This window comes from Rhodococcus baikonurensis (genome assembly GCF_040489275.1).
GTDB classification, from domain to species: Bacteria; Actinomycetota; Actinomycetes; order Mycobacteriales; family Mycobacteriaceae; genus Rhodococcus_F; species Rhodococcus_F baikonurensis.
This window is the reverse complement of sequence record NZ_JBEUOQ010000003.1, coordinates 1-113012: the sequence shown is the minus strand read 5'-3', so window position 1 is coordinate 113012 and position 113012 is coordinate 1. Positions and strand designations below refer to the sequence as shown.

General features: G+C 60.6%; 119 protein-coding genes, 1 tRNA gene and 2 pseudogenes. 64 read left to right on the top strand and 58 right to left on the bottom strand.

Going from position 1 to position 113012, the window contains the following annotated elements:
- Positions 1-212 precede the first annotated feature (212 nt).
- The 11 genes from ABWI03_RS08170 to ABWI03_RS08120 form a co-directional block, all read right to left on the bottom strand.
- Positions 213-1538 carry a UDP-glucose dehydrogenase family protein gene (locus ABWI03_RS08170; protein WP_166812203.1) on the bottom strand — a complete coding sequence of 442 codons (1326 nt, stop codon included), beginning with the start codon at positions 1536-1538 and terminating at the stop codon, positions 213-215.
- Between the two features lie 52 nt (positions 1539-1590).
- The gene (locus ABWI03_RS08165; protein ID WP_298776006.1) at positions 1591-2559 is read right to left on the bottom strand and encodes a GDP-L-fucose synthase family protein; all 969 of its coding nucleotides are present in this window, start codon (positions 2557-2559) and stop codon (positions 1591-1593) included.
- The gene (gene gmd, locus ABWI03_RS08160; RefSeq protein WP_019747432.1) at positions 2556-3587 is read right to left on the bottom strand and encodes a GDP-mannose 4,6-dehydratase; all 1032 of its coding nucleotides are present in this window, start codon (positions 3585-3587) and stop codon (positions 2556-2558) included. Before gmd ends, ABWI03_RS08165 begins: the two co-directional genes overlap by 4 nt.
- A gap of 64 nt (positions 3588-3651) precedes the next feature.
- Complete coding sequence (locus ABWI03_RS08155) at positions 3652-4986, bottom strand: lipopolysaccharide biosynthesis protein (protein WP_260395490.1); 1335 nt, start codon at positions 4984-4986, stop codon at positions 3652-3654.
- A gap of 5 nt (positions 4987-4991) precedes the next feature.
- Complete coding sequence (locus tag ABWI03_RS08150; protein ID WP_095971929.1) at positions 4992-5918, bottom strand: glycosyltransferase family 2 protein; 927 nt, start codon at positions 5916-5918, stop codon at positions 4992-4994.
- Positions 5908-6699: a glycosyltransferase gene (locus ABWI03_RS08145; protein WP_095971928.1), complete on the bottom strand. Its 792-nt coding sequence runs from the start codon at positions 6697-6699 to the stop codon at positions 5908-5910. Before ABWI03_RS08145 ends, ABWI03_RS08150 begins: the two co-directional genes overlap by 11 nt.
- Positions 6696-7745: a glycosyltransferase gene (locus ABWI03_RS08140; RefSeq protein ID WP_095971927.1), complete on the bottom strand. Its 1050-nt coding sequence runs from the start codon at positions 7743-7745 to the stop codon at positions 6696-6698. The genes ABWI03_RS08145 and ABWI03_RS08140 overlap by 4 nt, the downstream gene beginning before the upstream one ends.
- Entirely contained in the window at positions 7742-9064 is a 1323-nt protein-coding gene (locus ABWI03_RS08135) for an O-antigen ligase family protein (RefSeq protein ID WP_298776020.1), read from the bottom strand. Before ABWI03_RS08135 ends, ABWI03_RS08140 begins: the two co-directional genes overlap by 4 nt.
- A gap of 1 nt (position 9065) precedes the next feature.
- Entirely contained in the window at positions 9066-10217 is a 1152-nt protein-coding gene (locus ABWI03_RS08130) for a polysaccharide pyruvyl transferase family protein (protein ID WP_253252966.1), read from the bottom strand.
- Positions 10189-10983: a glycosyltransferase gene (locus ABWI03_RS08125; protein ID WP_260395515.1), complete on the bottom strand. Its 795-nt coding sequence runs from the start codon at positions 10981-10983 to the stop codon at positions 10189-10191. The genes ABWI03_RS08130 and ABWI03_RS08125 overlap by 29 nt, the downstream gene beginning before the upstream one ends.
- A gap of 448 nt (positions 10984-11431) precedes the next feature.
- The gene (locus ABWI03_RS08120; protein ID WP_124567370.1) at positions 11432-12952 is read right to left on the bottom strand and encodes a sugar transferase; all 1521 of its coding nucleotides are present in this window, start codon (positions 12950-12952) and stop codon (positions 11432-11434) included.
- Between the two features lie 874 nt (positions 12953-13826).
- Here ABWI03_RS08120 and ABWI03_RS08115 point away from each other — a divergent pair.
- The 3 genes from ABWI03_RS08115 (at position 13827) to ABWI03_RS08105 (ending at position 17350) form a co-directional block, all read left to right on the top strand.
- Complete coding sequence (locus ABWI03_RS08115; RefSeq protein WP_283376863.1) at positions 13827-15296, top strand: hypothetical protein; 1470 nt, start codon at positions 13827-13829, stop codon at positions 15294-15296.
- A complete protein-coding gene (locus tag ABWI03_RS08110) occupies positions 15293-16762 on the top strand; it encodes a glycosyltransferase (RefSeq protein ID WP_397487149.1) in 1470 nt (489 codons plus the stop codon). The genes ABWI03_RS08115 and ABWI03_RS08110 overlap by 4 nt, the downstream gene beginning before the upstream one ends.
- A gap of 261 nt (positions 16763-17023) precedes the next feature.
- The gene (locus tag ABWI03_RS08105; protein ID WP_235171503.1) at positions 17024-17350 is read left to right on the top strand and encodes a helix-turn-helix domain-containing protein; all 327 of its coding nucleotides are present in this window, start codon (positions 17024-17026) and stop codon (positions 17348-17350) included.
- On the opposite strand, the gene ABWI03_RS08100 is transcribed toward ABWI03_RS08105, so the two are convergent.
- From ABWI03_RS08100 to ABWI03_RS08085, 4 genes are all read right to left on the bottom strand, one after another.
- Positions 17344-18267, bottom strand: a complete 924-nt coding sequence (locus tag ABWI03_RS08100) for a UTP--glucose-1-phosphate uridylyltransferase (protein ID WP_298776027.1) — start codon at positions 18265-18267, stop codon at positions 17344-17346. The two genes, ABWI03_RS08105 and ABWI03_RS08100, sit on opposite strands and share 7 nt — an antisense overlap.
- 571 nt (positions 18268-18838) lie before the next feature.
- A complete protein-coding gene (locus tag ABWI03_RS08095; RefSeq protein WP_296554910.1) occupies positions 18839-19987 on the bottom strand; it encodes a cellulase family glycosylhydrolase in 1149 nt (382 codons plus the stop codon).
- 46 nt (positions 19988-20033) lie between these two features.
- Positions 20034-21767: an ArnT family glycosyltransferase gene (locus ABWI03_RS08090; protein WP_095971919.1), complete on the bottom strand. Its 1734-nt coding sequence runs from the start codon at positions 21765-21767 to the stop codon at positions 20034-20036.
- Entirely contained in the window at positions 21764-23725 is a 1962-nt protein-coding gene (locus tag ABWI03_RS08085) for a hypothetical protein (RefSeq protein ID WP_298776032.1), read from the bottom strand. Before ABWI03_RS08085 ends, ABWI03_RS08090 begins: the two co-directional genes overlap by 4 nt.
- Before the next feature lie 636 nt (positions 23726-24361).
- Here ABWI03_RS08085 and ABWI03_RS08080 point away from each other — a divergent pair.
- Positions 24362-24754, top strand: a complete 393-nt coding sequence (locus ABWI03_RS08080) for a hypothetical protein (protein WP_298776036.1) — start codon at positions 24362-24364, stop codon at positions 24752-24754.
- 33 nt (positions 24755-24787) lie between these two features.
- Here ABWI03_RS08080 and ABWI03_RS08075 read toward each other — a convergent pair whose 3' ends face one another.
- The 10 genes from ABWI03_RS08075 to ABWI03_RS08030 all read right to left on the bottom strand — a co-directional run bounded on the left by ABWI03_RS08075 (position 24788) and on the right by ABWI03_RS08030 (position 28504).
- Positions 24788-24985, bottom strand: coding sequence for a CsbD family protein (locus ABWI03_RS08075; RefSeq protein ID WP_007726588.1), 198 nt, complete (start codon positions 24983-24985; stop codon positions 24788-24790).
- Between the two features lie 89 nt (positions 24986-25074).
- A complete protein-coding gene (locus ABWI03_RS08070) occupies positions 25075-25338 on the bottom strand; it encodes a GlsB/YeaQ/YmgE family stress response membrane protein (protein ID WP_003943661.1) in 264 nt (87 codons plus the stop codon).
- A gap of 221 nt (positions 25339-25559) precedes the next feature.
- Positions 25560-25682: a hypothetical protein gene (locus tag ABWI03_RS08065; protein ID WP_260395499.1), complete on the bottom strand. Its 123-nt coding sequence runs from the start codon at positions 25680-25682 to the stop codon at positions 25560-25562.
- 64 nt (positions 25683-25746) lie between these two features.
- On the bottom strand, positions 25747-26331 hold the full coding sequence (locus tag ABWI03_RS08060) for a hypothetical protein (RefSeq protein ID WP_235171497.1): 585 nt from the start codon (positions 26329-26331) through the stop codon (positions 25747-25749).
- Positions 26328-26900, bottom strand: coding sequence for an Asp23/Gls24 family envelope stress response protein (locus tag ABWI03_RS08055; protein ID WP_235171496.1), 573 nt, complete (start codon positions 26898-26900; stop codon positions 26328-26330). Before ABWI03_RS08055 ends, ABWI03_RS08060 begins: the two co-directional genes overlap by 4 nt.
- A complete protein-coding gene (locus ABWI03_RS08050) occupies positions 26897-27289 on the bottom strand; it encodes an Asp23/Gls24 family envelope stress response protein (RefSeq protein ID WP_095971914.1) in 393 nt (130 codons plus the stop codon). The genes ABWI03_RS08055 and ABWI03_RS08050 overlap by 4 nt, the downstream gene beginning before the upstream one ends.
- Complete coding sequence (locus tag ABWI03_RS08045) at positions 27282-27461, bottom strand: hypothetical protein (RefSeq protein ID WP_003943629.1); 180 nt, start codon at positions 27459-27461, stop codon at positions 27282-27284. The genes ABWI03_RS08050 and ABWI03_RS08045 overlap by 8 nt, the downstream gene beginning before the upstream one ends.
- Before the next feature lie 38 nt (positions 27462-27499).
- A complete protein-coding gene (locus tag ABWI03_RS08040; protein WP_235171495.1) occupies positions 27500-27688 on the bottom strand; it encodes a hypothetical protein in 189 nt (62 codons plus the stop codon).
- Between the two features lie 70 nt (positions 27689-27758).
- Entirely contained in the window at positions 27759-28043 is a 285-nt protein-coding gene (locus ABWI03_RS08035; RefSeq protein ID WP_235171494.1) for an Asp23/Gls24 family envelope stress response protein, read from the bottom strand.
- Positions 28040-28504 carry an Asp23/Gls24 family envelope stress response protein gene (locus ABWI03_RS08030; protein ID WP_003943699.1) on the bottom strand — a complete coding sequence of 155 codons (465 nt, stop codon included), beginning with the start codon at positions 28502-28504 and terminating at the stop codon, positions 28040-28042. The genes ABWI03_RS08035 and ABWI03_RS08030 overlap by 4 nt, the downstream gene beginning before the upstream one ends.
- A gap of 185 nt (positions 28505-28689) precedes the next feature.
- Between ABWI03_RS08030 and ABWI03_RS08025 the strand changes: the two genes are divergently transcribed.
- Together ABWI03_RS08025 and ABWI03_RS08020 are read left to right on the top strand one after the other, a co-directional pair.
- A complete protein-coding gene (locus ABWI03_RS08025; RefSeq protein WP_029537811.1) occupies positions 28690-29268 on the top strand; it encodes an RNA polymerase sigma factor in 579 nt (192 codons plus the stop codon).
- Positions 29265-29756 (top strand): hypothetical protein, encoded by a 492-nt coding sequence (locus ABWI03_RS08020; RefSeq protein WP_234036715.1) that lies wholly within the window; start codon positions 29265-29267, stop codon positions 29754-29756. The genes ABWI03_RS08025 and ABWI03_RS08020 overlap by 4 nt, the downstream gene beginning before the upstream one ends.
- A 280-nt stretch (positions 29757-30036) precedes the next feature.
- Here ABWI03_RS08020 and ABWI03_RS08015 read toward each other — a convergent pair whose 3' ends face one another.
- A complete protein-coding gene (locus ABWI03_RS08015) occupies positions 30037-30285 on the bottom strand; it encodes a hypothetical protein (RefSeq protein ID WP_095971909.1) in 249 nt (82 codons plus the stop codon).
- Between the two features lie 169 nt (positions 30286-30454).
- Between ABWI03_RS08015 and ABWI03_RS08010 the strand changes: the two genes are divergently transcribed.
- The 4 genes from ABWI03_RS08010 to ABWI03_RS07995 all read left to right on the top strand — a co-directional run bounded on the left by ABWI03_RS08010 (position 30455) and on the right by ABWI03_RS07995 (position 33321).
- A complete protein-coding gene (locus ABWI03_RS08010) occupies positions 30455-30643 on the top strand; it encodes a PI-type proteinase (protein WP_124567378.1) in 189 nt (62 codons plus the stop codon).
- Positions 30644-30902: 259 nt separating this feature from the next.
- A complete protein-coding gene (locus tag ABWI03_RS08005) occupies positions 30903-31322 on the top strand; it encodes an STAS domain-containing protein (protein ID WP_095971908.1) in 420 nt (139 codons plus the stop codon).
- Entirely contained in the window at positions 31319-32806 is a 1488-nt protein-coding gene (locus tag ABWI03_RS08000) for an alpha,alpha-trehalose-phosphate synthase (UDP-forming) (protein WP_095971907.1), read from the top strand. Before ABWI03_RS08005 ends, ABWI03_RS08000 begins: the two co-directional genes overlap by 4 nt.
- Positions 32807-32943: 137 nt before the next feature.
- A complete protein-coding gene (locus ABWI03_RS07995; RefSeq protein ID WP_095971906.1) occupies positions 32944-33321 on the top strand; it encodes a hypothetical protein in 378 nt (125 codons plus the stop codon).
- A 25-nt stretch (positions 33322-33346) separates the two neighbouring features.
- Here the strand turns inward: ABWI03_RS07995 and ABWI03_RS07990 are convergent, their stop codons facing one another.
- The gene (locus ABWI03_RS07990) at positions 33347-33649 is read right to left on the bottom strand and encodes a MerR family transcriptional regulator (protein ID WP_124567380.1); all 303 of its coding nucleotides are present in this window, start codon (positions 33647-33649) and stop codon (positions 33347-33349) included.
- Between the two features lie 358 nt (positions 33650-34007).
- On the opposite strand from ABWI03_RS07990, the gene ABWI03_RS07985 reads away from it, so the two are divergent.
- The 5 genes from ABWI03_RS07985 (at position 34008) to ABWI03_RS07965 (ending at position 36226) form a co-directional block, all read left to right on the top strand.
- Positions 34008-34166 carry a hypothetical protein gene (locus ABWI03_RS07985; protein WP_166812223.1) on the top strand — a complete coding sequence of 53 codons (159 nt, stop codon included), beginning with the start codon at positions 34008-34010 and terminating at the stop codon, positions 34164-34166.
- Positions 34167-34250: 84 nt separating this feature from the next.
- On the top strand, positions 34251-34796 hold the full coding sequence (locus ABWI03_RS07980; RefSeq protein WP_095971904.1) for a Dps family protein: 546 nt from the start codon (positions 34251-34253) through the stop codon (positions 34794-34796).
- 73 nt (positions 34797-34869) lie between these two features.
- The gene (locus ABWI03_RS07975) at positions 34870-35004 is read left to right on the top strand and encodes a hypothetical protein (protein WP_020968725.1); all 135 of its coding nucleotides are present in this window, start codon (positions 34870-34872) and stop codon (positions 35002-35004) included.
- A 48-nt stretch (positions 35005-35052) separates the two neighbouring features.
- A complete protein-coding gene (locus ABWI03_RS07970) occupies positions 35053-35724 on the top strand; it encodes an ANTAR domain-containing protein (protein WP_095971902.1) in 672 nt (223 codons plus the stop codon).
- Positions 35725-35908: 184 nt separating this feature from the next.
- On the top strand, positions 35909-36226 hold the full coding sequence (locus ABWI03_RS07965; protein WP_095971959.1) for a WhiB family transcriptional regulator: 318 nt from the start codon (positions 35909-35911) through the stop codon (positions 36224-36226).
- A 9-nt stretch (positions 36227-36235) separates the two neighbouring features.
- On the opposite strand, the gene ABWI03_RS07960 is transcribed toward ABWI03_RS07965, so the two are convergent.
- Positions 36236-36673: a hypothetical protein gene (locus ABWI03_RS07960; protein ID WP_200314347.1), complete on the bottom strand. Its 438-nt coding sequence runs from the start codon at positions 36671-36673 to the stop codon at positions 36236-36238.
- Positions 36674-36909: 236 nt separating this feature from the next.
- On the opposite strand from ABWI03_RS07960, the gene ABWI03_RS07955 reads away from it, so the two are divergent.
- Complete coding sequence (locus tag ABWI03_RS07955; RefSeq protein WP_019747468.1) at positions 36910-37344, top strand: ATP-binding protein; 435 nt, start codon at positions 36910-36912, stop codon at positions 37342-37344.
- Positions 37341-38123 carry a SigB/SigF/SigG family RNA polymerase sigma factor gene (locus tag ABWI03_RS07950; RefSeq protein WP_095971901.1) on the top strand — a complete coding sequence of 261 codons (783 nt, stop codon included), beginning with the start codon at positions 37341-37343 and terminating at the stop codon, positions 38121-38123. The genes ABWI03_RS07955 and ABWI03_RS07950 overlap by 4 nt, the downstream gene beginning before the upstream one ends.
- A gap of 16 nt (positions 38124-38139) precedes the next feature.
- Here ABWI03_RS07950 and ABWI03_RS07945 read toward each other — a convergent pair whose 3' ends face one another.
- Complete coding sequence (locus ABWI03_RS07945; RefSeq protein ID WP_095971900.1) at positions 38140-38388, bottom strand: modification methylase HgiDII; 249 nt, start codon at positions 38386-38388, stop codon at positions 38140-38142.
- A 315-nt stretch (positions 38389-38703) separates the two neighbouring features.
- Between ABWI03_RS07945 and ABWI03_RS07940 the strand changes: the two genes are divergently transcribed.
- The 3 genes from ABWI03_RS07940 to ABWI03_RS07930 all read left to right on the top strand — a co-directional run bounded on the left by ABWI03_RS07940 (position 38704) and on the right by ABWI03_RS07930 (position 40725).
- Positions 38704-39141 (top strand): STAS domain-containing protein, encoded by a 438-nt coding sequence (locus ABWI03_RS07940; RefSeq protein WP_124567382.1) that lies wholly within the window; start codon positions 38704-38706, stop codon positions 39139-39141.
- An 86-nt stretch (positions 39142-39227) separates the two neighbouring features.
- On the top strand, positions 39228-40205 hold the full coding sequence (locus tag ABWI03_RS07935; protein WP_095971898.1) for a YihY/virulence factor BrkB family protein: 978 nt from the start codon (positions 39228-39230) through the stop codon (positions 40203-40205).
- Positions 40206-40521: 316 nt separating this feature from the next.
- Positions 40522-40725: a cold-shock protein gene (locus ABWI03_RS07930; protein WP_003943666.1), complete on the top strand. Its 204-nt coding sequence runs from the start codon at positions 40522-40524 to the stop codon at positions 40723-40725.
- 122 nt (positions 40726-40847) lie between these two features.
- Here ABWI03_RS07930 and ABWI03_RS07925 read toward each other — a convergent pair whose 3' ends face one another.
- A complete protein-coding gene (locus ABWI03_RS07925; protein WP_166812229.1) occupies positions 40848-41087 on the bottom strand; it encodes a CDGSH iron-sulfur domain-containing protein in 240 nt (79 codons plus the stop codon).
- Between ABWI03_RS07925 and ABWI03_RS07920 the strand changes: the two genes are divergently transcribed.
- Entirely contained in the window at positions 41088-42137 is a 1050-nt protein-coding gene (locus ABWI03_RS07920) for an iron-containing redox enzyme family protein (protein ID WP_298776065.1), read from the top strand. It begins immediately after the preceding gene.
- Here the strand turns inward: ABWI03_RS07920 and ABWI03_RS07915 are convergent.
- Positions 42094-42792 carry a HemK2/MTQ2 family protein methyltransferase gene (locus tag ABWI03_RS07915; protein ID WP_298776066.1) on the bottom strand — a complete coding sequence of 233 codons (699 nt, stop codon included), beginning with the start codon at positions 42790-42792 and terminating at the stop codon, positions 42094-42096. The two genes, ABWI03_RS07920 and ABWI03_RS07915, sit on opposite strands and share 44 nt — an antisense overlap.
- A 109-nt stretch (positions 42793-42901) precedes the next feature.
- Here ABWI03_RS07915 and ABWI03_RS07910 point away from each other — a divergent pair, with 109 nt between their 5' ends.
- The 5 genes from ABWI03_RS07910 (at position 42902) to ABWI03_RS07890 (ending at position 46873) form a co-directional block, all read left to right on the top strand.
- A complete protein-coding gene (locus ABWI03_RS07910) occupies positions 42902-43669 on the top strand; it encodes a GAF and ANTAR domain-containing protein (protein WP_095971895.1) in 768 nt (255 codons plus the stop codon).
- A 201-nt stretch (positions 43670-43870) separates the two neighbouring features.
- Positions 43871-44575, top strand: coding sequence for a glycosyltransferase family 2 protein (locus ABWI03_RS07905; protein ID WP_283376871.1), 705 nt, complete (start codon positions 43871-43873; stop codon positions 44573-44575).
- Positions 44572-45510 carry an acyl-CoA dehydrogenase family protein gene (locus ABWI03_RS07900; protein WP_200314354.1) on the top strand — a complete coding sequence of 313 codons (939 nt, stop codon included), beginning with the start codon at positions 44572-44574 and terminating at the stop codon, positions 45508-45510. The genes ABWI03_RS07905 and ABWI03_RS07900 overlap by 4 nt, the downstream gene beginning before the upstream one ends.
- Positions 45504-46262 (top strand): PIG-L deacetylase family protein, encoded by a 759-nt coding sequence (locus ABWI03_RS07895; RefSeq protein WP_124567388.1) that lies wholly within the window; start codon positions 45504-45506, stop codon positions 46260-46262. Before ABWI03_RS07900 ends, ABWI03_RS07895 begins: the two co-directional genes overlap by 7 nt.
- Positions 46259-46873 carry a class I SAM-dependent DNA methyltransferase gene (locus ABWI03_RS07890; protein WP_298776074.1) on the top strand — a complete coding sequence of 205 codons (615 nt, stop codon included), beginning with the start codon at positions 46259-46261 and terminating at the stop codon, positions 46871-46873. Before ABWI03_RS07895 ends, ABWI03_RS07890 begins: the two co-directional genes overlap by 4 nt.
- 51 nt (positions 46874-46924) lie before the next feature.
- Here the strand turns inward: ABWI03_RS07890 and tatA are convergent, their stop codons facing one another.
- The 3 genes from tatA to ABWI03_RS07875 are packed head-to-tail and all read right to left on the bottom strand — an operon-like array spanning position 46925 to position 49392.
- Positions 46925-47101 carry a Sec-independent protein translocase subunit TatA gene (gene tatA / locus ABWI03_RS07885; RefSeq protein ID WP_353798853.1) on the bottom strand — a complete coding sequence of 59 codons (177 nt, stop codon included), beginning with the start codon at positions 47099-47101 and terminating at the stop codon, positions 46925-46927.
- The gene (locus ABWI03_RS07880) at positions 47101-47772 is read right to left on the bottom strand and encodes a Rid family hydrolase (RefSeq protein ID WP_298776077.1); all 672 of its coding nucleotides are present in this window, start codon (positions 47770-47772) and stop codon (positions 47101-47103) included. Before ABWI03_RS07880 ends, tatA begins: the two co-directional genes overlap by 1 nt.
- 39 nt (positions 47773-47811) lie before the next feature.
- Positions 47812-49392, bottom strand: a complete 1581-nt coding sequence (locus tag ABWI03_RS07875; protein ID WP_166812321.1) for a flavin monoamine oxidase family protein — start codon at positions 49390-49392, stop codon at positions 47812-47814.
- Positions 49393-49630: 238 nt separating this feature from the next.
- Between ABWI03_RS07875 and ABWI03_RS07870 the strand changes: the two genes are divergently transcribed.
- Both ABWI03_RS07870 and ABWI03_RS07865 read left to right on the top strand, forming a co-directional pair.
- Positions 49631-51142: an APC family permease gene (locus ABWI03_RS07870; RefSeq protein WP_298776080.1), complete on the top strand. Its 1512-nt coding sequence runs from the start codon at positions 49631-49633 to the stop codon at positions 51140-51142.
- The gene (locus ABWI03_RS07865) at positions 51142-51894 is read left to right on the top strand and encodes an IclR family transcriptional regulator (RefSeq protein WP_296554949.1); all 753 of its coding nucleotides are present in this window, start codon (positions 51142-51144) and stop codon (positions 51892-51894) included. The genes ABWI03_RS07870 and ABWI03_RS07865 overlap by 1 nt, the downstream gene beginning before the upstream one ends.
- Positions 51895-51896: 2 nt before the next feature.
- Here ABWI03_RS07865 and ABWI03_RS07860 read toward each other — a convergent pair whose 3' ends face one another.
- The 4 genes from ABWI03_RS07860 to dcd form a co-directional block, all read right to left on the bottom strand.
- Positions 51897-53420, bottom strand: coding sequence for a hypothetical protein (locus tag ABWI03_RS07860; protein ID WP_298776084.1), 1524 nt, complete (start codon positions 53418-53420; stop codon positions 51897-51899).
- 30 nt (positions 53421-53450) lie between these two features.
- Positions 53451-53657, bottom strand: coding sequence for a hypothetical protein (locus tag ABWI03_RS07855; RefSeq protein WP_019747486.1), 207 nt, complete (start codon positions 53655-53657; stop codon positions 53451-53453).
- 91 nt (positions 53658-53748) lie between these two features.
- Positions 53749-54033, bottom strand: a complete 285-nt coding sequence (locus ABWI03_RS07850; protein ID WP_019747487.1) for a hypothetical protein — start codon at positions 54031-54033, stop codon at positions 53749-53751.
- A 26-nt stretch (positions 54034-54059) separates the two neighbouring features.
- Positions 54060-54629, bottom strand: a complete 570-nt coding sequence (gene dcd, locus ABWI03_RS07845) for a dCTP deaminase (protein WP_019747488.1) — start codon at positions 54627-54629, stop codon at positions 54060-54062.
- Between the two features lie 306 nt (positions 54630-54935).
- On the opposite strand from dcd, the gene ABWI03_RS07840 reads away from it, so the two are divergent.
- The 4 genes from ABWI03_RS07840 (at position 54936) to ABWI03_RS07825 (ending at position 59338) form a co-directional block, all read left to right on the top strand.
- Positions 54936-55009: transfer RNA gene (locus ABWI03_RS07840), tRNA-Gly, on the top strand.
- Between the two features lie 2297 nt (positions 55010-57306).
- On the top strand, positions 57307-57669 hold the full coding sequence (locus ABWI03_RS07835; RefSeq protein ID WP_019747490.1) for a GntR family transcriptional regulator: 363 nt from the start codon (positions 57307-57309) through the stop codon (positions 57667-57669).
- Positions 57666-58601, top strand: coding sequence for an ABC transporter ATP-binding protein (locus ABWI03_RS07830; protein WP_298776088.1), 936 nt, complete (start codon positions 57666-57668; stop codon positions 58599-58601). The genes ABWI03_RS07835 and ABWI03_RS07830 overlap by 4 nt, the downstream gene beginning before the upstream one ends.
- A complete protein-coding gene (locus ABWI03_RS07825; RefSeq protein ID WP_298776090.1) occupies positions 58598-59338 on the top strand; it encodes an ABC transporter permease in 741 nt (246 codons plus the stop codon). The genes ABWI03_RS07830 and ABWI03_RS07825 overlap by 4 nt, the downstream gene beginning before the upstream one ends.
- A 150-nt stretch (positions 59339-59488) precedes the next feature.
- Here ABWI03_RS07825 and ABWI03_RS07820 read toward each other — a convergent pair whose 3' ends face one another.
- Positions 59489-59980: an FBP domain-containing protein gene (locus tag ABWI03_RS07820; RefSeq protein ID WP_298776092.1), complete on the bottom strand. Its 492-nt coding sequence runs from the start codon at positions 59978-59980 to the stop codon at positions 59489-59491.
- 475 nt (positions 59981-60455) lie between these two features.
- Between ABWI03_RS07820 and ABWI03_RS07815 the strand changes: the two genes are divergently transcribed.
- The 6 genes and pseudogenes from ABWI03_RS07815 (at position 60456) to ABWI03_RS07790 (ending at position 65591) form a co-directional block, all read left to right on the top strand.
- Positions 60456-62120: a hypothetical protein gene (locus ABWI03_RS07815; RefSeq protein ID WP_298776094.1), complete on the top strand. Its 1665-nt coding sequence runs from the start codon at positions 60456-60458 to the stop codon at positions 62118-62120.
- Between the two features lie 46 nt (positions 62121-62166).
- Positions 62167-62436 carry a WS/DGAT domain-containing protein gene (locus tag ABWI03_RS07810; protein WP_298776096.1) on the top strand — a complete coding sequence of 90 codons (270 nt, stop codon included), beginning with the start codon at positions 62167-62169 and terminating at the stop codon, positions 62434-62436.
- A gap of 279 nt (positions 62437-62715) precedes the next feature.
- Positions 62716-64188: an MFS transporter gene (locus tag ABWI03_RS07805; RefSeq protein WP_296555292.1), complete on the top strand. Its 1473-nt coding sequence runs from the start codon at positions 62716-62718 to the stop codon at positions 64186-64188.
- Positions 64189-64326: 138 nt separating this feature from the next.
- Positions 64327-64512 (top strand): annotated as a pseudogene (locus tag ABWI03_RS07800) (helix-turn-helix domain-containing protein); the annotation flags it as partial.
- A 9-nt stretch (positions 64513-64521) separates the two neighbouring features.
- On the top strand, positions 64522-64959 hold the full coding sequence (locus tag ABWI03_RS07795) for a TetR-like C-terminal domain-containing protein (protein ID WP_253252960.1): 438 nt from the start codon (positions 64522-64524) through the stop codon (positions 64957-64959).
- 173 nt (positions 64960-65132) lie between these two features.
- Positions 65133-65591, top strand: a complete 459-nt coding sequence (locus tag ABWI03_RS07790) for an HtaA domain-containing protein (RefSeq protein WP_298776102.1) — start codon at positions 65133-65135, stop codon at positions 65589-65591.
- An 18-nt stretch (positions 65592-65609) separates the two neighbouring features.
- Here ABWI03_RS07790 and ABWI03_RS07785 read toward each other — a convergent pair whose 3' ends face one another.
- Positions 65610-66359, bottom strand: coding sequence for a pentapeptide repeat-containing protein (locus ABWI03_RS07785; RefSeq protein ID WP_298776104.1), 750 nt, complete (start codon positions 66357-66359; stop codon positions 65610-65612).
- Positions 66360-66541: 182 nt separating this feature from the next.
- On the opposite strand from ABWI03_RS07785, the gene ABWI03_RS07780 reads away from it, so the two are divergent.
- The 5 genes from ABWI03_RS07780 to ABWI03_RS07760 all read left to right on the top strand — a co-directional run bounded on the left by ABWI03_RS07780 (position 66542) and on the right by ABWI03_RS07760 (position 70591).
- Positions 66542-67426: an MBL fold metallo-hydrolase gene (locus ABWI03_RS07780; RefSeq protein ID WP_298776106.1), complete on the top strand. Its 885-nt coding sequence runs from the start codon at positions 66542-66544 to the stop codon at positions 67424-67426.
- Positions 67427-67479: 53 nt separating this feature from the next.
- Positions 67480-68028 (top strand): hypothetical protein, encoded by a 549-nt coding sequence (locus ABWI03_RS07775; RefSeq protein ID WP_298776107.1) that lies wholly within the window; start codon positions 67480-67482, stop codon positions 68026-68028.
- 279 nt (positions 68029-68307) lie between these two features.
- Positions 68308-69678 carry an FAD-binding oxidoreductase gene (locus ABWI03_RS07770; protein ID WP_298776109.1) on the top strand — a complete coding sequence of 457 codons (1371 nt, stop codon included), beginning with the start codon at positions 68308-68310 and terminating at the stop codon, positions 69676-69678.
- 199 nt (positions 69679-69877) lie between these two features.
- The gene (locus tag ABWI03_RS07765) at positions 69878-70339 is read left to right on the top strand and encodes an Hsp20/alpha crystallin family protein (RefSeq protein ID WP_235171472.1); all 462 of its coding nucleotides are present in this window, start codon (positions 69878-69880) and stop codon (positions 70337-70339) included.
- Between the two features lie 108 nt (positions 70340-70447).
- Entirely contained in the window at positions 70448-70591 is a 144-nt protein-coding gene (locus ABWI03_RS07760) for a hypothetical protein (RefSeq protein ID WP_235171471.1), read from the top strand.
- Positions 70592-70697: 106 nt separating this feature from the next.
- Here ABWI03_RS07760 and ABWI03_RS07755 read toward each other — a convergent pair whose 3' ends face one another.
- Both ABWI03_RS07755 and ABWI03_RS07750 read right to left on the bottom strand, forming a co-directional pair.
- Positions 70698-71528, bottom strand: coding sequence for a M23 family metallopeptidase (locus ABWI03_RS07755; protein ID WP_298776114.1), 831 nt, complete (start codon positions 71526-71528; stop codon positions 70698-70700).
- A 589-nt stretch (positions 71529-72117) separates the two neighbouring features.
- The gene (locus ABWI03_RS07750; protein ID WP_298776117.1) at positions 72118-73815 is read right to left on the bottom strand and encodes a 3-ketosteroid-delta-1-dehydrogenase; all 1698 of its coding nucleotides are present in this window, start codon (positions 73813-73815) and stop codon (positions 72118-72120) included.
- Positions 73816-74212: 397 nt separating this feature from the next.
- Between ABWI03_RS07750 and ABWI03_RS07745 the strand changes: the two genes are divergently transcribed.
- Together ABWI03_RS07745 and ABWI03_RS07740 are read left to right on the top strand one after the other, a co-directional pair.
- Complete coding sequence (locus ABWI03_RS07745) at positions 74213-74635, top strand: hypothetical protein (RefSeq protein ID WP_298776119.1); 423 nt, start codon at positions 74213-74215, stop codon at positions 74633-74635.
- A gap of 97 nt (positions 74636-74732) precedes the next feature.
- Positions 74733-75983: an amidohydrolase gene (locus ABWI03_RS07740; protein ID WP_298776122.1), complete on the top strand. Its 1251-nt coding sequence runs from the start codon at positions 74733-74735 to the stop codon at positions 75981-75983.
- Here the strand turns inward: ABWI03_RS07740 and ABWI03_RS07735 are convergent.
- A pseudogene (locus tag ABWI03_RS07735) lies at positions 75954-77147 on the bottom strand (MFS transporter); the annotation flags it as partial. The gene ABWI03_RS07740 and the pseudogene ABWI03_RS07735 sit on opposite strands and share 30 nt — an antisense overlap.
- A gap of 127 nt (positions 77148-77274) precedes the next feature.
- Between ABWI03_RS07735 and ABWI03_RS07730 the strand changes: the two are divergent.
- The 9 genes from ABWI03_RS07730 (at position 77275) to ABWI03_RS07690 (ending at position 85716) form a co-directional block, all read left to right on the top strand.
- Positions 77275-77760 (top strand): winged helix-turn-helix transcriptional regulator, encoded by a 486-nt coding sequence (locus tag ABWI03_RS07730; protein ID WP_298776125.1) that lies wholly within the window; start codon positions 77275-77277, stop codon positions 77758-77760.
- Between the two features lie 121 nt (positions 77761-77881).
- Entirely contained in the window at positions 77882-78646 is a 765-nt protein-coding gene (locus ABWI03_RS07725) for a cupin domain-containing protein (RefSeq protein ID WP_298776127.1), read from the top strand.
- 433 nt (positions 78647-79079) lie between these two features.
- Positions 79080-79955 (top strand): NAD(P)-dependent oxidoreductase, encoded by an 876-nt coding sequence (locus tag ABWI03_RS07720; RefSeq protein WP_298776129.1) that lies wholly within the window; start codon positions 79080-79082, stop codon positions 79953-79955.
- Positions 79952-80362, top strand: a complete 411-nt coding sequence (locus tag ABWI03_RS07715; protein WP_298776130.1) for a nuclear transport factor 2 family protein — start codon at positions 79952-79954, stop codon at positions 80360-80362. The genes ABWI03_RS07720 and ABWI03_RS07715 overlap by 4 nt, the downstream gene beginning before the upstream one ends.
- On the top strand, positions 80359-81429 hold the full coding sequence (locus tag ABWI03_RS07710) for a maleylacetate reductase (protein WP_298776134.1): 1071 nt from the start codon (positions 80359-80361) through the stop codon (positions 81427-81429). The genes ABWI03_RS07715 and ABWI03_RS07710 overlap by 4 nt, the downstream gene beginning before the upstream one ends.
- On the top strand, positions 81426-82310 hold the full coding sequence (locus ABWI03_RS07705; RefSeq protein ID WP_298776136.1) for an intradiol ring-cleavage dioxygenase: 885 nt from the start codon (positions 81426-81428) through the stop codon (positions 82308-82310). Before ABWI03_RS07710 ends, ABWI03_RS07705 begins: the two co-directional genes overlap by 4 nt.
- Before the next feature lie 109 nt (positions 82311-82419).
- A complete protein-coding gene (locus ABWI03_RS07700; protein ID WP_353802416.1) occupies positions 82420-83676 on the top strand; it encodes an MFS transporter in 1257 nt (418 codons plus the stop codon).
- A gap of 125 nt (positions 83677-83801) precedes the next feature.
- Positions 83802-84536, top strand: a complete 735-nt coding sequence (locus ABWI03_RS07695) for a hypothetical protein (protein WP_298776141.1) — start codon at positions 83802-83804, stop codon at positions 84534-84536.
- A gap of 118 nt (positions 84537-84654) precedes the next feature.
- The gene (locus tag ABWI03_RS07690) at positions 84655-85716 is read left to right on the top strand and encodes a zinc-dependent alcohol dehydrogenase (protein ID WP_298776144.1); all 1062 of its coding nucleotides are present in this window, start codon (positions 84655-84657) and stop codon (positions 85714-85716) included.
- 173 nt (positions 85717-85889) lie between these two features.
- Here the strand turns inward: ABWI03_RS07690 and ABWI03_RS07685 are convergent, their stop codons facing one another.
- The gene (locus tag ABWI03_RS07685; protein WP_095971810.1) at positions 85890-86111 is read right to left on the bottom strand and encodes an RGCVC family protein; all 222 of its coding nucleotides are present in this window, start codon (positions 86109-86111) and stop codon (positions 85890-85892) included.
- A 239-nt stretch (positions 86112-86350) separates the two neighbouring features.
- Between ABWI03_RS07685 and ABWI03_RS07680 the strand changes: the two genes are divergently transcribed.
- The 3 genes from ABWI03_RS07680 (at position 86351) to ABWI03_RS07670 (ending at position 89351) form a co-directional block, all read left to right on the top strand.
- Entirely contained in the window at positions 86351-86695 is a 345-nt protein-coding gene (locus tag ABWI03_RS07680; RefSeq protein ID WP_298776147.1) for a PNPOx family protein, read from the top strand.
- A 234-nt stretch (positions 86696-86929) separates the two neighbouring features.
- Entirely contained in the window at positions 86930-87661 is a 732-nt protein-coding gene (locus tag ABWI03_RS07675) for a response regulator transcription factor (RefSeq protein ID WP_095971949.1), read from the top strand.
- A complete protein-coding gene (locus ABWI03_RS07670) occupies positions 87651-89351 on the top strand; it encodes a GAF domain-containing sensor histidine kinase (protein ID WP_298776150.1) in 1701 nt (566 codons plus the stop codon). Before ABWI03_RS07675 ends, ABWI03_RS07670 begins: the two co-directional genes overlap by 11 nt.
- 3 nt (positions 89352-89354) lie before the next feature.
- Here the strand turns inward: ABWI03_RS07670 and ABWI03_RS07665 are convergent, their stop codons facing one another.
- Positions 89355-89735, bottom strand: a complete 381-nt coding sequence (locus tag ABWI03_RS07665) for a VOC family protein (protein WP_095971948.1) — start codon at positions 89733-89735, stop codon at positions 89355-89357.
- 201 nt (positions 89736-89936) lie between these two features.
- Between ABWI03_RS07665 and ctaD the strand changes: the two genes are divergently transcribed.
- Genes ctaD through ABWI03_RS07650 form a run of 3 tightly spaced genes read left to right on the top strand, consistent with a single transcriptional unit; the run spans position 89937 to position 92722 of the window.
- Positions 89937-91679, top strand: coding sequence for an aa3-type cytochrome oxidase subunit I (ctaD, locus tag ABWI03_RS07660; protein WP_298776153.1), 1743 nt, complete (start codon positions 89937-89939; stop codon positions 91677-91679).
- Positions 91672-91923, top strand: coding sequence for a hypothetical protein (locus tag ABWI03_RS07655; RefSeq protein WP_283377474.1), 252 nt, complete (start codon positions 91672-91674; stop codon positions 91921-91923). The genes ctaD and ABWI03_RS07655 overlap by 8 nt, the downstream gene beginning before the upstream one ends.
- Positions 91901-92722: a universal stress protein gene (locus ABWI03_RS07650; RefSeq protein ID WP_298776158.1), complete on the top strand. Its 822-nt coding sequence runs from the start codon at positions 91901-91903 to the stop codon at positions 92720-92722. The genes ABWI03_RS07655 and ABWI03_RS07650 overlap by 23 nt, the downstream gene beginning before the upstream one ends.
- A 169-nt stretch (positions 92723-92891) precedes the next feature.
- Here the strand turns inward: ABWI03_RS07650 and katG are convergent, their stop codons facing one another.
- Positions 92892-95114 carry a catalase/peroxidase HPI gene (gene katG, locus ABWI03_RS07645; RefSeq protein ID WP_124567413.1) on the bottom strand — a complete coding sequence of 741 codons (2223 nt, stop codon included), beginning with the start codon at positions 95112-95114 and terminating at the stop codon, positions 92892-92894.
- Between the two features lie 36 nt (positions 95115-95150).
- A complete protein-coding gene (locus ABWI03_RS07640; protein ID WP_095971947.1) occupies positions 95151-95594 on the bottom strand; it encodes a Fur family transcriptional regulator in 444 nt (147 codons plus the stop codon).
- 248 nt (positions 95595-95842) lie between these two features.
- Here ABWI03_RS07640 and ABWI03_RS07635 point away from each other — a divergent pair, with 248 nt between their 5' ends.
- Positions 95843-96151 carry an amphi-Trp domain-containing protein gene (locus tag ABWI03_RS07635; protein ID WP_095971946.1) on the top strand — a complete coding sequence of 103 codons (309 nt, stop codon included), beginning with the start codon at positions 95843-95845 and terminating at the stop codon, positions 96149-96151.
- A 27-nt stretch (positions 96152-96178) separates the two neighbouring features.
- On the opposite strand, the gene ABWI03_RS07630 is transcribed toward ABWI03_RS07635, so the two are convergent.
- The 10 genes from ABWI03_RS07630 to ABWI03_RS07585 all read right to left on the bottom strand — a co-directional run bounded on the left by ABWI03_RS07630 (position 96179) and on the right by ABWI03_RS07585 (position 109820).
- Entirely contained in the window at positions 96179-98476 is a 2298-nt protein-coding gene (locus ABWI03_RS07630; protein WP_298776167.1) for a serine/threonine-protein kinase, read from the bottom strand.
- Between the two features lie 86 nt (positions 98477-98562).
- Positions 98563-99975, bottom strand: coding sequence for an FAD-dependent oxidoreductase (locus ABWI03_RS07625; protein ID WP_298776169.1), 1413 nt, complete (start codon positions 99973-99975; stop codon positions 98563-98565).
- Between the two features lie 81 nt (positions 99976-100056).
- The gene (gene nagB, locus ABWI03_RS07620; protein WP_166812303.1) at positions 100057-100836 is read right to left on the bottom strand and encodes a glucosamine-6-phosphate deaminase; all 780 of its coding nucleotides are present in this window, start codon (positions 100834-100836) and stop codon (positions 100057-100059) included.
- Positions 100837-101754 carry an N-acetylmuramic acid 6-phosphate etherase gene (murQ, locus tag ABWI03_RS07615; RefSeq protein ID WP_166812327.1) on the bottom strand — a complete coding sequence of 306 codons (918 nt, stop codon included), beginning with the start codon at positions 101752-101754 and terminating at the stop codon, positions 100837-100839. It lies immediately after the preceding gene.
- 94 nt (positions 101755-101848) lie between these two features.
- The gene (locus ABWI03_RS07610) at positions 101849-102724 is read right to left on the bottom strand and encodes a MurR/RpiR family transcriptional regulator (protein ID WP_095971799.1); all 876 of its coding nucleotides are present in this window, start codon (positions 102722-102724) and stop codon (positions 101849-101851) included.
- Positions 102721-103917, bottom strand: a complete 1197-nt coding sequence (locus ABWI03_RS07605) for an anhydro-N-acetylmuramic acid kinase (RefSeq protein ID WP_298776172.1) — start codon at positions 103915-103917, stop codon at positions 102721-102723. The genes ABWI03_RS07610 and ABWI03_RS07605 overlap by 4 nt, the downstream gene beginning before the upstream one ends.
- Positions 103918-103963: 46 nt before the next feature.
- Positions 103964-105295 (bottom strand): MFS transporter, encoded by a 1332-nt coding sequence (locus ABWI03_RS07600; RefSeq protein ID WP_095971797.1) that lies wholly within the window; start codon positions 105293-105295, stop codon positions 103964-103966.
- A gap of 103 nt (positions 105296-105398) precedes the next feature.
- Positions 105399-106379: a linear amide C-N hydrolase gene (locus ABWI03_RS07595; RefSeq protein ID WP_095971796.1), complete on the bottom strand. Its 981-nt coding sequence runs from the start codon at positions 106377-106379 to the stop codon at positions 105399-105401.
- A gap of 17 nt (positions 106380-106396) precedes the next feature.
- Positions 106397-108304, bottom strand: a complete 1908-nt coding sequence (locus ABWI03_RS07590) for an alkyl/aryl-sulfatase (protein WP_298776174.1) — start codon at positions 108302-108304, stop codon at positions 106397-106399.
- A gap of 109 nt (positions 108305-108413) precedes the next feature.
- Entirely contained in the window at positions 108414-109820 is a 1407-nt protein-coding gene (locus ABWI03_RS07585) for an MFS transporter (RefSeq protein ID WP_298776175.1), read from the bottom strand.
- Between the two features lie 112 nt (positions 109821-109932).
- Here ABWI03_RS07585 and ABWI03_RS07580 point away from each other — a divergent pair, with 112 nt between their 5' ends.
- Complete coding sequence (locus tag ABWI03_RS07580) at positions 109933-110535, top strand: helix-turn-helix domain-containing protein (RefSeq protein WP_298776180.1); 603 nt, start codon at positions 109933-109935, stop codon at positions 110533-110535.
- Here ABWI03_RS07580 and ABWI03_RS07575 read toward each other — a convergent pair.
- A complete protein-coding gene (locus tag ABWI03_RS07575; protein ID WP_235171456.1) occupies positions 110532-111311 on the bottom strand; it encodes an IclR family transcriptional regulator in 780 nt (259 codons plus the stop codon). The two genes, ABWI03_RS07580 and ABWI03_RS07575, sit on opposite strands and share 4 nt — an antisense overlap.
- 167 nt (positions 111312-111478) lie before the next feature.
- Between ABWI03_RS07575 and ABWI03_RS07570 the strand changes: the two genes are divergently transcribed.
- The gene (locus ABWI03_RS07570; protein WP_172436629.1) at positions 111479-112246 is read left to right on the top strand and encodes a CoA transferase subunit A; all 768 of its coding nucleotides are present in this window, start codon (positions 111479-111481) and stop codon (positions 112244-112246) included.
- On the top strand, positions 112243-112905 hold the full coding sequence (locus tag ABWI03_RS07565) for a 3-oxoacid CoA-transferase subunit B (protein WP_003941451.1): 663 nt from the start codon (positions 112243-112245) through the stop codon (positions 112903-112905). Before ABWI03_RS07570 ends, ABWI03_RS07565 begins: the two co-directional genes overlap by 4 nt.
- The last annotated feature ends 107 nt before the right edge of the window (positions 112906-113012 follow it).

Sequence of the window (113012 nt, the reverse complement as noted above, 5' to 3'; positions counted from 1 at the left end):
CGTCCGTCGTCGACCAACTACGTAACTTGCCGCCGGAAGTTGATGCACACCAACCGAACAAGGCAACATGCCCCTCACCATGCGACGCACGAGCTGCGATCCCAGCATCTCCCCCGGTTACAGCTCGCTCGCTGACGGACTTTGGTCCCGGGCGCACGGCCACTTCCCCTCGATGCCTACAACAACCCAGCCTCCGTGAAGGTTTCACCGGTTTACGGCCTCCCGAGACCTCGGTAGGTCCACCCTGCGTCGCGCCAGGTGGTCGGTTCCAGGCAGTTACGTCCGTCGATGATGACCTTCTTGCGGACGACAGCTTCGAGGTCCGACGGCAACAGCTTTCGAAACTCGGTCCACTCGGTCAGAACCAAGACGACGTCAGCGCCTGCGCACGCGTCAAGTGCGCTCGAAGTGTAAGTGAGGGTAGGGAACAACGCCTTCGAGTTTCCCATTGCTTTCGGGTCATAGACATTGACGGCAGCGCCTTGCAGCTGAATCTGGCCGGCAACGTTCAGCGCAGGTGAGTCACGCACGTCGTCGGAGTCAGGCTTGAAGGCGGCACCGAGAACCGCAACGTTGGCTCCTAGCAGCGAACCACACGCTTCTCGAGCCAGTTCGACCATCCGAGTACGGCGACGCATGTTGATATTGTCGACTTCGCGTAGGAAAGTGAGTGCTTGATCTGCTCCCAGCTCACCCGCACGTGCCATGAAAGCACGGATGTCCTTCGGTAGGCAGCCACCACCGAAACCGATTCCGGCGTTGAGGAATCGCCTACCGATTCTCTCGTCGTGGCCGATGGCATCGGCAAGAACGGTCACATCTGCACCCGACGCCTCACAGACCTCCGAGATCGCATTGATGAACGAGATCTTCGTCGCCAGAAATGCATTGGCTGATGCCTTGACCAACTCCGAAGTCGCAAGGTCGGTCACGACAAAGGGAATACCTTCGTTCAAGAGCTGCTCGTACACTTCACGCGCAACCGATTCCGCACGTCCGGGTCGATGGCGGTCGACCCCGAGCACAAGCCGGTCCGGGTGAAGCGTGTCTTTCACCGCGTAGCCTTCCCGGAGAAATTCCGGATTCCACGCCACCTCGACGTCTTGTCCGGCAGGCGCCAGTTCGCGTGCCCGCGCACCCAGTCGCTCTGCTGTGCCCACTGGCACAGTTGATTTCCCGAAAATAACGGTCGGCCTGGTCAAGAGGGGCGCGAGCGTCTCGATCACCGAATCGACAAAACGCATGTCGGCCGCGAACTCCCCCTTCTTCTGCGGCGTGCCGACGCCGAGGAAATGGATGTCGGCGAACTCTGCGGCTTCCTCGTAGGAGGCGGTGAATCGAAGACGTCCCGCGGCTATGTTGCGGCGCAGCACTTCCTCGAGTCCTGGTTCGTAGAAAGGAACCTCCCCAGCTTCGAGCATGGCGAGCTTGTTCGGATCAACATCCACCCCGAGAACCTCGTGGCCCAACTCGGCCATGCACGCAGCATGTGTCGCCCCGAGGTAGCCGGTGCCGAATACCGCAATACGAGAAGTCATAACGATGTCTGCCTGTCGAAGTCGGGTTTACGTCGAATAATGCTGTAGTACTTCATGTCCTGATCGAATCGACATTCTGTCGATACCACTCCACGGTCGATGCGATCCCCGCACGAAGGTCAATCCTGGGCTGCCACCCCAAATCTCGAAGCTTCCCGATGTCGAGCAACTTCCGCGGCGTCCCGTCAGGTTTCGAATGATCCCATTCGATCTCGCCGTCGAACCCGATCTCGTCCGCCACGATCGCGGAGATCTCCGCGATACTCTGGTCCTCGCCCGTACCGACATTGACGTGTTCTGCTCCGTCAAAGTGGTCGAGCAAGTGAAGGCAGGCATCCGCCATGTCGTCGACGTGGAGAAACTCGCGTCTCGGCGTCCCGCTGCCCCAGTTCACGACTGACGCAACTCCATCACGGCGCGCGTCGTCGAAGCGCCTGATGAGGGCCGGCAGCACATGAGAGCCCTTGGCGGAGAAGTTGTCACCCGGGCCGTAGAGATTGGTCGGCATCGCGGAGATCCACGGACGCCCGAACTGCTTTCGAACGGCCTGTACCTGCAGGATTCCCGCGATCTTTGCGATGGCATATGCATCGTTCGTCGGTTCCAAATGACCGGTCAGAAGATATTCTTCGCGAATCGGTTGAGGAGCGAATTTCGGGTAGATGCACGATGATCCGAGGAACAGCAGGCGATCTACGTCGAATTCGGCCGCCGCGTCCATCACGTTCACCTGGATGCGAAGGTTGTCGGAGATGAAGTCCACCGGCAGTGTGCTGTTCGCCAGGATCCCGCCGACTCTGGCTGCCGCGAGAACCACGTTCTTCGGCCTCTCAGCAGCGAAGAATTCGAACACTGCACCGCGGTCGCGAAGATCTAGTTCGGCAGACGTGCGACCGACAAGGCGACTAAAACCGTCGGCTTCCAACCGACGCCAAATCGCTGAACCCACGAGGCCACGATGACCCGCGACGTACACCGCGTCGCTCCGATCGAGGGGCTTCTGCGCGTACTCCCCCGTCATCGAGCGTGCTCCCAATCCACCAGGTTCGGACGGTCGATCCAGGGCTTGCCCTCACACGTCAGAGCCTCGATGTCCGCATCGACCATGATTCGAGCCAGCTCAGGGGTATGCACAGTCGCCTTCCAGCCGAGCTTCTGCTCCGCCTTACCGGCATCTCCGATCAACGCATCTACTTCCGTCGGCCGCAGATAGCGCTCGTCGAAGCGCACGTGATCTTCCCAGTTCAGGCCGGCGTGCTCGAAGGCCACCGTCAGGAAATCCTTGACCGAGTAGTTGCCGCCTGTCGCGAGCACGTAATCGTCCGGTTCGTCGGCCTGCAGCATTCTCCACATTCCCTCCACGTACTCCGGCGCATAGCCCCAGTCGCGGATTGCATCGAGATTGCCCATGTACAAATGGCTTTCCAGACCGGCCTTGATCCGTGCCACCGCTCGCGTGATCTTACGAGTGACGAATGTTTCGCCTCGCCGGGGAGATTCGTGGTTGAACAGAATTCCGTTCACGGCAAAGATCCCGTACGCCTCGCGGTAGTTCTTGGTGATCCAGTACGAGTACACCTTCGCAGCACCGTACGGCGATCGCGGGTAGAAGGGAGTCTGCTCGTCCTGCGGAGGCGGTGTCGCACCGAACATCTCGGAACTGGACGCCTGGTAGAACCTGCATTCGAGACCAGCCATCCGGACTGCTTCGAGCAACCTGATCGACCCGATTCCCGTCGTGTCACCGGTGTGTTCCGGCTCGTCGAAACTCACCCGCACATGGGACTGCGCTGCGAGGTTGTAGACCTCGTCCGGGCGTATCTGTGCGAGAAGAGTGACCAAACGCGCCCCGTCGCTGAGATCGCCGTAATGAAGGAACAGTTTTGCGTCCGGCGTGTGGGGATCCACATACATGTGATCGATTCGAGCTGTATTGAACGTGGACGATCTACGAATAAGTCCGTGGACCTCGTACCCCTTGCTCAACAACAGCTCGGCCAGGTATGAACCGTCTTGGCCTGTAATTCCGGTGATCAGTGCCTTCTTCATTTCTCTCCTTCATGTGTATGTACGACCATCTGTATGTACGATTTCAAGATTTTCGGGCATCTATTCACACGGTCACGCCCGTCTTCTCCATGCTCGAAATTCGCCGCACCGAAATACAGATGCACGGAATGACTTGGAGTACAACCATTCCTGCGGATAACCCCAGGTACAGCGCGGCGGGTCCGAGATCAGGAATCAAAGATATTGCCAATGCCATCCCGGCGAGGCCGCTCAGCCAGACGCACAGGACTTGCAACCACAGCCCTCGCGGGTCCATGAGGAACATTGCCGCCGGTTGATGCACCGAAACAACAAGGATGTAAACACTTCCGGCCAAAACGGTTGCCAGTGGCACGGCAAGGCTTCCACCCGAGACAAACCGTATTCCCGGATAGCTGATGACGATCAGGGCGAGCGCAAATACGGCGCCTACAGTGCCGAGAAGCACTATATGCTGGGAAAATTCGCGTACCCGAAGTGTCCCGAGTCGGTAGCGTTGGCGATATCTCGACCACAAGTTCTGACCCATCACTCCCAAGATCGCCAGTAGCGGTCCAGCGAATTGCGCCACTACCGAATATTGTGCGACGTCTTCCACCGTCCCGAAAGTGGAGATCAGCAACCTATGGCTCTGAAAGCCGACGACCATGCCGATCGATATGAGAAAAAACGGAACCGCAGTTTCAGCCATGCGAACTCGCACCGGGCTTGTAAGACTCCAGCCGACCAACGAACCCACGTCGCCGGAAATCGACCGAAGCGCGAGAGCAAGGGTCAGAAATCCGACGGCGAGGTAGCCTGCGCACGGTGCCAGAACAAACAGGTAGGCCGGCGCGTGAGTAGTCCAACAGACCACTATCACGATCAGTTGAATGATCGGACCGATCAACGCTGCGGTAACGACAACGCGCATCTTTCCGCAACCCTGCAGGATGCGGGATCCCAAACCCAACGGAATACCAACTGCCGCAGATATAATCACCACTGTGGCCAGCGCTGACGCATGACTCATCTCACCGACTGCGCCTAGCATCGGCACCCACAGCCCCAACTGGTAGAACAGGAAAGCGAGGCTTGCGACAGCGAGGGACACCAGAACGGTAACCAGACTCGCCCGCCGAAAATGGGATTGGAACGACATCCGATCGAGTGCACCACTTCGGTAATCTGCTGTTGCATTAACCATGGTCGCGCCGATACCGAAGTCCGCGAAGGGAAGTAGGTTCAACATGGACGCCATCAGCGCATAGAAGGCGTAGTACTCAACGCCGTAGTCGCGAGACAGAATTGCTATTACGGCGAAGTTCGCACAAGCTCCGGCCAGCAGACCTACCAGTCGAAAGAACCCGGTCCCACCCAGGTCGATCGACTTCGCCGACCTCAGGTAAGAGCTGACCACTGTGTTCACCCTCGCGCCTCCGAGGTTCCCGCACCAGACACGATTGTGGACTGCTTCAGACCGCTGTTATCGAGCCGAGAAAGTACCTTGTAGCACGCGGCAACTGCTACCTTCGTGCAGCCCCGCAGGTAAAACCCACGCGCGAACGACGCTCGTCCCATACGTGCGTTCGCAGCTGCGGCAACCGCCGATGCGCTCATCAGCCGAACGGTGATCCCCAGATGTCGCGCGTAGTGCCCCCTGATCGACTCCTTGCACAATAGCGATTTCTCGGGAGAACCAATGGATTTCCCTGCGTACATCGAATACACGAGGGACACAGTGTTGTGTTGAACGATTCGGCCGACGACGGATAGCCGAATGAACAATTCGTAGTCGTCGGCATAACGCTCGACGATCTCAGGTACGTCGAGAGCGATCGCCGCTTCGTAATCGGCACGCCGAACCAGCGCCGCTCCCGGTGGAAACGGACCATAACCTTGCGTCAACAGGGTTCGAGTATTGATCTCGGAGTACGACTGTTTGTTCAACCGACTACGCCCACGCGGGAGGCTCGCCATCACACGTCCAGCGACGACTGCGCAGTCCGCCTGCGCGGAGAGAATACGCAAGGACTCGTGAACGCCGGATGTGACCAGAAGATCATCCGCGTCCAGGAACACGATGTACGGTGCCGTGACAAGCGCGGCCCCCCGTCGTCTCGCAAGGTATGCACCCGCATTGGGCTGCGTCAGGACACGGATGTCGTGGGCGCGACATAGCGCGGCGGTACCGTCTGTGGATCCGTCGTCCACCACGATGACTTCCGAAGCGCCCGCATTGTGCGCGCTCTCGATTGACGCCATAAGTGTGGCTTCCGCGTTGAAAGCTGGTATGACAACTGCGAAGTTCGACTTCAATTCCGTTGTGGGTTCTGAAGATTCACCGGACACGAGGAGTCACCCCCGCTAGTACTCGTCTTTGGACACGATCAGTTTTTGCAAGAAGCGCAACTCCCAAGGACACTGCATAATCGAGCCGGTGCGACCTGAAGACTGTGACACCGGTCAGGGCGCGCGATCGCCGCATGTCCCGATAGTGATCCATCATGCCCCGCACCGAACCAGCACCGGCCGAATCGAAATCACAGAAGAACTCGGTCCACACCCGCGGTTCTGATCGGACTGCCATCTTCAACAGATACAGCTGATCGGCACTGAGCCCGAATTCGGTATCGTAACCGCCGATCTCAACATGCAGAGACTTCTCGATCACACATGCTTGATGGGGAATGATGTTTCCACCCAGGGAGAATCGGGACAGACTGAACGGGATCCGGCCACCGATTCCGATGGAACTTCCGGAGTCATGAATGTTGCTCAGCCCGTAACCCCACCGCCAAGAGACGTCCCCTCTTTGATACTCCCGAGAAACTCGTTCCAGAACGTCACCTGAATGGAATACGTCCGACGAGTGCATGAACCACAGCAATTCGCCACTCGCCAACTCTGCACCGATGTTCATTGCGTCATAACGACCGCTGTCGAGACCTGTGTTCCACACCAACGAATCACCCAGTGAATCAAGGTATTCCACAGTCCCATCGGTCGAGCCACCGTCGATCACGATGTGTTCGACTCCTCGTGCACTCTGAGTCCGGACACTCTCGATCGTGCGGACCAGCCCAGATAGATCGTTCCTGGTGATGGTAATGACGGTGACCGATGAGTTCATCGAGAAACCCCTCTCGCGAGTGCATAGGCGTCATTGAGTGCTGTCCGCGCACTCACGACGTCGACAGTTCGGTTGAAACTTTGTGTCTTGGCCTGAACTGCGGTCCGGTAGTCCAGGCAGTCGAAATAGTGTGTGACGGCCGTCGAAAGCGACTCGGCGGTATTGCCGGCGACTGGATAACCAAGCGAGACCATACTTTTGATATCTCGACTGATTACGGAGACACCTACAGCGGCAGCCTCCGCCGCGGATATCGGAGCGCCCTCCCAGGCTGCAGTATGGAGATACAGCGAACTGGCGCGCACTTCATCCAGCACCTGTTCAGCTGGAATCCAGCCCGTCACCCGAACCCCTGATTCCACGAGACTTTCTTTCAAGACGGCTTCACCATCTCCTACCCACACGAACTCGAACCTGCTCGACAGCCTTGATGCAATATCGGCGAACAATTGGGGATCTTTTTGGGGAAATATTCTTCCCACCATCACTACTCGGCTTCTTTCAGCCGATGTTTCCGTTGCCCCATGGCTGCTTGCGCGCAAATACCCGCCGTGATCGGTCGGTGATACGTTGCCGACCACGATCGAGGTGGAGGAGTTCGACAACTCCGTAGTCAACTCGGCTTCTCGTCCACTCACCGCGACAACGCACTGGCGCCGAATCGAAAGTAGCCCACGCTCAACAGACTTGTAGAGTACCCGCGCGAGAGGGCTGACGTCGGTGCGCTCGAACGCATAGCAGTGTGGGGTGTATACGATCCCAGCCCGGTGTCCTGGGATGATCCGGGCGAGACCGGCAAGACTGGAATGCAGGTGCAGAATATCGAAATCTCCTCGGCGCACCATACGAATCGCGGACAGTAACAGTGCGGCCAAACTTCCAGGTACCAATGTCACGCTGAGTTCGGAGGGAAAATTGTACGTGCTCTGCCCGACCCGTTCGCGAGCGATCACGCAGTGATGCATTTCCGGGGTCAACGCCTGATAATTCAAGATCGCGGTGCTTACACCCCCTCCGAGTGCTTCCGTGACATGCAGAACTTTCATCGCGCACCATCTCTCGTCGGACCGGCACCAACCGGTGCATCTCGAATCGTTTTCATCTCAACGTCTTCCGTCTCCGAAGTATCAAATGATCGTTTCCGCATGCCTGAGGAGCACAAGAGAAGGAGGAGAGGGCACAAGAACGGAAGCAGACCGGTTCGATAGGGTTGGATCGGCGCCTCCAGGAAACCCACAGCAACCGTGGTCACGATAAGCGCCGATGCCAAGTATCGATTTTCGACATCCGTGGTCAGCAGCGCCCAGACCGCAGCGACGACAAGCATGGCAATTCCGAGAAACCCGACGGCGACGCCGAGTTCCAGCCAAATGTTGTGCGCGGCATAGTTGGAGGAGAAGCGATACGCGTTATGCTCCGTCCAATAGTTCGGGCCGTGACCAACACTCGGGCTCTCCGAAATCAGCTCCTTTGCTCTCATCCACAAAGCACCGCGATAGGTGTAGTCACGAAGTCCGTACACTCGGAACACCGGGACAAAAGAAATCGCCAACGCAATCATCGCAGCTGCCAGAGCCACAACCCGCGTCGTGCGGTTCCCGATACCCAGGACTACGAGGTATCCGAGAATCAAACCGATCATTGCTGTTCGACTACCTGAAATTTCGATCACGATGAGGCTTGCCAGTCCAACCGCCGCGACTGTGATCCAGTGTTGCCGATAGACGGCAATGACGCTCAGCAATGCGACACAAAGCCCGAGAAAGTTGCCGTTGCCGGTAATGGACGACGTGAGAACTTGGCCAGCCACAGTGCACTTGTCCACTCGACAGGTCTCGGCCACAGCCTCAGGCCAAACGACGAAAACCACAGCGACAGTCAGACAAAGTACCAGCAGACCTTGGTAAGACAGACGGGTCCAATTCAGTACATCAACAGAGAGGGCACGGCACCACAGGAGCGTAGGCACAATCATGAATATCGCTCCGACGATGCCGATGTCCACGACCCCGAAGATGAGGGCCGGCATGATCACTACCGCCATTACCAGCAACGCGGGAATGTAGGGGAACGATTCGCGGGACCCCAGCGCCACAATGAATATCGCGATTCCTATGACAATCGAGGGTAGGTAGGCGATCACGAAGACCGCGGATCCGGAAACCGGAATGTATAGGGCAAGGACGCTACCCAACACGGCCTTGAAAAGGACCGGCCAAACGACCGATACCCAAAACCAGATCCCGATCAAGCCGCTTCCGGTACTTGTCGAGTTTTGAGGTCGGGTTTGCAACACCGTAACCACACTTGCACGTGCGATCAGCAAGAGAAAAACACTGGCAAACAACAGGATCGAGAGATTCATGTCATTGGCCGACCGTCGGCGACTGGCATGGCACAGCCAGGGAGTCGAGCAGGCGTTCCCTCTGGGACGCGACGGCCTCGATGCGTGAATCGATCAGACTCCAGTAAGTGGCTGGATCGTCTCGAATCGATTCCACCGCGTCGAGAACGCGCGTTGCCGAAGTCCGTCGGGCATCGAGAACGTATTGTTCCAGCCCCAGATCATGAAAAGCTCCCCATGATTTTCGTTCGTAGCCTAGGTGCACACTCGGCTTTCCAGCGAGCAATGCAGACAACGATCCGTGGAGGCGTGTACTGACAACAACGCGATTCTCCGCGCTTTCCAGATAGTGCTGCAATGGCTTTGGGGTTTCCGGAGAGTATTTGGCGGTGAGGGGCGTGTCATTGTTTCCGCCACCCGTGGACTGAATCGCCCATACGACATGATCTGACCGAGCCAAGTCGGACAAAGTGTTCTCGTAGGATCCAGGGCGGGAGAGCTCACGGGCCACGACTACCGGGCCATGCGTGATCTCGATATTGCGAGGTGCACGGACCTCCGCCATCTTGAGAACCGCCAGATCCGAGATCCGTTCGACATTGCCGAGGTCGGCGAACAATTCGTGTGATCGATCGTCTCGAACGAGCACCTGGTCCATCGCCTTCAGCGAACCTGCGATGCGGCGACGGAGAAGGCTCGGGAACGGGCCGATACTCTGCGGGAGATAGATCTTGCGCGCACGACTTCGTGCGGCAAGATCGAGTTGACCGAAATGCGCCCCTGCAGTTTTCAGGGCTTCAGAAACAGACGAACCTCGTAGGTATCCGCCCCCGACGGCGACAACCAAATCTGCTTGCTCGAACAGCATCTTGACAGATGCCGGCCCGCCGGTGAGTGAACTGGCCAGCATGGAAACGCGTACGGACGCCTTCTTTTTCGGGTTCGGAATCCATGCCGATGTCCACTGATGGAACTTGACATGGTTCGCCATCGGATGGTGGCGGAATGATTCTGCATCAGTGGCAATCACGTCGACGACAGAGTCCGGCCACACCGATCTCAGCAATTCGAGTGTTTCCTCCACCAGCAACCGGTCGCCAGAGTTTTGAGCACTGTATGCATGAATGACCAGGATGCGCGGGCGGTCACGATTGTATTCGGGCAACGATCTCACTCCTGGTCGTCATGGTGCGGGACGCCTGCAAACCCATTGAATAGGCAGAATCTCGGTACCCGTCACTCGATACGATGCCGAGGGCGGACCGCAGGCTGGCCGCGCCGGTAAATGTGAGCACTGGCCCGGAGGTACGCAGATCCTCGAATGCAGGTAGATCGGTGGCAACAACCGGCCGGCCGCGTGCCCACGCCTCCCATACGAACACAGGATTGAGTTCGTTTCGACTGGGCATGAATGCCGCATCTGACCAATCCAGGTAGGGCACAACATCATCGACGCGTCCGACTAGTTCCACCGTATGCGCAGAAGGCTTCGCATCGTCGAACCGCCGTTTCAGATCTTCCTCTTCCGGCCCTGATCCCAAGATTTTGACTTCACAAGGAATCTCGATATCTGACAGAAGTTCGGGAATTCGATCGAAACCCTTCTGCTTGGATAGACGACCACAAGCCAAGAGCCGTAGGGGTGCCCCCGCACGTTCACGACGAGTGGTTTCTCTCGAGTCAACTCGGATCAAGTTCGGCTCGTATACAAGGCGAGCATGCGGTCCGTAACGTCGTTGGCGAATCTGACTCACGGCTAATTCCGAAGGTGCAGTGATCAGCTTTGCGTTCCGAAGTGCATTACGAACGAGCACGTTCTCGATCAGGGAGACAACGCCAGTTTCATCCGCACTCGGCAACTGATGGAAGGTCGCAATCAGCTCACTCGGAAGGCGTTTGAAGACACTCGCGACGCCGAGTGCGACATGGCTGCCCCTCATCAGTGAATAGACCACATCCGAACGCTGAAGATGTGTTGTTATTGCACGACTGGCTCCGACCAGTCCGCGAGGACTCCTTGGATAGTCGAGCATGACGAACTCGTCGGCAAGGTCGGAAACCTCGTTGAAGTCTCGGCAGCCTGCAAACAAAGTGACGACGGTCGTATGTGTGTCGGCAAGGCCGCGTAGTAATCCGCACAGTGACTTTTGTGCACCCCCACCTTCCAACCAGGGTGCCACGACGAGCAAAGACTTCAACTTTGGCGGTTCCGACACAAACTTCTCCTGGTCAATTTGCTCTATCACTTCCCAACACCGCCTCGAGCGTCTTCGCGACGATCATGATGTCGCTCGTCATCAACCAGTCGTCGACATACGAAAGACCAAGGCGAGCTGCGTCTTTCCACTAGATTCGATCGACTGCTCACCTGCTGCGGGCATTCACATCTCAATATGCGCCGTCACTGGCCAATACCGCTTTCAGTGTTTTGCCGACGATCAAGACATCCCCCATGAGCGACCAGTTGTCGACGTACGAAAGATCAAGTCGTACAGTCTCTTCCCAGGAAAGATCCGATCGTCCGCTGACCTGCCACAACCCTGTGATGCCTGGCTTGACGAGAAGTCTGCGACTGACTGTTCCGTCGTATGCCTCGACCTCGCGACGCAGCGGCGGCCTGGGGCCTACAACGCTCATCTCGCGACGAAGAACGTTCACGAACTGAGGCAGTTCATCGATCGAGTATCTGCGCAGGAAGCGCCCGACCGGTGTAACGCGCGGGTCGTCGCGCATCTTGAAGAGCACACCGGCGCCGTCGTTCTGGGCCATCAACGACGACACCTGCGAGTCCGCATTCTGGACCATCGAACGGAACTTGAGCATCGGGAACGGTTTGCCGTCCAGTCCCATTCGCTCTGCTCGGTACAACACCGGTCCCGGACTCGAGATCTTGACCGCCATCGCCGCCACCAGAAGAACAGGTGCGATCGCGACCAAGATCAGCGACGCAAAGATCACATCGAACGATGATTTCGCAAAGCGTTGCGCACCATGATATTTCGGTCGCTCGACGCGAATCAGAGGCTGACCTGCTACCGGGCGCATCGACAATCGTGGGCCCGACACATCGACGATGCTGGGCGCAACGACCAGGTCCACGTCCCGCGATTCCAGATCCCAGGCAAGCGCGCGGATACCGTCCGAGCCGAGATGCTCGGTTGCCGTCACGGCAACGGTGTCTGCGCCGACCAGTTCCAATGCTTCGACAACCGACGTCTCACCGCCGAGAAGCGGTATGTCACGTCCGTCGACCGCAATGGATTCGTCTGCGCGCCGAAGGAAACCTGGCACACACACTCCGACCACGCGGAAACCGTCAGCACTACCTCGCTCGAAGTTTCGTGCCAGTTCAGCGCCGGCGTCCTTGCTGCCCACCACCAGTACAGATGTGAGGCACTCTCCGCGCGTACGACGTCGTACGATCACCCCACGCCACAGCCAGCGGCTGACAAGTAGTGCGAGAAGCCCGACGGGAAATGCGAAAGCGAGGTACAGCCGGGCGATGTCGAGTCGAAGCAGAAGGCTCACGATCGCGATGACCCCGAACAATCTCATCGCGGACACGAGGATTCGCCGATACTCTTCCGGACCGCTCCCGATCACACTCGCGGATCTCGTCCGGAATATCTGCAACGTCGCCAGCCATGCGACCACGACACCGACGGACAATCCGGTGTAGCTGAACTGCCCGAGCTCACGGGCGTCGACGGCAGTCGGCGCGGCGCCGAATCGAAGCCACTGAGCAGCCGACACCGCCCCGATGACAATCAGCGAATCCGTCACTGTCAGAGCGCGTATGTAACGCTGCTGCCACGCAGCACGCGAGGAAAACTCCGCACGGGAGTCCGGCACGATGCGCGGACGCTGATACCCGAGCGACGGCGCCATGGGCATGTCCAATGCCGACATCTGACCAACCTTCCCGTTTGCGAGCCGCCAGGCCCCGACCGTTCTTCGGAATTTCCGGTTTGCATCCAAAAGCCGCAGACACACCAAAAATATGGAGTAGAGCAAATGTTCCGCTTAGGTGTCGGCAACATTGCAACTTGATAATCCGGGGGCGTTGCACGTGCCGTGTGGATACTATGAGAACATCTCGAAGGCCCGAGTTCAATTCGAATAATGTTGCAGGTCAAGACTCTAAGCAGCAATCTCGTCTCGACTCAGACACCCGAAGGCTCCTGGACGATTGTTCATATTCGGTGGCCGCGATGTCAGTCCATCATTCTCGCCCCAGTTACCAACTGGTAGCTATAACTCAGCTATCCGTCCGATTCCAGAAATCACTCAGGCCTTAGGTCCCAACGATCGCAATAGCTCACAAAGCGGACATTCCTAGTCAGTGCAGACCACAGTTCTTTCGCTTGGGTAACTGGACCCGAAACAACACAATCGAGAACCGTCCCTGCATTCCGGGGACCTATGTCCCCGAAGGTCGAATCGGCTCGACCTGATTGAACTTTCTGCAATCCGAAGGTGAATTAGCCTTCGACGTCCAGTAATTCGGCAGATCGAAAATCTCGCATTGCCACACGGATGACCAAGCCCTTCGCGAAGCGTCGAAAAAAAGATTTCATGCTTCCCACTATGTGAGATGTAAAACATGAAAGCGCGAGGGCCGAACCGCTCGGGGGCGGGTCCTCGACGCGTCGTGGGCGTTATGCCTTGATCAAGTAATGTCAGCACGTGGCGCCGAACCGAGGGCGGTGATCGGCGGTCTCCAGCGAGTGCGCAGCCTCGAATCGCACGTAGACATATCGGGTACAAGCGAATGGAACTGAAAATGTTGAAGATTCGTGAGATCCGCTCCGAGTCCGGGATCGTTCCTCGACTCGCCGTGCGATGGTTGATGATAGTGCTCGCCACGATCTTTGCCTTCTGGCCTACCTGGACCAAGCTATGGCAGAGCACGGCCAGCGGCACAGCCATCGGCTATGTCTTCGCCCTACCGCTGTTGTGCCTTGTTGCGGCCGTCGGAACAGACTTGAGGCGCGGTCCGGAACTTCCTATTCACGATCGCGAGACGGACAAGATAGTCGGTTGCATCGGTCTCTTCGTCGCGTTGGGACTCCAGGCACTCCTGCTACCGCGCTTTGCCGAGACGTACGAATTGATGCATATCGACGTGATCGCAGCCTGGATATTCGTTTGGAGCGCAGCGGTTCTGATGTTCGGGCTCCGTCCGGTCAATCGGTACTGGGCGATCTGGGTGGTCCCGATCATCCTGGCGCCCCTGCATTACCGAGCCATCGCGACCGAAATGGGCGGGACCCGTTTCGACTACAGCGTCCTCATGGTGCTGGTCGCGTCTGCCGCGACCACGATCGCCGTCAGTAGAACGTGGAGGCGAGGGGCGATCGCGTTCGTCGCCGCAACGGTACTCGGCGTGGTGGTCCTCTACGTCACGATTCAGAAGTACCCCACTGCTCCGCTTTTCGTCGTGCAGTTGTTTCCGGCGCTCGGGACCGCAATTGTCGTCGGTGCCGCCTTCTATCTGTACGAACGCCGGGGAAAGTCGCTCAAGCCGTTCGACCGACCACTCCGAAAGCCCTCGACAGCCACGAGCAACTGGACCATCCTCGCGGTATTTGCCGCCGCCGTGCTGATGTTCTTCACACCGCTGCCACCGACAAGCCTGACCGTTAACGTCGGTCCGCCCCCGGCTACTGCCGATCCTCGACTTGTCGTTCCACTGGGCTGGCATCAGATTGCAGCATCCGAATACGACTGGCCCCGTCGCTACTTCGGCAGCACCTCCGAACTGAGCCGTCAGACCATTCGGGCCGACACCCCGAATCCTGCCTGGGACTCACAGATGCGGCCTCGCACGGTACAGATTGACGTCGTCCAGGTCCGTCGGCCATCCACGCTCGCCGTGTATCCCAGCAAGACCACATACGACCTGGAGAATGCGAGAGTCAGCCCGACGGTCACGGTGGAGTTACCACGCGGGATCGTCGCCGAGATGTACACGATCGTCGACGACGCTCTCCTTCTCACATGGAGCAATCTCAATTTCGTCTGGACGCGGGGCGACGGAGCCGCGCAGCGAGTCAGCCTGATCAGCGTCGACAATCACGAACCCGATGCCTACTTCCCCGAACCGAAGCCGTCGATGGCGTCCAACGGTAGCAATACGCTCGCCGTCCTGCTTCGTGGTGAAACCTCGACCGAAGACACCGAATCCGAGTACAAGGATCTGGACATGCTCGAAGCGCTCGCTCGACTACTCGTGGAGGCTCAGACGTGGTGAACGAAAACCGAAGCCGGCAGAACAGTGTCGTGGTCAACGGCGACCCGGATACACCGGAGTACCGCGAGGCTGCCCTGCACGATGCAGTGAACGGACTACGCGAGCGCCATCCGATCTCATCCGCTTCGGTTGCCTTCTACCCGTGGCAACGAAACGTGTTATTGGTGGGCTTCGCGTTGGTTGCCGTCAGCCTCGTCTTCTTCCTCGCGCCAACTCTCATCGCTCTGACATTGATCTGCACCATCGGATATATCTGGGCGATGGTCGACCGCTTGATCTTGTTCACGAGGGGTCTTGATGCGTCCTCGATCATGACGATCAGTGACGAAGAGGCACTTGCTCTTTCATACGACGACCTTCCCACCTACACCATTCTGGTCCCCGCATACAACGAGCCGGAGGTCGTCGGCGACCTCATCGCAGCCATGCGAGCGATCGATTATCCGGCAGACAAGATGCAAGTCCTGCTCCTACTCGAGGAGGATGATGCCATCACGATCGAAGCGGCGCTTGCCGCCGGTGTGGACGAGGTCGTCAGCATTCTGAAGGTGCCCGCGGCCGATCCACGAACCAAACCGAAAGCATGCAACTACGGGCTGCATTTCTCGACGGGCGAGATCGTCACGATCTACGACGCCGAAGATTCCCCCGACCCACTCCAATTACGTCGAGTAGTCGCAACTTTCGCGAAGCTTCCCGAGAACACTGCTTGCGTTCAGGCCAAACTTGCATTCCACAACGGAACTCAGAACCTGTTGACCGCATGGTTCACCGCCGATTACGCGCTGTGGTTCAGCTTCATCCTTCCTGGATTGATGCGGAGCAATTCACCGATCCCTCTCGGCGGAACCTCTAATCATCTACGACGCAGCGTTCTCGACGAGATCGGTGCATGGGATCCTTTCAACGTCACCGAGGACGCAGACCTCGGGGTGCGGATAGCCGAGAGCGGATATCGCACCGCGGTCTTGAATTCCACCACACTCGAAGAAGCCAACAGCGACACGATCAACTGGATAAGGCAGCGATCGCGTTGGTACAAGGGATATTTGCAGACGTGGCTCGTTCACATGCGTCAGCCGGTGAAATTGTGGCGTGGTTTGGGCCCGATCGGCTTTCTCAGATTCACAATTCTCATGGCCGGCACACCCGTGGTCGCCACTTTGAACATGGTGTTCTGGCTCATCAGCCTGGACTGGATTCTCGGACAACCTGAAGTCATCCACCAGATCTTCCCCAACTACGTCTATTTCCCCGCGCTGATCTCTCTGGCATTCGGAAATGCCGCCGTTCTCTACATGAACCTCGTGGCGTGCCGCGAAACGCGAAACGCGATGCTCCTCGTTGCCTGTCTGACTGCTCCGTTGTACTGGGTACTCATGAGCATCGCGGCAATCAAGGGAACCTATCAATTGATTCGAAACCCGTCGTACTGGGAGAAAACTTTTCACGGTCTGAACACCTGAGAGCGTGAGCCTCGCGTTTTACACAGGTGTGAGTTATGTCTACTGATCAATCTCACCCGCAATTTCACCCGAATCCGGATTTCCACGGAAAACACACAGCTAGACGGTTGCGGTAAACACTCATTTCAGTCACAGAACTTAACTACCGATACGCGAGAATCGCAGTGAAAGGTTGCCGAACGATCACAGAATCGACGTTCAGTGGCTTATACGCCGGGGCGGCGCTGGCTTACCGCGCAGCACTCAGGCACTATGACCGGTATGAGCGGTTTTTCGGAATGGGTGAAGCATCAACTGGAACTTCGCCAAGAAACAGACGTGGCCGATGCTGCGCGTGCGCTGGGAATACGACCATCGGAGCTCGGTCGGTGGCTGTCCGCGAAACGCCCTCCCACGCAGGACACGATCAGAACCGCGTGCCGCGTCTTCGACGTCCACGTACAGGAAATTCTCGTCGCCGCGGGATACATGACACCCGACGAATCAGGGCTGGACGACAAACCGATTTCGCTGTCCGCCCTCAGCACCCGAGAACTCGTCGACGAACTGGCGAGACGCTCCGCGTCACACAGCCCCGAAGATCAGTAAGTCAACTGCGGATCCGGTTGATCCAACCTTTCCTTGAGCCAGACTCGTAATTCCGGTCCGTACTCGGTGCGGCTGAGCGCATGGTCGAGAGAAGCCCGCAGAAAGCCACCCGGGTTACCCAGATCATGGCGGGTTCCGTGATGCACGACGACGTGAACCGGATGTCCCTCCGCTATCAACAGCGCAATCGCATCCGTCAGTTGCAGCTCGCCACCTTGTCCGGGTGAAATTCTTCTGAGCGCGTCGAAAACCGCGCGATCGAGGAGATAGCGTCCGGCCGCTGCGAGTGTCGACGGGGCATCCGCAGGGTCCGGCTTCTCGACCATGCCGACGACTGCGAGCACGTCGGGGTCATCGCCTTCTTCGGGCGCTCGGACGTCGAACACTCCGTATGCGCCAACAAGATCCGGTGCGACGTCGAACGCGCACAGCACTGAGCCACCGCGCTCGGCACGCACCTTCGCCATCGTGTCGAGAACACCGCAGGGGTGTACCAGGTCGTCGGGCAGCAGCACCGCGAACGAGTCCTCGTCTGCGTCCAGCACCGATTCGACCAGTCCAACAGCGTGTCCCAAGCCCAACGGGGATTCCTGTACGACCGGTTCAACGGATATGAGGCCTGGAGCACGCCGCACGCGCTCGAGCAGATGATGCTTTCCGCTGGCGGCGAGCTTGCCCTCGAGCACCAGGTCCTCGACGAAATGCCCGACGACCGATGCCTTGCCCGGCGCAGTCACGATCACCAGACGTTCCGCGCCTGCCTGGGCCGCTTCACTTGCGACCAGCTCGATCCCGGGTGTATCGACCACGGGGAGCAACTCTTTCGGAACCGTCTTGGTGGCCGGGAGGAAGCGAGTCCCCATCCCGGCGGCCGGCACCACAGCAGTCTTGAAAGACCGTTCAGCGCACCCTGTCATCGTTCACCTCTCCGCTCACGCGATGTTTCACACACTTACCGTTACGCGCATGCAGCGGTCGTCCCCTCATTTCGACGACCGAAGCTCACACCGCATGTACAGCCTGCGCACAAGGTCTACCGGGCGACCGATGCCGTCGCAAGTTGACCCGAACTCGGAATTCGTTGCGCACGAGAGCTACACACCACCCCTCGTTGTCACTTCTACGAGGTGCACACCGCGCTCCGCTCACTACCCGTTACCGCGGCGAACGGTTGTGGCCCTTTTTCGACGTTGACCACGGCGGGACGTAACTACTGGCCAAAGAGACAGGTACGACACAACTTACGAGCTCAGCACCCCGACCGGACCGTCCCCAGTCGACCCGGACGTAGGTCCTGGAGGCGCCGCGTAAATGGTCCCGTGCGACTCCACCGGCCTTCAAGTTCGGTTATCCGCAGGTGAATGCCTCTGAATACCATTGAATACGAACGAAATACGGGTATCGAGTAACGATGCCAGGTTCAGGTTGTTATCAAATCGTGACCATACTCCCACTGGGCGGAACTCCCAGTGGACTACTAGCAATGTCCTAACTTGCCAGTGAAGCGATCACGTCGAAGAGTGGATCGTCAGGCCCGATGTCCATCGTGCATTCGTTCGGCCGTGGATCCGGTACGAATGCCCACAGGAGAGCGCCGGCCGTGCCGGCCGCCTTCTGCCCCGTCAGCTTCGTCTCGATATTCGTGGCTCTGGTCGCCAGTGATTCACAACTACCCGCCAATTCGCCTGTCTCGGCGACCAACAACGGCTTCCCGACGTTCGTCGCCTGCTCGATACGTCGTGCCAGTCCGTTCCACTGGTCGCCCGGAAGCGGCACCCCGTCGGCTCCGTAGTCGTGATACTGCAGAACGTCGACGAAGTCGGACTCGCTCACGTATTGGTAGTCGTCACCCGCAGTGCCGCACTGACCGCCCCCGACGTATCCGGCCGTGATCAGAGTGTTCGGATCGATCGCTCGAAGTTCGGCGCCTGCCGTGTCGAAGAAGTCCCGCAACACCTGCGCGGAATCAGACGGGCACGTTCTTGTCCACCAGTTGCAGGCGGCATCGGTGCACAGGCTCGGTTCCGGCTCCCCCACCAATTCCCACGCCGCGACGGAAGGCTCGTTCTTCCAGCGGTCGACGGCGGTGTGCATCCAGTCCTGGAAGCTCATGGTGGCTCGACCTGGGATCAGGTTCGCGACCTTCCAGTCGTCGGTGTACCAGTCCCTGGATTTGAACAGCCCGTCATCACACCCGCTGTCCTGGGGTGAGAGCACCGGAATCGTGAACTGGTTGTGTCGCGCGGCAGCGTCGAACACCGCATCCATCGGTCCGAAATCCATCTCTCCGGACACCTTGTTCACCGCGAGCGCCTGGAAGGCGTTGAAACGCGTGACGGAGTTCGGCGGCAGCGAACCGAAGTACGCGTCGAGGTCGACCATCGCGCCACAGCCGAAGTTCACCGACCAATCGGTGGCCAGTTGATAGGCATTCAGCCCGGTAGGCCACCACGGCTGTCCGTCGAGCGTCAGTCCGCTCGACGACGCTCCGACCCGGACCGTCTTAGGCGAATCGGCAACCACCGGCGTCGTGAACATTCCTGTCACCACCGCGACGGTTGCGAAGCCGACTACAGCGGCAGCGATACGGCGACGCACTGTGCGTCGCACACGCGGACGCGCTTCTTCAGAAGACATCTACAACCATCCACGTCATACGGACAATCCTCCCACACGAATTGCCTCATCGACCCGTTTGACGTTCACCGGTGACGCGATACAAACGCCAGGCCGAAGGGTCCATCCCGCCGTCGTTGGGCACCTCGAGCACGAGCGCTCCCACACCGCCGGCACCGGTGTCGTACATCGTCGGATAGCGCCGATTGACCGCGTCCGACACACCGCGACCGGTATTCGGAACCGACAGGATGTATTCGACGTGATGTTCGGCCGGGTTGTTCAGTACGCGCACGAAGTCCGCATCGGAGGGCACGACGAATTGCCGAGGGTTGTTCGACGACGCCACGACGGCATAGCTCTGCACGGTGTCGAGCAGAACCGATCCCTCCGGCAGAGCCAAGTCGTCCAAGTACCTCGCAATGCGACGCTCGGCCGCAAACGTGCGCAGATTTGTCTGCTCCTCGAGGTTCTGCCGGCCCGGAATGATCGCGCTGGCAATGGAATGCTCGAGCACTGCGATCCGCGCATTACCCATCGCGACAAACGTGACCAGCGTCGAGCCGACCAGCAAGCACAGGGAGATCACAAGAGGTAGAGACGGTCCCGCCTGCTCGGGGTACGTCGACACCGAGCGCGACGCAGCAGCCCCCGGTCGACGCGTGACGACCGGCGCTCCGCGAGGAGCGATCAAGACCACCAACACGAAACACAGCGGAATGATCGAAATGTAGAAGCGCAGAAGGGGAAACGTCGATCCCATCACGTACAGCAAGGTTTGGGCGCCGAGGATGGCGCCGAACAACACAAGAGGCACGATCACTTCGGTGTCCCGCCGCCGAAGTGCGTAGATGACGGCCAGGACCGCGAACACCGGGAGCGCCGGCCCGAGGACGGCCATTTCGGTAATCGAGAACCCGAGGCGGGCAATCGGTGAGTCGGTTCCGGCACCAGCCTGCTCCAGGATGGAACTGTTCCCGTACACCGACGAGAACTGTTGGAACGCTTGACCGGTGATGAGCCAACTGGCAAACGACCACAAGGCGAAGGCAAGGAATCCCGGCATCATCACGACGGCACCGTCGAGCGCTGCTGCCCAGAGCCGCAAGCCAGGTCCCGCGCCCTCGCCCCGCTCCTCCGCGGTCGGGCGGAAACGAAGCCAACTCACCACGGTCACCAGCACCACTGCGACAAACAGCGGTGCCAATGCGTCGTAGCGGGTCAGGTACGCCAGAGCGAACGCGAGGCCGGCACCGATGAGGTCGTGGACGTCGTCGCTTCGCATCCACCGAATCAGTCGACGTGTCGCCCACAGAACGAAGAAGAGGAACGGAGCTTCGCTCATTCCGCTCGCCGCGTACATGACGATCATCGGATTGGCAGCGAACAGCACGGTCAAGATGACGGTGACCCATCGCGTACACCCACGGTCACGACTGATCCCGCGGATCTGAATCACAGCACCAGCCATGAAGGCCGCGGACATCACGACCGCAGTGATGTTCCACCGCAGCAGATCCGGCCACCAATGACCCATCAGGCCCATCGGAATCTGGACTGCCGCCGTCAACGGGGTGAACACGAATCCGATCGCCGCGAAGTGCGGATCACGGCTGAGCAACATCGCCGATACCGCGGCGACGCGACTGAGCGAATCGGTGAAGATGAACCCGATACCCGCGTTCATCCACACGCCCAACGCGGTGTAGATCGCGAAGAGGACGAGGAACATCCGCCAGGGCTTCCGGCCCGGTAGATCGTGGACCGCGACGGACAGGGCCGGGCGATCGATGACGGTCACTGTCCGCGACGCCGAGCCACGAGCACACCACCGACGGCGACAGCGATCAGAACCACGGTCCCGAATCCGATCCAGCCGATCGTGACCGCGCTCAGTCCGGTGTCCTCTTCGGCCGAGGTCGCAGTGCCCAACGGGGCGACGTTGACTCCGACGTCGAACGGCTCTCCTCCGCGCGGTGCGACCAGGAGATCACCGGTCAGTTCTGCGAACCGGTCCTTCCCACCTTCCAACCAGTTGAGCAGGCCGTCGGCATCGGCCGCATCACTCGCAGATGTCAGCGCCACCACTTCGTTGTGCGAACCCGAAACCACCTGCAAGGCACCGTACTGTCCACCGAATTCCAGACCCTGCAAGCGCAGGAGCCCTTGATCTGCGGTGTCCATGGGTAGAGCCACCGGAGTGGGCAGCGTCCCGTCCGCCGCGATCAACAACGCCGGCAGAGAGCTGGTCGCCGCGTCGCCGAACGGGAGCACACGCGGTTGCAACGGAAGATAGCTCAACCGCTGCATCGTGACGACGAGGCGCTGCGCTCGAATGAGATCTGCGAAATCACCGTGACTCAAACCGACATCGAGTGTGGGCAGCATCGACTGCGGTAATGCCTCGAATCCTCCAGGTATCGGCGGGAATCCGGTAGTGGACGTGATGGTGCTGGCCGGATCGACAGTGAGCGAAGACGGGCTACTGGTGCCGCACTGGAAGTCGCCGGTGACATCCATCGACACCTCGAACGTCAAGTCGCGACGCAGGAGTTCGTTCGGAACATCGACGCCGATGTCGAAGCGCCCAGTCTCGTTCACCGTCTGCGAAGCGAGGCGTGTATCCCCCAGCGAGATCGACAGTTCTCCGTTGCGCGAATTCGGCAGCGGCACATAGGAACCGATCATCCGGATCGACACGTCCTTCATCGGACGGCCAAGTTGCGACTGACTGAACGGGACGTCGACCTCGATGTGATTGAGACCGGAGGCCGTCAACGTTCCGAGCTTCAGCTCACCGACGGTGATGGCGTCCTGGGAAATCTGGGCAACTGTGTTGTCCGGAGACGCCAGCGCTCTGCTCGCCGCCCAGTAGCCGTCGAAGTTCGCCGCCAAGAGACTGACTTGAGGAACGAGTGTCTTGTCGTCCCCCGAAATCCGCAGCACGGGTGAACCATTCGGAGTCGCCGCGAGATCGATGCCGGCGTCCCCACTGTTGCCGATCACTACAGCCCGCTCGAACAGTCCCGGCTCGGCGGACGGTAAGCTCTGGCCGTTCGGCAGCTGCTCCACCACCACGGCGTCAGGCTGACTTCCGTACTTGTTGACAATCGCCGCACTCAGTTGCAAAGCCGCACTCTGCTGCGACCTTGCTGAACCATCCGTGACGTAGATGGTCGCCTTCCTCAAAATCGGCGGGAAGAAGGTTGCAACAGTCATAGGCTGCTGCTCGGCACCGTCGTAGGTGACAAAGGCGTCCCGGAGTGCAAGGGGCTGGTATCTCGTTCGGTCGTAACAGCGGTCGTCGACGGGAACGAGATGAGCGATCATCGACACGGTCACGCTGCGGTCGACCACTTCGAGACCTTGCAGGGGAACCGAAATCGGCAGTCCGGTTCCGGCTTGCCCGGCGTCGAAGTCGACACGGCTCACCAATCTGCCGTCGGCAGTCACTTCGAGCCAACCTCTACTGAAGTCGGTCGGGGCAGTCAGGATTCCGGTCACGGCTGTTGCGGTGAGTCCGTCCGGCACCGGCACGGTCACCAACACGGGTGCGTCATCGGAGGAGAACACGATGTCCGTCCCTCGGCCGAGTTCGGTGAAGGAGATCGGAGTTGTGGCTGCGGCGGCCACCGACGTATCCGTGTCGTCCTCGAAATCCTGGGCCGAGGCAACACTGCCGAGCGGAAGTAACAAAGTCACCGCGACAGCCACCGGCATTGCCAGCGCGCGCGTCAGCCAGGTTCGAGAGTGGCCCATCAGCGTGTCTCCTCGACATTTCTTGTTTCCGCGCAATCACCAAACACAAATCACGAGTAGCAATCTCGCCAGTTCGTGACGGTCGCAGGTCCGATCGCACCATTACGGACAAACGAACCATAACGACCGATTTGTGCGTTTGGCTAATTATCCCGACCGGCGAGACTTTTGTTACGGCGCGTCACATGATTAGCAATCGCTGCCGCTGGGAAGCCGAAAGAAACCGTCCGAAACCCCGTCAATACGCCTGAACGTCCGTCCAGTCCGAACACTTCACGGGCGGATAATTCTCAGATAAGGATGCTGTGACGATCAATTCGATCATCCCCACCGGCAAGAGCGCGGTCGGAAAGCTGGTCGGCGCGCCTTTCCACTTCGCATCATCGCTACGTATGGCCAGGGTTTTTCACCCTCACGGGATCGAACTGAAGGGAATGTTGAAGCCGGCCACCCCCTTGGTGGCCGGTATCGGAGTCCTCGACGATTTCCGTCACCGCTCGAATGTCGAAAGCCCTCGGAACACCGGGAGACCTACCCGACATACTCGGCCTGGCGCTTCGGTTGCACGAGGTCGGCGCCGATGAAAATCCGTGGGACATTCTTCTCGCAACATCAGGACTTTCTACCTTCTCGAAAATGTTTCCAGCTCCGGCTTTCTCGTGGAACGGCGCGCGATACAGCACACTGGTTCCTTACTCACGCGCAGGCGGTGCGGCGGCGTGGCTGATCGTGACACCGCGCGGCGTCCACCCGACCGGCACTTCTTTGTCGGCATTGAAAACGGCGGTCGATCATTCCCCTCTGCACTTCTCCGTGTACCTCGCGAGAATTCAACTTCAGTTGATACCGATCGGGCATCTGTGTCTCGACGAGGTCGAGGACCACCCGGATTGCCTCCAGCCGTCCTTCGATCCGGTTCTGAACAGGCCGGCCCACATGCGCATGCTTCCGGAGTGGCTCGCAGAAACGCGCAAGTTCGCGTATCGCGGTAGCCGCAACGGCCGAGGAGACACACAAAAGCGCGGTTGACCGGACTTGCCGATCAACCGCGCCGAAGCTCACTCAGCTTGTGAACTTGTCCTTGATATCCGAGACCTTGTCACTGACGGTGTCTCCGGCCTTCTTGACCTTTGCCTCGCCCTGATCGGCAACACCTTCGGCAGCCAGATCATCGTTGCCCGTGGCATTTCCGAACTTTTCCTTTGCCTCGCCGATGAGATCCTCAGCGCGGTGCTTTGCCTTGTCGATGAAGTCAGACATGTATTTCTCCTTCTTTGATTCGGTCGTGCATACGGCCGTGGGATTCGGTCGTGGATTCAGTCGAACTCGAACAGCGTGGAAAAAATGTGTCAGCGTTTTCCGGTGACTGCCTTGACCAGGAACAGCAAGATGACAGCGCCGAGGAGGCAAGTGAGGAAGCTGAAGATCCAGCCGGCGCCCTCGACATCTACGCCGAAGACTCGAAGCAGGAAACCACCGATCAGGCCGCCGATGACACCGACAACGATGTTGAGGAAGATCCCCTGCTGCGCATCGGTTTTCATGATCTTACTGCCGATCCAACCCGCCAGTCCACCGATGATGATCCAGGCGATGATACCGAGAGGAAGCATTTGAACTCCTTAGAGTAAAGAGGGACGGCGCAATGAGAGACTGCCGGTGAAGGGAGAGTTCCGAGCGATCGGCCCGCGCAACTAGACCGTGATCGCGGGTTGTGTTTGCACACAACCGGAGTCTCCGCCGCACGCGCGGGGGATCGTGCACTCAGTAGCAGCCACATTGTCTGCTTACATTTCTATCAGGTGTTCACGACAGAACCAAAATGACTGGCGATTCACCACATACGAGAAACGACACTCACCGACGCACACATGATCAGCGTCACGAAGATCGCGATCGTCACCGAGGTAACGGTCGAGAGGAGCACCGTGACACACAGTGCCACAGCAACATCCATGACTCTGTGGACGATCGGGAGGTCTACCAATACCCGGTCGTCCGGAGGCTCAAACCTCGATCTATCAGAGAGTTCTCGGCTCATCGCGTTTCGCACTTTCCACGGCGATGTGGGTTCTGGTCGCGACGGAGGGATCACCGACCACCACAGCGACTTGATCCCCCGTACCGGTGACACGAGAAATCAACTCGGACAGTGTTTCCGATCCGGATACGACGCTACGTCTCAGTATCACCCGTAGCTCGACAATGCGAACTCCGCGATCGACCAACGCTTTTCCTCGGACACGCGATACTTCGTCGAAGTCCTCCAGTGATGCGCTCGCTCCTTCCGCCACTGCACCCAGATCCGCGGTGATGGAACTGTGCGAGTTCGACCCTGGGACCGTGATCTCCTTCACCCGCCGCAGCGGCACATGCGAGATCAACCACCGCAATGCGAGGAGGACGAGTAGTACTCCCACGCCTCCGACAGCCCACGGCCACCACGAGTAATCGACAAGATCTTCAGCCCACGGGATCTCGATACGCGCAGGGAGATTTTTGATCACGTCGAGATTCCACAGGATCGCTGCAACTCCCAGCACTACCGCGAGCATCCCCACTACGCATGTCGCCACGCGATCCATCGCCGTCGCCGTCCGAGTCATGACATCGATCCCGTCTGAATACGAACCTTGATTCGCGGCGATGGTGACAGTGACCCGGTCAAGTCCCCCAGCACCGCACGGATTTCCGATTCAGCGGTCACGGCTCCATCGGGTGTGACCGAGGCCTTCACTTCGAGCTTGCGCCGAGTCGCGTGCGACGAAGCAGATCGAACCTGCGCCAGTGACTCGACGCGAACCGATGCTATCGCCGCTACATCGGCGGGATCGATCCATGTATTCGTGACTCCGACCAAGGCATTGGCAGTCTTTCGTCGCGGTTTGAGTCCGACGATCACGAACCACAGTCCGAGAACGACGGCTGCGATCCCGGCCGGCAACATCCAACCCTGGTACGTGAGCCCGTCCACATATGTGGCAGCCCTTGGTATCCACTGCGAGCCGGTGATCACGCCGGTGTCCACCAGTGCGTCGCGGACGCCGACCACGCCGAGTGCAAGTAGCGCCGCCGCGATGAGAAATCCAGTAACGGCCGATCCGGGCGTCGCAAGGGGAACAGGAGCAGCAGCCCTCGAGGCCGTGGATGGTGGTGCGACCTTTTCCGCAGTCATCGCACTTTCCTTCCCTCGTCACTCTTGGTAGATGCGGGGAGAACGCTCACGATCGCGACGTCCACGCCGTCCACGTCCAGGCCCGATACGGACTGCAACTGCGTTGTCACGTTCTCTCGCACCGCGGTACCGATCACCGACAAGGATCCGGGCCACTCGATCGCGATGTCGACCTTGGCCCGTACCCGCTTGCCGGATACCAGCACTCGCGCCCTCGGCAATTCGCGCCCGGTCAGTTTGTCCATGCCGCCGGCGTGATGACGCACCCCCGGGGTTCCGCGCGTCGCCTCGAGAACCAACTTCTGCGCGACTCTGTCTCGAATCGTCAGCGTTCCGCGATCGCCCGGCTCACCTAGCGCAGACAACTCCGGTCCAACTGTCTCAGCCACGCCCGCGGCCCTTCAACATCACACCGAGATCGAACTCGCCGTCACGCTGACCACCGACGAGGTATCCGATCACGCCGAGAACCAACGCGATGAGGAATCCGGTGAAACCGCCTGCAGCAGCAGCGACTCCGAGGAGTAGTCCTGCCAGTAGGCCGACAGTCGAGGTGGTCATGTGAATCCTCCGTTGTGGATGTTGTTCGATGGTGCGGGTCAGATTTCGGTATAGGTCTTGGCACCCGGAAACCGAGCGCGCACCCGCGTGTACTGGGCCCGAACGGGTTTGGATATCTGTCGCATCGTGCCGCGCAGCGTCGTGCGCACAACCACACCGATCGGGGATGCGAAGTCCCGGTCGACTCGTGCGAGCGCTCGATTGAGCGCGTCCGCAGATCCGCCCACGTCGGGGTGGTAGTTCCTGATCGCCTCTCGGCGTGCGGATCGGCGATCAGGAACTGAACCTCGAGAGTGCTCAGGCATCGTGCGCACGACCGACTACGTCTTCCACGGTCACATTCACTGGGCCTGCAACGAGTCCCGAAACGGCTTCGCGGATACGTAAAGCCGTATCGCGAACGGCGGCGTCGACGAAGATGCACACATGGATGTCCGTCGACGACTCCGTCACCCGCACGCCGACGACGCGACGACCGGGGAGGTACGTGCCAACCTCGCCGAACATTCCGGCATGAAGCGAGGCGACCCCAGGCACCCGCGTCACAGCCTCCGCGATGGTGTCAGCGATTTCGGAACTCACTGCACCCGTGCAGTCTTGGGCTCGCCGGTTTCGTCGTCACTGCCCTCGTCAAGGTGGACGTCGTGAACCGTGATGTTCACCTCGGTCACCTCGAGACCGGTCATCCGTTCGAGCGCCGCGATGACGTTGCGACGAATGCCGGTGGCCAGATCGGCGAGCGATACGCCGTACTCGGCCACGATGTCGATGTCGACCGCTGCCTGCTTTTCGCCGACCTCGACCGATACTCCCTGGGAGTGGTTGACACTCGCGCCGGGGATCCGCTCACGCAGTGCCCCGACGACTCGGGACGCTCCGCCGCCGACGTCGTACACGCCGCTCACCTCTCGCGTAGCGATGCCGGCAATCTTCGAGACAACGGTGTCGGCGATCGACGTCTTTCCTTGCGAGCTCACGAGAGCCGAGTCGTTCGATGATGCAACATCCTTCGTAGATGCTGTCGCAACCTGCGTGCTGACCATTGTCATCTCCTCCTGTTGATCGATCTACCTGTGTAGTCGCGACTCGAACGCAAAACCGAATGCCTCAGCCGGGTGACGTGCATCACTGACACTTGTTAGTTACTGTCCGTAACATTCAACGCCCCGGCCGCGCGAACAATCTTCGAACGCAGCCGAGTATCCGCATTTCTGCGAGAGGAGCGACTGTGGCGTTACCGCACACACAGGGGCTCGCCGAAGCACCTGACGGCTTGGACCCTGCAACGGTGGACGCCGCGATACTCGGCGACCGAGAAGCATTCGAGTCACTCGTGCACTACTACGGCCCCGCGCTCCACCGATATGCGCGTCGAATGCTCGCGGACGAAGGCGACATTCTCGAGGTAGTCCAGGACACCTTCGTTGCCGCGTGGCGCCGCCTCGATTCATTTCGTGGCGAATCGTCGATGCGAACATGGCTTTTCGCTATCTGTTCCCGAAAGATCGTGGACAGCTATCGAATCAAGCGGGCTCAACCGATCGACGACAAGCTGCTCGATCCTCTCGTGCCGTCTCCCGAGGCCGGTCCGTTCGACGCGACCTCGAACTCCGCGTTCCTGGAAGCTCTGGAAGAGGCCTTGGGTGAATTGCCTTATCGCCAGCGTGCAGCCTGGACACTACGAGAGGTGGAGATGCTCACGTTCGTTCAAATCGGCAAGATTCTGAGACTCACTCCGGATTCGGTGCGTGGGCATCACCATCGCGCACGGGCTAACCTGAGTGAACGAATGACGAGGTGGCGATGACTGAATCACGAACCGACGCATTGATGGCGCACGCATCCGACGTCCTGCGGAACGCTCCCGAGCCAGGATGGGATCGAATCAGCGACAAGGTGATCCGGGCACTGCGGTCGACCTCGGCGTCCAGTTGGCCGCTCGATGCACATGCGTCCGAGGGTCCACGTCTCGGCACGGTGTCGGTGAGCGATCACGTACTCCGCACCCATTTGGCCGCCGAGATCCGTTCTCGACACCACTGCTCGCCGAGCAGTATCGAGTTCTTCGTCGACGGCCACGAAATACGTTCACTACGTATCGAACTGACAGCGCCGTACGGAGTGGATCTAGCCGAACTGTCGGACCGGGTACGGTTCACCGTCGTCGACGTCGTTCACTTGATCCTCGGCGACATGGACCCACCGGTCTCTGCAGAGAGCGTCCACATCGCCGTAGTCGACATCGTGGATGATCTACCTGCCGAGGAGAACACCAAAAGCCACTCCGAACACTAGGTGTTTGTTCGGCAAGTGTTTGGGAACCCGGCACTCATGACCACTCCCCCACCACCGGATCCGGGCCCGGTCCCCGATCCGGGGCCGCCGACACCACCCGCCCCGACACCACCCGATCCGCTGAATCCACCACCTGTGCCGCCGACTCCGACACCACCGAATCCGTATCCCCCGGATCCCATCCCCCAGATCTGAAGTCAGCGAGAATCTGAAGCCAGGGGGCCTCAGTAGTCAGGTGGCCCCAGTAGTCAGTGACCTCAGTAGTCAGTGACCTCAGTAGTCAGCCACCGAGTTCGGCGATCATCTCGCTCAACGATTCCGCGGCGATACGCAGTTCACCTTCGTCGGGGTTGTCGTGCGAGGACGGTAGGCGTTCGGCCAACTGCTCACGAGTGACAAGCGAGATACCCTCGAGGCCGAACCCTTCTTCGTCGGGGACGTAGATCTCGATCTCGCCACCAACCGCTACCAATTCCGAATGGGGGCCGCTGCCGAGCAGTGCACGCAGGTGTTCGGTCGTCACGGTCATATGGTTCACGTGAAATCTCCTGCTTCGGTGACAGCTGACTTTGCTGGTACGGGCTCGACGTGGCGTACTGACTCGACGTGACGCACTACCACCTACTGAGTACCCCTCGCGGGTGAGCAGGAAACGACAAGTACATGAACAACGACTTCCCGAAGGAAACGCACACACCATGACTGAACAGAATTCCACCGACCACGCGGATCAGACGGACGAGCCGCAGACCACCGACACCGATCATGGTCCCGGAACCGGCTCCGATGCAGCGCACAAAGACGTTCAGACCGATCCGTCGGGCGAGCGAACCTGGGCCGACGAGGGTGGAGCTACGACCACCGGCCCGGCGACCGACACCGACTGATCCCGCAGGGACTTAGTCATCGGGACCAAGGTCCCGTGGGTCGACGCTCACGGGTCCTTGAAATCCGTACGGATCTAACGCTTTTCACCTGGGTTTTCGCGATGCGGTAAGGTAGGCACTCAGCACGGTTGAGTACCCAGCCGTTGAAGACGAGCACGGTTCGTGCGTTGCTTCCCGTGCCGTTTCCCGGTTTCGAACGAAACCGTTTCGAACCAGACCGTTCGAACGAACCGTTTCGAGCAATCCGTCAGGAGTTTCGATGAACGAGTTTTCGAGAACTACAGATGAGCGTACGGACAGTCCCCCCACATTCACCACGACGTGTGCGGAAAACATTCAGTCGCTCGTGGTCAGCGGTGAGATCGACGTCCGGTCCCGAGCTGATTTCGCTGCTTGCGTCGACGACCTGATCGGTGAGCGTCACCCGTTCGTACTCGACTGCTCGGACGTCCAGTTCATCTCCGTCGGAGGTCTTTCCATCATCGAGACTCTGTCGGCCAAGGCACGAAGGCTCGGCGTACCTTGGACGCTCGTCGCAGCGCACCCCGTCAGGCGCCCGCTCTCTCTTCTGAAAATGGACGCCGACATCGTGTTCACCGATTCGACAGCCGAGGCGGTCACGTACCTGTCCTCGACGCCCGTCCTGGACGAGACCCTGGCGGAGCCGATGTCGGCGTGAGTACCGATCTCGAAAAGCTCTCCGAATTCGTCGTCGTCGCAAACCGACTGCCCGTCGATCTCGAAACCGACGAAGACGGAGGCAAGAACTGGAAGCGAAGTCCGGGTGGACTCGTCACTGCGCTCGAACCCATCCTGCGACAGCGAGATGGCGCTTGGGTCGGCTGGCCGGGGGTCGCGGACGAGAAGGTAGATCCGATAGTGGTTGACGGCCTTCGCCTGTTTCCCGTCGAGCTCACCTCTCAGGACCTCGCCGAGTACTACGAGGGATTCTCCAACGACACGTTGTGGCCGCTCTACCACGACGTTCTGGTGGCTCCGACGTTCGAACGGTCGTGGTGGCACACGTACGTCGCGGTCAACCAGCGGTTCGCCGAGGAAACCGCCCGTTGCGCCGCGGACGGAGCCACCGTCTGGGTGCAGGACTATCAATTGCAACTCGTGCCGGCAATGTTGCGCGAGCTGCGCCCGGACCTGACGATCGGGTTCTTTCTTCACATTCCGTTTCCTCCTGTCGAGCTCTTCATGCAGCTTCCGTGGCGCAAGGAGATCGTCAAGGGCATGCTGGGCGCCGATCTGATCGGCTTCCACTTACCTGGTGGCGCAAACAATTTCCTGTTCTTGGCCCGCAAACTACTCGGCCTCAAGACAACGACCGCAGGCGTCGGTGTTCGAAGTGCGCTCGGGCATGTGGATTTCGATTCTCGCGTCGTCAAGGTGGGAGCCTTTCCGATCTCCGTCGATTCGGCCGAGCTCGAGCGGCAGTCGAAGAGCGAATCGGTCCTGCGCCGCGCACGCGAATTGAAGGAAGAGCTCGGAAATCCCGAGAAAATCCTGCTGGGAGTCGACCGCCTGGACTACACCAAGGGCATCGATCTACGGTTGCAAGCCCTCAAGGAACTCCTCGACGAGGGCCGTTTGGATCCGGAGAAGTACACGATGGTGCAGCTCGCGACGCCCAGTCGTGAACGCGTGCAACACTATATCGACCTTCGCAGTGTCATCGAGGAACAGGTGGGCCGCATCAACGGCGACCACAGTCAGATCGGCCGCCCCGTAGTTCACTACCTGTATCAACCGGTCGACCGTGAAGAACTGATCGCGTTGTTCGTCGCTGCCGACGTCATGCTCGTGACGCCGATGCGCGACGGGATGAATCTGGTGGCCAAGGAGTACGTAGCCTGCCGAAGCGACCTGGGAGGCGCTCTCGTTCTCAGCGAGTTCACCGGCGCTGCAATGGAATTACGACAGTCGTATCTGGTCAACCCGCACGATTTGGACGGCGTGAAGAATACGATTCTGACCGCGGTTCATCAGGATCCGAAAGAGGGCCGTCGCCGGATGGCTGCGCTACATCGGCAGGTCATGACGCACGATGTGCATCAGTGGGCCGAGTCGTTCCTGACCGCGCTTGCCCCACCCGGACCGCTTCCGGACGATCAGTTCGTCACGGAGCGTGAGTCGGACTTTGCGCGCAACAACTGACCCTCGCGGGCTTGCGTCAAGGGCGCTCGGAGACTCGAGCTAGGATTGGTTTCAGTTCATCGTCAAGCAGCGGCTGCGAACTGATCTCCTCGACATAGCCGTGCAATGCTGCATCGGCCCAGAAAGACAGGCCGACCATGCCCCTCACGATGAAGTACTCCGAGACCTACAACGACGCACTCATCGCGCTCGCTGCCGCTACTCATCGGCCGGCCAACGTGGTGAATCTGTTCGGCGAGTACGCCATTCGTGTCGATCTCGAGTACAACCGTTACCTGCTGGCGACAAACACCGCGGCCGGACTCTCCGATCGACCCGACAACGGGGAATCGTGGCTGGTGCGGTTCTTCCAATCCGAGAACACCGACACTGCGGATCGCCTTCTCGCGGAGGCGTCGCACCAATGGTTGGTCGATGCTCTGGACGCCGCGTTCGAACAGATCGAAGCGGCGGGCAACAAGATCTCCGCCGACGCGGACTTCGGCGACCCTACCCGCACCGAAACTCCATCCTGAACAGCATCGTCTCCCGCGGGCGTCACTAGTCGTTCTCGGCGGTCAACTGGCTGATTCGAGCCGCTAAGACTGCATTCTCTGCCTCCAGGGACAGAATCAGACGAATTCCGACAAGATTGACCCCATCGTCGATCAGCGCGGTGATGCGTCCGAGCGTATCCAGGTCGGCCTCGCTGTACCGACGCGTACCACCGTCCGTGCGGGTAGGGGTGAGTAGACCCCTTCGCTCGTAAAGGCGCAGCGTCTGAGGTCCTACCCCGGACAGCTCTGACATCACTGAGATCCCGTATACGCCGCGCAGCGCCCGGGTCTGGGATTCCGACGTCACTGGAACCTCCTAGTTCGGTGTCGGCTGTCTCAATCGGCGTTATCCGACCTTAGCATCATCACGCAGTGAATCTGACGCGGGGAACATAGATTCAAGCGTGTCCAGGGCCACTGACGGCAAAAATTGGAGTGCCAGAAATGCATGTAAATGCAGCTCAAGTCCCATTTCAACGAGATCGCAGAGCTAGCTCCCCTTCGCCACCGAGCCGAAGCAGCCTTGCCAATTATCTACATCGGCTGATATAGATTTTGTAGCACCTGAAAGCGCCATAACCGGAGCTCGATGGTGCAGAACACCCAGACGTCGGAGTCGGTGGTTCAGCCGACTCCCTCACGGCACACTCTTCACCGGGAGCAAGATGACGACGATCGACATCCCGCCCACACAGGGCGAGAGCAACACCGGCATCGGATTCACTGTCGCAAGCGCGACTTTGACAACCGAAGAGGTCAAGCGCCGAATCGCGATGATGTACGGCGACCCGGTGACAGAGGAGCCGGTAGCACTCGCGCACTGAACCTGTCCGACACGCGATCCGATTGACGATGGCGCGAGATCGCCCCGTTTGCGGGCGATCCCCATCACGACGAGAGGAAAACATATGTCCGAGTTCACCGTACCGGGACTGAGCAGCGCAGACGGTTCGTCCGTCGCCGATATTCTGCAGGAACGCCTCAGCGCCTACAACGATCTTCACCTCACGCTCAAGCACGTTCACTGGAACGTCGTGGGCCCCAACTTCATCGGCGTCCACGAGATGATCGACCCCCAGGTGGAGTTGGTCCGCGGCTACGCCGACGATGTGGCCGAACGTATCGCGGCACTGGGTAACTCGCCCAAGGGCACCGCGGGAGCGATCGAGCGGGACCGCACGTGGGACGACTACTCCGTCGGCCGAGACGACGCTCGCGCGCACCTCGCTGCGCTCGACCTCGTCTACACCGGGGTCATCACCGACAGTCGCACAGCAATTGACAGCGTCGGCAAGATCGATCCGATCACCGAAGACATGTTGATCGGCCAGACGGCACAGTTGGAAAAATTCCAGTGGTTCGTTCGTGCTCACCTCGAGAACTCGGGTGGCAGCCTCGTACACGAAGGCGCGTCCACCGAGCAGGATGCCGCAAATGAGGCACGCCAGAGCTGATGCACCGTCCGCGATTTCGGCCGATCGGGGGTCGGCCGAAATCGCACCCCCCACAACAGGAAAGGGCAAGAGCATGTCTGCGGACTCGCGCGGCACGTCGGCACAGACACGTCGCGAGTATCAGATGTTCGTGTTGCAGCAGCGTTTGTTGTTCGGATCGATCGTGGCAGGCACCGCTCTTGGAGTTCTCGCGATCAACTACTTCTGAAATATCAGGGGCCGCAGCCGTCGAAGACAGGACAGAAACGACACAATCATGAGTTCGAGCACTCTCCGCTCGATCGTTCGTAGCGATCGCTTTGCGGCAAGCACTTCTTCTCTTCTGCTCGTGGACAGCGATTTTCGCATCCAGGGCGCAAACGACGAGTACCTTGCCGTATCCGGCCGCAGCCTCGATCAGTTACACGGAGTGGAAGTGTTCGAAGCCTTCCCCGACAATCCCGACGACTCGTTTGCCGACGGAATCTTTTCGTTGACAGCGTCATTCGAGCGCACGATGCACTCCAGAACTCGGGACGCACTGCCGACTCAGCGTTACGATGTGCGCGACGAGCGAGGCAGCGGGCTGTTTGTCACGCGCTATTGGAATACGGTCAATTCCTCTGTCACCGATGATGACGGCAGGGTTATCGGAGTGCTTCATCGTGTGTACGAGGTTCTACGACCGCGGGCTCAGCAGTCCAGTTCGGCGTCAGACGTACTTGCCCGCCTTCGCGCGGAGAACGACGAACTGAGAAGAGCTTTGGACTCTCGGCCAGTGATCGAGCAGGCCAAGGGATTACTGATGGCAGAGCGCGAGTGCTCTGCCGACCACGCCTTCGACTTTCTGGTTCAGATGTCGCAGGAATGGAACGTCAAGGTGCGCGACATCGCCGGTGGTCTTGTCGCCGCAGCAGAAAGACGTGCCGTGGATCAAAAGAATTCCTGACGACCGGGATTCAAAAGTTGTACGGCTGGGTAATGACCGACCAGAGGTACCCCCGAAATCTTCCCCGCGAGGGAGGAGCCTCGAAGGTCCCGCCGGTTCAGGCCGGCGGGACCGAGCTTTGCCTCAACACCCGACCTGGATCCTCGATCCGAGTCGAGTTCGTCACGCAGCGAAGGGAACGTCCATGTTCATGCGCTCCTACACATCTCCCAGGCCCCTTGCCGACGAGTGGGATTGGCAGCTGTCCGGCACCTGCCGCGACACCGATCCCGCCCTGTTCTACGACGACACGAACGAGCGCGGCTCCAGGCGAGCGAAGCGCGAGAGTTCGGCGAAGCTGGTGTGCGCCAGATGTCCTGTCGTGCAGAGATGCCTCGTGCACGCCATCCAGACCGGGGAACCCCACGGCATTTGGGGCGGCATGACGGCGACCGAACGAGAATCGTTGCGTAAAAGTCGAACTGAACCACTGATCAGTGCCGCGGCGAGCTCACCGGAATAGGTAGCAACCTCAAGGTCTGGCCTCGTGGTGTCGCAAACCGTGCGTGCGGCGTCGCTCCTTCATCTCGGCTTCGAAGAGGTGCGATACTCCACCGGCCAGCTTGTCACGCACCACCTGCTCGCATTCGCGAAAGAAGGACCAGTAGTTCTCGTCGAACTCTTCGACGAGCTGGAAGGTCCAGCGCCCTTCGACCACGTTCCGGCCCATCAACTCGCCCTCGATCTGATCGGCCAGCTCGTCGTTACCGCTGGATCGCAGTAACTCGACGACCTCGTCGAGCATGAGATCCGCATGTCCGATCAGCTGATGGAAGTCGTACAGAGCGCCGCGCGCCCGCTCCACCGTTTCGAGGGCGTTCGACAACACCCCCGCTGCCTTCACCTCGTCGTCCGTGACGCCTTCCGGTCGTGTGTGTACGGGGATCTGCCTGTCCGCCTGAGTGCCCATGAAACGGACGTACCCGAACGGGTCACAAATGAAAGATGGGAATCGGTACGAGCGCACCACAGGTGATGTGTCTCACAATTCATCCTCTAGTTCGAGTAAAGAGGATTACTTCGCCGCGCGAAGGGTAATCGAAGGCCATGAATACTTCCGGGGTAGAGATGGCTGGCACGCATGGCCGGTACCGTTCCTTGCCTCGGTCCGCCGGAATTACGCCACATCTACCTACAGGAAGCCCCTTGATCCCTCTGTCGAGTCCGACCGAAGCCGAACTTACTCACGACTCCATCGCCTCGCTCCGCGTCCGAGCGTCCTACTCCCAACTGCCGACTCTGCGCGGGATCACTCGCACTGTTGCCAACAACACCGGGTTGGATGTCGACGGAACAGCCGATCTTGCTCTGGCGATGGACGAAGTCGCGAGCATCCTCATCGGCCATGCGATACCGTCCAGCGACTTGACCTGCCGATTCGAGACCTACGGTCGCACTCTTCGGATCGTCGTATCGGTGATTGCGCACTCCGAAATACCCGACAAGTCCCACAGCTTCGGATGGTTCGTTCTCGAAGCACTGGTCGACTCGGTCCGTTTGGAACAATCGGAAATCGACGCGGACGGTCACATCACCCTGACGATGACGCTTGAAAAGGGCTTGCTCCAGGAGCGTGCGTGACCGCTGTCCCACCGGACAAGAAGGACCAGTACGAACTAGCTGTCGAACTGTTCGTCTCGATGGCTTCGCTTCCGCCTGACGATCCGACCCGAGAAAAGATCACCAACTCGATCATCGAACTGTGCCTACCACTGGCCACCCACGTCGCTCGCCGCTACCAGGGGCGCGGCCAGCCTTTCGAGGACTTGGAACAAGTTGCGCGCGTGGGTTTGGTACAGGCTGTGCAGCGATTCGACGTAGACAAAGGGTCAGATTTCCTGTCGTTCGCAGTCCCCACCGTAATGGGTGAGGTACGCAAGCACTTTCGCGATCACGGCTGGTCCGTGCGCGTGCCTCGCAGCCTTCAGGAACGACACCTTGCCCTCAACCGGGCGCTCACGTCGTTGTCGCAGACGCTCGGCCGTGCACCGACAGTCGCGGAACTCGCCAAGGAGCTCGACATAGAGCCGGACGAGGTCGAACAGGGGTTGACCGCCGGAAATTCGTATCGAACGACCCCGCTCGACACGGCGTCCGCCGGCGACGGGAGCGGACTGACCCTGATCGATACTTTGGGACAGTACGACGAAGCGATCAGTCGGATCGACAATCACGAAACCCTGCGGCCCGCGCTCCTGGCACTACCGGAGCGCGAGCGCACGATCGTCGTTCTCAGATTCTTCGGTCATCTCACCCAATCCCAGATCGCCGACAAGGTCGGCATCTCTCAGATGCATGTATCGAGAATCCTCACTCAGACTCTGAAGCAGCTACGGACCGAGATGGGTGAAATCTTCTGAAGGTACGTCTCGCGGATCAAATGTATTCCTGTGCAAGACGTTCCATCTCATCTCGATCGATGAGGCCGGGCTGGCCGATGTCGAGAGCCTCGAGATACTTGTTGGCGAGGCGATAATCGTGCCCCCAACGACCGTGCTCGCCGTCCTGCTCGGCGCGCTGAACACTGGAACCGGGCGGAACCTCGTCCCTCAGTCCGTTGGTCTGCGCGCCGATCAATGTGTCCAGCTTGGTCGAGATGGCCGTGAGTGCATCGCGGTCGTTCATCTGAATCCCTTCGTCAGGTGACGCTGATCCCCCACCATACCGAAGTGTCTGTCCAAAAACATTGCACCGCTTAATGTTCGACTACAAGCCTGGACCGATCCAAGCCCTCGAGCTACACTGAACGGTACCGAGGTTGAGAATACAGCCGGGGCTGAAGCCGCTGGCGCTCGGTTCGCATCAAGGCTCTGGATCAGGTCACATTTTCCTGCGTACATCCATTGGGCTCGATGCTTTCCACACCTGGACTCTTTCACTTTCCGTGCCGCCAGGTCGGTCGTCAGCCTTTCGATGAAAAGCACACAGACCGGATCTGCCATGAATCTGAATGATCTCGACCATGCACCGATCGATTTCGTCGATCCCTCAACACAATTGGGGCCGATCGTGGACACACAAGGCTTCGCGGCCTGGCGGATAACACCCTCGACAGTCCTGATCCAGGTCGACGTCGACCTCGACAAACTGTCCGCGCCAGAACTACGAGAACTTCTCGACTCGTACGCAGCGGAGTGGTCTCGCGTCATTCTCGACCTGTCCAATTCACTGTTCGTCGGTGCGGTCTGCCTCGAACTGTTCGCCGAACTGAACTCCCGTTCGCGAGCCCACGATTTCCAGTGGTCCGTCATCGGGTCACACCCGCTTCGACGCTTGCTTCGGGCTGCGCGGGCGGACGAGGAATTCCCGGTCACCAACTCTGTCGAGGGAGCCATGCGCGCACTCGACGAAGCCGAGCAGTCGCTCGAAGCCTCCTGACGCCACGCCTGCACCGGCGTCGAGCGCCGCACGCTCGCAGCGACTAAGGTTCGTCGGGCTGTCCGACGAGCTGAGAGAGACCGAGAATGACAATCGCCAAGCGCCTCGATGCCTTGCAACAGAAGCATCCGGCACTGGGGTTCCCGATAGCGGTCCTCTACAAGTTCCTCGACGATCAAGGTGTTTATCTCGCCGCGCTGATCGCTTACTACGGTTTCGTCTCGCTCTTTCCTCTTCTTCTGTTGCTCTCGACCATTCTCGGCTTCGTGCTCTCGGGCAACCCCGAGCTTCAGCAACAGATCTTGGACTCCGCGCTGCATCAGTTTCCGGTAATCGGTGACGACCTGGGCAATGCGCAACAGATCGGCGGCGGTGTCACAGGGCTGGTGATCGGAATCGTCGGTGGTCTCTACGGTGGCCTCGGCGTCGCTCTGGCTTGCCAGAATGCAATGAACACGGTGTGGTCGGTGCCCCGAAACATGCGACCGGATCCCATCCGCGGTCGTCTTCAAGGGTTACTGCTTCTCGGCACGATCGGTCTCGCGATCGTGGGGACCACCGCTGTCTCCAACATCGGCGGTGCGCTTCATCTGGGCGGTTCGTTCAGCTTCCTGCTGACCCTTGCGGTAGTCGTATTGAACGCGGGCATCTTCATCGTCGCTTTCCGGCTCACCTGCGCCCGCCCGCTCTCGGTGGCCGATGTGGCACCCGGAGCGATCGCCGCTGCTGTTCTCTGGCAAGCACTTCAGTCCTTCGGTGCCCTTTACGTGACATCCGTGGTGCGAGGCGCCTCCACCACCAATGGCGTCTTCGCCATCGTTCTGGGTTTGTTGGCCTTCTTGTTCCTCGCTGCCGCCTCGATCGTCATGTGCGCGGAAATCAACGTCGTGCGAGTCGACAAACTCCATCCGCGGGCGTTGTTGGCTCCGTTCACCGACAACACCGAGCTCATCGAAGGCGATCGGCGCACCTTCGCCGATCAAGCAAAGGCGCAACGCGCGGTTCCTCACGAGAACATCCATGTGACGTTCGACGGGCGCACCAAACCCGACGATTCGGACTGATCTCGACCCCGATCGAGTTGGGTATTTGGTCCCCTCCTGGGTATCGGGGTGGCATTCTGCGCCGCGAATCCAGATTTAACACAAGTGTTGTCATTTCGCGCTGCATCGAAGCGACGAATACATCACAGCAGGTAAACGCGCATAGTTGAACAATCACCTGCTTCCGACGCGGTCCCGGAACGGGACAAAGCCGTCAAATACTGCAACTCGCCATGCATGTAATTGGAGACAGAAAAAGAAGAGCATGGCAGGATCAGGTGTGAGACCGGACTCTCGATGGGAGGGCTCGGCTCGATGGATCCAGGAGAATTTGGTTATGGCTCAGGGCAGTGTCAAGTGGTTCAACGGTGAAAAGGGCTTCGGATTCATCGAGCAGGAAGGTGGCGGACCGGATGTGTTCGTTCACTACTCGGAGATCCAGGGCAGCGGCTACAAGTCCCTCGACGAGGGCCAGAAGGTCGAGTTCGAGATCGGACAGGGCCAGAAGGGCCCCCAGGCTCAGAACGTTCGCGCCATCTGAGTTCGATCCCAGTCTGACTTCAGACTGAAAAGGCTGGACGCTGCACCGCATGGTGCCGGCATCCAGCCTTTTCTTGGTTTCCAAGTCTTCCTGGCCTTGCTGGACTCCGGGTCCGGTACCGGCTAGGTCGCTCGCGCTCGCTTCTTCTTGTGTGAGCTGTCGCAGAACGGCGCGATACCGGTTCGTCCGCATCGACACAAAGCAACCGTGGAGCGCTTGTTCTCGATCGGAGTGCCGTCGTCACGGAGCAACTCGAAGTCACCACGCACCAGCAGCGGGCCGTCCGAGCAGGCGGTTATGGTGGTCTTGTTACCAGGAACACTCGGTGTTTCGGCAGATGACGATTCGGGAAACGCGGTCATATGTCCTCTTCACTTCTCGATTCGGCCACTGGCGTGCCCACTTCCATGCCTGTTCCACAGGCGCGCGGCCCACTGAGCGCCACTCTTGTTTCCATTCTGCGCTCCTCGGCCGATCCGAGGGAGCTTACGGCTGCCACCGACGCCTACGAGGATGCACGGTCCATCGACCCCACCTACGACATTCTTCGAGACGACGACGCTCAGTTGACCCTGACGCTCCTCTACGAGCTTCATTTGCAGGGAATCGAGAACGTCTCGGACGAGTGGGAGTGGAATCCGGATCTGCTCGCCGTGCGCTCTCGGCTCGAAGCGCGCTTCGAGCCCGGCATCGCGGAACTTGTGGGAGAGGTTCCGTCGTCCGGCGACGTGGTGGCCGACCTGTGGGCGACGACCGCTCCCAGCGCCGGCCCCGGTCTGGCGTCCTTCATGGCGAAGGACGCCACGGTCGATCAGTTCGCGGAGGTGCTGATTCACCGTTCGCTCAATCAGCTCCGTGAAGCGGATGTGCACACCCTCGGAATTTCGCGGCTCTCCGGTGCCGTCAAGGCGGCACTCGTCGAAGTGCAGAGCGACGAGTACGGAGGCGGCCGCGCCGAGCGTATGCATTCGCGTCTTTTTGCCGACACCATGCGGGCTGTCGGTCTTTCGGACCGCTACGGCCATTACATCGATGCTGTTCCCGCGGTCACCTTGGCGTCGTTGAATGCTCTCTCGCTCTTCGGTTTTCATCGTCGACATCTCGGAACGCTGGTCGGGCACCTGTGCGCCGTCGAGACCACGTCGGCGCTGCCGAGCAAGCGCTACAGTGCCGGACTGCGCCGACTCGGATTCGGTTCGGACGCGACACTGTTCTACGACGAGCACGTGGAAGCAGATTCGGTTCACGAACAGATCGCCGTTCGCGAACTTGCCGGCGGTCTTGCTTCTTCGCAGCCGCACCGCACTGATGACATCTTGTTCGGCGCCGCAGCGTGCCTCGCGTTCGACGACCTTCTCGGCGATCACCTCACATCGAGCTGGGAGAAGGGCGAGACTTCGTTGCGCGAATGATCACGAGTTGTTCGATTTCCTGACCTGTGGTGATCAGCCCTCGCGCCTCCAGCATGGTGCGCCGCTCGCGCATCACGGGCCCGAAGGGAATGTACTTCCGGGCCGAAATCTCCACGGCCATACCGTGTTCCTCGAGTATGGCCTCGGTCTTGTCGACCCCACACAGTACCGACTGCAGGAGAAGAAGTGTGCCGCCGGGGACGAGCACTTCGTGAACCGTGGCCGCGATCCTGTCGATCAGGGCACGACCGTCCTTGCCTGCGTCCCAAGCCCGTTCGATTCCAGCGGTAGGGAGATTATCTGCAAGCGCAGGGACGTACGGCGGGTTGGAGATCACCAGATCGAAGAGTTCCCCGTGCACCGCGCCGGTGAGGTCCCCACGACGGGAGTCGATCGAGGTTCCGTTGAGGATCCCGTTGAGACGAGCGTTGGCACACGCTCGGCGAGATATGTCGACCGCGACGACGTGACCTGCGCCGGCCGCGGATGCCGCGACGGCAAGGGCGCCGGTCCCCGTGCACAGATCCAGCACCCGACTGCGAGCGGTGAGGTGCTCGAACAGCAGCGCATCCGCCAGTAACGACGTGTCGTGTTGCGGTGGATACACACCAGGTAGACGCAGGATCATCATCGGCTCCTCTTTTTCAGGCGACATCGCACATCGCTGCGTGCGGCTACCCAGGAACCTCGGATTTCATGCAACATCGAAGCATCAACCGCCTGGAACGGTTACATCGTCGCAGTTTGCGGAGTAGACCTGAGTCATGACAGGCAATGCGGACACTCCACAGGGAGCCGCGGCGTTTGCTTCCGCAGCAGATTCGCTCGACACTCTCGCCGAAGCGATCGCCGGACTCCGGTCCACTCTGAACACGGACGAGCATCTCGACTCCATGCTCCAACGTCTGGCCGAGACTGCTGTCAAAGCCCTGCCGGATGCCGATGCTGTCAGCGTGACGGTGCTGTCCGCCGATGGCCCACGAACTGCCGCATCCACCGCGGACTACCTTTCCGAGATAGACGACGCCCAGCACTCTGCCGATCGTGGTCCGTGCGTTGACGCCGCGCGCACTGTGTCGTCGGTACGGGCAAAGGTGGGTGATCACGAGGAAACATGGCCGGAATTCACCGCCGAGGCCCGCAAACAAGGCGTCCGGTCCTACTTGTCCGTGCCGATCACCATGGGAGAAGGCAGCACCGAACTACTCGGTGCTTTCAACGTCTACGGATTCGCGTCGACAGAGTTCAAGCCCTTCGACGAGGAGTTGATGAAATTGTTCACCGCCGGTGCGGGCGCAGCGATCGCAGATTCACGACGCTGGCGTCAGGCGCACGAACACATCGAACAACTGCACTGCGCCATGGAATCTCGGGCCGAGATCGAACAGGCCAAGGGCGTCCTGATCGCCGTCCACGGTATCGACGCCGACGAAGCATTCAGCCGTCTCGTGCAGCAATCGCAGCACACCAACGTGAAACTGCACGAGGTTGCCCGGATGCTCGTCGATTCGGTGCGCCACCGCCGGTTCTGAAAGAACGCCGGTGGCAAAACCCCGTTTTGTACCCCGAAGGTGCAGTTCCCAAACGCATCCAGAGATGTTTCACCGAAACAGTTTTCGACCTGCGTAACTGCTGGCGGTCGCGCGGCGGCACTCGTCCGAAATGTGGTTATCTGTTGAGAACCGGGACGAAAGAAGACCCGACCGTACCAGGGTGAGGAAAGGATCGTCACTGTGCCAATCGACCAGGTTCTTGTCGTAGTTCCCGCCCACAACGAAGCCGAAGACCTTCCCAACTGCCTTCGCGCACTCGCAACAGCGGCATCGGCTTGCATTGTCCCCGTCCGACTTGTTGCCGTCCTCGACAACTGTTCGGACGGAACCGCGGGGGTCGTCCCCGACGGAGTGGAAGTACTGCGTGTCGAGCATCAGAACGTCGGACGTTCGCGAGCGACGGGCTTCTCCGCGTTCGGCTCAGATTTGGGCGCCTCAGCGTGGTTCACCACCACCGATGCCGATTCGGTGGTCGGCCCCACGTGGATTGCGCGCCAATTGGAATATGCGCGTACTGCGGATGTCGTCGCGGGAACCGTGCGCATCGCCGACTGGGAAGGTCATCCACACTCAGTCCGCGAACGATACGAACGTATGTATCACGAGCATCCGTACGGTCGACACGGTCACGTCCACGGTGCCAACCTCGGTGTCCGCGCCGACATGTACTGGAGCGTCGGAGGATTCTCCGATCTCGAAGAAGACGAGGACGTCGATCTCGTCCGGCGGTTGAGCGAAGCTGGTGCCTGTATCGCATGGGCCGAAGACATTGCGGTCACCACGTCTGCACGTCTCGACGGCCGAACTCCGGGCGGTTTTGCCGGACATATCCGTAACCTGGGTGGTACGACCGCCGATAACGAAGAAGCGGAGCTGGCACGATGAAACGACTACACACACTCCTGGACGCAGGTGGACTGTACTTGCCGTTGCCCGGCGGCGGCGCGACGGCAGCACGATGGACCTCCCTGGCAGAACTCACTCGAGAGAACGTGGTCCTCGGCCGAATGGCTGAGGCCCACACCGATGCAGTCGCGATACTCACCGAACTCGACGGGCCCGATCCCGAACCGGGTCAGCTGTGGGGAGTGTGGGCAGCCGAGCCACCCGAACCAGTGGTGAATGCATCTGAGCACGTGGGGATCTGGACACTCACCGGTCGCAAGTTGTGGTGTTCGGGCGCCAACACCTGCACGCATGCACTGATCACCGCGTTGGTCGACGGTGTCCCCTCACTCTTCGCGGTCGAGCTCGGACTACCTGGGGTACATCCAGTTCCCGATTCGTGGAAGGCCGTTGGCATGGCCGAAAGCGACTCCAGCGCGGTCGATTTCGACATGGTTCCGGCAATACCGGTCGGGACGGCAGGCGACTACCTGAGCCGGCCGGGGTTCTGGCACGGCGCGATAGGAGTGGCCGCATGCTGGTACGGCGGTGCCTGCGGCGTCGCAGATCCGTTGTACGACAAGGCCGCAAGCAGCGAAGATCCCTATGTACTCGCGCACCTCGGTGCGGTCGACGCGGCGCTGGCCGCGGCCCGCAACGCGCTCGCAGTCGCGGCGGCGGAGATCGACGCCGACCCTTTCGACGAAAATGCCGAGGCCATGCAACGGGCACTGCGTGTGCGGGCAATCGTCGAGCGCGCCGCCACCGAGACCCTGGATCGGGTGGGACGCGCTCTCGGGGCTGCACCGCTCTGCATGGACGCCGAGCATGCCGCCCGCGTCGCCGACCTCACCGTCTACTTGCGGCAGAGCCACGCCGAGAAGGATCTGGCAGAACTGGGCCGGATTGCGGCCAAGGGGAAACGGCCGTGGTGAACTCGAAACTGTTCGCGCAGAAGCCCGTCGACGACGGTGGCACCCCCGAATCGACGTGGCGGGAGTGGGGACGCAGGTTTCCGGAACTGGACCTGAGCGGGTGCTCGCGATTGATCGTCGTCGCACCTCATCCCGACGACGAAATCCTCGGCCTGGGTGGAACCGCACTCCTGGCAACACTTTCCGGAATCAATGTCCACGTGGTGTCCGTTACCGACGGCGGCGCTTCACATCCCGACTCACCGACGGTGACTCAGCCCGAGATGGAACAACTTCGACGGTCCGAGTCGGATCGAGCGGCGCGTGTGCTCGGGATTCCCGCGCCGGTTCGATTGAGCATCCCGGACGGGAAGATCGGCGAGAACCGGCGAGAGTTGACCGACCGCCTCAGCTCGATTCTCGGTGATTCCTCGGCCGATACCTGGTGCGCCTCGACGTGGCGAGGGGACGGCCACCCGGATCATGAAGCCACCGGTGACGCTGCGGCAAGGGCGTGCGCGGATACTGGAGCACGATTGATCGAGTACCCCATCTGGGCGTGGCATTGGGCCGCGCCGGATCATGCGGCAGTCCCGTGGGACAGAGCAAGAAGAGTGACCTTGCCTTCCGACGTGCAGGCTGCAAAATCTGCTGCCACCAATGAGTTCACTTCACAGATCGCCCCGCTTTCCGATCACCCCGCGGATGCGCCCATCCTCCCCCGACACGCGATGGAACGACTACTGCGACCGTACGAGACGGTGTTCGTATGAGCGATCGTGAACTGCCCGCGGATTACTTCGCCAAGATGTATGCCGCACAGTCCGACCCATGGGATTTCGAATCCCGCTGGTACGAGCAGCGAAAGTACTCGCTCAGTGTCGCCATGCTCCCGAAACCTCGATACCGCCGCGCGTTCGAACCTGGGTGCTCGATCGGGGTTCTCACCGAGAAGTTGGCCGAGCGCTGCGACAGCGTTCTCGCCACCGACATCGTCCCCGTCGCACTGGAGAATGCTCGCGCGCGGCTTTCCGGTCGTGACGCCGAATTCCGTCTCTGGGCTTTGGGTGACGACTGGCCCGACGAGACCTTCGACCTCGTCGTCGTCAGCGAGGTCGGCTATTACCTGACCTTCGAAAAGCTGATCGAGGCAATGCTGCACGTCGTCGAGCATCTCGAGCCTGGTGGAACGCTGCTGTGCGCCCATTGGCGTCACGTCGTACCGGAGTATCCGCAAAACGGTGACGCCGTTCATTCGGCTGTGCGCCAGACACCGGGGTTGGCGCAATTCGCGTCGTACCAGGACGAGGACGTGCTGATCGATGTCTTCGTGAAGGGTCCGCCGTCACCACCATCGGTAGCGCGTTCCGAAGGTCTGATCTAGAACTCCTGTGCGTGGTTGAGGAGTGTGGGGACTCCTCAACCGCGCACGGGGTCAGTCTCGCTTCTCCAACGCGAGGTCCGTATCCGAGTGCAGTTCACCGACTTCGGACTTCAGGATCCGCATCGACCAGCCGAGGCCGCGGGCCGCGTCGGGCAACTTCTTCGAACCGAACAGCACCACGAGCACTACTGCGACGATCGCCCAGTGGGTCGGGCTCAGCGCGCCCATCAGGCGGGTTCCTTGCCCTCGGGGTACACCGCATCGACCTCTACCTCGACGAGCCAACCGGCAACCGGCAGTCCGGCAACCTCGAGCGCGAAGCGGGTGGGCCGGGCGCTGTTGCGCTCGATCGGAGCGATCGGCTCGGCAGTGCCCATCGGAACCAGCTCCGTATCACCGGTGTCGAGATTGGTGTTGGCGAAGAACTGGCGGTACGCACGATTCCATCCGGCGTAGTCGGCCTTGTCCGACCCCGGCGCATTGTCGAGGAAAACGCGCATCGTCACGACGTCTTCGAGACTCAATCCCTGTGCTTCGAGGTTGTCGCGGATCTTCTTGAGTACGTTGATGCCCTGTGCCTCGGTGACGGTGACCCCGGCCGGCAGAGCACCGCCGGAGAACTGACCGTCGATGTACGACTCCGGCGATCCTTCCGGCGCCGCCTTGTTTCCTGCCGACGGGCCGATGCCGCTGGTCTTGTAGATCGCGGTGTCGCCGCCGATCGCGACACCCTGAGCGATCATCGGGTTGGCCTGCCCCGCTTCGAGAATCGATGTGGAGACGAACGAACTCGATGTGGTCTCGGCGTCCGCCTCGTCAGACGAGCAGGCAGTGGCGAACCCCAGTAGCGCGGTGGCGGCAAATGCGGCTGCAAGGATCTTGGTGCTGCGAGATTTCATGATCTGACCTCCAGAAAAAGTGATGGAAAATGAAGCACGTCAGGCGGTTTGCGCAACACGCTGATGAAGATGAGTGACGACGTCCTGTGCGGACGTGAAGGCCCCGTGCTGCCAAGCGATAGCATTGGAGAGGTGATCGCCGGCGAAGTAGATCCGGTCGACGGGTTCGAGCAGCTTGGTGTACTCGGGAGTTGCCATGCCGCCGTGGGAATCTCCCGCGCCGGCCCATGATGCCCAGGCGGATTCCGAATACTTGGTACGACGCCAGCTTCCGGAGAAGGACGACGAGATGTCGCGAGTGTATTTGTCGCCGTGGATCTCTGCGCCTTCGGCGATGGCCTTGGCGAGGCGCTGACGGTGCGTGAGCGATTCGAAAGCCTGTTGACGCTTACCCGAGCTGTAATACGCGACGACGACGCCACGGTCGGAGTTGTAGTGGTCGTAGGGGAACATGATCTGGGAGATGTCGCGGTCGGTGTTGGACGCGCCGCCGTAGATGCGGTCCTCGGTCTCCCACCACCGACGCGAGTATTCGATACCGAGCTTGCCCGACGACGACGGCTTGGCTGCGTCCAACGCGAGCAAGATGTCGGAGGGCAGGTTGTTGTTCAGCCGCTTGATCAGGTGCGGTGGGATCGTGCAGATCGCGTAGTCGGCGGTGATCGACTTGGTCTTGCCGTCGACGACGTAGTCGACGGTGACGCCTTCCGGCACGTTCTTCATGCCGCTGACCTCGGCGCCGAACTCGATGTTGTCCATCCCGATCGCGTCCTGGAACTTGTAGTAGATCCGGTCCATGCCGCCGACGGGGGTCATCATCGTCATGGCCTGGTCGTAACCGAACTCGAAGGAGAACGCACGCCCGATGCCGCCCTGGATGACATCGCTCATCCCGAAGGGTTCGATCTCGGTTCCGAAGTTGAGGCCGGCGCCCGGCTCCGCGGAGTGCCCTCGACGCGAGGATCCGACGTAGCGCCCGTCGCTGGAGAGATCACCGAAGTCGGTGAGGAAAGACGAGAGTGCTTCCTTGTCTTCCTTGCTCAAGACCTGGTCGAGAGCGCCCTGATTGGTAGCCTTCTGCAGCAGCTCGGACATGTATCCGTAGGTGTCGGCCTTGGCTGCTCGGTAGGTGATCGACTGATTCGCGAGCGGCTTGTTGCCGGTGTAGTTGACGAAGGTGTTCGCATTCTGGTTCCCGAACATCTGCAGTTCGACGCCCAGCTCGCGGCAGTAGTCGATGGTGTTGTGATTTTGCGGAATACGCGTCGCACCGAGGTTGTAGAAGTGCCCCTCGGAGAACGTACAGGTCTGTGTCTCACCGTTCAGATCGGTTTCTTCGGTGCCATTGCGGATCGACCACACCCGACCACCAGGCCGGTTGCGCGCTTCCAGGACAGTGACCTTGTATCCGGCCTTCTGCAGTTCGTAGGCGGAGCACAGACCGGACGGTCCGCCGCCGAGGATCACGACGGAGTGATTTCCCTTGACCTTCCCGATCAGGTCACCGGCAGCTGGCGCCTGGAATCGCCTCGGCGTCGCCGCCACCGCCGGCGCCAGGCCGATGGACGACATAGCACCGAGTGCCAGGCCGGCACCGCCGGTGATTCCCAGACTGCGCATGAAAGATCTACGTGTGTATGGCATTCGAGCTCCCCAGTGTGCTCCCGGTGATCCGGGTGGTTGGTGTTGAACACAGACTTCAGGAGCGTTGGGTCCGGAACTTGACGCACAGGAAACAGTCAGTGGGGACCGAGTGAGAAACCTGCGAGCATCCGCATCGGGCTCTCTCACCCGAGTGCGATCAGCGGAAGCATGTCCGCAATATCCGCGTTACAGAACCGGACTAGCGTGACGCGACATGTCCGCTCTCACCGAAGCCATCGCGCGGTCCTTCACCACGCGCGAGAAGCAGCCCCCGGCGCGATCGCCGCTGCGCGCGTTGGGCCGTCGGCAACTCTCCGGCGCGGAGGTGCTGGCCCAGTCGGTGGCAACCACTGCTCCCGCGGTGTCGATGGTCGTTCTGCCCGTCACCATGCTGACACACGGCCGATTGTTAAGCGGGATGATCACCATCATCGCGGCCACCGTGCTGGTGACGCTCATAGCGTTCTGCGTTTCACAGTTCACGCGCCGAATGGCAGCATCAGGTGGGCTGCACAGCTTCGTCTTTCGTGGACTGGGCACCCGGGCAGCATTGACCACCGGCATCGCCATGTTGGTCAAATACGTGGGAAGCGCGGTGATGACGCTCTACCACGGAGGACAGGCCGCAATCGCATTGCTCGGCTTCGCGGGTGTGCACGTGGACAAGACTTTTCACGTCATCGCGCTCTATCTGGGGATAGCCCTGCTGATTCTCGGTGCCCTCGTTCGGGGTGTCAGATTTGCCGCTCTCGCGATCCTCGTCGTCGAAAGCTGTTCACTGCTGTTCATAGTCGGGCTCATGGTCCTGGGCGGTTCCGGAAGCCAACAGGCACAGATCGTTCCGCCCAGCTCCGGCCACGGATTACTGCTCACCGCCCTGGCTGCCGTGTTCGCTCTCGCCGGATTCGAGAGCGCGGCCTTCTTCGGCCCCGAAGCTCGTCGTCCGCTGGTAACCGTCACCCGCACAGTTCTTCTCACCCCGATCATCTGTGGATCGCTCTTCATCTTCGCGGGCTGGGCCGCTTGGTCCGGACGCAGTGACACTCTGGTCAACGCCTATCTTCACGGAACGGCGACAGGTGTGAGCCCCGCCGTCGTGATCGCGCTCAACGTCGGTCTGGGGTGCTCGTGGCTGGCGTCGTCGATGGCGTCGTCCAATGCTGCGTCACGCCTGGTCTATTCGTTCGGCGTAGAGCGCCTACTCCCCCGCCGGTTCGCCTCGGTTCACAGCGCATTTCGCACGCCCTACTTCGCGCTCACCGTCGTCGTCTGCACAGTTCTGGTGGGCGGCGGAGCCTTTGCCATCCTTGGACGCGGAGAGATTTTCGACGACGTTCGACTGACGGTTCGCGGTGCCGTCATCGTTGCCTATGCACTGGTGGCGATCGCATCGGTTGTCTTCCTGACGCGTATCGGAGAGCACACTCCCGGCGTTCTCGCAGCCGCGTCATGTGGAAGTGGTGCCGGTGCGATAGTTCTCGGTTACCTCGTTTACGCCAACACGATCGACCATGCGTACGTTGCACCGATCGCTGTGCTCGTGATCCTGACCTCGGGCACACTCTGGCAGTTCTACCTGCGACGCCGAAGCCCCAAAAGTCTGCTGCACGTCGGAGCCTTCGACAGCCCCGAAACCGAGGACGTTCTACCCGGAGCTGGGGTGTTCGCCACCGACGCAGCCGGAAACATCGTGCTGGTGGGCGAGCCGACTGCCGGCGCCCGCTGATGGTGGGCCGACCACGCGACCTCGGTGGGCACGAACCCCGAGCCGTTCAGCGCGCCCTTGCCCTGCTCGAGTCGGCAGCCAGGCTCGGATCGGGAGCCACCGCCAAAGACATTGCCGCCCTGGCCGACATCCCCCCAGCCACCGCGTATCGGTTGCTCAACATCCTTGTCGCCGACGGCTACCTGGTTCGGATCGCCGACCTATCCGGCTTCGCGCTGGGCCGACGCACCCGCGAATTGGCCGGGGCTGCCGCCGAACCCACACCCGTCGACAACTCGGTGCTCCTCGAAGAACTCCGCGAACAGCTGAGGTTCGGGGTCTACCTCGCGTCGTTTGCAGAGAACAGAATTCGACTTGTGGATCGCGATCCCGACCACGAGCTCAGCGGCGAACGAACGCTGGTCACAGCCGTTCACGCATCAGCTATCGGGAAGCTGCTCCTCGCCGGCCGACCCGAATTGGCCGAGACCCCATTGCGAAAGGTCACCGCACACACCATCACCGACGGCGACGCGTTGGAACTCGAACTCTCGCGGATCCGGCGCGGTGAGCCCGCCCGTGAGGTCGACGAGATTCGTGTCGGACGCTCTGCCGTCGCCGTCCCGATCCACAACGTCGAAAGGTGTGTCGTCGGTGCCTTGGCTGCGATAGGTCCGACCGGCAGACTTTCCGTGAACGACGCAGACCTGGTGGCGCTCTTGCGGGAGTACGCGGAACGCATCGTTGCTCCGACGATGTCGAAAGCAAGCTGAAATCACAGACCGAAAACGCGTTTGGCAAAGCCGAGATGCTCGTCGGCCCAGCCGATGACGCCCAGAGTGGAGTCGAGATTCTGCGGCGGCGTGCGTACCAAGGTGTCGCGTCGGACGAGTCGGTCGAAATCGACCTGCGCTCGGTCGAACTGGGCCCCGGCTGTGACCATGATGTTCGCCAGCTCGTGCGCCATCACCCCGTACGCGACTGTCGTGGGATGAACGCCGTCGAGCGAGAAGAGGCCGCCCGATGCGCGGCCACCGCGACCGTCTGCGGAGAGGAACAGTGAGTCCGGCACGGGTTGCAGATCGGTCAGTGCCTTGGGGAGGGGGTACGGCGTCCACCATGACGGCCGCGCATTGACATCGGTGACGTAGCGCCGTGAAGCCACGCGCTCGAGCAACCCGGCAATATCGCAGAGGTACCAGTCCTTCCCCACCCGACGGGCATTCGCCACGGCTTGCTCGATTCCGTCGTTGTACATGTCGATTGCGGTATCGACGGCCCACGCCTGCGCGCCGGTGATGTGTTGATCGCGCTGAGGGTCGAAGTCGGTGTCGCGCACCCATGGTCGCGCGTAATACGGGAAATATCGTGATCCGATTTCGATCTTGCCGCCGAGCCCGTGGGCGATCGGCGCGATGGTCACATGCGGGACCGTGCAAAGAATGACGTGCTGGGCCTTGATCTTGCGGATCGCAGCCAGCACCTCGGCGTACTCCGACGCGAAGTGCACTGGCTGCCACACCGTGTAGTCGCGCTTTCCGTCCGGGTCGCGGAAGTTGTTGCCACTCCACTCGACCCGGAGTTCGGTGACGGTGCGGAGCGCATTGTTGGCACCGAGGAAGACGATCAGAGTTTCGATGCCTTCCTTGCCCAGCTCCGCTGCTGCGTCGAACGCCGTCATGCGCTTCTCTGCCTCAGAGCCTCGCGGCAGAACTCTCAGTGCGGCACGCTCGCCGTTGTTCTCGACGATCTGGCTGATCAGGTCGTCGTGTGGTTCGTGCAGGGCTGCCTCACACCCCTGCGCAGTCTTGGTCAGAGCATCACGAAGGTCCCACCCGTACACCGAAAGGTTGTGATTGATGGCAGAGAAAGTCGGCGCCTCGCTGCCCGGTCCGCGTTCCCAGTAGTCCTCCACCTCGTCCATGAAGGCACGTGCAGCAAAGAGCGCGAGCGGAACCTCCCAGAGGTCGAGCCGCGGTCCGAAGCGCTCTTCGAGGGTGCGGAGCAGCAGTTCGATGTTGAGTGGAAGCCCGCCCGGGCCGCCGTACCGGGGAAAGCGGAACTGGTCGAGCCAGCCCAACTGGTGAGCAATGATCGCCGGAAACGACAGATCGGTATTGAAGATCGCCCCGCTCTGAAATCCCTGCGACAGCGAATCGCCGATGACCACCAACCTGTGGGGAGCATCGCCCCCAGGCGGAATAACCGGAATACCCACGGTGGGATCGAACTGCGGAACCCTGGGCCCTCCGGCTGCCGCAGCCACGACGTCGTCGGGAGTATCGGATGGAAGTTCCACGCCCACTCACCTCCGAAAAAATCCAGCTGGTCAGCTGATCAGTGGTGGCTTACGCCGATCGGCATTGTCCTGATCCGATTGCTTCTCGATCGACCTGACAACCTCGTCGGCCCACTGTTGATTTCGGCCGTCGAATTCTGCGCGGTCCCGGCGCGCGATACCGCGTCCGACCAGGATGGCAATCGGAATGGAACACACGACCCATACGAGTAGTACGCCTCCGACAATCCACCACATACTCAGTAATTGTGCCCGATTCGCCGACCGTTGTGCTCCAGGTCGAAACTTCTGTCCGAATCGTGGCGTTCAATTGAGGTGAGCTCGCAGGTCAGTAGCGATCGGCGTCGACAGTTTCGCGGACCTTACGGACCTGATTCCAACCACGAGCGGCGATGCCGAAGGCAACAAGCGACATCAGATCCGAGACCGTCAGACCGTGTTCTCGATTCAACGACCACAAGACCTGACCTTCCAACGGGCCGTTGAAGAAGAGCCACGCCACTCCTGCGCAGACGGTCGCAACAACACTGGCCTTCGACGGCTTCATCAAGCACACGGTGCTGGTCACGAACAACAAGTTCATGAAAACCAGACCGTAGAAAATTCCGATCATGCGACTCCCCCCCGAAGTTGGTTCGTTCAGCTGCGGTTGAAGTTCAGGTACGCCTTCGACGGAGTCGGGCCGCGCTGACCCTGGTACTTGGATCCTGCCTCGGAGCTTCCGTAGGGGAACTCTGCAGCGCTCGAGAGCTTGAGCAGGCAGAGCTGCCCGATCTTCATTCCCGGCCACAGCGTGATCGGCAGGTTTGCGACGTTGGACAGCTCCAGTGTGATGTGGCCGCTGAAACCCGGGTCGATGAAGCCGGCGGTGGAGTGCGTCAAAAGGCCCAGGCGCCCGAGGCTCGACTTACCTTCGAGGCGCCCGGCCAGGTCGTTCGGCAGTGAGCACACTTCGAGAGTCGAACCGAGAACGAACTCGCCGGGATGCAGTACAAACGGCTCGCCCTCTGCCGGTTCGACCAGGCTGGTCAGCTCGTCCTGGCGCAGTGCCGGGTCGATGTGCGTGTACCGCGTGTTGTTGAAAACCCGAAAAAGACCGTCGAGGCGCACGTCGACGCTCGACGGTTGCACCATGGAATCGTCGAAAGGGTCGATACCCAGACGTCCAACGGAGATTTCGGCACGGATGTCACGATCGGAGAGCAGCACAGGTAGAGGTTACCGGTTCTGCGAGCAGTGCCGACCCATCGCCGGGGGCGATCACATTGCGGTGACGAAGCGCGATGGGTGAGTTCGGGACTCCCACGGCAGAGCCCAGCCCCACCTGTCTCGAGTTCTCCACCCCGAAAGGCGTTCCCGCGCAAAACTTTTAGACGAAACATCCACCAATTTTGCCGACTTCGACACGCGCCTTCTCTTCAACGACGGCCAGTGATATGTCTGCTCGAATGCTCGTCTGATAATGTTCGGAAAGCACGTTGATCGGCGGTGAAAACACGTCCGGTCGGCTGCGACGCCGATGTAGTTCAATGGTAGAACATCAGCTTCCCAAGCTGAATACGCGGGTTCGATTCCCGTCATCGGCTCCACAGATTCAACGCAGGTGGAGGGCGTTTCCGTTCACGGAAACGCCTTCTTGCTTTCACGCTGACGCCGCGAATACGCCGCGCGGCGGGCTTCAGACGCAAGCGTTGATTGCAATCACTGTGCGTTCCACAGTCGCGAGCGCGTCCACAGCGTCGTCCCTACTCAACGGGTACGAGCCACCAAGTGCTAGAGGACCGGATCTCGGAATTCTGCAGTTCATCGATGCCGTCCGACTGGTCGTGCCCCGGCCTCAATCGGTGTCCATTGCGCGCACTGTCAGGAGAGTGCTGTCGACCTCGAAGCCGATGGTCGCCGGTACCTCGGTTCGTTTGCCGTCCATCAGTGATTCGAGCGCGACTACCAACCGATGGGGTTGGAAACTGTTTCTGCTCGGGCACCGCGCGCTTATCAGTTTTTAACACCGATCTGCCGTAGCGCACCCGGACACCGGGGACCACAACTCACGCAAGAATGCAGGTCTTCTCACAATCACAACTGTGAAAATACCCAAGTCCGTCAAAAATCACCTTCGAAAAGCATCAAGTACGTATTCTTCCTCAGTACCGGACAGCCCTAACCGTAAGTCCCAATGCACGACCATCGGTCTGCACATTAAAAACCCTCACCAACCTACATCTTGTGCCTGCTCGGATCATCCGTGGATCGACTCATACACTCCGGATCCGGAAGAGCCGGATAAATCTCGAAGAAATACCCCAGTTTGGAGGACTGTCACATTAGCGTCGCGCTACCTTCCCGAAGATCTTAAAAAACCGGCAGGTTGGCCCCAATTCGATAGAAGGCCGTAGGTGTCCAGAGTCGAAACCTTATTACTCGCAAGCATTGCAGCGTCTTCCCTGGTTATGACGTTCGGAGCTACGGCTTCTCACGCAACTCCCAAACCGGGCAACTTAGGCGGAGGCAATTTTGGTGGACCTTGGTTGGTGGACTAAAACTCCTCGAATGGCCTCGGATATCAGGACGTCACCTCATTCGGTCCAGGCTCGCCCGCTTACATTGCAGGTCCCAATTTCGATAGCAGGGCCTCTGCCCTGTATGCAGTAGCGAATGCTGCCGGGCTCTAGACGGAGAGAGGAGGTGAATTTGAAATGAATAGCGTTCTCTTTGCTATCGTCAACGTGATCGTGGCGATGGCGAACGGTTCCACGATCCCCTTCTCATTAGAAGGCGCAGGGCCACTAACCGCCCCCGACTTGTAGGAAGATCGGCCGACCGCATGTGAATGACAGTTTCAGCTCTGCCTGAAACCTGCATATCAGCAGATGCGTGGATCGTGCGGTGGTCACAAACACAATCTCCCCTACCTGTCCAGGAAGGGGAGATTGTGTTTGACAGGTCCCATGCCACGGTGAGGCAGCTACCGATCTCGGACGCAGCCGTCTCCGATGTTGACCACGATGGACCTGTACCTAGTTGGCACAGAACCTAGTTGGCACAGACCACTTCAAGTCGTCGAACAGGTAGCCAGTGGAAGCGCTTCGGTCTTCGGCCTGATCACGGGCGGCCGCACTATTTGGTGAGAATCGGTCGGTCGCCTCTTGAAATGTAATTGGCGAATCGCTCAATTCCTGCTTGTGAGAAGCTCCCTCGGCCTGCGCGTTTCAGTGCGGCTTCGACGAATGGGAGCGGTTTCCTGCGGTATGTGCGGTAGATGCTGTCGAGTACTGGTTGCAGTGCCCGGCGTGCGAGGTCTGCTGTTTCGGGGTCTGAACCCCCGAACTTCACTGTCACATTCGGCATTGATACCCCTGTTGGTCGAGTGTCCGATTCCCTGGCCGGAAGCGTACGTATCGGGATCGCGAATCAGTACAGAAACACCAAAACGAGGCGCTAAGTCCCTACTTGCGGTGGATGCGATTCCGTCTTTGGGTTGACGAAAAACAGCCCGACCGCGGCGTGCGGTCCGGCTTCTGTTCTACGACTCCGGTTACGCCCCGAAGCCGAGGCCGCGGGTTTCGTCTGTTCACGTTGGGTGGCGAATTGCCGATGCTGACGGGTGTTTCGGTCAACCCTGTCCCGTGGTCGACCACCTAGATCGGCGGTTCCACGGTTCCGCAGAAGCTCAATGCCTGTGCGCAGCGCCCCGGGGATCTGGGAGTCGTAGCTGGTCTGCATCCAAGCTGTTCCATCAGCCTCTGCGATGAATGTCCCGATAGGTAGCGCTCGGAGACCCAAGTCATCGGTGCCAGATTCCGCGATCTCATTGCCAACATGCCCCACGACGTTCTATGGTTCATTACATGAGTAATGAACCAGTGAACACCGGGCATCGATCATCGTGATCGACGACGGACGACCACTGTTCCAGCAGATCGCCGAGCAGATCGAAGGCTCGATCATCGACGGCTCACTGCCGGAAGACGGACAGGTGCCCTCAACCAACGAACTGGCGGCGTTCCACCGAATCAATCCGGCGACGGCAGCCAAGGGCCTCAATCAACTCGTAGGCGAGGGGCTCCTCTACAAGAAACGGGGAATCGGAATGTTCGTCACCGTCGGCGCCCGCGATGCACTCAGGTTCAGACGACGAGAAGCGTTCGCGCGCCAATACATCGAGCCGCTGGTCATGGAGGCCGACCGCCTTCAGATTTCCCTCGACGAACTCAAATCCATGCTGGACGACAGGAAGGCGGACCGATGAACTCGAGCACGACAACGACCAAGTCGCACGTCAGGCGTTTCGACGAAACTGAACTCGTCGCCTCGATGCGAGCAGTGAACAGAAGCTACGGGGACGTCGATGCGCTCTCGGACGTCTCGTTCGAGATCAGCCAGAACAAGATCTACGGCCTGCTCGGCCGTAACGGCGCAGGCAAGACCACGATCATGCAGATACTGACCGGACAGGACCTGCACACCAGCGGCGACGTCGAGGTATTCGGCGCTGCCCCTTTCGAAAATGCCGACGTCCTGGCGAACGTGTGCTTCGTCAAGGAAAGCCAGACGTACCCCGAAGACCTCAAGGTCAAGCATGTACTCGTCGCCGCCGGCCATCTGCTCCCGAATTGGGACCACGCGTTCGCCGAGACACTGCTCGACGATTTCCAACTTCCACTGTGCCGCAAGGTGAAGAAGCTCTCGCGCGGCATGCGGTCAGCGTTGGGAGTGATCATCGGACTTGCCTCCCGTGCACCGCTCACGCTCTTCGACGAGCCGTATCTCGGCCTCGATGCCGTTGCACGCCAACTGTTCTACGATCGACTGCTTGCCGACTACGCCGAACATCCTCGCACTGTAGTGCTTTCGACTCACCTTATCGACGAGGTAGCCAATCTGCTCGAGCACGTGATCGTCGTAGACAGCGGCCGGATTGTCGTCGACGAGGACGCGGACGCACTGCGAGGTCGCGCCGTAGTGGTATCCGGCCCCATTGATGCGGTGGATGCCGTTGCCGCGTCCGGCAGGGTCCTGCGCCGGGAGACACTAGGCGCCCACAGCCGAATCATGTTGCAGGCCGATGTGACCGAGACCGAGCGAATCCGACTGCGGGAGGCCGGAGTCCAAGTAGAACCGGCATCTTTGCAGGAACTTGTCATCGCGACTTCGACGCAGCGCAAGGAGATCACCGCATGAGCATCGCAACCACAGCGCTACGGACGGTCCCGAAGGCGCCCACCCGGTCCAGGATCGGTTCCGTCCTCCAACTGCACACGGTCGCGTGGCCGTTGCTGATCGCCTGGCCGGTGGGCATCCTTTTGATCTCTTTCCTCATCAGCTTCACCATCTACGCGATCGTCCGGAACGATGAGGGTGAGGGATTCACCGGCAGTGTGTTCTCCGTTTACGGTTTCGTGCTGGCGTTCTACCTCCAGTCGATGACCCAGACGTTCCCGTTCGCGCTCGGGCTGAGCGTGACTCGCCGCGAGTTCTTCACTGCCACCACGATAATGGCGTTGGCACAGTCCGCAATCTTCGCAATCGCGCTACAACTGCTGTCAGTGGTGGAGTCCGCCACCAACGGCTGGGGTGTGCACATGCGCATGTTCGGCATCGCACGCTATTTCACCGACAGCGCAGCCGTTCAGTTGCTCGCGCTGTTCGCGACGCTGCTCCTGACCAGTTCGATCGCAATGCTGACAGGTGCGATCTACCAGCGATGGAGGACCACCGGTCTGCTCGCCTCTCTCACCGGTCTCTTCGGTGTGCTCGGCCTGTCAGCGATCGTAATCACCTGGGTCAGCTGGTGGCCGGCGATCGGTTCGTGGTTTGCCGATACTTCCCGAGTGGTGCCGATGGCACTACTTCCATTGGCCCTGGCCATCGCCTGCATAGCCGGAGCCTGGGTCACTTTACGTCGAGCAACGCCCTGACCGAGTAATCATGTGCGACGCCAGATGTCGCACCGTCTCCGAGTGCCCCTCGGATCGACACCGTCCAGGCAGTTCGACCCCCTCCCTATGGCAGGAAGGGGGTCGAACTTCGCAACAGTACGCGACTCGCTCCCGATTGGATGGCCCTCGCTACTGCCGAGCCACTCGCTCGACAAAACTCGAAGCACGCAGCACCAGTTCATCTTTCCGGTCCTGGCGCGCAGCGGCGGCATCGTATCCGGCATACGGGAGCGGGGGGTCGTTACGAACATTGGCTGAGCATTGGAAGTCTCGGCAGATCAGTGTTCCGACTGTGCTGCCACGTCGACCAGCGGGCCCGGCCAACTTGGCGCCGTAGAAGACGACCTCGTTGGGAAGTCGCGTGTCACGGCACCAGGAGCACTGGGCGCGCGACCGCGGAGTGGCCTCCGCTTGAACGAGCAAAACTCCGATGGTCTCCCCGTCGAGTCTCGGGACAATCGCGTAGGCGCGTCGGCCCATTTTGGGATCTCGCCAGCCCAGATAGTCGAGAACGTCGAAGTCGATGGCGTCGAAGCCGTCCGGCAGGGTGAGATCGGACTTCTCCTTGCGACTCGCGTTGACGAGGCTGGAACGGATAGATGTATCGGTCAAAATGATCATGGGTGTTTACCAATCGTGGCTCGGTGAAGGTGGGTACAGCTCATGGCCCGATCAGCACCAAGTGCTGTCGGGTCCGAATGCGCTATCTGCTGTCGGCGTAAGCGACGCCGACAACCCCCTCACACCCATAGGGCTTCACCGTGTCCACACCGCGATGGTAGCCACAAGCCTGCGTCACGGGCCACTCTATTTAGCGTCACACCTGCAAGGGCGGGGTGCTGGAAGAGACGAATAGCGCACTGGACAGGAGGAATTCGTGAGACTTCGGATAAGACACGTGGTTCGCCTGCTATCGGTATTCCTGCCTGGTCGCAGAGCGGTCTACCGACTACTGCGAAAGCACTTGCAGGACAATCTCTCCAATAGTCACCAAAATCCCGCAACACAGCAGTCGGGACTCTGCGCTGCAACCGACACAGATGGACAATCCTCACATTCTGCCGATTCAACGTGCCGATCATGCGACAATCGGACCGTGAACGACACCGACAGTGGAGTTTCGCATCCGCACCGATCGCGACTGGTGAGCGTCGGTATCCTCCTCTCTGCCGGTTTACTGTGGTCCACTCCCCTGGCCGCGGCAGCACCCGCCGAATCCGGGCCGGCAAGTTGCGTACCGTTCGGAACCGCCCAACTGCCGCCAGGTGTGCCCTCCGGCGGTGGCCGAGTCGGGCTGGCGCACCTACCGACGTTCACCGGTTCGACGGCCCCTACCTCCGTCGAGATTCGCACGCCGATAACTCAATTCAATCGCTTCTGGGACTTCGCGCTCGTCGACCACGACCTGCTCGCCCGTCCGCGGGAGCCTGGCGTACCGACCACGGCAGCCTGGCATTTCGTGCCGATGCCCGAGTGCCTGCGTGGACGACTGGTCGGGATATCGCTGGACGACGACGAACTGGTCGCAGTCGACGACAACGGCTGGATCTACACGATGGACAACGCGTCGCAGGATCCGCTGGTGTGGAACTGGACCTCAGCGTGGGGTGCGCCTCTGTGGAGTGGCCCAGGCAGACAACTCCCAGGCGACCGGCCGAACGGGTGGGCGCTGAGCGTCTCGTCGCCGTGGGACAACCGAACCTTCACCGACGTCGCGGGACGAATCCACTACGTCGGACTGGCCAAGATGACGATGATCCCCACATTGACCGGGGACGGTAGCCGGATCACCTATGCGGACCCGTGGCTGCCCAACGACGACAGCTACGAGATCGGCGGCCCGCTTGGTGGTCGGTTCCGGGCCGACTCGCTGTCGGCGGCTGGATCGACCACCTTCGTGATGAACAAGTACGGCGACATGTACACCCGCACATTTGATTTCGACTCTTCGGGCTCCGACTCGATCTTCTTCCGATACAGCTGGGAAGACCAGTCGGGCAAGCCCACCGCACCCAACCTCGTTGCAGAAACGCTCGACCGCAACACCGCCGCGATCCAACTTCCGGCGCCGGACTGGGTGCACCAGCCCAAGATTCCGGGTGAAGTCACATCCGCGATCAGTGTGCACTCACTCGGTCCCGGCCCGAACCGGCGGGAATTGCGCGTCGAGGGCCGCCGCGACGCTGAATCCGGCTTCTGGCACAAGGATCTCGTCGGTGGCGTCTGGGAGTTCACACCGACAAGCGCTCCCATCCTCGGCACAGCGATCGAGAACACGCCGACAGACCGCTCGGCAGACACTCTCGCCCCCGCCGCCCCCTGGCACTTGTCCGCATCCCTGCCCGCTCGCAATGGCGCCATCGACGGCCAAACATTGATCGACATCGGGTTTCCGTACTCTGTCGTGGATCCGCGCCTGCTCGACGCCATCGGCCAGCACGCCCAGCCGTCCGGATACCAGCTGAAGGTGGACCACTTCGACCCGGCCGCCACTACCCGGACCGCGACCGTGACTGCACCTGATGGCACGGCGCTACCAGTCGTCCTGCACACCGCCGACGGGTTGAGGATGTCTCCCCGAGAGTCCGGCCTCGACAGCAATCCGCGCCACCTCGTCGGGGCAATCGAGATCCCGGCGACCGCGTACGCAGATCGGGCATCCAATCCGGCCTTGGATACGTTCGTGCGGGGCTGGATGCACGGCAACCACATTGCGGCAATCACCCTCAGCGCCACCGACCACGACTTGGTGATCCGCTAGCTGAAACCAGCGTCGCCCAGGCCCGTTCGTCCATTACGCTCTGTAGATGGCGGAAACCACACGCGACGTGCCGATATCGCCCGTCGACGCGGTTCACGGCCCGCACGGCCCGCTCGCGCTCGCCGGGGCAGCGCTCGTCGAACTCTGGCCGCTTGGCCCGTTGGCCGGCAATGTTCGAGTCGGTTTCACAGCGGCGTCCTACAACGAATACTTCTGGATCGGAATCCAGGCGGATGCAGAGCATCTGCCTCCAGCTTCCAAGATCGCGCACGCCGTCGAGCGAGCTCTCGACGAAATAGCAAGCACTGCAATCTGACTGTGCCCCGCAGGTGATGTCTTGATGTCGGACCACACGCCGCTCATCGCGGGTTCGCACACTCGACCACACCCGCCGAGTGCAGGAGTTCAAGCACCCGATTTAGCTACCACCCAGTAGTAATTTTGTGAGCCTTGACACATCAGTAAGGCACTCAATACTGTTCAGCGGACGATAGTCGTCTCTAATTCGGTCGACTCCGAATCTCCCGAAGACAAGGAACCGAGAACTGATGCGCAACAACCGAACCCACAGTGAATACTCCGCCGAGGGGATCCAGTGACCGAACCGAACGTCCAGTCGAGTTCTGTGATTTCTCCGCGCCAGGCCGGAGGGCTCGCCGCCGTTGGCTTCCTCGCATTTTCCGAAGTCACCAGCGGAATGTTGCAGTCGTGGTACATACCACTCATACCGAAAATCGGACAGAGGCTCGACGTCAACCCCGCACAACTCAACTGGGTCTTGGCGGCATACCTACTTTCGACCGTCATCTGCGTCCCATTACTGGCCAAACTGGGTGACAAATACGGTCATCGTCGCATGGTAATGGTTGTGCTCGGCTCCGTAGCCCTCGGAACGATCCTGACAGCAACTGCCCCATCCTTCGGAATCTTCTTGTTGGGCAGGGCCATCCAAGGAACGCTGGGCGCACTACTTCCTCTCGAGCTTGCAATTCTCCGAGAACGCGCGGGTGCCAGTTCAGGACGCGCAATCGGAATTCTCGTGGGGTGTCTTGGCGCCGGAGGAGCCGCAGGAACCCTTTTGGTCGGACTACTCGGAACCAACGCGAGCCTGACTCTGGTCCTCTTCGTGCCCGCGGCACTCGTGCTGGCAAGCCTTGCCACTATTGCACTGTTCGTTCCCGAAACCTCTACCCGTGCAACTGGGTCCATCGACTGGACAGGGGCAGCACTGCTTGGCATCGGCCTCGCGATCTTCCTTGTCGGAATCAGCAACGGAAGCAAACTGGGGTGGACTTCTGCAACAACGCTCATGGCAGTTGGTGGCGGCTTGGCGTTACTTGCCGCTTTCGTCGCGCTCGAAAAGAAGATCAGTACCCCGCTGGTCGATTTGAACTTGTTGACCAAGGGTGGGGTGGGTTTCCTGTTGGGATTGACCGGATTGTTCGGCTTGCAATTCTACGGAGCTGCCACTGTCTCAGCACTGTATTTCGCATCCAAACCCGAAGTCGTCGGGTACGGATTCGGTCTCGATTCGATGGGCATTGCCCTCGCGATCACTCCAGTACCCATCGGCATCATGATTGCGTCGTCACTCGCCGACAGCTTTGCGCGGAGATTCGGCACTCGGACGGCATTGCAGATGTCGGCGATTCTGATTTCCACGTGGTTTGCTGGATTAATCGTATTTCGAGACTCGCAGACCGCGTTCATTTCAATGGGATTTGTCGGCGGCGCCGGAATCGGTTTGTTCGTCGCGATCCTTCCCGCTCTGGTAATTTCGCGCGCACGCCCGGAGGATTCCGCGATAGCGGGTGCTCTGTACAACACATCGCGAACGGTTGCGGGTGCAGTCGCTGGAGCCGTTTTTACCGCAATCATGTCCGGCATGTTGATCAGTGGCTCGAAACTGCCAACTGAGAGTGCATTCGTCGCAATCTGGGCCGTGTGCATCGGAGTCGGTGTTCTGATTTTCGTCTTGGCCCCCTTCCTCAACAAGCTAGGCGGAAAGGCATACCAACCCGAGACGATTGAGCAATTGGTCCATCTTCCGGTCCGAGAATCATCCTGACGCTGCGCGGGAGAAGGCTTTGCCTCGATTCCTCTCACTTCGAGCAAGAAAGTGACTTCACTTTCGCTGCACCGTCGAGATTGACCCGAACCAACGACTCGACACAGACCCGACGATGGCGCGTGGCATGATGGGTCCATGTCGCGTGCCATGCCACAACCATCTGGTCGTGGGCGACCCAGCGACCCGGACATAGAGACACGCATTCTTTCCTCTGCGTTGGATTTGTACGGAGAACTTGGTTGGGCGAGATTGAACCTCGATATCATCGCCCGACACGCCAAAGTTGGAAAAGCAGCACTCTACCGGCGATGGACGACCAAAGAGCAGATAATGTCGGATGCATTGCGATCGAGCAAGAGAACCGTCCTCGACTTCGATACCGGAACGCTTCGAGGAGACTTGATTGCGATCGGTCACGTCACGGTAGAACAGTTGCTCGGTAAGCACGGCTCAGTACGAATACGAGCCATGATCGATGCAAAGATTTATCCCGAACTATTCGAGGGAGAAATTGCCGACTTTCGCAGTGAGAGCATTGCCGGCGGTCGCGAAATTATCTTTCGGGCAATCGAACGCGGAGAGATCAGCAAAGGAACGTCACCGGCCCTGATTCTCGACGCCGTGGCAGGAACAATTGAGCACCACTATTTGATGACCCCGATGTCCAAAATCAAAGAGTTCGAAGCTGGATCCGACACGTACGTCGAGTTGGTCGTCGACCTCGTTCTCGCGGGCCTCAAATCCCATCCCGGATCCAACGACGAATAACCAACACTGTTGCCGGTAGTTCGACCCCGACGGATAGCCGGGCGAACCATGGAACGATATTGCGCGTGGCCGTTGGAACGGGACTCGAGGTCGTCGACGCTGGGCTCGGTCGGTCAGCATCCGAGCGGATCACGTCCCGTTCACATTTCGGCGCACGAGAAGGAGGCTTGGGAATGACAGAGAACAGTAGTCCCACAATCTTGAGTTGGTCTGTGAAAGAGTCTCTGCTGCAGTATGTTCGCGCGCTGGGTGAGATTTCGTATGTGTCTGGCCTCGTTGAGCTGGGTGACGAATTGGTCTGGCCACTGGCGTCCGATCATCATGACGCAGACGGGGTTCGGATTGCCGAGTTCAGTGGCGCGATCCATCTTCGTGCTCACGACGGGCTTCTCGATATCGTCATTGCCGATCCGGAAGTTCGTGTGAACGAGACGCAGGGGCAACTGAGCGTGAGGACCGCTCTGGACGCGCCGGAACGCGTCGTGATTGCGACCCTCGATGGTATCGAGAGCTCAGCGTCTGTCCTGCGAGCCGAAGTACAGGTGACCGCCGCCGGCTCAGCTGTGTTCGGCGCCAATTACCCTTCGGGTACGAGACTCTCGCCATTGACAATCGGCAGTGACCGCAACTGACAGACATCTTGCGGTCTTTCAGAATGGATCGAGGGACACGTTGTCCTCCTCCCCCATCTCGACTGCGGACGCGTAACGCACTGCGTGGCGCTCCAACGCCACGGCTGCTTGGGCCTTCCCTTCCCACTGGTCCCGCAGAGTAGATCCGTTACTCGTCGATCGCGAAACCCTCGCCGTCGAGAACTCGATGTCAGTGCGAGTGAAGGTGCACCGCTCGAAGTTGGTGGACGCGGAGAATCGCGCGCTTTGGAAGGTGCAATCGACAAAGGCGGTATCGGCGAACTCCGCGCCTGCCAGGTCCGAGTCGTCGAATGCGCACCGCTCGAACAAGGTATTGGGCACAGAGCGGAGCCTGTGTGCTTTCATCCCGGTGAAATCGCAATCGACGACCTTCGGTCCGATCGTCAGACGCGAAGCAGTGACTCCCCGGAAACTGCATCGCTCGAATCGGCGATTGAGTCGTTGCTGACTCGTCAGCGCAGCGAAATCGAAACGGCAGTTGAACATCTCAGCCTCGAAGGCGGTGAGCGCGCCCCGTACGTAGCTCAGATCAACACGTTCGAGTGCGAGGAATCTGATGTCGAGACCATCGCTACCGACGACTAGACCGCGCAGATCCACGAAACCGTCATCGGTCTCTGCCCAACGAGAAGTGAGAGTGTGAGGGGGCCTGACAATCCGCGACTGGACGACCAATTGCGCGCGCAGATTCTCGACATCCTCATCCGCCCAGCGGCGGCGCAGTGCGGTGATCTCGGCCTTCTTCACAGATCGATCGTATCGAGCACCGAAAACCGGTGTGTGCCTGCCAAGAGACGGGCCACCCGTAGCCGGATCACTATCCGATTCATCCCGTCGTCGGGGCAACGCATATTGTCGAGAGGTCCTGACTGATTCGAGCCTGCAAGCCGGTGTCATCTCGACACTGTCGTCGCACTGGGAGGCGAAAGATGTTCACACCCGTGGAATTCGGCAAGGTCTCGGTGTTGATTCCGGAGAACGGTGGAGCCGTCCCCTACGGAAACACCGTGGTGGTGCGCGGATCCGAAGGCACCCTCGTCATGGACCCTTCCCTTTCTCTCGACCGCGACCCCGTCGGCGCGGATCTCGTATTCGTCAGCCACGGCCACGAAGACCACATCGCCGGACTACGTCACTTCGACACACCGGTTTACGCGCACCACCTCGACGCACCCGCGGTTGCATCCCTCGACACGCTGCTCACCAACTACGGCCTTCCCCCAGGCCAACGAGCCGAGGTCCAGCAATCGATAGCAACTCAGTACGGCATCCCCTCGACGCACGAGAATGTGGCGGGGATCGATGACGGTCACGTCTTCGACCTCGGCGACCGCACCGCGACAGTCATTCATTTGCCTGGTCATACTCGCGGACACTGCGGCGTCCTTGTCGAGCCCGACGGCTTCTTCTACGTCGCCGACATCGACCTCACCTCCTTCGGCCCGATGTACGGCGATCTTGGCAGCAGCGTCAACGACTTTCTCGACTCCATCGACCACGTCGCAACGATCGACGCGCGTTGGTACGGAACTTTCCACCAGAAAGGCGTGATCGAGGGCAGCGACGAATTCCGTCGACGCTTGACCGCCTACCGGGACAAACTCCTCAGCCGCGAAGAACGACTCGTCAACTTCCTCGATGAACCACAACGCCTGGAAGACATCGTCGCCCACCGCCTCGTCTACCGGCCCCACGTCAGTGCCCCGTACGTCGACGCCGTCGAACGGCGAACAGCGCAACTTCACCTCGAACGACTTATCGCATCCGGCGCCGTCATCACAGTCGCAGACAAGACGTACCGTCGTGTCCTCTGACGTTGGAGTAGGCAACCTGCCGCTCGACGATCACTCGTAGCATAATCTTCGGCATGAATTGGAACAGTTCCACAGATACCGGATGGTTTGTCAATCTTGCCGAAGACGGTTCAGCCGTAACGATTTTCGATCCATCGGGAAGCGTCTACGGCGCACTGTTCCCCACACACACGGACGAGGGCGATCAGACGTCAGGTAGAAGGAAGCGGGATTCGTCGATCGCCGCTCGAGATCGACAGGTTCTCACCTTCCGCAAAGGCCATCCAGCAACACTTCGATTGTCCGGAGGGATGACCGGAACTGTGACAGATCAACAACCCAAGGCAATGCGTCGAAAGAACAAGCGATGCGAAGTGGTCATCTCCGACCGGACGTATGTCTTCGCGCATTCATCGAGTCGGAAAGCGACGGCTCTGCGCGACGGATCCGCCTTGGCGCACTTGGCCCGCGGACGCTGGTCAAACCGAAGTACCGTCACTCGGAAATCCGTGTCGGTAACGGACGCACTCGACGAGTGCGTGCTGACGCTATTCCAGAAAGTAGTGACTCCCGGCCGTACCGGAGCATTCGATCAGGTGATATCGGACCTCAGCAGTATCTGACACAGCGGTGCCGTCATGGTGTGGTTCCTCCATCGCTGGCTCGTTGCTGGGGATTGCCGTGGCGGACGAACTGTGCCGTACGCCACATTCAGTGGATCTCAACCGCACTCGAGACACTAGCTTTCAACTACCTGGTCCACGCCCATACCCCGGATGAGGCAAGACTTCTTGCGTCATCGACTGATGTCCACGCGGTTTGTGGGTGACCGACCATCGGTATTCCTCAGGTTCAACCGGTTTCGGTAGAACATCACGGATCGGAAGGCTGGAACTCGAATCATGGACACTGTCGACGACTTGGATTTACTCACCCAGCGACTGTCACCGGGCGCGATGACCACCGATCCAGATCTCCTCCAATCCTATCGACAGGACTGGAGTTTCGACCCCGCAGCAGGCACACCGGTAGCCGTTGTTCGTGCATCGACGGCATCAGACGTGCAGGAGACCCTTCGCTTCGCCGACAGCCGAAGTATTTCAGTTGTCCCACGGGGCGCCGGAACCAGTGTCGTCGGCGGATCCACGGCCATCGACGGCGCGATAACCCTCAGCCTCGAACGAATGAGATCGATCCGGATCGACGCATCGTCACGCACGGCAATCGTCGAACCGGGCGCACTCACCAACGATGTGAAAGCCGCTGCCGCAAAAGAAGGTTTGTACTATCCACCAGACCCGTCGTCATTCGAGATCTGCTCGATCGGCGGCAACGCCGCAACCAACGCGGGTGGTCCTTGTTGCGTGAAATACGGCGTTACCAGCGACTACATTCTGGGAATGACCGTTGTGCTAGCGGATGGGTCCATCGCTGAACTCGGCGGGGACCGCATCAAGGACACCCCCGGGCTCTCGTTGACGAAGTTGTTCGTGGGCAGCGAAGGCACTCTGGGAGTGATAACCGAACTGACACTTCGGCTCATCCCTCAGCCCCCGACTCCTCACACATTGGTGGCCTTCTTCCCGCTGATGTCCGAGGCCGTCACCGCCGCACGGGACATCACAAACCACACACGCCCCTCAGAACTCGAAATCCTCGACAATGCCGCCATCAAGGTGGCTGAAGAGTTCCTTCGCATGGAACTCGACACCGACGCCGGGGCACTCCTCATCGGGCGCTCCGACGCCGGCAACGCCGCAGAGGCCGAGATGGAACTGATACGCACGCACTGCGAAAAACGGGGAGCCTCAGCTGTATTCGTCACCGACGACCATCACGAAGGTGAGCTGTTCATCCGTCCGCGCTACGCCGTCTACGAAGCCTTCGAGCAGAAAGGCGTGGTCATCGGCGACGATGTTGCCGTCCCGATCGACAAGCTCCCTGAGCTCACCGACGGTATAGCCGACATAGCAAATCGCAACAACACCACTGTCGTCAGCTACACCCACGCCGCGGACGAGCTCACACACCCCGTCCTCAACTATCCGGTCGGCGACGAAGCGGCCGCAGCATCTGCAGCCGCGGCGAGACGAGAGATCTATGACCTCGTGAGGGCACTGGGAGGGACCGTGACAACAGAATACGGCGTGGGACAACACAAACGAGGAAACCTGTCGAATGCCTTGGACCCGGTCGTAATCAAGCTGAACAGGGCAATCAAGAACGCCGTCGACCCCAACAACATCTTGAACCCGCGCGTTCTGATCCCGTAGAGGCCACAAAGGTCGAGTAATCAGCGACCCGAGTTCGGCACACATCCTCCCGAATCTCGGTCCGAAGTCTCAACCGAAAAATCTGGCACTCGAGGTTGCAGAGTGCCAGATTCTTTGGTTATCATGTTCTCGCACAGTGAGTTCGGTCGCCGTCGAGGTGACGGTGACCTTTCTTCGACGATACGGGAGGTGTGTTGCTGTGCTTCGTTTCGATCCTTTCACCGACATCGACGCGATCACCAAATCCTTGCTTGCTACCGGAACCGGTAGTAACCGAAGTCCACGCTTTATGCCGATGGACCTCTACAAGGTCGATGACCACTACGTCCTGCATGCCGATCTCCCCGGCGTCGACCCGGGATCGGTGGACGTACAGGTAGACGGCTCGACTCTGACCTTGACCGCGCACCGTAGTGCCCTCTCCGAAGAGGGCGTGACGTGGCTGGCCGGTGAGCGTTTCACGGGAACGTACAGAAGGCAGTTGTCCATCAGCGAGGACATCGATTCCGAGCGGATCGTCGCCTCGTACGACAACGGCGTATTGACCGTGAGCTTGCCGATCGCCGAGAAGGCAAAACCGAGGCGAATCGAAATCTCGTCGGCGGCTCCTGTCCGATCTGCACATTCCGAGACGGAAGCTCGGGGACAGATCGAAGCCTGACCTGATCGGATCTGTAGCGCTACCCACACGCCTGGATCACGCTGCAAAATTCTGCAGTCCTGGCGCGAAATCGCATGCACAAGAACCTTTCATCCCAGGAGGTCTCCTATGTCCGCGACAACCGTTGCCCCCGAACCCACTCTCGCTGAACCGGTGCTCTGGAACGAAGACCCGCAGCGGCAAAAGTGGTGGAAGCGCATACTGGCAACCAGTCCACCGGAGAATCCCCACAACGAAGAGTTTCAGCCCTGACAAGGCGACACAAATTTCGCCAAATATGTTGTCCAGCACATGAAACGATGCCTTCCGTCCGGGCGACCGGGCGGAAGGCATCGTGCCGGAGTTGGATTCTCCACTCTTACAGGTTGACGACGTCACCGACAAAGATCTGGTCGGGATCGACGATGTGCGGGTTCATGTCCCAGACCTGCTGCCAGGAGAGCCCCCGTTCTGCACCGAGACCGGACAACGTATCGCCAGCCGCAACGATTACCTCTTCGCCCGACACACGGGATTCAGTCTCCGGAATACTTTCTGCCGGTGCAGATTCAGATGACACGGGTTCGACAACCGGAGCGGAAGCGGGCTCCGGTGCGGATTCGATTGCCGCCTCAGGTGCAGGTGCAGGTGCAGGTGCAGGTGCAGGTGCAGGTGCAGCGGCAGGAACAATGCTCGAACCGGTATCGCACGCGCCGACCGAACTCAGGAAGGCCATCGGATCGACGGCCCCACCACTGTGAATCCGCAGATGCAAGTGGGGACCGGTCGAGCTACCGGTGTTGCCGGTTGCCCCGATCTCATCGCCGACCTCGACGTGCTGACCCACTCCGACCCAGGTGTCGGAGAGGTGTCCCATCTGGATCTGCTCGCCGGTGTCCGCTTCCAATTGGATGTAAGTTCCGTATCCTCCTGGATCATTGGGCCCTGCAACAGAAATCGTTCCCGACGTCGGTGCGTAGAGCGTGGTACCGACGCTTACGGCGAAGTCGACGCCGTCGTGGCCCGCGTGGTACCCCTGCGAGAGTGATCCACCTACCGGCCACTCCCAACCGCAACTGGCCGACCAGCCTTGCGCACCGGCGATACCTGCGTTGGCTACTGCTCCGGCACCCACGAGGGCGCTCACTCCCGCGGTCAGGGCGATGAATCGTTTTGTGTTGGAGGGCTTGTGTTTTCTGTGCTTACTCATTGTTTCCTGACTGGATGTGGACGGTGAAGGTGCAGCCTCTACCGGCTGACAGCACTCGAAATGTGCTGAGCTCATGGCGAGCAGCACCGACTCCGTTGTGTAGAACTTTTCGAATGCGCCCAATACGGGGCGTGTAAAAGACGAAGCTCGCGATCGAGGGCACCTGGCGATCAAACGGACCGATCAGACTCTGACGAGTTCTGACTTCGTGGCGGTTCGCTCTGCCGTGCACTGTGAATGCAGGCGCACCGAACTTCAATTTCTTCGATCGCAGACCAATCGAGGCGGGTGTCTACCCGGACGGTCGAGAAAGGGGTGGAACATGCAGATCCTTGCGTTGCGGATGACGAATCACCTCATACGCTGTCGCTTCACGACGCTGCACGCGACGGTTGAACTACCTGGGTACGTACCTGTTTTTGCACGTTCGTCCCGACCGGTCGCGACATAATCCCGCGCCTGACAACGCCCCCACCAGGAAAAATGCCGAACGGGAGACCAGCGCACGTTCCGGTATCGGAAACGCGCGCTGATCTCCCGTCAGGTAGATCTATTTATGTGGTCGAGCTAGCGCTCTGTGTTTGTCGAGCTACCGCTCTGCGGCGTGATGGGCAGCGATGTAGCCGTAAACCAGGCCCTGGCCAATCGTCGCGCCGGCACCTGGATAGGAGTGACCGAATGCGTTGGCCGCGGTATTGCCGATCGCATAGAGACCGTCGATGATGCTGCCGTCCTCACGAAGCACGCGGGCACGCGCGTCGGCTTGTACGCCACCGCAGGTACCGAGGTCACTCAATGTCATCTTCACCGCGTAGAGGGAACGGCCGTCGACCGGCCTCAGGTTGGGGTTGGGAGACACTGTCGGGTCACCGTAGTAGCGGTCGTATGCACTTCCTCCACGACCGAATTCCGCGTCGCTACCTGCTGCTGCGGCCTCGTTGTACGTCCGGAAGGTCTCGGTGAAGGCGTCCTCCGGCAGTCCGACCTTGCGAGCGAGCTCTGCCGGGTTGCTCGCTTTGTGTGCGATACCGGACTCGAAGAAGACCGGTGGAAGGGGCTGCCGCGGGAAGATGCCGCCGGCGAACACGTAGCTGTTGCGGTACTCCTGGTCGAAGACGAACCACATGGACTCGGCCGGGTCGCCCGCCTTCTCCCTCTCGAGCACGCGCTGACCGAAGGTCATGTAGTCGGTTGCCTCGTTCACGAATCGTCGGCCGGTGTGGTCGACGATGAACGAGCCAGGCAGGGCACGCTCCGCGAGCATCACCATCGGCGGCCGTCCCTTGATGCTCGCGACCGCCGGGAACCACCACGACTGGTCCATGGAACCGATACCGGCGCCCAACTCCTGCGCGGCCTCGATCGCCTCGCCAATGTTGCCCTCGGCACCGAGGCTCTCGTGCTCTCCGAGGCTCTCCGACTGGTACTTGTGGCGCCACTCCATGTTGTGGTCGAACCCGCCGGCGGCCAGAACTACGCCGCGCCGGGCCGTCACCGTCACCTCGCGGCCGTCTTGCACGACGACTGCACCGGTCACGCGGTCGCCCTCGGTGACGAGCCGAACCAACGACGTCTCCGTCCACACTGGGATACCGGCTTGCACCACACCGGCGAACAGGCCAGCTGCGAGCGCCTGACCACCGGCGATGTATTCACGCTTGAGGACGTACTTGCCGTAGACGCCCTGCGCCAAGCGGCGGATGATGCGCGGAAAAGCCTTGGTCGGCTTCTTCACCATCAGGTTCATCCATTTGTAGTCCGCGCCGGTCACGGGCATCGGCAGCCCGGCTTCCATCAAGCCGGGGCGCAGGCGACCGCGTTCCGCACCGAGCACCGACGCATCGAACGGCAGGCACTCACAGGTGCGGCCGGCGGCGCTACCGCCCGGCAGTTCGGGGTGGTAATCGGAGTATTCCTTGGCCCAGAAGAATTTCATGGGCGTCGTGCGATGGAGCATGTCGACCGTGGCGGCACTGTTGTCGACGAACGCCTCACCACGTGCGGCAGGTGCCGTATCACCCACCGCTGCATGCACATACGTCTTCGCGCGCGCAATGGTGTCGCCCGCACCGGCTTCTGCCAGTACCGGGTTGGCAGGCATCCAAAACGCCCCACCGGACCGCGCCGTCGAACCGCCAACGTACTGCGTCTTCTCCACGATCAGCGTGGACAAGCCGAGCTCGTTCGCGGTGAGGGCCGCCGCCATGCCGGTACCGGACCCGATCACAAGCAGGTCGACAGCGATGTCATGGGCTCGTGTCGCGGGGGGTGCCTGATTCTTAGCCATTGAACGAATCCCTTCACGTGGTTTATCGACGCAAACGCTAGGGCAGTCGCAGCGGAGTAGGGTCCGGATGCCCATTCAGCGGGACACTGCGAGCGGGTTGGCTCTGACAGCATCCGGTCAGAGTGGGCGCAGTTCGGCCGTCACGGCAAACAGCCCGGTCCCTGAGTGACATATTCGCGGCGGTTGATGCCGGGAGTCGGGAAGAATCGTGGGTGCGTTTGATCGTTCCTCGACATTGTCGACCAATTCGCAGATCGGTCCACCATCACGCCAGTGTGTCCTCGATCCACGAATTTCTCCTATTCGAGCGGATATGGTGAGGCTGTCCCTTCGATCACGACCGTGGTGGAAAGTGGTAACCGCAGGCGACATTGCCGGACACTGGAGGTCTCTCGTGATGAATCTCGTTCGCCGACTCAGCGTCTGCGCATCCGTCGTGATCGTTTCGGCTCTGACGCCGGTAGCCCTCGCATCCGCTTCGGTGACCATTCCGTTTCAGATCAACCCTGCGCCGTACGGCAACCCGAACGGCAGCTTCGACGCGCCCGCCGTCCGCTGCGTAGCTGTAGTCGGCGAACAACCCGGCACGGTGACGATCACCGGCGGCAAGGAAGACCGCTGGGGATGCCTGCTCTCGTCCGAAGTGCGCTGGCTGAACCTTTCGACCGGGGCTTCCGGCTCCGCTCGGCTCTCGGACGGTCTGAACGGAGTCCCGGCCGAGGCGATCGTGCAGACCGGGACCGGTCAAGTCGCTGTCGCTGTGCTGTCTGTGGCCGGATCCATCATCACCCCAGGTGCCACATCGTTCTACGTGCCGTAGCACCGGACTCCGCATCACCGGCACGGTGGGACCCAAGGTCCTGTTTACCGACCTGTCATCCCGGTTAGCCTGAAAAGACGCTACCGAGAGGACGCCCATGACCTCGTCAGTGCACGAAACAATCGCAGTCGATCTGGATTTGATCGACGTGTACAAAGATCTCCACAGTCACCCTGAACTGGGGTTTCACGAAGATCGCACGTCCAAGATCGTCGAAAAACATTTGCATGTATTGGGATTCGACATCACAACCGGAGTCGGGACTACCGGAGTCGTCGGAGTCCTGAAGAACGGAGCAGGACCCACTGCGCTGCTGCGTGCGGACATGGACGCCCTCCCGGTTCGGGAAGAAACGGGATTGGACTACGCCAGCACCGTGACAACGACCGACGATCAGGGGAAGTCCGTCCCGGTCAGCCACGCGTGCGGCCATGACCTGCACACGACCTGCTTACTCGGTGCAGCCCGGATCCTCTCGCAGGACACGACGACCTGGTCCGGCACTCTTGTCCTCGTATTCCAACCGGCCGAGGAACTTGGCGCGGGTGCGCAAGCCATGGTCGACGACGGACTGTTCGAGCGATTCCCGAAGCCCGACATCGTTCTCGGCCAACACGTATCGCCGCTACCGGCAGGCACGATCGCCGGGCACGCCGGCCCCTCGTATGCGGGATCGGACTCACTTCGTGTGAGACTGGTCGGAAAGGGCGCCCACGGATCTATGCCGGAGAACTCGGTCGATCCCGTGGTCATGGCAGCCGAAACCGTGTTGCGTTTGCAAACTGTCATCTCACGCGAGGTCCCGAGTACTGCGACAGCTGTCCTCACCGTCGGCTCCATCCATGCTGGCGATGCCGCCAACGTCATTCCCGGCGAAGCAGAACTGCAACTCAACATCCGCAGCTACGACGCAGGTGTGCGTCAGCGCATCCTGGACAGCGTCGACCGCATCGTCCAGGGCGAAGCGGCCACCGCCGGTGCACCTACCCCACCGACCATCACCGAGACTGAGCGTTTTCCGATCGTCGTCAATGACCCGGCAGCGCTCGACAAGACCCTCGATGCTTTTGCCGAATGGCTGGGAACGAACAAGATTCTCGACCCCGGTGCGGGCGCAGGTAGTGAAGACGTCGGCATCCTCGCGACCAGTGCCGGTGCGCCACTGTCGTACTGGCTGTTGGGCGGGACCGACCCTTCACTGTTCACTACGGGTGACATGACTGATCCGGCCCTGCGAACCGTTCCGTCGAACCACTCTCCGCACTACGCTCCAGTGATCGAGCCGACCCTGACCATCGGTGTGAACGCCTTGGTCGTCGCGGCCAGGACGTGGCTCCCAACTCCCTAGTGCGGGACCGGTCCGCAATCGATCGATTGTCCACACCGTCAAGGCTGCAAACGCGTAGGCAACGCCGAGAATGCTTGCAGCACCCCACCCTGCAGCGTCGAAAACCATTGTGGTGGTTACCGCTCCAGCGGCGCTGCCCAACGAATAAAACACCATGTAACCGCCGATGATCCGTCCGGCCGATTCCGGTTGGTCCGCGACGATCAGATTCTGGCTCGTGACGTGAACAGCCTGTACGGCGAAGTCCAACGCGACAACACCGACTACGAGCAGGACAAGCGAATGCGTCGCCTGCGCGTTCAATACCCACGACAGCAAGAGAACGACCAAAGACGCCCCGGTAACACGTTGCGCCTTCCCTTGATCGGCCCAACGTCCGGCACCGATCGCGCCCAATGCTCCGACCAATCCGGCGATTCCGAAGAGCCCGATCTGTGTGGTCGACAACCGCCACGGTTCTTCGCTCAATGGCAGGGCCATTCCACTCCACAAGGCGCCAAAGGACGCGAACAGGAACAAGGTGATGAGAGCCCTCGTGCGAAATAGTCGGTTCGTAATCGCCAATGTCACGACCGATCCCATGGCATGCGCATAAGAAGGCCGATCCGAGTGCGAGCGAGTGTCTTTCGGCAGCATCGTCAACGCGACTGCCGCGACCAGTACCGAAATGAAAGTAGATCCCGAGTAGACCGCACGCCAGCCTGCCAGATCCGCAACTGCGCCGGCGACAGTTCGAGCGAGGATGATGCCGACGACAACGCCGCTGGTGATCACACCGATGTTTGCGCCCCGCTCGTCCGGGTCGCTGATTGCCGCAGCGTAGGCGACTACGACTTGAACGACAACGGAGAACGTGCCGGCGACGGTCATCCCGATCAGCAGCTGCGCGCTCGTGGTGGCCAGAGCGACAATCATCGTTCCCATTGCAGCAGCGACGATCTGGAGTGCGATCAATCTCTTGCGATTCACGAGATCGCTAAGTGGCACCAACACGATCAACCCGACCACGTAACCGAGTTGGGCGAGTGCCACGACGAAGCCGAGGCCGGCCGGAGGAAGGGAAAGATCCGAGCCGATCTGTCCGAGTAGCGGCTGCGCGTAGTAGATGTTCGCCACCGAGACACCGCAGAGCACGGCGAGCAACAGGCGAAGTCCACGAGGCATTTTCGGCCCTACCGGTGCGATCGTGAGTGCATGACGTTCGGACACTTCCACCTCAACTTGGTTGCATTTTGATACCATTTGAAGGCTACGTCAATTCGGTTTCAAAACGCAACCAATGAGGAATTCAATGCCTGATCGCGCACAGTGGACGGACTCGCACTGCCCGACGGCCCGAGCGGCCGACATCATCGGCGATCGATGGTCGTTGTTGATCGTGCGAGACGCCTTCGACGGGGCATCCAGATTCAGTCAGTTTCAACGAAACCTGGGCATCGCAAAGAACATTCTCACGGAGAGACTCAAAGCCCTTGTCGAGCAAGGGATCTTCGAGGTTCGATCAAACGCGCAAGGGACCCGCAACGAGTACGTCTTGACTGAACGTGGCATGGATCTGTTCGTCGTGATCACGAGCCTGCGACAGTGGGGCGAACGCCATGCGTTCGATGACGGTGAACCCCATTCGACGTTGATAGACGACACCACGGGAGACCCGGTACCCGGACTCCGACTGGTCAATGCACGGAAAATCGACCTGAACCCGACCAACACACATGTCGAGAAGGTCATGGACGGCTCGAACATGGACAGCGCCCACGACCCCATCAGGCGATAGTCGAGAGATCCCACTGTCGCCTTGGTTCGGACAATCCCCTCCCCGGTAGTGTTAAGTGAGATTGAATAGGCAGTTCTCGGCCAGGACCCAGTTCTCGGCCAGGTCGCGGACAGGAGCAGTTATGGAGCAGAACAAGATCGGGCCGGCGTTGCGGAAAGCACGACTGGAACGCAAGCTCACTCTGCGTCATGTGGCCGCCGCTGCGGGGATCTCGCCGAGCCTTCTCTCTCAGGTAGAGACAGGTAAGTCTCAACCATCGGTCAGTACCCTGTACGCACTGGTCAGTCACGTTGGCATCTCACTCGACGAACTGTTAGGCATCGACACCGGGCAAGGAGACCGCTCGACACCCGCCCCTCCGATCACCACCGCAACCTCGGACGTTGTTCAGTCTGCCGCCGACAATCCGGTACTGGAGATGGCCAACGGAGTCCGTTGGGAGAAACTTGCCGGCAGTGGCCGCTCGGACGTCGACGCACTGCTGGTCACGTACGAGCCCGGTGCCGCAAGCGCCGTGGAACGGAAGTTGATGAGACACAGTGGAACTGAATTCGCTTACTTGGTCTCTGGTGAACTGACACTCTTGCTCGATTTCGACAGGCATGTCGTCAAGGCCGGGGATTCGTTGTGCTTCGATTCCACTCGGCCACATATGTACGTCAATCAAGGCGACGAACCCGCTCGCGGCGTATGGTTCGTTTCCGGTCGCCACGACCTGGACCACACCCGAGAGTGGGTGACGTCTTTACTCGGCGATCAGGTCGACAGCCCCCTTTCCAGCCCTTCGAATGCAGTCGAGGCGCTCGCCCTCCTCAGCGCCGCGAGGTCGGATTCCACTGCTGAATCCCACACTGACGCCGCCGACGCACTGTCCGCTGACGATTAACACACCCTTGCTGAACACTGAGCCCTGACCTCAGTCGGATGACGAATACGATCCACTCGCCGACAAAGCCAGCGAATGCGAAGGCGCAGCCGAAACGCGCCATTGAGCAGCACTAAGGCAGCCAGGTGCCCCGTACGGAGAGTGTCGCATCGCACCATCTCATCCTCGCATTCCTGCCCTTCCCACCTGCCGCGGTGTATGCCCAAGGTTGACATGTCCGTGCAATTGTTCAATCCTATTGAACATAACGTGAACGTCGTCACTTTCACGTTGCACTATTACATCGTCGACAAGGACCAACCGTGCCATCAACGTCAATCCACGCAGCCATGGGCTTCCTGGACAACGTTCGCATACTGTCAATTCGTGCGCACAATCCTAAACTCGTTGTTGCAGAGCAGATTACGAACATAACCTCTTCAGGAGGTGCCGAATGATGATTGGATTCGCCGGCCTCGGGCGTATGGGCTGGCCCATGGCGTCCAACTTGAGGCAGGCAGGACATACGGTCCTCGCTTACGATCCGTGGATTGTCCGCCCGCCAGAGGGCGTGACGCTCGTCGGTTCGGCCACAGAACTCGCGGAGACAGCGATCTCGATCAGTATGCTGCCGGACGGCCCTACCACCCGCGATCTCGTCGAGAACGGGTTAAGCTGCGCCACAACGGATCATGTGCATGTAATCATGGGTACAGTCGGCCCGATAGTGGTGCGCGAGCTCGCCGCCACCCAAACCGTGGACATCGCCGACGCACCGGTTTCGGGGAGCGTGTCGATGGCAGAGAGCGCCACGATCACCACGATGTTCGGCGGGACCGGAGCGCAGTTCGAACGAATTCGCCCGGTGCTCGCGGCAATGACGTCAGCACAGTTTCACACCGGCCCTGTCGGTTCGGGCTCGACGACGAAGTTGGCGGTAAACGCCGTACTCGCATCCCTCAGTCACGGTGTCGCAGAAGGATTGTTGATCGCGGAGGCCGGCGAACTCGATCTCCGAGCGTTCTACGGAGTACTGCGCAGCAGTGCTGCGGGAGCACCCTACGTCGGATACAAGGAAGAGGCGTTTCTCTCACCCGAGTCTGCCGAAGTCGCTGCCCCGATCTCACTGATCCGCAAAGATCTCGGCCTTGCGCTCGATCTTGCCCGCGAGCGCCAACTCCATCTACCTGCTTCCGAGGCGGTCTACGCAGTGCTCGGCTCTGCGGCCGCAGCTGGACTCGGCGAGGCCGACATGGCACAGGTACTTGCCGCATTGCGGCTCCACAACGACCTACCCGGCAGCAGCCGGGTGAAGGAATCAACTCGATGAACAAGCAGTCCACCGATGCCCGCTCCACCGATATCGAATCTGTCATCCGATCACTCGAGGACAGACGCTACGCCGCCGTGACGACCGGCGATGTCGACGCTTTTGTCGCACTCGCCCATCCCGACCTTGCATACACCCATTCGAATGCGGTCGTAGACACCCTGACTTCGTATCGGGACAAGCTTCTCTCGGGCTACTACGTCTATCACCACATAGATCACCCCGTCGACCGAGTCCTCGTATTCGGTGACAGCGCCGTCGTTTTCGGTGAAATGCATGCCGACATCACTGCAGGCGGAGTCCGCAAGACTCTGGCGAATCGATCACTGGCCGTCTGGGTGCGCGCAGGTGATCATTGGTTGCTGCTCGCCTATCAGCCCACTGTCCTGCCCGAGTCGATCCGATGAACGAGTTCGTTTACGACGCGCTCCCCGGACGCGTCGTCTTCGGTTCCGGAGTCGCGCGCAGCGGGCTTGCGCGCGAGATCGAAGCACTGGGAGCTACGCGTGTTCTGGTCATCGCAGCTGACTCGGAAGCAGATCTGGCACAGGAGCTGTGCGCCCCGTTCGACGATCGTGTGGCCGCGACTTTCCTGGGCGTCCGCCCACATGTCCCCGTAGAGGTCGCCGAACGAGCCCGGGCCGCAGCGGTTGGTCTCGACCTGGTGCTTTCGGTCGGGGGTGGGTCGACGACGGGCACAGCGAAGGCGGTCGCATTGACCACGGGATTGCCGGTTGTTGCTGTGCCGACCACTTACGCGGGCTCGGAGGTCACGCCCGTCTGGGGACTGACGGAGAGTGATCGCAAGACCACAGGTACCGATCCTCGGGTGCTCCCACGCACCGTGGTGTACGACCCCGACCTGACACTGACACTTCCCACAGCATTGTCGGTCGCCAGTGGCCTCAACGCGATGGCTCACTGTGTCGAGGCATTGTGGGCACCGAAGCGAAATCCTGTGTCGAGCGCTGTGGCCGAAGACGGAATCCGACGCCTGTCCGCGGGATTGACCGCCCTAACGACCGATGCCACCGACGTCGAAGCTCGGAGTGATTTGCTTCTCGGGGCATACCTCGCCGGGTCCGCGTTCGCCGTTGCCGGGGCGGGGCTTCACCACAAGATCTGCCATGTGCTGGGTGGCGCGTTCGACCTGCCCCACGCCCGGACTCACGCAATCGTGCTTCCTTACGTACTTGCCTTCAACTCAACTACAGCCCCTGATGTCAAGGCCCGTGTGGCCAGGGCACTAGGGCACACTGATCCGGTCGCCAGGCTCCATCAACTCGCTGTCGAACTCGGTGGGTCTGGGGGTCTACGCGACCTCGGATTGAAGGAATCCAACATCGATTCCGTACTCGACGAAATCCTCGCGCTCGTCCCCGCTGACAATCCTCGGCCTGTCACCTTCGACGGACTCACGACGCTGTTACGTGCGGCGTGGGCCGGAACCAACCCAGCTGAGGAGCTCACATGACACTCGAACGAGCAGTCGACTCGGACAGGGAACAGTCTGTCACTGACGAGGTCCTTGCCAGCTTCGACGGAACCACTGATCCGAGGCTTCGGACCATCATGACGAGCTTGGTCCGGCACCTGCACGCCTTCACCCGGGAGATTCGACTCAGCGAACAGGAGTGGGAGAAGGCGATCGAGTTCCTGACGCGTGTCGGACACATCACCGACGACCGCCGCCAAGAATTCATCCTGCTCTCCGACGTACTCGGCCTGTCCATGCTGACGGTCGCCGTCAACGAACCGACAGCACCGGGTGCCACTGCAGCAACGGTTTTCGGCCCCTTCTTCATCGACAATGCACCTGAGGTTCCGCTTGGGGGTGACATCGCACGCGGCGCCGCGGGGACTCCTTGCTATGTGTCGGGACAGGTCAGGTCCACTGACGGTACTGCGATCATCGGCGCACGAGTAGATGTCTGGGAAGCCGACGAAGACGGCTTCTACGACGTCCAGTACTCCGTCGACCACTCCGCAGGCCGCGGATGGCTACACACGGGCGACGAAGGCGAATATCGATTCTGGTCGGTCCTACCAGTGCCGTACCCGATTCCGCACGACGGTCCAGTCGGCGATCTACTCGTCGCATCGGGCCGGGGTCCGATGCGACCTGCGCACCTACACTTCAAAGTCACCGCACCCGGGTATCGAACCCTCGTCACCCACATCTTCGTGGCTGAGGACCCCTACCTCGGGTGTGATGCAGTGTTCGGAGTCAAGGACTCTCTTGTGGTTGCAGTCGATCACCACACGGCAGGTGCTGCTCTCGACGGCTCTGTCTCGGAACGTGACTGGGCCAGTATCAATTTCGACATCGTGCTCGCCCCAGAAGACGATCGCTGACAGCGTTTCGTTACTTCACATCGTGTGAAAACTCATTCTCTGTCGAAGGACAGGTTCATCAGTGCTGCCGTTGTCAGTCGGCAGCGAGGTCACCAAGGAGGTGCAAGAGATGCAGCGAACTCGTTGGATCGTATTGGGCGGGTGCTTTCTCGCGTATTTGTTCGACGCAGTGGAGATCGTCCTACTCTCGCTGGCGTTGCCCGCAATTCGGCACGATCTGAGTCTGTCCGCAACACAGGCGGGTCTGCTCGCCACCGCCACCCTCCTGGGTATCGGAGTGAGCAGCGTGGCAGGTGGATACGTAGCCGACAATTTCGGTCGCAAGAAGGCCTTGACAGCTTCGCTGGCGATCTTTGGCATCTTCACTGCCGCAATCTTGGTCGTACCCAGCTACCCAGTCTTCCTCATTCTCCGGTTCCTCGCGGGCATCGGGCTCGGAGCCGTGTGGAGCGTAGTGTCTGCCTACGTCGTCGAAACGTGGCCTCCCGAGAGTCGCGGACGCGCAGCTGCATTCGTGATCAGCGCCTTCCCCGCGGGCGGCGCATTGGCCGCTGTCATCTCCGGACACTTCTTGCCGGACTGGCGGCTGATGTTCTTCGTCGCAGGCACTGCTGTCGTCCTACCCATCGCTGTCGTCGCTGCATTCTTCCGCGAGTCCGCCAGCTGGGAAGCCCACAAGGCCGAGCACGCAACGGAAATCGTGTCAGTTCGCGACGTTCTGACCGGGCCGCTTCGTCGCACAACGCTGTTGGGCACGCTCATGGCGGCATTGGCCCTCACCGGATACTGGGGAGCGACAACATGGCTGCCGACCTATCTCACCTCCGAGCGTGACCTTCCCACCGAATCGGTTGCACTGTTCGTGACGATTCTGAACTTGGGGATGTTTTTGGGTTACAACGGATTCGGATTTCTCGCCGACCAAGTGGGTCGCCGTCGCACGATCATCCTGACTCTCCTCGGAGTGTCGCTCACCATTCCGATCTACGCACTCACTACCAACCAGACCGGCCTGTTGTGGCTAGGGCCCCTGTTCGGTGCGTTCACCGCATTCTTCGGGTTGTTCGGGTCGTACCTCGGTGAGCTCTTTCCCACGCGCGCACGTGCCACCGGCGCAGGATTCTGTTTCAACGTCGGACGAGGTGTGTCCGCTCTTGCCCCCTTCGGACTCGCCGGTCTGGCAAGCGTTATCGGCTTCAGCGGTGGACTGTTGGTCTGTGCGGGCTTCTTCGCACTGGCAGCGGTCGTTGCATTGTTTCTGCCGAACAAGGGCACACACGCAGGTGAAACCGGCAAAGCTGCGGGGGCAGCATCAGTACAACCGGACACTGCAAGAGCGAGTTTGACCCAGAATTCTGGAACCTAGTGCAGTCGAGCATCTCTCGACGACATGAATACTCGAACGTGCAATTGGAAGCTGCAATCACCCATGAAGATCGTCTACGAGGTCTAGCTTGATCCGAATAGACGATCAGCCCGTAAGGAAACCCGATGTCCACACAACATGATCCGACCATCGTCGCTCTGATCAACGGCCGCACCGTCGGTCGTGGTGAAGTTCTCGCATGGGAGAACCGCCGGATTGACGCTGCAGCCAAAAAGCTGGGGATCGATGCGCCCGCAGCCGGAGGTACCGAAGCACGACGCGAAGCATTTCTGAGCACAAAGCTGGCACTCGGCAGCAGTGAGATCGAATCCAGACTGAGTCGCGATATCCACTGGGCCGAGCGGGTTTCCAAGGTCGGCGCCCGCGTGAGTTCGCGACGACGACGCAGTATCACCGACCTCCAGGTAGCTGAGGGCTCGGCGGCTCACTTCGCCGAATGGTTCGACACCTGCTCCAGAGACTCTGACGAACGAGCCATGCTGCGCGCATGTCCCGACCACTTCGTCATTCGAACTGGGACCGACGGACGTCAAGAAGTCATCGAGACCACTGGCGGCAGCCCGATGGCTGCACGGTTCTACGTCGACTACTCGGAAACATCAAGCCTGGTCACCCCACCCGACCCGAACTTTCCCCACCAAATCGCCGGTGTGGCGCGGGCAGCTGACGGAACGCCTGTGGGAGGGGTCCGTCACCAGTTTCGGGACCTCGACAAAGGTTTCCAGGCACGGCTGACGGTCGAGTTTCCGTTGCCGTCCGCCGGCATGATGATCACTCAGCATCGCTGGCATCTGGCATGCGAATTCTCGAACTGGATCACCGCGGCCGCCAAGGCGTGAAACTTCGCCGAATCTCGAACGAACTCGCAGTGGACGCGCCGAGTTCGCCGTTCACAGACGTATCCGTACATCGTCCACACTGTCCTTTCCGGTGCAGAAGCCTCCGAGGAGATCACCCATGCCCCCGACGATGAAGGCCGCCGTATATCACGGCGCCCGCGACATCCGAATCGAGATCGTGCCTGTTCCCACGCGAGGGAAGGGCGAAGCGCTCGTGCGCGTTCTGCGCTCCGGAATCTGTGGAACCGACGCCTCGGAATGGAGCGTCGGACCGAGGACCTTTCCAGTAGAACGCCGGCATCCCATCAGCGGCCATCTCGGTCCGATCATCCCTGGCCACGAATTCGTCGGCGAGATCGTCGCTGCCGATCCTGAGTCGGATCTCGTCGTGGGCGCCTTGGTCGCCAGCGGTGCAGGGGTGTGGTGCGGGCACTGCCGGAGGTGTAACGCCGGTCGCCCCAACCAATGCGTGAGTTACAAAACCCTGGGACTCAATCTAAATGGAGGAATGGCTGAATACGTTGCGGTGCCGTCCATGACGCTGAGGCAACTCCCGCACGGAATGTCCGTCGACCACGCCGGTCTTGCGCAGCCACTCGCCGTCGGGATTCACGCCGCCCGCCGATCCGGTGCACGCAACGGCGACAGGGTCGTCGTCGTCGGCGCCGGTGCGATAGGTTCGTTCGTGCTCGCCGGACTCAAACATCTCTTCGAGGTCGACGTCACGGTGATCGACTTTCCTGGAGATCGGCTCGCACGAGCAACACGACTGGGTGCTGACAGAACTGTCAGCCAGTCCGCGACGATCGGGGCTGATCTGACAGCGGCCTTCGGTGGTGCCAAGCCAGATGTCGTGATCGAGGCAAGTGGAGCACCCGGACAACTCGCGTCTGCTCTGCAGATGGTCACCGGTGGTGGGCGTGTGCTGGCAGTGGGAATCCCGAAAGAGCAAGCAGCACTAGATATTCACTCACTGGTATTCCGTGAGATCACCCTTGAAACCACCCTCGCGCATGTGTGTGACACAGATCTGCCGGCAGCTCTCGAAGTCCTCGCGGGCGGCACTGTGGGAAACGAATTTGCGGAGGCACCAGTCGGGCTCGATCAACTGACGAGTTCACTCGATCGTCTCGCAGCGGGGGCTGTGGCAGGCAAGATCCTCATCGATCCCGGTATCTGACAGAGCAGAAACACACCGAGGGTTTCTCGACAAGACGAGACAGAAGCCTTGTTACTTCCGTACCAACCCTTGCCACAGGTTGATGGCCCGCGGCGCGATTCAGCGGCGACGACAGCATCACGCGGGGTGATAGTCGAATCCTGACGAAGGAATGGACGCGACGTCCAGGCGGATCAATATCGCGAGTAGTGCTGCATTTCCTCGCGATCGGCGGCGCAGATGCACTTTCGGTCGAGACCGCGGTCGGCAGTCACCGCGCAGAACCGAACTCCGAGCGGATCGTGGGATTCCATACTGTGCTGACATGCCGGACAGATGGACAATGCTTTCTCATCCGCGTCAGTCGACTCGGCTTGCCCTGGTGCATTCGACACGTCGGACGGGTTCGACGCCATACAGGCGCTCCAGTTCTCGGCCGTTCGACCACGGACCGGGTTGGCGTCGAGGACGACATGGCTTGACCGCGCATATTCGAATGACCCTCGACCTACCCCACGCTACTCGCTTCGGCGCACCGGTTTGTACCAATTTCTGCCCGCGCGACAATCCCCGTCGAGCAGGATAGAACTACTGCACGCAGCAATTTCCGTGCAGGATTCGATTTCGTGCAGTAGTCGATGTGAAAGGGCTTCTTGTGAACACTTTCCAACGTGTGTCCGCCGCCGTGAACGTAGTGGTCCAACCACTGATCGGTGCCCCGATAGTGGGCAAGCTTCTCGGCCGTTCGATGACCGTCATCACGTATGTCGGTCGCAAGTCGGGACGCACCTTCAGCGCGCCCGTCTCCTACAAGCGCAAGGGCGACCATGTGACGATCGGCGTTGCCATGCCGAACAAGAAGAGTTGGTGGCGCAATTTCTATCCGGAACAAGGACCGATCATTCTCCAACTGGACGGTATCGATCGCCCGGGTGAGGCACTCGCACACCGAAAAGGAAAGGGCGTCTACGTCTCGGTCGAACTCGCTCCCGTCGACTGAACGAATCGAACCGCCACCGGCGCAATCACATTCAGCTCACACCCACCACTTGGTGACATCGGGGTGATTCAGATCTCGTGACGGTCGGGACCTTTGACTCTGTGCAATCGGCACCCGGTCTCGCACCCTTCGACGCGGGTTTCTTGTCGACCATCGGTCGGACAACCCGATCCTGTCGGGACATTACCGTCCGGTAACATCGATGGCAGGCGTGAGCTGGAAGAGGTGACCACCGTGACGATCGGCATCTATCTGGTCGACGACCACGAGATCGTTCGTCGTGGATTGGCAGACCTGTTGAATCGGGTATCGGGATTCAATGTCGTGGGCGAGGCGTCGTGCGTTCGCGAAGCCTCGACCGGCATACCCGCATGCCGACCCGACGTGGTTGTCATGGACGTCAGGCTTCCCGACGGCAACGGTGTGGAACTGTGCCGAGAACTGGCGTCGACCTATCCGGAAGCGGCCACCTTGATGCTCACGTCGTATTCCGACGACGACGCCCTCCTCGACGCCATGATCGCGGGCGCACGCGGATTCGTCCTCAAGAACATCCGCGGCCACGACCTGGTTTCGGCGATCCGTACGGTCGCCACCGGCAAATCCCTGTTGAACACTCAGGCAGTCATCGGTTTGGTTCGGCGCATCCGATCCGAGCAGGAGTCCGGCACTGCGGCAGCACTGTTGACCGATCAGGAACTGTTGATCTTCGAGTTGATCGGCAAGGGGCTGAGCAATCGAGAGATCAGCACGCACGCGGAGCTCTCGGAGAAGACAGTCAAGAACTACGTCTCCCGCATCCTCGAAAAACTGGGTCTCGAGCGTCGAACTCAGGCCGCAGTTCTGGCGACAAAGCTTCGTGCGGGCACTGCTCACCCGGATCCTTCCGGACAGGCGACCACTCACCTGCTGACTCCGTCAGGTTCGCCATTCTCCGCCACTACGGGCACACACCATGCCAGGTAGCCGCGACGCGCTCATGCTCAGCCTTTTCGGCGACATCGCCGGAAGCGCCGAGGCGACTGCCCTCAACCCGACCGCGATTCCCAAGCTGCTCAGTGCCGTATTGACCGTCGGGTCCACCCTCGAGCTCGACGAAACCCTGCAACAAATTGTCGACGTCGCGCGCCATCTCCTCGAAGCGGACTACGGTGCGCTCGGCGTGAAGTCCCCCGACGGACGCTTGTCGCGATTCATCCACTCCGGTTTGGATCAGGGGCAGGTCGCCGAGATCGGGCATCTTCCAGAAGGTCACGGACTGCTGGGCCTGGTCGTCCAAGAACCGTGTCCCGTTCGAACCGAGCGCATTTCCTCACATCCGTCCTCGGCGGGGTTTCCAGCCAATCACCCTCCGATGGATACGTTTCTCGGTGTTCCGATCTTCGTCAGGGGCGAGGTGTTCGGAAGCATCTACCTCGCGGACAGTTCGGACCGGACTGCATTCGACGACCGCGACGAGGCCGTACTCCAGATCTTGGCAAACGCTGCGAGCATCGCCATCGACAATGCGCGCCTGTTCGAGGAATCCCGGACGCGAGAAGCCTGGCTCAAAGCCGTCGCCGCCGTCAACGCGCGTCTGCTCAGCGGCGGATCGCGCGACGAGACGCTGGCCGAACTCGTACGCACGACGCGCCATCTCACCGACGGCAATCTGGTGTGCATAATTCGCTACGACTTGGGCAGAGAGCCAGTAGTTCACGTCGCGGACGCTGCCGATTCCCAGCCTTTCACGGCGACCGGCTCAGCCGTCGATCTGTCCGGGACCGTGATCGACGACGCTGCGCGCAGTCGTCGGCCGATCTCTGCCTTACGCGGCAGTTCCGTTCAGGCGCTGAATGTTTCCGGCGACGATTCGGTGGTCGCGCTCCCCCTCTCCGGAACCTCGTTCGGCGGCGGCGTTCTGTTCGCGTCCCGCCGCAGCGACCGCCCGTGGGGCGCCGAGGAGATCGAGCAACTGACGGTAATGGCAGACATCGCTTCTGTCACTGTCGAATTCGCCGAACAGCAACGGAAAGAAAGACTGGTCGACGTCCTCGAAGATCGCGACCGAATCGCGCGCGATCTCCACGACCACGTCATTCAACAGCTGTTCGCCACTGGATTGAGCCTACAAGGGGTACTGCAACGTCCAGGTGACGAGAACACCGTTCGAACCGTATTGGACACCTCTGTCGATCAACTCGATCGAACAGTCCGTGAAATCCGCACCGCAGTCTTCGACCTTCACACGAGCGAGATGTCTACTCCCACAAGCCTGCGGCGCCGCCTACTCGACGCGGTCAACGGTCTGTCCGGCCACTCGTCGATCACTCCCAGCGTCACTTTCGAGGGAACCATCGACAGTTCCGTCCCGGCTCGACTCGCCCCGCACGCCGAAGCCGTTGTGCGCGAAGGTTTGAGCAACGCGCTGCGACATGCTCATGCCGATGCCATCGACGTCACCATCCGGGCCACCGAGGAACTTGTCATCAGCATCGTCGACGACGGCGTGGGTATCGACCAGGCAACCAGAATCCACGGTCTCGACAACCTGTCGACCCGCGCCCGTCAGTGCGGAGGCTCGAGCAACATCACCAGCGAGAACGGTGTCACCGAACTGGTGTGGCGGGTTCCGCTGAGCCCCAGTCGAAGTCCGATACCAAGCTCTGGCCGTTGAGCGTCAGAGCGGATCCAGTTGGGCCTTGAGCAGGCAGAACTCGTTACCTTCGGGATCGGCCAGGACATGCCACTGTTCCTGACCTGTCTGGCCGATGTCGGCCGGGCGCGCACCAAGAGCCAGTAGGCGTTCGAGTTCGGCTTCCTGATCGCGGTCGGTGGCGTTGACATCGATATGCAGGCGGGGCTTACCCTTCTCCGGCTCGTCTCTACGACTGAGGATGATCGTGGGCTGTGGACCGCCGAACCCTTCGCGTGGGCCGATCTCCAGCGAACCGTCGTCCATTCGATCGAGCACGACGAAGTCCAGGACCTCGCACCAGAACCGGCCCAGCACCTCGGGTTCCCGGCAACCGAGTACCAGTTCACTGATACGACATGCCATGACCATCTCGCTTTCTTTCCGCCTTTGAAGACAACTCTTTCGACCGTACCGGACCACGTGATCTACGCCATGCCGCCCTGTCCGATCCTCGGGACCTTTTCCCCTCGTCCGAGGTCGTAACCGCCACGATCATTGCGTTTATGTTCCACAGTCCCAAGCATTCTCGGTATGTCGTCACGTCGATGCGCGTAGGCGGCCGTCGTGGTTGATCTCGCTCCCCGGCCGGTCGACGAGGTTGATATCCACATCGGCGCCACTCCCCGAACCGCTCCGAAGGGTTCGAAACTGGTCGAGATCCTCAGGACCACCGATCACAAGATGATCGGCCTGATGTACATCGTGACATCGTTCGCGTTCTTCCTGATCGGCGGGTTGATGGCGCTGCTCATGAGGATGGAATTGACCGTTCCGGGAATGCAATTCCTGTCCAACGAGCAGTACAACCAGTTGTTCACCATGCACGGCACGATCATGCTCCTGCTGTACGCGACGCCGGTCTTCTTCGGATTCGCCAACTACCTCATGCCACTGCAGATCGGCTCGCCGGACGTGTGTTTCCCGCGACTCAATGCCTTCAGCTACTGGTTGTACCTCTTCGGCGGCCTGATCGCCTCCGCCGGATTCGTAACACCCGGTGGTGCGGCAGATTTCGGCTGGACCGCCTACGTGCCGCTCACCAGCGAACTCCACTCCACCGGAATGGGCGCCGACCTGTGGATCATCGGTCTCGCTCTCGGCGGCGTCGGCACCATCCTCGGCGCAGTCAACATCGTTTCGACGATCGTCTGCCTGCGCGCCCCGGGTATGACGATGTTCCGCATGCCGATCTTCACGTGGAATGCGCTGGTCGCCAGCATGCTGATCCTTCTCGTTTTCCCGCTGCTCGCTGCTGCCTTGATCGGATTGTGGGTGGACCGGCACCTGGGAGCGCACCTGTTCGACCCCGCCACCGGTGGAGTCATGTTGTGGCAGCACCTGTTCTGGTTCTTCGGCCATCCCGAGGTCTACATTCTTGCACTGCCCTTCTTCGGCATAGTCTCCGAGATCTTCCCCGTCTTCAGCCGCAAGCCGATCTTCGGATACACCGGATTGGTCTACGCAACACTGGGAATTGCAGCACTGTCGATCGCTGTGTGGGCGCACCACATGTATGCAACCGGCGCTGTTCTCCTCCCGTACTTCTCGTTCATGACCTTCCTGATCGCAGTTCCGACCGGCGTCAAGTTCTTCAACTGGATCGGCACGATGTGGAAGGGACAGTTGACCTTCGAGTCCCCGATGTTGTTCTCCGTCGGCTTCCTGGTCACATTCTTGTTCGGCGGACTCTCCGGCGTCATCCTTGCCAGCCCGCCCTTGGACTTTCATGTCACCGACTCGTACTTTGTTGTCGCGCATTTCCATTACGTCCTCTTCGGAACAATTGCGTTCGCGACATACGCCGGAATCTATTTCTGGTTCCCGAAAATGACTGGCCGGATGTTGGACGAGAAGCTCGCCAAGATCCACTTCTGGTTGACTCTGATCGGCTTTCACGCGACATTTCTCGTCCAGCATTGGCTCGGCGCTCAGGGTATGCCTCGGCGGTACGCGGACTACCTGCCGTCGGACAATTTCACTCTTCTCAACACGATCTCGACCGTCGGCGCGTTTGTGCTCGGAGCCTCGACGATTCCGTTCATCTGGAACGTTTTCAAGAGCTACCGGTACGGCCGAATTGTGACAGTCGACGATCCTTGGGGCTTCGGAAACTCGCTCGAATGGGCGACGTCCTGCCCACCACCGCGACACAATTTCACCGAGCTCCCCCGAATCCGCAGTGAGCGGCCGGCATTCGAACTGCACTACCCCCACATGGTCGAAAGAATGCGCGACGAGGCGCATGTCGGGCTGCTCGGCCACAAGTCGGTTTCCGACGTAAGAACTGAGGTGAAACAACATGAATGACGGCACGAAGTACCGAGCCTGGGCAGAAGATCAGCAACACGAACGCCGAGCGAAACCCGGCCATCTTCTCGCGCCGTTGCTCGTGCTCATGTTCGCGGTCGCGACGCTGGTGTGGTTGCCCTTGACGACTGCCGCATGCTCGATAGTCGTCGCAGGATTGCTGTTCGGCACTGTCCTGCAAGCCAGTTCGCATTCGACAGACACAGCTCGAGGAGTTCACGATGAAGCCCGAACTATCGACTGACCTCATCACCTCCGAGTGGTCCGCAAACGGAGCGGTCGTCGTGTGTATCGACGGATCCCCTCTGCGCCATGACGTGATCACGTGGGCGGCCGAGTTCGCGCATCGCCACAGTCTCTGGATGCGAATTGTTTTCGTAGCTCCGACCACCGCCGATCCGAACACCTCGGCGTCACCGACCGGCCTGTTCATGGAAGCCATTCAGATCGCCGAGTCGGTGTCGCCAGATCTTCGGATCCGGACCGATCTGATCTCCGGGGAGAACACCGCAATTCTCACCGCGCTGACCGCTGAGGCCGCCTTGATCGTCACACCACAGGACGATCTCGCTGCCCCTGCCCCGAGGTGTTCGTTCGCAAAAGTCGGAAGACCGCGTGAAAGCATCGCTGCGGCAGCCTTGCCCGTTGTCGTCGGTTTGGACGGAAGCGCCCACAGTGAAAGCGCTTTGGCTATTGCATTCAAAGAAGCAGAGGCAGCGAACACCGAACTGGTCGTCGTGCACGCCTCCCCGCCAGAGGGCGAACTGCGTCGAGACTTCGCATCCGGGCACGCGCCCCAGCACTCGACGCCGCTGACGTGGCAACTATCGGGTTGGGCCACGCTCTACCCTGGCGTCGCCATCCGTCAGATCGAGTTCGACGGCCCCTCAGTTGCCATTCTTGAACAACTCTCTACCGAGGCACGGCTTCTCGTCGTGGGTCGGCGTGGGCGAGGTTCGTTCGACGACGCCGGCCTCGGCACGACAAGCAGCACGATGATTCGAAAAGCTCAGTGCCCGGTCATCGTTGCGAGCGAAGTCTGAATCAGATCCTCACCCGGTCAGAAGCCGTAGCTGTGGATGGGTGCGAGCTGACCGTACACCGCTGGCACCAGCGCAAATTGATCGGCCACACGACCACGCTATCGTGTGCAGAAGCAACGGCGCCCCGCGAGAACAAAGCTCGCGGGGCGCCGTCGGTTGATCTGCTGGATCAGCGGGCGTCGAACCGGTCGAGGTCCATCACCTTGGTCCAGGCAGCGGCGAAGTCCTCGGCGAACTTCTGCTTGGCGTCTTCGCTGGCGTACACCTCGGCGAGTGCACGCAGTTGCGAATTCGATCCGAAAACGAGATCGACCGCAGTTGCCGTGTATTTCGGATCGCCCGTCGCACGATCAACGCCGTCGTAGACGTTCTCGTCCGTCTTCGACGGCTTCCACTCGGTACCCATGTCGAGAAGGTTGACGAAGAAATCGTTGGTCAACGTCTCTGGGCGGTCGGTGAACACTCCGTGACCGGTCTTGCCGAAGTTCGCGTTCAGCGCGCGAAGTCCACCGACCAGCACTGTCACCTCGGGCGGGGTCAGCGACAGCATGTACGCGCGGTCGACCAGCAGAATCTCGGCCGGAATCTTCTCCCCACCCTTGAGATAGTTCCGGAATCCGTCGGCCCGGGGTTCGAGTACCTCGAACGAGTCGACGTCTGTCTGCTCCTGCGTTGCGTCCGTACGTCCCGGAGTGAACGAGACCGTGATGTCCTGTCCGGCGTTCTTCGCAGCCTGTTCAACGGCCGCTGTACCACCCAGAACGATCAGGTCGGCGAGCGAAACCTTGGCTCCACCTGCCTGGTTGAAGTCTTGCTGAACCCGCTCGAGAGTCTGAAGCACCGCGGAGAGAGCTGCGGGCTCGTTGACTTCCCAATTCTTCTGCGGTTCCAAGCGGATTCGCGCACCGTTGGCGCCGCCGCGCATGTCGGTGCTGCGGAAGCTCGCAGCCGACGCCCACGCCGTCGATACCAACTGCGAAATGGACAGCCCGGAGTCGAGAAGTCGACTCTTGAGGATCGCGATGTCTGCGTCCCCGATCAGCTGATCCTCCGCCGAGGGAACAGGGTCCTGCCACAGCTGCGGCTCGGGAACCCACGGCCCCAAGTAGCGCGTGACCGGTCCCATGTCACGGTGCAGGAGCTTGTACCAAGCCTTGGCGAACTCTTCGGCGAATTCTTCCGGATGATCGAGCCAGCGCCGGGTGATCTTCTCGTACGTCGGATCCAGGCGTAGGGAGAGGTCGGTTGTCAGCATCGTCGGAGTGCGTCCGGCCGACGAATCGAACGGATCCGGGATCGTGCCCGCCCCCGCGCCGTCCTTCGGAATCCACTGCCAGGCACCCGCCGGGCTCTTGGTCAGCTCCCAGTCGTAGCCGTACAGGATCTCCAGGAAAGTGTTGTCCCACTTCGTCGGAGTGGGCGTCCATACGACCTCGAGACCACTGGTGATCGCGTCCTTGCCCACTCCTGTACCGAAGGCACTCTTCCAGCCCAATCCCTGCTGCTCGATGGGTGCGCCTTCCGGTTCCGGTCCGACGAGGTCGGCCGGGCCGGCGCCGTGCGTCTTGCCGAAGGTGTGGCCGCCGGCGATCAGTGCGGCTGTCTCCACGTCGTTCATCGCCATGCGAGCGAAGGTTTCGCGAATGTCGCGGGCGGCCGCTACCGGGTCCGGTTGGCCGTTGGGCCCTTCGGGATTGACGTAGATCAGGCCCATCTGAACTGCGCCCAGCGGCCCGGACAGCTCGCGGTCTCCGCTGTAGCGCTCGTCGCCGAGCCAGGTGTCCTCAGGACCCCAGTAAATCTCCTCCGGCTCCCAGATGTCTTCTCGACCGAAGCCGAAGCCGAACGTCTTGAACCCCATCGACTCCAAGGCGCAGTTGCCCGCGAACACCAGGAGGTCGGCCCAGGAAACCTGCTTTCCGTACTTCTGCTTCACGGGCCAGAGCAGGCGCCGCGCCTTGTCGAGGCTGGCGTTGTCCGGCCAACTGTTGAGCGGGGCGAAACGCTGAGCGCCCTGACCTCCGCCGCCGCGACCGTCGGCGATGCGATAGGTGCCGGCAGCATGCCAGCTCATACGCACGAAGAGTCCGCCGTAGTGCCCGTAGTCGGCCGGCCACCAATCCTGCGACGCCGTCATCAACGCGATGACGTCGCGCTTGAGTGCCTCGACATCGAGTTTGGCGAATTCCTGGGCGTAATCGAAGTCGGCACCCATGGGATTGGATTTCGACGAATGCGAATGCAGGACAGAGAGATCCGGCTGATTCGGCCACCAGTCACTGTTCGTTCTCGGACGATTCCCGGTAGGTGTCGGAGACGGGATTGCGGGGTTTTCACTTTCGCTGGTGCTCTCGGTGTTTCCATCGTGAGCAACCGGGCAACTATCGGACACGGTAATCCCTCCATGAGCGAGTAGAACGGACTTCGATCACGGGTGTGATCGCAAACTCTGAGTTGTCGAACAGTCGGCACACAGGCCCCAGTAAATGACCTCGGCTTCATCGAGGACGAAGCCGTTGCGCGCCGACGGCGTCAAACACGGTGCCTCTCCGACTGCGCAGTCGACATCGGCAACGACCCCGCAGGACCGGCAGACGACGTGATGGTGGTTGTCGCCGACGCGGGACTCGTACAGCGCCACCGATCCGGACGGTTGGATCCGCCGTATCAGCCCGGCGTCGGTGAGAGCGTGCAACACGTCGTAGACCGCCTGCCGAGATACCCCCGGCAGAACTGCCCGCACAGCATCGAAAATCGTCTCGGTGGCTGCATGTGGGCGTGCATGCACAACCTCGAGCACCGTGACTCTGGGACGAGTCACGCGAAGCTCAGCGTTACGCAGTTGGGCTGCATAATCCGGCGTCGAAGGCACCTTTCCACTATTGCGCAATCTTCTGGACTGAACCCAGACTTTCGCGAAAATCATCGCTGACAAGGCTCTCCCGACCGATTCGTCCGTGCTATGAGTGAGCCGGATTCCTCGCTGTTTCTGGCGCCCCCACTGCGTCTTCAGGCGTGTTGCGCGTCGGCGCGTCCTGCTGCGTGGTTCCACAAACTCCGACAATCTCCCCTTCGTCCAACTACCGTGAAAGAGAGAATCCGCCGAGGTCAGGAGTGATCGTGCCCAAACTGGAGATCAAGAGGAAGTCAGAACTCTCACGGCAGGAAGTCGCCGACCGACTCATCGCCCTCGGCCAAGCCCTCGCCAGCGGATCCGAAGTGGAGCTGGGGTCGGGTGGGGACTCGATCGAAATCAGTGTTCCGGAACAGGTTCGGTGGGAACTCGAGATCGAAGTCGACGGCAACGAAGTCGAGATAGAAATCGAGATTCACTGGCGCGACGACCCTCAGGAAGAATCAGAAGTGAAGTCTCCGACGCCCGCCAAAGCAGTTCGTCGCAGCCGACCGCGCAAGAGCACTGCGAAGTAACTCGTCGCGAACACGGTTGTCAGGTGGTTACGGAGACGCCGACACCTCGAGAGACACAACGCGCAGCAGTGCTCGGAGATCACTTTCGATCCGTCGAAACAGTTGATACACAACGATGAATCCGGCGATCCCGCCCAGACACAACGCACGAACTGTGGCGTTGAGTTCCTCGCCGGCCCCGGAACCGACAAAACTGAGCCCCGCGATTCCCACCAGTGGAACCGACGCCGCCACCGCGAGGTAACGCGTGCTGCTCCGGCCCAGCGAGCGAATATCGCGTCCGTCGTCGCTCCGTAACTCCCCGTGTGACAACAAGATCGGATACAGACATCGAACCGAGTAATACGTCAGGATGAAGAACGGATACGCGACTGCGACGGCGCCGCACACCGCCAGCGACGACATCAAGTGCACGTAGGCTCGCTGCGGAATTCCGCCGGCGGCAATCTGCAATGCAACCGGATATGCGATACCGGCCAGAACCCACAGACCGAATGCGATCACCACCGCGCGGTGTCCGACGTTCAGCGTCGCGGTACGCGCTTTGTTCAAGACATCCGCGCTGTACGTCTGACCGTTGCGCAGTCCGTGAGGCACGGTGAGGGCGAGCCGACACCAATACAGGATCGCTGCGGCGCCGAGAGAGAACGCAGCCACCCCGATGACCAGATGAACCTGCTCGAGGTGCTGCTGGGCCTGCGGCGAGAGTCCCGAGATGATCAGCATCTTGTTGTAGTAGTAGTTGTAGCCCGCCGCCAGGAGATTCGGAATTCCGATCGCGGCCAGAAGAATCGGCAGTGCCCACTTCCACAGCGTCGAACGTGGACTCCCTTCCGGTGGGTCCACCAGATTGCGGGCCGACCGGTCCAGGCACAGAGCGAACTGACGAGCCAGCTTTCGTCCGCCAGACCACCGTCCGTCTCGCTCGGGCGAGAGAGACTTCACCAGCACTCGGCGCAGCGCCGGCGGACAGTCGTCCGGTAACCGTGCCTCGGCCGCAGGATCCACTCCACGCCGGCGGGCCTCGAGCGCCTTCCTGGGCGACGGCGGGTTCTCTCCCGTGCCGTCGCCCAAGAAAGGCCTACTCCCGGTGAGGAGTTCCCACAGCATCACGCCGAGCGCATAGATGTCGCTACGGGTGTCGAGTGTGCCGGGCGCCCCCACAGAACAGGCCTCCAACTGCTCCGGAGACATGTAGGCAAGCGAGCCTCCGACAAAACATGCTGCATCCTCGGTCGACACCTCCTCGCTCGAACTGACGTTGAAGTCGGCGAGTTTGGGAATGCCTTCGACACTGAGAAGTACGTTCGCCGGCTTGATGTCCCGATGTAGTACGCCGTGCTCACGCGCGTATTCGAGGGCATCGGCCAGTCTCATTCCCATCCAGGCCACGGTCTCCGGCCACGACATCGCCGCGATCTCGCTCCGTAAACTCGTCTCGCTCGGCTTCATCTCTCCCTTCTTCGCCAGGGTGTGATCGATGGCGTCGAGAAGTAGTTGTCCGGACCGCTGCGCCTGCGGTGTGACGCGGACAAGTTTGACCACGTCGAGCAGGGTCCCGCCTGGCACGTATTCCATGAACAGAACTCGCAGTGCACGTTCTTCGAGCAGTCGTTGGTCGAAGACGCGAACGATGTTGGGATGGTCGAGTTGGGCGAGAGTCTGCGGTTCGACCCCGACGTTGCGCGAGATCTTCAATGCGACCCACCGCTGCATCGAAAGTTGCCGAGCAAGGAACACTCGGGCAAACGCTCCGTGCCCGAGTTCCAACACCAGTTCGAAATCGTCGAGGTGCTGCCCGATCTCGAACTCGTCGAAACCCGAGAGTCCCAACATCATGACGTCTTCGCGTCCGGCCATCGAATCACGATCGAACAACCGCTCGAAACTCTCTGCCTGCAAGGGGAACTCGCTGAGATAGTCGGCTGCTACGACGTTCTCCCCACTCTGCTTCCGCAGCCGGAACTCCTCGTACAGGAGCTCGGCCGGAAGTGGTTCTTCGAGTAGTTCGGGATACTCGGCACAGTAGTCCGTGAGTCGTTTCGGGCGATCATTTTTCAGCCAGCGATACTCCATGTCGATCCCGACCAATTCGATCAACGCCGCCCGACGAATCTTGGCCGGATCGGGCAGATAGTCGCTCAAGTCGGACGGGGTTCGCCCCTCCTCCCAATCCCCGACAAGTCGCCCGAGGCCGTCGGCACCGTTCTGTCGGTCACGCACCACCGGCGGTGCGGACGGGCGCAACTCGGTGACGGTGCCCCGTTCGGTCAGGGGCCCGCTCGCGATTGTCGCGTCAACGGCCTGCGCACCACGTTCATTCATGACACTTCTGTTCCGCACCTCGATCACGATGAATCGGGGTGACTCACTTCAGCGTAACCCCGGCGGTACCCCAGACCCCAGCGAAACTATTGGGGGTGAACCGGCAGATTCGTGCCGATACCGACAAGTACCTCGCGATCTTTGATCTTGACGCGATCACGCCCATACTTCACACCGAGATCACGTTCGGCGGCATCGATGCGAAGCCATCCGTCCCAATCGACGGACACGACGTTGCCGGCCCCGAGGAGCCTCGCGATCCCGCTTCGGTCTGCTCGCCGCTCGCCTACCGAATCCAGCTGGTGCAGCATCGTTTCGACGGTCTGGCAAGCATCAGGCCGCGCCGCACCGATCAGCCCGGCGGCACCTCGCTTCATCCAACCGGTCACGAACAAGCCCGCAACCGGTGAGCCGCTCTCGTCGACCACAGCGCCGCCCCGGTGTACAACGGTGCCGCGCCCGTGATCGAAAGGCACCCCGGCAAGTGGCGTTCCGAGGAATCCGATTGCCCGGTACACAGCGTGAACCGGATAGTCGGTACAGGTGCCCGAAGCGGTGACGTGACCGTAGCCGTCCGGGACTGTCCGCTCGACGCGGAGTGCTTCGACTTTCCCACTGCCGAGAATCTCCGTCGGCTGTCGGTAGAAGTGCAGGTGAACGCGGCGGTGAGAAGTTCGGTCGGCAGACGGGTCCGCGAAGGTGCGGAGTGCCTCGACTGCGAGTCGGGTGTGCACCGACTGCTTTGTCATCCGCTCGATATGCCGGTCCGGTGCGACATCGGCAGCGTCGACGACGACATCGACGCCTGGCAGTTCACCGAGAGCGCGCAACTCGTTCGGGGAGAAGCGAGCGTCGGCTGGTCCGCGCCGGACAAAGATGTGCACTTCGCGAACACGACTGCCTGCCATCCCTTCCCGAACTTTGGCCGATACGCCCGTGGCCTGCAGCGATTGCGCCTCGGCGAGGAGCATTCGGGTGACATCGAGTGCGACGTTGCCACCTCCGATCACCGCAACCGATTCGGCGTTCAGCGGCCACTGCAGCGAACTGTCCGGGTGATCGTTGTACCAGGCGACAAACTCGGCGCTGCCGAAGGAACCTGGAAGCTCGACGCCGGGAATGTCGAGAAGCGCATCCCGCGGCGCACCCGTTGCAATGATCACGGCATCGTAGGAAGAGCGTAGGTCCTCGACGGAAAGGTCCTTGCCGATCTCGACGTTGCAGAACAACCGGAAGTCACTGGCGGCCAGCGTGGCGTGCAGAGAGTGGACGAACTTTTCGGATTCGGGATGCCCCGGCGCGAGCCCGTAGCGCACCAGTCCGTACGGCGTGGGTAGACGCTCGAACACGTCTGTCTTGGTGCCTGGTGCCAGTTCAGCAAGAGCGCCCGCGGCGTGGATTCCCGCCGGCCCCGCCCCGACGATCGCAACACTGAGCGGTGGTGAGAAGAACTGGGGCGACGCAAGCGGGGGTACCTCTGAACTTCTCGCACTGATCATGCCCCGAGGCTAGGGGCTCAACTGCACTAGAGATCAAATTCGCTTTTCGGTAACACGAACACGCTTTCAGTAACACGCCGTTCAGTAGCCCTGCGCAGCCGGCTTGTGCTCGGTTGTGTAGCGGTAGAAGTCAGCTAGTTGGAGTTCGCCGGCAGCTGCCTCGTCGACAATGACGGTCACGTGTGGATGCAGCTGCAACACTGATGCCGGGCAGAATGCCGAGACCGGACCCTCGACCGCCGCCCGGACCGCGGGCGCTTTACGGGCGCCGTCCGCGATCAGAACGAGATGCCTTGCATCACTGATGGTTCCGAGCCCCTGCGTGATCACATGATGCGGCACGTCAGCCGGGTCAGCGAAGAACCGTGCGTTGTCGGCGCGGGTCCTCTCGGTCAAGGTCTTCACTCGGGTGCGCGAGGCGAGCGAGGAGGAGGGCTCGTTGAAACCGATGTGCCCGTTGAGGCCGATTCCGAGGATCTGCACGTCGATGGGACCGTTTTCGGCAATGGCTGCGTCGTAGCGTCGGGCCGCTTCACTGGGATCGGCGGCTCCGCCGTCGGGGCTGAACACTCGCGCATTGTCGATGTCGAGATGATCCACGAGTTCCGTGCGGATGGTGTGCGCGTAGGACTGCGGCTGATCGGGCGTGAGACCTACGTACTCGTCGAGAAGATACGCACTCATCGCCGCGAACGACACTCCAGATTCTCGATGCCGCTTGATCAGCTCCCGATACGTATGCAGCGGTGACGATCCCGTCGCGAGGCCGAGCGTCCGCGCTCCGTTTTCGATGGCGCCGCACACGATATCGGCAGCGATTCGTCCGCCGTCTTCCGGACTGGGAACTATGACGATTTCCATTCAGACTTCCTCACTGCTTTTGCCGGCTCCGACGATGGCCTCACGTACCGAACCCGAGGCGCGGTCCAACAATTCGGCCGCTTCGGCGAAGTCGCATTCGGCCAACAACATGACGACCGCTGCCTTCACATGACCGTCGGCATTTTCGATGGTCTCCGCAGCGATCTCGGTATCGACTCCGGTGGCTGCCGCGACGATGCGGTTTGCACGATCGACCAGTTTGGCATTGGTCGGCCGAAGATCGACCATCAGATTGTGGAATGCCTTCCCGGAGCGGACCATACTGGCTGTGGAGAGCATGTTGCACACCATCTTCTGCGCAGTCCCGGCCTTGAGCCTCGTCGATCCGGTGAGGATCTCGGGGCCGGTCTCCACTTCGATGGCCACGCCGGCGTGAGAACTCATTGCCGCGTTCCGGTTGCACGAGACTGCCACTGTCGCTGCGCCGAGTTCGCGGGCATGATCCAGGCCCCCGATGACATAGGGAGTACGACCGCTGGCCGCCAAACCCACCACGACGTCCGTGGCGTTCAACGAAATTGCGTCGAGGTCGACCCCAGCCGCTCGCGGATCGTCTTCTGCACCCTCGACGGCGTTCAGAAACGCTCCCGGACCACCGGCGATGATGCCGATCACCTCGCCCGGATCTGTCCCGAAGGTCGGAGGGCATTCCACTGCGTCGAGAACCCCCAGACGGCCACTCGTCCCCGCTCCCAGGTAGATCAGTCGACCACCTCGCGCCCGTGCCGCGACGATCAAGTCGACTGCGGCTTCGATGGCAGGTAGTACCGCCGCGACCGCGTCGGCCACGATCGCGTCCTGTTGATTCATCACCGTCAGCAGATCCGACACCGACATGACGTCGAGATCGCGGGTGAGAGGGTTGGGTCTCTCGGTGGAGAGCATTTCCAAGTGCATTGTGGCGAGTCCTCCTCGATCAAGTTCCATTAGACGACTCCTCGTCGGATTCACAGCGACGACTCCTCGTCAGATTCACAGCGACGACTCCTCGTCAGTGCCGCTTCGAAGCAATGGCGTCATGGCTTCGTTGCAGAGCAGAGAGTGCGCTGGGCAGCGAGTGCGCCACCATCGCAAAAATTGTGTCCACTACCAACAGCTGGCCGGTTCGGCTTGCCATCGCAGCCGACCGGAAACCGAATTCTCTACCGGCAGTGAGCAGTACGTGGTCTGACTGCACGGCGAGCGTCGAACGCGCTCCACCAGTGATCGCAGCCGTCGATGCCCCGGTACGACGGGCAAGGGCGAGTGGTTCGACGACATCGGAAGTCTCACCTGAATGTGAGATCCCCACTGCGATGTCGTCCGGTCCGAGCAAGCTGGCGCTCACCATCGCCGCGTCTCGGTCGAGATGAACCCGGCAGTTGACGTCGATACGCGAAAGCTTCAATGTGAGGTCTTGCGCGACGATGCCTGACGCGCCGATACCGTACACCTCGACCCGGCGGGCGGATCGAATCCGGGAGACAACTTCTTCGAGCGCAGCAGGATCTGTCAATTGCGCCGTGCCCTTGAGTTGTTCGGACTCGAACTCGGCAAGCTTGGCCATCACCTCGCCGGCCGAGTCAGCAGCAACGATGTCCACACCGAGTGGGATCGTGTCGCCGGCGCTGGACCCGCTGATCGCCGCCAGCGCGAGACGAAGCTGTGGATAGCCCTCGAAGCCGAGCCTTTTGGCTGTGCGGACCACTGTCGCCGTGCTTGTCGACGCTCGCTCGGCGAGATCGTTGACCGTCAGCGTGGAGGCCAGGCTGGGGTCGGCTTCGATGATTTCCGCGATCCGCAGCTCGGCAGGCGAGAGGCTGCTCAACGATGCGCGAATACGGGCAAGCAGGTCGACGGACGCCGGAACACTCCGGTCCAAAGTCATAACGCCTCGATTCGCATCGTTTTCGGAGCTGAGGGCACCGATGTGATTCTAGGCAGCCCACGGCTTCCCGGCGTCAAGGATCCGAGCACACTGGCGTGACGCGCACCGGTGCACGAAGCAATGCTTCCGGGCAATCCGTGCGCGGTGAGAAAGCCGAGTACCGCGAAAGCCAATGCTTCCTTGATGTCGGAGGTGACCCCGAGTTCGTCCGATGAGACGAGCGCAATGTCGCCCAGTTCGTCGCGAAGCATCGCCATCAACGTCGGGTTCTTGGTACCACCACCCGATACCACCACTTCGGTCGCCGCAAGCCCTTTGACGGAATCGGCGACGGTTCGGGCGGTCAGTGCAGTCAGTGTCGCGACGATGTCGGCCAGGGGCAAGGATTCGTAACCACGCAGAGCGGCGAGTAGATAATCTCGATGGAACAATTCCTTGCCGGTGCTCTTGGGAGCGGGCTGCGCGTAATACGGCTCGCTCAGTAGATGCGCGAGCAGATCGACGTTCGGGGTGCCTGCTGCACCCAGAGCACCACCGAGGTCGAACCACTGCTCCCCCGCCGTGAATTCGCTTACCGCAGCGTCGATCAGCGCATTGGCGGGGCCGGTGTCGAAGGCAATCGGTTCCGCGGCACCGTCTGCCGTCGACGTCGGGGCGCCACCTGGAGCAGTGACGTTCGCGATGCCACCGAGATTGAGCGCGACGGAGCCCGAAGTTCTTCCGTTGAGCCACAATACGTCGAAGGCGCTGACAAGTGGTGCGCCCTGACCACCTGTCGCCACGTCACGAGAGCGCAGATCCGACACGACTGTGCACCCGGTCTCCTCGGCTATCCAGGCCGGCTGCCCGAGTTGAAGAGTGCCCCTTACTTGCGATCCTTCGACCCAGTGGAACATCGTCTGACCATGTGAGGAGATCAATTCCGCACTGCCACCGCACAGTTCCGCGTTCGCCCGTGCGGCCACCGCCGCGAATGCCTGTCCGATCTCGGTATCGAGTTGGCAGATCTGACCGACAGTGGTGGACGCAGGCGGTACCGCAGCAGCCACCGCTGCCCGCAACTCACCGGAATATGGTTCGCTGACCATCCCCAGTGGGGTCAGCACAAGAGTGTCCCCGTCGATCCGGATGTCTGCTGCGGCAGCATCGATAGCGTCGTACGAAGTACCGGACATCAGGCCGATGACTCTCATGAAATATCCCTTACTCGGATTGTTTCGGCATTCGGGAAAGCTACGGTCAGTCGACGAGTGCCCGCTTGTGGGCGTTACCTCGCAAGGTACTCAAGGCGATCGCGCTGACGGCGCATGTCGCCATCACGAAGTAGGCCGGAATATCGAGATTGGAGGTTTCCTTGATCAACCACGTGATGATCAGACCGGCACAGCCCGAAAAGACTGCGTTGGACAGGGAGTACGCGAGTCCCAGTCCGGTGTACCGCACCGAGGTGGGAAACATCTCGGAGAGCATCGCAGGTCCGGGTCCGGCAACGAGTCCCACTGCGGCGCCGGCGGCAAACACTGCAAATCCCTTGGCTGTCAGAGACGTCTGCTCGTTCTGCAGGACGTTGAGCAGCGGCAGAGCCAGGACCAGAATTATCACGGTGCCGGTGAGCATGACCGCGCGTCGTCCGATGCGATCGCTGAGTCCACCCGCGATCGGAATGGTCACCGCGAAGCCCGCATTGGCGAGCACGGAAGCAACCAGCGCCTGATGGAAGGTCGCGTTGAGCGAACTCTGAAGATAGGTAGGCATCACCACGAGGAAGGTGTAACCGGCAGCAGACCACCCCATCAACCGCCCGATTCCGAGCAGGATCGCTCTGGCAGTCTCCCCGACGGACGGTTGCACTACCGGCACCGCTGTTTCAGCTGTCGGTTCGGACTGGACCGATCGAGCACGCTCGAACGACGGCGTTTCCTCGAGGCGGAGCCGGAGCCACAGGGCAACCAGACCCATCGGAAGTGCAAGGAGGAACGGGATGCGCCAGCCCCAGTCACTGAGCTGTCCCGAGTCGAGCACGGTGGCGAGGAGTGCCGCGATACCCGCACCGGCGAGCAGTCCGAGTGCGACGGTGAACGACTGCCACGAGCCGTACAGCCCACGTCGCCCGGGCGGAGCGAACTCGGTCATCACCGATACAGCACCACCGAACTCACCGCCCGCCGACAATCCCTGGAGGATTCGAAGGACCGTCAAGAGCAGCGGTGCCAGAATTCCGACGCTCTCGTAGGTGGGCAGCACGCCGATCAGAGTCGTCGCACCCGACATCAACAGAAGGACGATCACCAAGGTGGGGCGTCGGCCGATGCGGTCACCGAGTCGACCGAACAGGGCGGCACCCACTGGGCGGAAGAAGAACGCCAGCGCAAACGACGCATAGGTCTTGATCAGGCTTTCGAGGTCGCCGGAGCCGTCGGCGCTGAAGAAGTTCGACGCGATGATCGTCGCGAAGAACCCGTACACACCGAACTCGTACCACTCGATGAAATTTCCGACGGAGCCGGCGACGAGCGCCCTGCGCCGTTTGAGCTGCGCACCATCGTTCCGTGTCTGCACTGTGATGCCCATGCCGTCCTCCGTTGACGAAACCCGAATATGCAACAAAGTTTCATCTGAACGGAGTAGAAATGTCAAGAAGTTTCACAACTGGGTTTTTGTGGATCCCGAATCCCTATGCACCTGCGAACGTGAATGCCTCCGCCCGTTCGAACCGATCAGTGGAGTCGCCGGAGTAGACGGTGCTCTCGTTCGGACCCAACCCGAGCTTTCGAACGGCAGTCCCTTCTCCGAGATCCATCGACGCCACGTCCACCCAGAAGGTATTCGGCGTCATCGCGGATTCGAAGAAATAAAGCGCACGTTTGTGGTCGACGACCGTGCGCCATCTGGTCGACGAGATGTTGGGCTCGTCGGGAGTCGAAATACCCAGGGGTACCGAAACATTCCGGATGACGCTGAAAGTGGATGCCAAGGCCGATCGAGGATCGTCCGTCTGCGGTATCGCATCCACGTAGAACGACGCCCGGGCGAATCTGTCAGCGGCACGGTTGGTTCCGGGCAGCATGACGGTTCCGTTGATCTGCTTCCAGTACTCGTTGACGGCGAGTTGCTGATCGAAGATGGGTGAATTGGTCATCACCTGGTACTCGCGGCTGTGGTGAATCGTCGGACGTCCACCGATGTACTCGATGATCGCGCTGTCTCCCCCAGCGTCCGAAAGCGACATGTGCAGCGTGGCGAGGCGGTCTTCGCCCGGAACGGCAGCGGTCACCACCGTGAACGGTTCCGACGACAGCACTTCGACCGCTTCCCGAACTGTCGCAAAGCTGTCCAGGACGTACTGCGCCCACGCCGCGATCGACAATCCCGGGCTCGAACCGTCGTACGTCGGATACTCGGACTCGACCAACCACAAGAGATTGGCCGACAACCCAGCCTCGTTGACGCCGTCGGTCGTGCACATGTCGTAGGCCGTCGCGACAACACTTCCGTATTTCGACGTCCACTGGATCGAGTTCGGACCCGCGCAACCCTCTCTGGTCATGCCGCGTGGGAACGCCCAGAGGTTCGTTCCGAGGTCGACCTTCCAATCCATCGATCGAGCCGTGATCACAGTGTCGTTGGGCCCCAGGTAGACCAAGCGTGTGCACATCGAGAGCTCTCCCTTCGTTACGGTGTGACGATATTGAAACTGGGATCGAAAGTGTCCAGTAACCCTCCCAGCGTCTCCAGCGCCGATCCGTCTCCGTCGAGCGAAATCTTCCCCGCCTTGGCCAGTTGGGCGGCGGCGCCCGGCTGTAGAAGTGCCCCTACCAGTGCGGCTTTCGGACCGGAGACGGTCAGTGGTGTGTTCGGTGACGCACCCTTACGTGCGTTGAGAACGCCGCGCTTGACCCACACGGTCCATGCCTCGTCGCTGTGATCGGTGAACACGAAATCGATGCGCAGGTCCGCGTCGGCTGCCTTCTCGCCGATGAGATGTATTGCGACGAAGTCGAAGAGGATGTCGATGGGCATCGCGAGGACACTGTCCTGACTCGCCGTGACATACGGGGCAGGCTGGGCACCTTCGCGTAGTTCCAGGGCGGCCGAGAGATAGATTCCACGCCACTGAGGCCCTTCGGCTTGATAACCCATCTGCTCGTAGACGTCGGCTTGGAGATTCCTCGCTTCGGTGTTCTCCGGTTGCGCGAAAACCAACTTGTGCAGAATCTCGGCCGCCCATCGGTAGTCCGCAGCCTCGAAGGCCCGTTTACCCTCGTCCAGGATCTTCTGCGCACCAAGGAGATCGACGAACCTCTTCGCCGATTCAACCGGCGGATGTGGATGAAGCGTCACCGGATCGCCGTCCCACATTCCCAGTTCCTTGGTGTACACGGCGCGCACGTCGTGGTGCAGAGTTCCGTGGTATCCGCGGTTGTACCACTTGCGCGCGAGCTCGTCCGGCAGTTCGATCACCTCGGCGGCTTCGAGCGGCGTGTACCCCTTGTTCGCGAGGCGGAGCGCCTGATCGTGGATGTACTTGTAAGTGTCCCTTTGAGATTCGATGAACGGAACCAGGTTCTCGTTGCCCCAAACCGGCCAGGTGTGCGGTCCGTAGTGAACCGCAGCTTCGTCGCCCCACCGTTCGAGAGTCTCGTCCAGATAGCGAGCGAAGTTCCGAGCGTCGCGGGTGCGCGCGCCACGCAACGTCTGAATATTGTGGAGCGAGTGGTTGGCGTTCTCGGCGCACGTCAGGGCCGCGAGTTCCGGAATCCAGATGTGCATCTCCTCCGGCGCCTCGGTATCAGGGGCGTACAGGAACTCGAACTCCAGACCGGCGATCTCGCGCTTGGTTCCGGTCTCCGTGATGCTGTCAGTGGGAGAAATATACGAAATCAGTGGACCTCGAGTACTGATCGTGCCGATGCCGCACGTGACCATCCCCTTGGCATCGAGGTCGAGCAACCCGCCGAATGCGTAGAAGGACCGTCTCGCCATGGCATTTCCCGCGACGACGTTTTCACCGATTGCAAACTTGTCGAACGAGCCGATCGTGCCCGGCGCGATGATCGGCACTCGCCCCGACGTCACGTCGTCGAGGTCGACGATCCCTTTGACGCCGCCGTAGTGATCGATATGTGTGTGCGTGTAAATGATTGCCGCGACAGGCTTGTCGCTGACGTGCTCGCGAATCATCTTCATGCCCTGCCGTGCCGATTCGACCCCTGCCATGCAGTCGATGACGATCAGCCCCTCGTCACCTTCGACAACCGTCAAATTGGCCAGATCGTTGTTTCGCACCTGATAGAGACGATCCGTGACCTGGTAGAGCCCTCCACGACGCATCAGTTGACCCTGGCGCCACAGGCTCGGATTGACGGTGTCGGGTGCCGGAACGTCGTCACCGATGTACGCCATTGCCTCGGGGTCGAAGACAACGTGCCCGTCATCGGCCACCACCTTGCCCGGCAACGGGGCGATCAGACCGCGATCGGCATCGGCAAAATCTTGCCGGTCCTCCATGGCATACCGCGAAAGCGCTTCGCGATTCGCCGTGACCGTGGCCGGTGTTGCGTCCTTAGGTGTCTGGCACATGGCACTCCCCGCTCGGATACGAGTCGATCAGATACCCCATCATCTGTATCGGGTGCGAACACACTTGGAATCACCCGCGCAGGGTGAAGCTCGAGCGGACGCTCGGTGGTTATCCGTTCGGTTCCTCGGAATTTCGAGATGCAAGTGCAATCGCCAGGACTGCGAGCCCACACCCGGCAACCAGGATCCATCCCGGCCTCGATGCTTGCGCGACATCCACCGGGGCGCTGCCACCGATGATCCCTCCTGCCAGCGCCACACCGAGAGCGGCGCCGAATTGGCGTGCACTGGAGGTTATTCCACCGGCAAGCCCGGCCTGCGATCTCGGCAGCCCGTTGACGGCAGTGTTGGTGATGGGGGCATTCGAGAACCCGAATCCGATACCGAGGAACAGGTAGGCGGCCAACAGCGTCGGAATCGCCGTGTTGTTGTCGAGCGCGACCAGGCACAGCCCGCCGAGTGTCGTGAAGCTACCGGCGATCAGTAGCGGCCGCCGCGGACCGAAGCGCCCGACGAGAATTCCGGACAACGGCGCGCAGACCGTTGCTGCAACAGCCATCGGGAGGGTGATCGCACCGGCCAGGGCCGGACTCATACCGCGGGAGTGTTGGAGATAGAACGTCCCGAGCAGCAGCGTCGCGTTCAAGGCGACGAACACCACGACCGCGCCGATCACGGCCGACGAAAACGGCCGTCGGCGAAACAGTGCGAGATCCATGAGTGGCTCGCGCTTTCGTGATTCGACGCGAATGAACGCGACCAACGCTGCAGCGACGACTACGTACCCGGCCGTCGCCGCGGCAGAGGACCAACCGATTCGCGGACCCTCGATCAGAAGGGCAACCGCACCGCCGACAAGAATCACCAGCAACAGCTGACCGGGAAGATCGAGACGTCGCGACTGCTGCGCTCGGGACTCCGGTACAAACGCAGCAGTCAGGGCGAGCACGGCCAAGATCACGGGCACGTTGATCCAGAAAACCGATCGCCAGCCGAAACTTTCGATGAGCACCCCGCCGACGATCGGACCTGCCGCCATACTCAGGCCGAAGACGGCAGCCCACACCCCGATCGCCTTGGCACGCTCCTTCGGGTCGGTCATCACGTTGACCACGATCGCGAGGGCAACCGGGCTGAGCATCGACCCGCCGACGCCTTGGAAGATCCGCGCAACGATCAGCACCCCGACGGACGGAGCGAGTGCGCAGGCGATCGACGCCACCCCGAAGACAACGAGGCCGATCTGAAAAACTCGTCTCCTGCCGAAACGATCAGCCACCGCTCCGGACGAAATCAGCAAGCTCGCCAACACAAGTGTGTACGCGTTGACGACCCATTCGAGACCACGGGTTCCGACACGAAATCCCTCCCCGATCGTCGGCAGGGCCACGTTCACGATGGTCGTGTCCAACCCGACGACGAACAGACTCGTGCAGCAGATCGCCAGGACTCCCCATCGCCGCCCTGCATCAAGTCCGATCACTTGCGTTTCGTCGGTCCCGCTCGAAGGTTTCATGGTCGGACTCCATCTCTCGAAGTGTTCTGCCGTGCTCGACTGCCGCGAGGATCGTCACCCGCACACCTGCGAACCCGTTAGAAAACTTGCAGAAACTGCAAAGATGGACAGCATGGATGCTGAATTCGAGCAGTTGATCGCCGATATCGGACCGAGGCTGCGCACGCTTCGACGCGATCGCGGGTTGACTCTCGAGGTGCTGTCCGAGGCCACCGGTATCTCCGTCAGCGCACTCTCACGCCTCGAATCGGGTAACCGTCGTCCGACCCTCGATCTGCTGTTACCGCTCGCGCGGGCTCATCGGGTTGCACTGGACCAACTCGTCGGCGCTCCCGCTACGGGCGATCCCCGGGTTCACCTCACTCCGAGTCGACGCAAGAACGGCAGTGCCGTCGTTCCGCTGACGCGTTATCCCGGACGCGTGCAGGTGTTCAAGCAGGTGATCGGTCCACGTCCGCCGAAGCTCGTCACCCACGCCGGCTACGAATGGCTCTACGTCCTCGCCGGGAATCTGCGTCTCATTCTGGGTACGAACGAGGTTGTCCTGCACCCCGGTGAAGTCGCGGAGTTCGACACTGCCGAGCCCCATTGGTTCGGGCCCGCCGATGAACAGGTGGTGGAAATCTTGCATCTGTTCGGCCCGCAGGGCGAGAAGGCGCATGTGCGCACGACGGCAAGAACGACTACTACACAAGACTTGGTTCACGAAAGCTAGTTCACTGCATGCGTTTTCAGTCGGTTCGACAGTGTATGAGCGTGCTCGAGGAGTAGCGTTCCCAACTCGGCATGGCGTGCGGGCCGGAAGCGAGTTTCCACTCCGGTCAGGCTCAGCGCCCAGGCCGGGCGACCGTTGCGGTCGAACACCGCGGCACCCATCCCCCAGCTTCCTTCGACGATGAGGGCCGGATTGACGGCGTAGCCGGTGACACGCGTCGACTCGATTCGCTCGCGGATTGACGTCTCACTGTGGATCTCGCCCCATTCCGGTTCCAGATTCACTCGGACGAAATAGTCGTCGACGTCCCGCGTCGGTAGGTGACTCAAGATGGCAAGGCCGGCCGACGCGACTCCCAACGGGAATCGCTTCCCCTCGTGCAACACGTGGGATCGCAGCGGAAAACTGCCTTCCTGACTCAGGACGCAGACTGTCTCGTCACCTCGACGTGCCGACAGGAATGCGCTCTCCCCCGTGACCCGGGCAAGTTCGTCGACGACGTCGCGAGCGCGGTCGGTGATGTCGTACCTGTTTCCCGCCGCCGCCCCCAACAGGTACAACTCCGGACCGAGAGACCACCGACCGGTTCTCGCATCACGGTCGACCAGTCCTTCGGCAGCCAGAGACGTGAGGAGCCGATGCGCGGTGGGGCGAGCGAGGCCGGTGCCCTTGCCCAATTCCGTGGTGGAAGTACCTGTTGGCTCGGACGCGCCGAGAGCTCGCAGAAGTGCCGCCACCCGCGCGACCATGGCCGGCGATTGCTCGTGAGTTGGCATGCAGCCATCCTAGCGTTCATTGAGTGAACGAAATGTCTTCAGATGATCAGTAGCCGATCAGATCTGTGTCGATGGTCGAGATTCCTTGAACCTGTGAACTGGAGATAGTTCACTGGATACCGAAGTGAGTGAGTGTCTACTCAATGAACGCTTGGCAGGGAGAGAACATGACAGCAAAGGTGTACGAGTCCGCAGCGGACGCAGTCGCCGACATCGTCGACGGCGCAACGCTGGCCGTCGGCGGATTCGGTTTGTGCGGCATACCCGACGTACTGATCGACGCGATCGCAGCAACGAGCGCAACCGACCTCGAAGTGTTCTCCAACAACTGCGGCGTCGACGATCACGGTCTCGGAATCTTGCTGAGCGCGGGACGCATCCGGCGGGTGACCGCGTCGTACGTCGGCGAGAACAAGGAGTTCGCACGGCAGTACCTGGCCGGCGAACTCGAAGTGGAACTGACGCCGCAGGGCACGCTCGCCGAGCGTCTGCGCGCCGGCGGAACCGGAATCCCGGCGTTCTTCACACCGGCCGGCGTGGGTAGCCCCATCTCCGACGGCGGAATGCCATGGCGCTACGACGCCGACGGCTCGATCGCTATTGCATCGCCTCCGAAGGAGACTCGCGTCTTCGGAACCAAGCGCTACGTGATGGAAGAGGCGATCAACGCCGACTACGCGCTCGTACACGCTGTTCTCGGTGACACCGACGGCAACCTCGTGTTCGACAAGACCGCAATGAACTTCAACCCTCTCGCTGCCATGGCCGGTCGCATCACCATCGCGCAGGTGGAACGCCTCGTCGAACCCGGTGAAATCGACCCGGCGTCAGTGCATCTACCTGGGGTGTTCGTTCAGCGCGTTGTCCACACCGGACCTCAGAACAAGCGAATCGAAAAGCGAACCGTCAGCGCTTCGGAAGGAACCACACGATGACCGCACCAGTGACAGTGACGGGTTGGACGCGCCAGCAGATGGCAGCACGGGCGGCTGCCGAGATGATCGACGGCGAGTACGTCAACCTCGGAATCGGTCTTCCCACACTGATTCCCGGATACCTGGGCTCGGACGTTCGCGTGGTCCTGCACTCGGAGAACGGAATTCTCGGAACGGGACCGTATCCCACCGAGGACAACGTCGATCCTGACCTCATCAATGCCGGCAAGGAGACGGTCACCGTCAATCCCGGTGCGGCATATTTTGATTCGGCCCTCTCGTTCGGGATGATTCGCGGCGGACACATCGACACCGCGGTCCTCGGCGGCATGCAGGTATCGAAGACCGGTGACCTCGCCAACTGGATGGTCCCCGGCAAGATGGTCAAGGGCATGGGCGGCGCGATGGACCTGGTCCACGGTGCCCGTCGTGTCATCGTCGTCATGGAGCACAACGACCGCGACGGTAACCCGAAGATCGTCGACGCCTGCACACTGCCGCTCACCGGCCAGGGCGTGGTGAATCGGATCATCACCAACCTCGCCGTCATCGACGTGAGTGAGGACGGCCCACTCGTCCTGCGTGAACTCGCCCCCGATGTCAGCGTCGAAGACGTAGTCGCCGCAACCGGCACCGAACTGAAAGTTGAACTGGCATGACCGACACGACCACTGTGATTGTTGCGGGAGCTCGTACCCCGATGGGTCGACTCCTCGGATCGTTGAAAGACCTCTCCGGGTCCGACCTCGGCGGCATCGCCATCAAA

Bases quoted from the DNA above. Each gene is read 5' to 3' on its own strand.
- ABWI03_RS07655 (WP_283377474.1), top strand. From the start codon at position 91,672: ATGAATGACGGCACGAAGTACCGAGCCTGGGCAGAAGATCAGCAACAC.
- ABWI03_RS07670 (WP_298776150.1), top strand. From the start codon at position 87,651: ATGCCAGGTAGCCGCGACGCGCTCATGCTCAGCCTTTTCGGCGACATC.
- ABWI03_RS07810 (WP_298776096.1), top strand. From the start codon at position 62,167: ATGGCGGAAACCACACGCGACGTGCCGATATCGCCCGTCGACGCGGTT.
- ABWI03_RS07575 (WP_235171456.1), bottom strand. From the start codon at position 111,311: ATGCCAACTCACGAGCAATCGCCGGCCATGGTCGCGCGGGTGGCGGCA.
- ABWI03_RS08030 (WP_003943699.1), bottom strand. From the start codon at position 28,504: ATGGTCAGCACGCAGGTTGCGACAGCATCTACGAAGGATGTTGCATCA.
- ABWI03_RS07760 (WP_235171471.1), top strand. From the start codon at position 70,448: ATGTCCGCGACAACCGTTGCCCCCGAACCCACTCTCGCTGAACCGGTG.
- ABWI03_RS08125 (WP_260395515.1), bottom strand. From the start codon at position 10,983: ATGAGGGGCAGCCATGTCGCACTCGGCGTCGCGAGTGTCTTCAAACGC.
- ABWI03_RS08020 (WP_234036715.1), top strand. From the start codon at position 29,265: ATGACTGAATCACGAACCGACGCATTGATGGCGCACGCATCCGACGTC.
- ABWI03_RS07700 (WP_353802416.1), top strand. From the start codon at position 82,420: ATGCAGCGAACTCGTTGGATCGTATTGGGCGGGTGCTTTCTCGCGTAT.
- ABWI03_RS07745 (WP_298776119.1), top strand. From the start codon at position 74,213: ATGAATCTCGTTCGCCGACTCAGCGTCTGCGCATCCGTCGTGATCGTT.
- ABWI03_RS07925 (WP_166812229.1), bottom strand. From the start codon at position 41,087: ATGACCGCGTTTCCCGAATCGTCATCTGCCGAAACACCGAGTGTTCCT.
- ABWI03_RS07900 (WP_200314354.1), top strand. From the start codon at position 44,572: ATGAAACGACTACACACACTCCTGGACGCAGGTGGACTGTACTTGCCG.
- ABWI03_RS07600 (WP_095971797.1), bottom strand. From the start codon at position 105,295: ATGGGCATCACAGTGCAGACACGGAACGATGGTGCGCAGCTCAAACGG.
- ABWI03_RS08060 (WP_235171497.1), bottom strand. From the start codon at position 26,331: ATGACTCGGACGGCGACGGCGATGGATCGCGTGGCGACATGCGTAGTG.
- ABWI03_RS08105 (WP_235171503.1), top strand. From the start codon at position 17,024: ATGAGCGGTTTTTCGGAATGGGTGAAGCATCAACTGGAACTTCGCCAA.
- ABWI03_RS07590 (WP_298776174.1), bottom strand. From the start codon at position 108,304: ATGTGCCAGACACCTAAGGACGCAACACCGGCCACGGTCACGGCGAAT.
- ABWI03_RS07685 (WP_095971810.1), bottom strand. From the start codon at position 86,111: ATGGCGTCGAACCCGTCCGACGTGTCGAATGCACCAGGGCAAGCCGAG.
- ABWI03_RS07770 (WP_298776109.1), top strand. From the start codon at position 68,308: ATGGACACTGTCGACGACTTGGATTTACTCACCCAGCGACTGTCACCG.
- ABWI03_RS07930 (WP_003943666.1), top strand. From the start codon at position 40,522: ATGGCTCAGGGCAGTGTCAAGTGGTTCAACGGTGAAAAGGGCTTCGGA.
- ABWI03_RS07850 (WP_019747487.1), bottom strand. From the start codon at position 54,033: ATGATCGGAATTTTCTACGGTCTGGTTTTCATGAACTTGTTGTTCGTG.
- ABWI03_RS07725 (WP_298776127.1), top strand. From the start codon at position 77,882: ATGGAGCAGAACAAGATCGGGCCGGCGTTGCGGAAAGCACGACTGGAA.
- ABWI03_RS07665 (WP_095971948.1), bottom strand. From the start codon at position 89,735: ATGGCATGTCGTATCAGTGAACTGGTACTCGGTTGCCGGGAACCCGAG.
- ABWI03_RS07570 (WP_172436629.1), top strand. From the start codon at position 111,479: ATGACAGCAAAGGTGTACGAGTCCGCAGCGGACGCAGTCGCCGACATC.
- ABWI03_RS07865 (WP_296554949.1), top strand. From the start codon at position 51,142: ATGGTGGGCCGACCACGCGACCTCGGTGGGCACGAACCCCGAGCCGTT.
- ABWI03_RS07695 (WP_298776141.1), top strand. From the start codon at position 83,802: ATGTCCACACAACATGATCCGACCATCGTCGCTCTGATCAACGGCCGC.
- ABWI03_RS07780 (WP_298776106.1), top strand. From the start codon at position 66,542: ATGTTCACACCCGTGGAATTCGGCAAGGTCTCGGTGTTGATTCCGGAG.
- ABWI03_RS07795 (WP_253252960.1), top strand. From the start codon at position 64,522: ATGTCGGATGCATTGCGATCGAGCAAGAGAACCGTCCTCGACTTCGAT.
- ABWI03_RS07920 (WP_298776065.1), top strand. From the start codon at position 41,088: ATGTCCTCTTCACTTCTCGATTCGGCCACTGGCGTGCCCACTTCCATG.
- ABWI03_RS07595 (WP_095971796.1), bottom strand. From the start codon at position 106,379: ATGTGCACACGCTTGGTCTACCTGGGGCCCAACGACACTGTGATCACG.
- ABWI03_RS08080 (WP_298776036.1), top strand. From the start codon at position 24,362: ATGTTTCCAGCTCCGGCTTTCTCGTGGAACGGCGCGCGATACAGCACA.
- ABWI03_RS07935 (WP_095971898.1), top strand. From the start codon at position 39,228: ATGACAATCGCCAAGCGCCTCGATGCCTTGCAACAGAAGCATCCGGCA.
- ABWI03_RS08085 (WP_298776032.1), bottom strand. From the start codon at position 23,725: ATGGGCCACTCTCGAACCTGGCTGACGCGCGCGCTGGCAATGCCGGTG.
- ABWI03_RS07740 (WP_298776122.1), top strand. From the start codon at position 74,733: ATGACCTCGTCAGTGCACGAAACAATCGCAGTCGATCTGGATTTGATC.
- ABWI03_RS07945 (WP_095971900.1), bottom strand. From the start codon at position 38,388: ATGAACGACCGCGATGCACTCACGGCCATCTCGACCAAGCTGGACACA.
- ABWI03_RS08055 (WP_235171496.1), bottom strand. From the start codon at position 26,900: ATGACTGCGGAAAAGGTCGCACCACCATCCACGGCCTCGAGGGCTGCT.
- ABWI03_RS08145 (WP_095971928.1), bottom strand. From the start codon at position 6,699: ATGAACTCATCGGTCACCGTCATTACCATCACCAGGAACGATCTATCT.
- ABWI03_RS08065 (WP_260395499.1), bottom strand. From the start codon at position 25,682: ATGGATGTTGCTGTGGCACTGTGTGTCACGGTGCTCCTCTCGACCGTT.
- ABWI03_RS07605 (WP_298776172.1), bottom strand. From the start codon at position 103,917: ATGAGAGTCATCGGCCTGATGTCCGGTACTTCGTACGACGCTATCGAT.
- ABWI03_RS07820 (WP_298776092.1), bottom strand. From the start codon at position 59,980: ATGATCATTTTGACCGATACATCTATCCGTTCCAGCCTCGTCAACGCG.
- ABWI03_RS07705 (WP_298776136.1), top strand. From the start codon at position 81,426: ATGACACTCGAACGAGCAGTCGACTCGGACAGGGAACAGTCTGTCACT.
- ABWI03_RS07940 (WP_124567382.1), top strand. From the start codon at position 38,704: ATGAATCTGAATGATCTCGACCATGCACCGATCGATTTCGTCGATCCC.
- ABWI03_RS07580 (WP_298776180.1), top strand. From the start codon at position 109,933: ATGGATGCTGAATTCGAGCAGTTGATCGCCGATATCGGACCGAGGCTG.
- ABWI03_RS08010 (WP_124567378.1), top strand. From the start codon at position 30,455: ATGACTGAACAGAATTCCACCGACCACGCGGATCAGACGGACGAGCCG.
- ABWI03_RS07755 (WP_298776114.1), bottom strand. From the start codon at position 71,528: ATGAGTAAGCACAGAAAACACAAGCCCTCCAACACAAAACGATTCATC.
- ABWI03_RS07750 (WP_298776117.1), bottom strand. From the start codon at position 73,815: ATGGCTAAGAATCAGGCACCCCCCGCGACACGAGCCCATGACATCGCT.
- ABWI03_RS07690 (WP_298776144.1), top strand. From the start codon at position 84,655: ATGCCCCCGACGATGAAGGCCGCCGTATATCACGGCGCCCGCGACATC.
- ABWI03_RS07730 (WP_298776125.1), top strand. From the start codon at position 77,275: ATGCCTGATCGCGCACAGTGGACGGACTCGCACTGCCCGACGGCCCGA.
- ABWI03_RS07775 (WP_298776107.1), top strand. From the start codon at position 67,480: ATGAATTGGAACAGTTCCACAGATACCGGATGGTTTGTCAATCTTGCC.
- ABWI03_RS07965 (WP_095971959.1), top strand. From the start codon at position 35,909: ATGTTCATGCGCTCCTACACATCTCCCAGGCCCCTTGCCGACGAGTGG.
- ABWI03_RS07855 (WP_019747486.1), bottom strand. From the start codon at position 53,657: ATGTGGTGGATTGTCGGAGGCGTACTACTCGTATGGGTCGTGTGTTCC.
- ABWI03_RS07710 (WP_298776134.1), top strand. From the start codon at position 80,359: ATGAACGAGTTCGTTTACGACGCGCTCCCCGGACGCGTCGTCTTCGGT.
- tatA (WP_353798853.1), bottom strand. From the start codon at position 47,101: ATGGGCGCGCTGAGCCCGACCCACTGGGCGATCGTCGCAGTAGTGCTC.
- ABWI03_RS07825 (WP_298776090.1), top strand. From the start codon at position 58,598: ATGAGCATCGCAACCACAGCGCTACGGACGGTCCCGAAGGCGCCCACC.
- ABWI03_RS07870 (WP_298776080.1), top strand. From the start codon at position 49,631: ATGTCCGCTCTCACCGAAGCCATCGCGCGGTCCTTCACCACGCGCGAG.
- ABWI03_RS08120 (WP_124567370.1), bottom strand. From the start codon at position 12,952: ATGTCGGCATTGGACATGCCCATGGCGCCGTCGCTCGGGTATCAGCGT.
- ABWI03_RS07585 (WP_298776175.1), bottom strand. From the start codon at position 109,820: ATGAAACCTTCGAGCGGGACCGACGAAACGCAAGTGATCGGACTTGAT.
- ABWI03_RS07985 (WP_166812223.1), top strand. From the start codon at position 34,008: ATGACGACGATCGACATCCCGCCCACACAGGGCGAGAGCAACACCGGC.
- ABWI03_RS08135 (WP_298776020.1), bottom strand. From the start codon at position 9,064: ATGAATCTCTCGATCCTGTTGTTTGCCAGTGTTTTTCTCTTGCTGATC.
- ABWI03_RS08170 (WP_166812203.1), bottom strand. From the start codon at position 1,538: ATGACTTCTCGTATTGCGGTATTCGGCACCGGCTACCTCGGGGCGACA.
- ABWI03_RS07880 (WP_298776077.1), bottom strand. From the start codon at position 47,772: ATGAAATCTCGCAGCACCAAGATCCTTGCAGCCGCATTTGCCGCCACC.
- gmd (WP_019747432.1), bottom strand. From the start codon at position 3,587: ATGAAGAAGGCACTGATCACCGGAATTACAGGCCAAGACGGTTCATAC.
- ABWI03_RS08140 (WP_095971927.1), bottom strand. From the start codon at position 7,745: ATGAAAGTTCTGCATGTCACGGAAGCACTCGGAGGGGGTGTAAGCACC.
- ABWI03_RS08095 (WP_296554910.1), bottom strand. From the start codon at position 19,987: ATGTCTTCTGAAGAAGCGCGTCCGCGTGTGCGACGCACAGTGCGTCGC.
- ABWI03_RS07790 (WP_298776102.1), top strand. From the start codon at position 65,133: ATGACAGAGAACAGTAGTCCCACAATCTTGAGTTGGTCTGTGAAAGAG.
- ABWI03_RS07960 (WP_200314347.1), bottom strand. From the start codon at position 36,673: ATGGGCACTCAGGCGGACAGGCAGATCCCCGTACACACACGACCGGAA.
- ABWI03_RS07630 (WP_298776167.1), bottom strand. From the start codon at position 98,476: ATGAATGAACGTGGTGCGCAGGCCGTTGACGCGACAATCGCGAGCGGG.
- ABWI03_RS08005 (WP_095971908.1), top strand. From the start codon at position 30,903: ATGAACGAGTTTTCGAGAACTACAGATGAGCGTACGGACAGTCCCCCC.
- ABWI03_RS08115 (WP_283376863.1), top strand. From the start codon at position 13,827: ATGTTGAAGATTCGTGAGATCCGCTCCGAGTCCGGGATCGTTCCTCGA.
- ABWI03_RS08015 (WP_095971909.1), bottom strand. From the start codon at position 30,285: ATGACCGTGACGACCGAACACCTGCGTGCACTGCTCGGCAGCGGCCCC.
- ABWI03_RS07720 (WP_298776129.1), top strand. From the start codon at position 79,080: ATGATGATTGGATTCGCCGGCCTCGGGCGTATGGGCTGGCCCATGGCG.
- ABWI03_RS07650 (WP_298776158.1), top strand. From the start codon at position 91,901: ATGAAGCCCGAACTATCGACTGACCTCATCACCTCCGAGTGGTCCGCA.
- ABWI03_RS07915 (WP_298776066.1), bottom strand. From the start codon at position 42,792: ATGTCGCCTGAAAAAGAGGAGCCGATGATGATCCTGCGTCTACCTGGT.
- ABWI03_RS07625 (WP_298776169.1), bottom strand. From the start codon at position 99,975: ATGATCAGTGCGAGAAGTTCAGAGGTACCCCCGCTTGCGTCGCCCCAG.
- ABWI03_RS07890 (WP_298776074.1), top strand. From the start codon at position 46,259: ATGAGCGATCGTGAACTGCCCGCGGATTACTTCGCCAAGATGTATGCC.
- ABWI03_RS07995 (WP_095971906.1), top strand. From the start codon at position 32,944: ATGCCCCTCACGATGAAGTACTCCGAGACCTACAACGACGCACTCATC.
- ABWI03_RS08070 (WP_003943661.1), bottom strand. From the start codon at position 25,338: ATGCTTCCTCTCGGTATCATCGCCTGGATCATCATCGGTGGACTGGCG.
- ABWI03_RS07975 (WP_020968725.1), top strand. From the start codon at position 34,870: ATGTCTGCGGACTCGCGCGGCACGTCGGCACAGACACGTCGCGAGTAT.
- ABWI03_RS07610 (WP_095971799.1), bottom strand. From the start codon at position 102,724: ATGACTTTGGACCGGAGTGTTCCGGCGTCCGTCGACCTGCTTGCCCGT.
- ABWI03_RS08075 (WP_007726588.1), bottom strand. From the start codon at position 24,985: ATGTCTGACTTCATCGACAAGGCAAAGCACCGCGCTGAGGATCTCATC.
- ABWI03_RS07970 (WP_095971902.1), top strand. From the start codon at position 35,053: ATGAGTTCGAGCACTCTCCGCTCGATCGTTCGTAGCGATCGCTTTGCG.
- murQ (WP_166812327.1), bottom strand. From the start codon at position 101,754: ATGCACTTGGAAATGCTCTCCACCGAGAGACCCAACCCTCTCACCCGC.
- ABWI03_RS07830 (WP_298776088.1), top strand. From the start codon at position 57,666: ATGAACTCGAGCACGACAACGACCAAGTCGCACGTCAGGCGTTTCGAC.
- ABWI03_RS07875 (WP_166812321.1), bottom strand. From the start codon at position 49,392: ATGCGCAGTCTGGGAATCACCGGCGGTGCCGGCCTGGCACTCGGTGCT.
- nagB (WP_166812303.1), bottom strand. From the start codon at position 100,836: ATGGAAATCGTCATAGTTCCCAGTCCGGAAGACGGCGGACGAATCGCT.
- ABWI03_RS08165 (WP_298776006.1), bottom strand. From the start codon at position 2,559: ATGACGGGGGAGTACGCGCAGAAGCCCCTCGATCGGAGCGACGCGGTG.
- ABWI03_RS08100 (WP_298776027.1), bottom strand. From the start codon at position 18,267: ATGACAGGGTGCGCTGAACGGTCTTTCAAGACTGCTGTGGTGCCGGCC.
- ABWI03_RS07565 (WP_003941451.1), top strand. From the start codon at position 112,243: ATGACCGCACCAGTGACAGTGACGGGTTGGACGCGCCAGCAGATGGCA.
- ABWI03_RS07980 (WP_095971904.1), top strand. From the start codon at position 34,251: ATGTCCGAGTTCACCGTACCGGGACTGAGCAGCGCAGACGGTTCGTCC.
- ABWI03_RS07715 (WP_298776130.1), top strand. From the start codon at position 79,952: ATGAACAAGCAGTCCACCGATGCCCGCTCCACCGATATCGAATCTGTC.
- ABWI03_RS08045 (WP_003943629.1), bottom strand. From the start codon at position 27,461: ATGACCACCTCGACTGTCGGCCTACTGGCAGGACTACTCCTCGGAGTC.
- ABWI03_RS07910 (WP_095971895.1), top strand. From the start codon at position 42,902: ATGACAGGCAATGCGGACACTCCACAGGGAGCCGCGGCGTTTGCTTCC.